96 protein-coding genes, 10 tRNA genes, 1 other RNA gene and 1 riboswitch (1 of these 108 running past the window's edge) are annotated in these 110,360 nt (G+C 70.7%); of the genes, 55 read left to right on the top strand and 52 right to left on the bottom strand.

What is annotated here, in order from left to right; all coding sequences use genetic code 11:
- The 4 genes from ACWDEW_RS12900 to ACWDEW_RS12915 form a co-directional block, all read right to left on the bottom strand.
- On the bottom strand, positions 1 to 575 hold the 5' portion of the coding sequence (locus ACWDEW_RS12900) for an AAA family ATPase (protein WP_450512278.1). Its footprint begins 346 nt before the window's first position; 575 of the gene's 921 nt are visible here — the first part of the coding sequence; its start codon is at positions 573 to 575; its stop codon lies off the left edge, out of view.
- Between the two features lie 30 nt (positions 576 to 605).
- Positions 606 to 1,121 carry an HORMA-1 domain-containing protein gene (locus tag ACWDEW_RS12905; RefSeq protein WP_334537308.1) on the bottom strand — a complete coding sequence of 172 codons (516 nt, stop codon included), beginning with the start codon at positions 1,119 to 1,121 and terminating at the stop codon, positions 606 to 608.
- Positions 1,122 to 1,123: 2 nt separating this feature from the next.
- On the bottom strand, positions 1,124 to 2,122 hold the full coding sequence (locus ACWDEW_RS12910) for a CBASS oligonucleotide cyclase (protein ID WP_450512281.1): 999 nt from the start codon (positions 2,120 to 2,122) through the stop codon (positions 1,124 to 1,126).
- Between the two features lie 230 nt (positions 2,123 to 2,352).
- Positions 2,353 to 2,440: transfer RNA gene (locus ACWDEW_RS12915), tRNA-Ser, on the bottom strand.
- Between the two features lie 71 nt (positions 2,441 to 2,511).
- Between ACWDEW_RS12915 and ffs the strand changes: the two genes are divergently transcribed.
- The 6 genes from ffs to ACWDEW_RS12945 all read left to right on the top strand — a co-directional run bounded on the left by ffs (position 2,512) and on the right by ACWDEW_RS12945 (position 11,452).
- Positions 2,512 to 2,610, top strand: an RNA gene (gene ffs / locus ACWDEW_RS12920) — signal recognition particle sRNA small type.
- 113 nt (positions 2,611 to 2,723) lie between these two features.
- Positions 2,724 to 5,033, top strand: coding sequence for a DNA polymerase III subunit gamma and tau (locus ACWDEW_RS12925; RefSeq protein WP_450512283.1), 2,310 nt, complete (start codon positions 2,724 to 2,726; stop codon positions 5,031 to 5,033).
- 256 nt (positions 5,034 to 5,289) lie between these two features.
- Positions 5,290 to 6,543, top strand: coding sequence for a phosphoribosylamine--glycine ligase (gene purD / locus ACWDEW_RS12930; protein ID WP_450512285.1), 1,254 nt, complete (start codon positions 5,290 to 5,292; stop codon positions 6,541 to 6,543).
- 289 nt (positions 6,544 to 6,832) lie between these two features.
- On the top strand, positions 6,833 to 8,743 hold the full coding sequence (locus ACWDEW_RS12935) for a hypothetical protein (RefSeq protein ID WP_450512442.1): 1,911 nt from the start codon (positions 6,833 to 6,835) through the stop codon (positions 8,741 to 8,743).
- A gap of 199 nt (positions 8,744 to 8,942) precedes the next feature.
- A complete protein-coding gene (locus ACWDEW_RS12940) occupies positions 8,943 to 10,460 on the top strand; it encodes a N,N-dimethylformamidase beta subunit family domain-containing protein (RefSeq protein WP_450512287.1) in 1,518 nt (505 codons plus the stop codon).
- Between the two features lie 92 nt (positions 10,461 to 10,552).
- Positions 10,553 to 11,452 carry a phosphoribosylaminoimidazolesuccinocarboxamide synthase gene (locus tag ACWDEW_RS12945; RefSeq protein WP_450512288.1) on the top strand — a complete coding sequence of 300 codons (900 nt, stop codon included), beginning with the start codon at positions 10,553 to 10,555 and terminating at the stop codon, positions 11,450 to 11,452.
- Between the two features lie 45 nt (positions 11,453 to 11,497).
- On the opposite strand, the gene ACWDEW_RS12950 is transcribed toward ACWDEW_RS12945, so the two are convergent.
- From ACWDEW_RS12950 to ACWDEW_RS12985, 8 genes are all read right to left on the bottom strand, one after another.
- Positions 11,498 to 11,570, bottom strand: a tRNA-Gly gene (locus ACWDEW_RS12950).
- A gap of 23 nt (positions 11,571 to 11,593) precedes the next feature.
- Entirely contained in the window at positions 11,594 to 12,211 is a 618-nt protein-coding gene (locus ACWDEW_RS12955) for a response regulator (protein WP_450512290.1), read from the bottom strand.
- Positions 12,208 to 13,485, bottom strand: a complete 1,278-nt coding sequence (locus ACWDEW_RS12960) for a sensor histidine kinase (RefSeq protein WP_450512292.1) — start codon at positions 13,483 to 13,485, stop codon at positions 12,208 to 12,210. Before ACWDEW_RS12960 ends, ACWDEW_RS12955 begins: the two co-directional genes overlap by 4 nt.
- Positions 13,486 to 13,505: 20 nt before the next feature.
- A complete protein-coding gene (locus ACWDEW_RS12965; protein WP_450512294.1) occupies positions 13,506 to 14,282 on the bottom strand; it encodes an ABC transporter permease in 777 nt (258 codons plus the stop codon).
- Positions 14,279 to 15,217, bottom strand: a complete 939-nt coding sequence (locus tag ACWDEW_RS12970; protein ID WP_450512296.1) for an ABC transporter ATP-binding protein — start codon at positions 15,215 to 15,217, stop codon at positions 14,279 to 14,281. The genes ACWDEW_RS12965 and ACWDEW_RS12970 overlap by 4 nt, the downstream gene beginning before the upstream one ends.
- A 136-nt stretch (positions 15,218 to 15,353) precedes the next feature.
- Positions 15,354 to 15,426 (bottom strand) — tRNA-Gly (locus ACWDEW_RS12975).
- An 80-nt stretch (positions 15,427 to 15,506) separates the two neighbouring features.
- Positions 15,507 to 15,578: transfer RNA gene (locus ACWDEW_RS12980), tRNA-Gly, on the bottom strand.
- Between the two features lie 135 nt (positions 15,579 to 15,713).
- On the bottom strand, positions 15,714 to 16,031 hold the full coding sequence (locus tag ACWDEW_RS12985) for a histone-like nucleoid-structuring protein Lsr2 (RefSeq protein ID WP_019073805.1): 318 nt from the start codon (positions 16,029 to 16,031) through the stop codon (positions 15,714 to 15,716).
- Positions 16,032 to 16,413: 382 nt separating this feature from the next.
- Here ACWDEW_RS12985 and purS point away from each other — a divergent pair, with 382 nt between their 5' ends.
- The 4 genes from purS to ACWDEW_RS13005 all read left to right on the top strand — a co-directional run bounded on the left by purS (position 16,414) and on the right by ACWDEW_RS13005 (position 21,100).
- Positions 16,414 to 16,677 (top strand): phosphoribosylformylglycinamidine synthase subunit PurS, encoded by a 264-nt coding sequence (gene purS, locus ACWDEW_RS12990; RefSeq protein WP_015659417.1) that lies wholly within the window; start codon positions 16,414 to 16,416, stop codon positions 16,675 to 16,677.
- Positions 16,674 to 17,354, top strand: coding sequence for a phosphoribosylformylglycinamidine synthase subunit PurQ (purQ, locus tag ACWDEW_RS12995; protein ID WP_450512298.1), 681 nt, complete (start codon positions 16,674 to 16,676; stop codon positions 17,352 to 17,354). The genes purS and purQ overlap by 4 nt, the downstream gene beginning before the upstream one ends.
- Positions 17,351 to 19,609 carry a phosphoribosylformylglycinamidine synthase subunit PurL gene (gene purL / locus ACWDEW_RS13000; RefSeq protein WP_450512299.1) on the top strand — a complete coding sequence of 753 codons (2,259 nt, stop codon included), beginning with the start codon at positions 17,351 to 17,353 and terminating at the stop codon, positions 19,607 to 19,609. The genes purQ and purL overlap by 4 nt, the downstream gene beginning before the upstream one ends.
- A gap of 153 nt (positions 19,610 to 19,762) precedes the next feature.
- Positions 19,763 to 21,100, top strand: coding sequence for a hypothetical protein (locus ACWDEW_RS13005; RefSeq protein ID WP_450512301.1), 1,338 nt, complete (start codon positions 19,763 to 19,765; stop codon positions 21,098 to 21,100).
- 6 nt (positions 21,101 to 21,106) lie between these two features.
- On the opposite strand, the gene ACWDEW_RS13010 is transcribed toward ACWDEW_RS13005, so the two are convergent.
- Positions 21,107 to 22,240, bottom strand: a complete 1,134-nt coding sequence (locus ACWDEW_RS13010; protein ID WP_450512303.1) for an FAD-dependent oxidoreductase — start codon at positions 22,238 to 22,240, stop codon at positions 21,107 to 21,109.
- Positions 22,237 to 23,847: an MFS transporter gene (locus ACWDEW_RS13015; RefSeq protein WP_450512305.1), complete on the bottom strand. Its 1,611-nt coding sequence runs from the start codon at positions 23,845 to 23,847 to the stop codon at positions 22,237 to 22,239. Before ACWDEW_RS13015 ends, ACWDEW_RS13010 begins: the two co-directional genes overlap by 4 nt.
- 78 nt (positions 23,848 to 23,925) lie before the next feature.
- Here ACWDEW_RS13015 and ACWDEW_RS13020 point away from each other — a divergent pair, with 78 nt between their 5' ends.
- The 4 genes from ACWDEW_RS13020 to purM all read left to right on the top strand — a co-directional run bounded on the left by ACWDEW_RS13020 (position 23,926) and on the right by purM (position 28,223).
- A complete protein-coding gene (locus tag ACWDEW_RS13020; RefSeq protein ID WP_450512306.1) occupies positions 23,926 to 24,567 on the top strand; it encodes a TetR/AcrR family transcriptional regulator in 642 nt (213 codons plus the stop codon).
- 33 nt (positions 24,568 to 24,600) lie between these two features.
- The gene (locus ACWDEW_RS13025) at positions 24,601 to 25,398 is read left to right on the top strand and encodes a sterol carrier family protein (protein ID WP_450512308.1); all 798 of its coding nucleotides are present in this window, start codon (positions 24,601 to 24,603) and stop codon (positions 25,396 to 25,398) included.
- A gap of 188 nt (positions 25,399 to 25,586) precedes the next feature.
- On the top strand, positions 25,587 to 27,116 hold the full coding sequence (gene purF / locus ACWDEW_RS13030) for an amidophosphoribosyltransferase (protein WP_262062887.1): 1,530 nt from the start codon (positions 25,587 to 25,589) through the stop codon (positions 27,114 to 27,116).
- 33 nt (positions 27,117 to 27,149) lie between these two features.
- The gene (gene purM / locus ACWDEW_RS13035; protein WP_450512310.1) at positions 27,150 to 28,223 is read left to right on the top strand and encodes a phosphoribosylformylglycinamidine cyclo-ligase; all 1,074 of its coding nucleotides are present in this window, start codon (positions 27,150 to 27,152) and stop codon (positions 28,221 to 28,223) included.
- A gap of 102 nt (positions 28,224 to 28,325) precedes the next feature.
- Here the strand turns inward: purM and ACWDEW_RS13040 are convergent, their stop codons facing one another.
- Both ACWDEW_RS13040 and ACWDEW_RS13045 read right to left on the bottom strand, forming a co-directional pair.
- The gene (locus ACWDEW_RS13040) at positions 28,326 to 28,583 is read right to left on the bottom strand and encodes a DUF3073 domain-containing protein (RefSeq protein WP_381254513.1); all 258 of its coding nucleotides are present in this window, start codon (positions 28,581 to 28,583) and stop codon (positions 28,326 to 28,328) included.
- Positions 28,584 to 28,858: 275 nt separating this feature from the next.
- Positions 28,859 to 29,950, bottom strand: a complete 1,092-nt coding sequence (locus ACWDEW_RS13045; protein ID WP_450512312.1) for a Leu/Phe/Val dehydrogenase — start codon at positions 29,948 to 29,950, stop codon at positions 28,859 to 28,861.
- 222 nt (positions 29,951 to 30,172) lie between these two features.
- On the opposite strand from ACWDEW_RS13045, the gene ACWDEW_RS13050 reads away from it, so the two are divergent.
- Positions 30,173 to 31,018, top strand: coding sequence for a hypothetical protein (locus tag ACWDEW_RS13050; RefSeq protein WP_450512314.1), 846 nt, complete (start codon positions 30,173 to 30,175; stop codon positions 31,016 to 31,018).
- Between the two features lie 511 nt (positions 31,019 to 31,529).
- A complete protein-coding gene (gene bldC / locus ACWDEW_RS13055; RefSeq protein WP_003949541.1) occupies positions 31,530 to 31,736 on the top strand; it encodes a developmental transcriptional regulator BldC in 207 nt (68 codons plus the stop codon).
- Between the two features lie 424 nt (positions 31,737 to 32,160).
- Here bldC and ACWDEW_RS13060 read toward each other — a convergent pair whose 3' ends face one another.
- From ACWDEW_RS13060 to ACWDEW_RS13105, 10 genes are all read right to left on the bottom strand, one after another.
- Entirely contained in the window at positions 32,161 to 32,337 is a 177-nt protein-coding gene (locus ACWDEW_RS13060) for a DUF6274 family protein (protein WP_450512315.1), read from the bottom strand.
- 148 nt (positions 32,338 to 32,485) lie between these two features.
- A tRNA-Asp gene (locus ACWDEW_RS13065) sits at positions 32,486 to 32,560 on the bottom strand.
- 95 nt (positions 32,561 to 32,655) lie between these two features.
- Positions 32,656 to 36,645: an ATP-dependent RNA helicase HrpA gene (gene hrpA, locus ACWDEW_RS13070; RefSeq protein WP_450512317.1), complete on the bottom strand. Its 3,990-nt coding sequence runs from the start codon at positions 36,643 to 36,645 to the stop codon at positions 32,656 to 32,658.
- Positions 36,646 to 36,727: 82 nt separating this feature from the next.
- Entirely contained in the window at positions 36,728 to 37,108 is a 381-nt protein-coding gene (locus ACWDEW_RS13075; RefSeq protein WP_450512319.1) for a hypothetical protein, read from the bottom strand.
- A gap of 70 nt (positions 37,109 to 37,178) precedes the next feature.
- Positions 37,179 to 37,252 (bottom strand) — tRNA-Phe (locus ACWDEW_RS13080).
- Between the two features lie 24 nt (positions 37,253 to 37,276).
- A tRNA-Asp gene (locus ACWDEW_RS13085) sits at positions 37,277 to 37,351 on the bottom strand.
- A 49-nt stretch (positions 37,352 to 37,400) separates the two neighbouring features.
- Positions 37,401 to 37,473: transfer RNA gene (locus ACWDEW_RS13090), tRNA-Glu, on the bottom strand.
- Positions 37,474 to 37,553: 80 nt separating this feature from the next.
- Positions 37,554 to 39,116: a metallophosphoesterase family protein gene (locus ACWDEW_RS13095; protein WP_450512321.1), complete on the bottom strand. Its 1,563-nt coding sequence runs from the start codon at positions 39,114 to 39,116 to the stop codon at positions 37,554 to 37,556.
- 56 nt (positions 39,117 to 39,172) lie between these two features.
- A complete protein-coding gene (locus tag ACWDEW_RS13100) occupies positions 39,173 to 39,523 on the bottom strand; it encodes a metallopeptidase family protein (protein WP_450512323.1) in 351 nt (116 codons plus the stop codon).
- Positions 39,524 to 39,527: 4 nt separating this feature from the next.
- Complete coding sequence (locus ACWDEW_RS13105; protein ID WP_450512325.1) at positions 39,528 to 40,679, bottom strand: LLM class flavin-dependent oxidoreductase; 1,152 nt, start codon at positions 40,677 to 40,679, stop codon at positions 39,528 to 39,530.
- An 84-nt stretch (positions 40,680 to 40,763) separates the two neighbouring features.
- Here ACWDEW_RS13105 and ACWDEW_RS13110 point away from each other — a divergent pair, with 84 nt between their 5' ends.
- The 7 genes from ACWDEW_RS13110 (at position 40,764) to ACWDEW_RS13140 (ending at position 50,737) form a co-directional block, all read left to right on the top strand.
- Entirely contained in the window at positions 40,764 to 41,570 is an 807-nt protein-coding gene (locus tag ACWDEW_RS13110) for an MmyB family transcriptional regulator (protein ID WP_450512327.1), read from the top strand.
- Positions 41,571 to 41,616: 46 nt separating this feature from the next.
- Positions 41,617 to 42,123, top strand: coding sequence for a hypothetical protein (locus ACWDEW_RS13115; protein ID WP_450512329.1), 507 nt, complete (start codon positions 41,617 to 41,619; stop codon positions 42,121 to 42,123).
- A 361-nt stretch (positions 42,124 to 42,484) separates the two neighbouring features.
- Positions 42,485 to 44,608 carry a DEAD/DEAH box helicase gene (locus ACWDEW_RS13120; RefSeq protein ID WP_450512330.1) on the top strand — a complete coding sequence of 708 codons (2,124 nt, stop codon included), beginning with the start codon at positions 42,485 to 42,487 and terminating at the stop codon, positions 44,606 to 44,608.
- A 199-nt stretch (positions 44,609 to 44,807) separates the two neighbouring features.
- The gene (locus ACWDEW_RS13125) at positions 44,808 to 47,873 is read left to right on the top strand and encodes an FG-GAP repeat domain-containing protein (RefSeq protein WP_450512332.1); all 3,066 of its coding nucleotides are present in this window, start codon (positions 44,808 to 44,810) and stop codon (positions 47,871 to 47,873) included.
- A gap of 156 nt (positions 47,874 to 48,029) precedes the next feature.
- Positions 48,030 to 49,589: an amino acid permease gene (locus ACWDEW_RS13130; protein WP_450512334.1), complete on the top strand. Its 1,560-nt coding sequence runs from the start codon at positions 48,030 to 48,032 to the stop codon at positions 49,587 to 49,589.
- Positions 49,590 to 49,698: 109 nt separating this feature from the next.
- Positions 49,699 to 49,771: transfer RNA gene (locus ACWDEW_RS13135), tRNA-Lys, on the top strand.
- A gap of 438 nt (positions 49,772 to 50,209) precedes the next feature.
- Positions 50,210 to 50,737, top strand: coding sequence for a hypothetical protein (locus ACWDEW_RS13140; RefSeq protein WP_450512336.1), 528 nt, complete (start codon positions 50,210 to 50,212; stop codon positions 50,735 to 50,737).
- A gap of 283 nt (positions 50,738 to 51,020) precedes the next feature.
- On the opposite strand, the gene ACWDEW_RS13145 is transcribed toward ACWDEW_RS13140, so the two are convergent.
- The 4 genes from ACWDEW_RS13145 to ACWDEW_RS13160 form a co-directional block, all read right to left on the bottom strand.
- On the bottom strand, positions 51,021 to 51,860 hold the full coding sequence (locus tag ACWDEW_RS13145) for an RNA polymerase sigma factor SigF (RefSeq protein WP_450512338.1): 840 nt from the start codon (positions 51,858 to 51,860) through the stop codon (positions 51,021 to 51,023).
- Between the two features lie 381 nt (positions 51,861 to 52,241).
- Positions 52,242 to 52,595 (bottom strand): PRC-barrel domain containing protein, encoded by a 354-nt coding sequence (locus tag ACWDEW_RS13150; RefSeq protein WP_450512340.1) that lies wholly within the window; start codon positions 52,593 to 52,595, stop codon positions 52,242 to 52,244.
- Positions 52,596 to 52,753: 158 nt separating this feature from the next.
- Positions 52,754 to 52,924, bottom strand: coding sequence for a hydrophobic protein (locus ACWDEW_RS13155; RefSeq protein ID WP_450512342.1), 171 nt, complete (start codon positions 52,922 to 52,924; stop codon positions 52,754 to 52,756).
- A gap of 249 nt (positions 52,925 to 53,173) precedes the next feature.
- Positions 53,174 to 53,566 (bottom strand): ATP-binding protein, encoded by a 393-nt coding sequence (locus ACWDEW_RS13160; protein WP_450512344.1) that lies wholly within the window; start codon positions 53,564 to 53,566, stop codon positions 53,174 to 53,176.
- Between the two features lie 600 nt (positions 53,567 to 54,166).
- On the opposite strand from ACWDEW_RS13160, the gene ACWDEW_RS13165 reads away from it, so the two are divergent.
- The gene (locus ACWDEW_RS13165) at positions 54,167 to 54,502 is read left to right on the top strand and encodes a helix-turn-helix domain-containing protein (RefSeq protein ID WP_450512345.1); all 336 of its coding nucleotides are present in this window, start codon (positions 54,167 to 54,169) and stop codon (positions 54,500 to 54,502) included.
- A 352-nt stretch (positions 54,503 to 54,854) separates the two neighbouring features.
- Here ACWDEW_RS13165 and ACWDEW_RS13170 read toward each other — a convergent pair whose 3' ends face one another.
- Positions 54,855 to 56,108, bottom strand: a complete 1,254-nt coding sequence (locus ACWDEW_RS13170; protein WP_450512346.1) for a phospholipase D-like domain-containing protein — start codon at positions 56,106 to 56,108, stop codon at positions 54,855 to 54,857.
- Between the two features lie 78 nt (positions 56,109 to 56,186).
- Here ACWDEW_RS13170 and ACWDEW_RS13175 point away from each other — a divergent pair, with 78 nt between their 5' ends.
- The 3 genes from ACWDEW_RS13175 to ACWDEW_RS13185 all read left to right on the top strand — a co-directional run bounded on the left by ACWDEW_RS13175 (position 56,187) and on the right by ACWDEW_RS13185 (position 58,592).
- Complete coding sequence (locus tag ACWDEW_RS13175) at positions 56,187 to 57,026, top strand: DUF1206 domain-containing protein (protein ID WP_450512444.1); 840 nt, start codon at positions 56,187 to 56,189, stop codon at positions 57,024 to 57,026.
- Between the two features lie 472 nt (positions 57,027 to 57,498).
- The gene (locus ACWDEW_RS13180; protein ID WP_450512348.1) at positions 57,499 to 57,939 is read left to right on the top strand and encodes an STAS domain-containing protein; all 441 of its coding nucleotides are present in this window, start codon (positions 57,499 to 57,501) and stop codon (positions 57,937 to 57,939) included.
- 56 nt (positions 57,940 to 57,995) lie between these two features.
- Positions 57,996 to 58,592, top strand: a complete 597-nt coding sequence (locus ACWDEW_RS13185; protein WP_450512350.1) for a hypothetical protein — start codon at positions 57,996 to 57,998, stop codon at positions 58,590 to 58,592.
- 236 nt (positions 58,593 to 58,828) lie between these two features.
- Here ACWDEW_RS13185 and ACWDEW_RS13190 read toward each other — a convergent pair whose 3' ends face one another.
- Positions 58,829 to 59,698, bottom strand: coding sequence for a UbiA family prenyltransferase (locus ACWDEW_RS13190; protein ID WP_450512352.1), 870 nt, complete (start codon positions 59,696 to 59,698; stop codon positions 58,829 to 58,831).
- Positions 59,699 to 59,848: 150 nt separating this feature from the next.
- Here ACWDEW_RS13190 and ACWDEW_RS13195 point away from each other — a divergent pair, with 150 nt between their 5' ends.
- The 3 genes from ACWDEW_RS13195 to ACWDEW_RS13205 are packed head-to-tail and all read left to right on the top strand — an operon-like array spanning position 59,849 to position 62,502.
- A complete protein-coding gene (locus ACWDEW_RS13195; protein ID WP_450512353.1) occupies positions 59,849 to 60,916 on the top strand; it encodes a type III polyketide synthase in 1,068 nt (355 codons plus the stop codon).
- Positions 60,917 to 60,961: 45 nt separating this feature from the next.
- Positions 60,962 to 61,492 (top strand): isoprenylcysteine carboxyl methyltransferase family protein, encoded by a 531-nt coding sequence (locus ACWDEW_RS13200; protein ID WP_450512355.1) that lies wholly within the window; start codon positions 60,962 to 60,964, stop codon positions 61,490 to 61,492.
- Positions 61,489 to 62,502 (top strand): NAD(P)/FAD-dependent oxidoreductase, encoded by a 1,014-nt coding sequence (locus ACWDEW_RS13205; protein WP_450512357.1) that lies wholly within the window; start codon positions 61,489 to 61,491, stop codon positions 62,500 to 62,502. Before ACWDEW_RS13200 ends, ACWDEW_RS13205 begins: the two co-directional genes overlap by 4 nt.
- 203 nt (positions 62,503 to 62,705) lie before the next feature.
- Here ACWDEW_RS13205 and ACWDEW_RS13210 read toward each other — a convergent pair whose 3' ends face one another.
- Together ACWDEW_RS13210 and ACWDEW_RS13215 are read right to left on the bottom strand one after the other, a co-directional pair.
- Positions 62,706 to 63,089, bottom strand: a complete 384-nt coding sequence (locus ACWDEW_RS13210; RefSeq protein ID WP_450512359.1) for an ANTAR domain-containing protein — start codon at positions 63,087 to 63,089, stop codon at positions 62,706 to 62,708.
- A gap of 82 nt (positions 63,090 to 63,171) precedes the next feature.
- On the bottom strand, positions 63,172 to 63,447 hold the full coding sequence (locus tag ACWDEW_RS13215) for a hypothetical protein (RefSeq protein WP_450512360.1): 276 nt from the start codon (positions 63,445 to 63,447) through the stop codon (positions 63,172 to 63,174).
- A gap of 386 nt (positions 63,448 to 63,833) precedes the next feature.
- Between ACWDEW_RS13215 and ACWDEW_RS13220 the strand changes: the two genes are divergently transcribed.
- From ACWDEW_RS13220 to ACWDEW_RS13230, 3 genes are all read left to right on the top strand, one after another.
- Entirely contained in the window at positions 63,834 to 64,040 is a 207-nt protein-coding gene (locus tag ACWDEW_RS13220; protein ID WP_450512362.1) for a hypothetical protein, read from the top strand.
- A 125-nt stretch (positions 64,041 to 64,165) separates the two neighbouring features.
- Positions 64,166 to 64,348, top strand: a complete 183-nt coding sequence (locus ACWDEW_RS13225) for a hydrophobic protein (RefSeq protein WP_450512364.1) — start codon at positions 64,166 to 64,168, stop codon at positions 64,346 to 64,348.
- A 61-nt stretch (positions 64,349 to 64,409) separates the two neighbouring features.
- Positions 64,410 to 64,583 carry a CsbD family protein gene (locus ACWDEW_RS13230; RefSeq protein ID WP_450512365.1) on the top strand — a complete coding sequence of 58 codons (174 nt, stop codon included), beginning with the start codon at positions 64,410 to 64,412 and terminating at the stop codon, positions 64,581 to 64,583.
- Positions 64,584 to 64,636: 53 nt separating this feature from the next.
- Here the strand turns inward: ACWDEW_RS13230 and ACWDEW_RS13235 are convergent, their stop codons facing one another.
- The 5 genes from ACWDEW_RS13235 to ACWDEW_RS13255 form a co-directional block, all read right to left on the bottom strand.
- Positions 64,637 to 65,728 carry an HTTM domain-containing protein gene (locus tag ACWDEW_RS13235; RefSeq protein WP_450512367.1) on the bottom strand — a complete coding sequence of 364 codons (1,092 nt, stop codon included), beginning with the start codon at positions 65,726 to 65,728 and terminating at the stop codon, positions 64,637 to 64,639.
- Complete coding sequence (locus tag ACWDEW_RS13240; RefSeq protein WP_450512368.1) at positions 65,718 to 66,257, bottom strand: DUF5819 family protein; 540 nt, start codon at positions 66,255 to 66,257, stop codon at positions 65,718 to 65,720. The genes ACWDEW_RS13235 and ACWDEW_RS13240 overlap by 11 nt, the downstream gene beginning before the upstream one ends.
- Before the next feature lie 289 nt (positions 66,258 to 66,546).
- Positions 66,547 to 67,740 (bottom strand): ice-binding family protein, encoded by a 1,194-nt coding sequence (locus tag ACWDEW_RS13245; protein ID WP_450512446.1) that lies wholly within the window; start codon positions 67,738 to 67,740, stop codon positions 66,547 to 66,549.
- 636 nt (positions 67,741 to 68,376) lie between these two features.
- Positions 68,377 to 68,676, bottom strand: coding sequence for an aldehyde dehydrogenase family protein (locus ACWDEW_RS13250; RefSeq protein WP_450512448.1), 300 nt, complete (start codon positions 68,674 to 68,676; stop codon positions 68,377 to 68,379).
- 284 nt (positions 68,677 to 68,960) lie between these two features.
- Positions 68,961 to 69,152, bottom strand: coding sequence for a hypothetical protein (locus ACWDEW_RS13255; protein WP_442811829.1), 192 nt, complete (start codon positions 69,150 to 69,152; stop codon positions 68,961 to 68,963).
- Between the two features lie 289 nt (positions 69,153 to 69,441).
- Here ACWDEW_RS13255 and ACWDEW_RS13260 point away from each other — a divergent pair, with 289 nt between their 5' ends.
- From ACWDEW_RS13260 to ACWDEW_RS13285, 6 genes are all read left to right on the top strand, one after another.
- Positions 69,442 to 70,416, top strand: coding sequence for a metal ABC transporter solute-binding protein, Zn/Mn family (locus ACWDEW_RS13260; protein ID WP_450512370.1), 975 nt, complete (start codon positions 69,442 to 69,444; stop codon positions 70,414 to 70,416).
- Positions 70,417 to 70,511: 95 nt separating this feature from the next.
- The gene (locus tag ACWDEW_RS13265; RefSeq protein WP_450512450.1) at positions 70,512 to 71,345 is read left to right on the top strand and encodes a metal ABC transporter ATP-binding protein; all 834 of its coding nucleotides are present in this window, start codon (positions 70,512 to 70,514) and stop codon (positions 71,343 to 71,345) included.
- Positions 71,332 to 72,237, top strand: a complete 906-nt coding sequence (locus ACWDEW_RS13270; protein WP_450512372.1) for a metal ABC transporter permease — start codon at positions 71,332 to 71,334, stop codon at positions 72,235 to 72,237. The genes ACWDEW_RS13265 and ACWDEW_RS13270 overlap by 14 nt, the downstream gene beginning before the upstream one ends.
- Positions 72,234 to 73,073, top strand: a complete 840-nt coding sequence (locus tag ACWDEW_RS13275) for a metal ABC transporter permease (RefSeq protein ID WP_450512374.1) — start codon at positions 72,234 to 72,236, stop codon at positions 73,071 to 73,073. Before ACWDEW_RS13270 ends, ACWDEW_RS13275 begins: the two co-directional genes overlap by 4 nt.
- Entirely contained in the window at positions 73,073 to 73,537 is a 465-nt protein-coding gene (locus ACWDEW_RS13280) for a Fur family transcriptional regulator (protein ID WP_450512376.1), read from the top strand. Before ACWDEW_RS13275 ends, ACWDEW_RS13280 begins: the two co-directional genes overlap by 1 nt.
- Positions 73,538 to 73,574: 37 nt before the next feature.
- Positions 73,575 to 73,859: a hypothetical protein gene (locus ACWDEW_RS13285; protein ID WP_450512378.1), complete on the top strand. Its 285-nt coding sequence runs from the start codon at positions 73,575 to 73,577 to the stop codon at positions 73,857 to 73,859.
- Positions 73,860 to 73,981: 122 nt separating this feature from the next.
- Here the strand turns inward: ACWDEW_RS13285 and arsM are convergent, their stop codons facing one another.
- Complete coding sequence (arsM, locus tag ACWDEW_RS13290; RefSeq protein ID WP_450512380.1) at positions 73,982 to 74,740, bottom strand: arsenite methyltransferase; 759 nt, start codon at positions 74,738 to 74,740, stop codon at positions 73,982 to 73,984.
- 132 nt (positions 74,741 to 74,872) lie between these two features.
- Here arsM and ACWDEW_RS13295 point away from each other — a divergent pair, with 132 nt between their 5' ends.
- The 5 genes from ACWDEW_RS13295 (at position 74,873) to ACWDEW_RS13315 (ending at position 77,514) form a co-directional block, all read left to right on the top strand.
- Entirely contained in the window at positions 74,873 to 75,268 is a 396-nt protein-coding gene (locus ACWDEW_RS13295; RefSeq protein ID WP_450512382.1) for an ArsR/SmtB family transcription factor, read from the top strand.
- Positions 75,265 to 76,074, top strand: a complete 810-nt coding sequence (locus ACWDEW_RS13300) for an aquaporin (RefSeq protein WP_450512384.1) — start codon at positions 75,265 to 75,267, stop codon at positions 76,072 to 76,074. The genes ACWDEW_RS13295 and ACWDEW_RS13300 overlap by 4 nt, the downstream gene beginning before the upstream one ends.
- Positions 76,075 to 76,091: 17 nt before the next feature.
- Positions 76,092 to 76,514: an arsenate reductase ArsC gene (locus ACWDEW_RS13305; RefSeq protein WP_450512385.1), complete on the top strand. Its 423-nt coding sequence runs from the start codon at positions 76,092 to 76,094 to the stop codon at positions 76,512 to 76,514.
- Positions 76,511 to 76,957, top strand: coding sequence for an NUDIX domain-containing protein (locus tag ACWDEW_RS13310; RefSeq protein WP_450512387.1), 447 nt, complete (start codon positions 76,511 to 76,513; stop codon positions 76,955 to 76,957). Before ACWDEW_RS13305 ends, ACWDEW_RS13310 begins: the two co-directional genes overlap by 4 nt.
- A gap of 314 nt (positions 76,958 to 77,271) precedes the next feature.
- Positions 77,272 to 77,514, top strand: a complete 243-nt coding sequence (locus tag ACWDEW_RS13315) for a hypothetical protein (RefSeq protein WP_450512389.1) — start codon at positions 77,272 to 77,274, stop codon at positions 77,512 to 77,514.
- 20 nt (positions 77,515 to 77,534) lie between these two features.
- Here ACWDEW_RS13315 and ACWDEW_RS13320 read toward each other — a convergent pair whose 3' ends face one another.
- The 4 genes from ACWDEW_RS13320 to ACWDEW_RS13335 all read right to left on the bottom strand — a co-directional run bounded on the left by ACWDEW_RS13320 (position 77,535) and on the right by ACWDEW_RS13335 (position 82,285).
- Complete coding sequence (locus ACWDEW_RS13320) at positions 77,535 to 78,494, bottom strand: SGNH/GDSL hydrolase family protein (protein ID WP_450512390.1); 960 nt, start codon at positions 78,492 to 78,494, stop codon at positions 77,535 to 77,537.
- A gap of 183 nt (positions 78,495 to 78,677) precedes the next feature.
- On the bottom strand, positions 78,678 to 80,882 hold the full coding sequence (locus ACWDEW_RS13325) for an MMPL family transporter (protein WP_450512392.1): 2,205 nt from the start codon (positions 80,880 to 80,882) through the stop codon (positions 78,678 to 78,680).
- A 148-nt stretch (positions 80,883 to 81,030) separates the two neighbouring features.
- The gene (locus tag ACWDEW_RS13330) at positions 81,031 to 81,672 is read right to left on the bottom strand and encodes a GTP cyclohydrolase II (protein WP_359616264.1); all 642 of its coding nucleotides are present in this window, start codon (positions 81,670 to 81,672) and stop codon (positions 81,031 to 81,033) included.
- Between the two features lie 115 nt (positions 81,673 to 81,787).
- Positions 81,788 to 82,285 (bottom strand): MarR family winged helix-turn-helix transcriptional regulator, encoded by a 498-nt coding sequence (locus ACWDEW_RS13335; RefSeq protein ID WP_450512395.1) that lies wholly within the window; start codon positions 82,283 to 82,285, stop codon positions 81,788 to 81,790.
- Between the two features lie 102 nt (positions 82,286 to 82,387).
- On the opposite strand from ACWDEW_RS13335, the gene ACWDEW_RS13340 reads away from it, so the two are divergent.
- Positions 82,388 to 83,518 (top strand): dihydrofolate reductase family protein, encoded by a 1,131-nt coding sequence (locus tag ACWDEW_RS13340; RefSeq protein WP_450512397.1) that lies wholly within the window; start codon positions 82,388 to 82,390, stop codon positions 83,516 to 83,518.
- A gap of 98 nt (positions 83,519 to 83,616) precedes the next feature.
- Here the strand turns inward: ACWDEW_RS13340 and ACWDEW_RS13345 are convergent, their stop codons facing one another.
- On the bottom strand, positions 83,617 to 84,339 hold the full coding sequence (locus tag ACWDEW_RS13345; protein WP_450512399.1) for a zinc-binding dehydrogenase: 723 nt from the start codon (positions 84,337 to 84,339) through the stop codon (positions 83,617 to 83,619).
- Between the two features lie 476 nt (positions 84,340 to 84,815).
- On the opposite strand from ACWDEW_RS13345, the gene ACWDEW_RS13350 reads away from it, so the two are divergent.
- From ACWDEW_RS13350 to ACWDEW_RS13370, 5 genes are all read left to right on the top strand, one after another.
- Positions 84,816 to 86,021 (top strand): alginate lyase family protein, encoded by a 1,206-nt coding sequence (locus tag ACWDEW_RS13350; RefSeq protein ID WP_450512401.1) that lies wholly within the window; start codon positions 84,816 to 84,818, stop codon positions 86,019 to 86,021.
- A 52-nt stretch (positions 86,022 to 86,073) separates the two neighbouring features.
- A tRNA-Met gene (locus ACWDEW_RS13355) sits at positions 86,074 to 86,147 on the top strand.
- 139 nt (positions 86,148 to 86,286) lie between these two features.
- Positions 86,287 to 87,423 (top strand): PP2C family protein-serine/threonine phosphatase, encoded by a 1,137-nt coding sequence (locus tag ACWDEW_RS13360; RefSeq protein WP_450512403.1) that lies wholly within the window; start codon positions 86,287 to 86,289, stop codon positions 87,421 to 87,423.
- A gap of 163 nt (positions 87,424 to 87,586) precedes the next feature.
- Positions 87,587 to 87,744, top strand: a riboswitch (cyclic di-AMP (ydaO/yuaA leader).
- A gap of 11 nt (positions 87,745 to 87,755) precedes the next feature.
- Complete coding sequence (locus ACWDEW_RS13365) at positions 87,756 to 88,763, top strand: M23 family metallopeptidase (protein WP_450512404.1); 1,008 nt, start codon at positions 87,756 to 87,758, stop codon at positions 88,761 to 88,763.
- A gap of 85 nt (positions 88,764 to 88,848) precedes the next feature.
- Positions 88,849 to 89,793, top strand: coding sequence for an aldo/keto reductase (locus ACWDEW_RS13370; RefSeq protein ID WP_450512406.1), 945 nt, complete (start codon positions 88,849 to 88,851; stop codon positions 89,791 to 89,793).
- A 6-nt stretch (positions 89,794 to 89,799) separates the two neighbouring features.
- Here ACWDEW_RS13370 and ACWDEW_RS13375 read toward each other — a convergent pair whose 3' ends face one another.
- From ACWDEW_RS13375 to ACWDEW_RS13390, 4 genes are all read right to left on the bottom strand, one after another.
- Entirely contained in the window at positions 89,800 to 91,119 is a 1,320-nt protein-coding gene (locus ACWDEW_RS13375) for a PrsW family intramembrane metalloprotease (protein ID WP_450512408.1), read from the bottom strand.
- A gap of 49 nt (positions 91,120 to 91,168) precedes the next feature.
- Positions 91,169 to 91,972, bottom strand: coding sequence for a tRNA (guanosine(46)-N7)-methyltransferase TrmB (gene trmB, locus ACWDEW_RS13380; RefSeq protein WP_450512410.1), 804 nt, complete (start codon positions 91,970 to 91,972; stop codon positions 91,169 to 91,171).
- A 116-nt stretch (positions 91,973 to 92,088) separates the two neighbouring features.
- A complete protein-coding gene (gene lhgO, locus ACWDEW_RS13385) occupies positions 92,089 to 93,354 on the bottom strand; it encodes an L-2-hydroxyglutarate oxidase (RefSeq protein WP_450512412.1) in 1,266 nt (421 codons plus the stop codon).
- A gap of 150 nt (positions 93,355 to 93,504) precedes the next feature.
- Positions 93,505 to 94,929, bottom strand: coding sequence for an MFS transporter (locus ACWDEW_RS13390; RefSeq protein ID WP_450512413.1), 1,425 nt, complete (start codon positions 94,927 to 94,929; stop codon positions 93,505 to 93,507).
- Between the two features lie 671 nt (positions 94,930 to 95,600).
- Between ACWDEW_RS13390 and ACWDEW_RS13395 the strand changes: the two genes are divergently transcribed.
- Both ACWDEW_RS13395 and ACWDEW_RS13400 read left to right on the top strand, forming a co-directional pair.
- Complete coding sequence (locus ACWDEW_RS13395; protein ID WP_019073891.1) at positions 95,601 to 97,700, top strand: asparagine synthase-related protein; 2,100 nt, start codon at positions 95,601 to 95,603, stop codon at positions 97,698 to 97,700.
- Between the two features lie 136 nt (positions 97,701 to 97,836).
- Complete coding sequence (locus ACWDEW_RS13400; protein WP_450512415.1) at positions 97,837 to 101,223, top strand: BTAD domain-containing putative transcriptional regulator; 3,387 nt, start codon at positions 97,837 to 97,839, stop codon at positions 101,221 to 101,223.
- Here ACWDEW_RS13400 and ACWDEW_RS13405 read toward each other — a convergent pair.
- Entirely contained in the window at positions 101,210 to 103,123 is a 1,914-nt protein-coding gene (locus tag ACWDEW_RS13405) for a sigma-70 family RNA polymerase sigma factor (RefSeq protein ID WP_450512417.1), read from the bottom strand. The two genes, ACWDEW_RS13400 and ACWDEW_RS13405, sit on opposite strands and share 14 nt — an antisense overlap.
- Before the next feature lie 429 nt (positions 103,124 to 103,552).
- The gene (locus tag ACWDEW_RS13410) at positions 103,553 to 104,329 is read right to left on the bottom strand and encodes a TetR/AcrR family transcriptional regulator (protein ID WP_450512419.1); all 777 of its coding nucleotides are present in this window, start codon (positions 104,327 to 104,329) and stop codon (positions 103,553 to 103,555) included.
- 377 nt (positions 104,330 to 104,706) lie between these two features.
- On the opposite strand from ACWDEW_RS13410, the gene ACWDEW_RS13415 reads away from it, so the two are divergent.
- Both ACWDEW_RS13415 and ACWDEW_RS13420 read left to right on the top strand, forming a co-directional pair.
- Entirely contained in the window at positions 104,707 to 106,074 is a 1,368-nt protein-coding gene (locus ACWDEW_RS13415; RefSeq protein WP_450512421.1) for an NAD(P)/FAD-dependent oxidoreductase, read from the top strand.
- A gap of 235 nt (positions 106,075 to 106,309) precedes the next feature.
- Positions 106,310 to 107,968 (top strand): ATP-binding SpoIIE family protein phosphatase, encoded by a 1,659-nt coding sequence (locus tag ACWDEW_RS13420; protein ID WP_450512423.1) that lies wholly within the window; start codon positions 106,310 to 106,312, stop codon positions 107,966 to 107,968.
- Between the two features lies 1 nt (position 107,969).
- Here the strand turns inward: ACWDEW_RS13420 and ACWDEW_RS13425 are convergent, their stop codons facing one another.
- On the bottom strand, positions 107,970 to 109,253 hold the full coding sequence (locus ACWDEW_RS13425; RefSeq protein ID WP_450512425.1) for an MFS transporter: 1,284 nt from the start codon (positions 109,251 to 109,253) through the stop codon (positions 107,970 to 107,972).
- Positions 109,254 to 109,351: 98 nt separating this feature from the next.
- Here ACWDEW_RS13425 and ACWDEW_RS13430 point away from each other — a divergent pair, with 98 nt between their 5' ends.
- Positions 109,352 to 109,900 carry a MarR family winged helix-turn-helix transcriptional regulator gene (locus ACWDEW_RS13430; protein WP_450512427.1) on the top strand — a complete coding sequence of 183 codons (549 nt, stop codon included), beginning with the start codon at positions 109,352 to 109,354 and terminating at the stop codon, positions 109,898 to 109,900.
- Positions 109,901 to 110,360 lie beyond the last annotated feature (460 nt).

The raw sequence follows: 110,360 nt of genomic DNA on the forward strand, positions 1-110,360 counted from the left end.
GGGAGCGCGGCGCCGGCCAAGCTGTCGATGCCGGCCAAGAACGCGTCGACGCCGGCCCGATCCTCGTGGTGCATCTGCTGGGCCTCGCGGGACTGCACCAGGGCGTCGGCCTCATCGATGACGAGAATCTGCACTGCGCGTGCTCCCCCAGAGCCCGACGCGCGCTTGCCCACCGCGTGCATGTGGGTAAAGGCGTCTCCGATGAGGGAGGTCATCTCGCCGACCAGGCCGCTACCGCGGGTGGCGAGCTTGAGCCGGTACAGGTACACCGGCAGATCGAGCCAGTCGGCGAGGTCGCAGCCGAAAGATTCGGCCAGTGCGGACTTTCCGGAGCCGACGTCGCCGGCGAAAACGAACAGCGGCGCCCTATCTGCGAACAGGGCGAGAGCGGCGACGTTGCCGCCGTGGTACTGCGTGGCCCAGGACCGAAGTCGGCGCGGGTCCGCGAGGAGCGCGGCTTCTTTGCGTAGGCGCAGCTTCGTCTCGTCCAGGCCGACCAGACGGTCGTAGCGGGCGCGTCGAGTGGGCTCGGGCAACTCGATGACGGGGTGGAACAGGTCGTCCTGGCTGGTCACGTGCTCGTTCCTCCTGCGGATGGCGCTGGACTAGTAGGCGACGTAGACGTCGCGTGAGACGCCAGTGCCGTTGCGGGCGTAGCCGTGCCCCGTGGTGCTGGTGCCCGCGAGGGCGCTCGGGGCGGTGCCGGTCGTCCGGGAGATCGGCAGATCCTCCTTGACCTCGGCCTGCTGGCTGCTGGTCAAAAGCGCGAAGGAAGAGCTGTAGGTCAGGAAGCTGTGAAAGGTGTAGCCGGTGAGGTCGACTGGGTCCGGGAAGCTGCCCGGTCGGGAGTCGATGAGCTGGCCGCCGGCCGTGGCCTTGTAGCGCAGGCGGAACTTCCAGGCGTTGGTGGCGGTGTCGCGGAAGCCGTAGTCGACGGTGTCGAGATAGCCGTCGCGCAGGAGCAGGGCGACCTCCTCGGCGAACTTCTCGATTCTCTCGAGGGAGGGCTCGCCGTAGAGGTTGTACAGCAGGCGCAGGTCGGCGGCGACTCTGCCTCCGACGTAGCGGGCATCGGTAATCGTGAACGAACCGGAAGCGGATCTGGAGTACGAGCCGGTCATGGTCACTCTCCCGGGAAGGTGGGGCCGAACAGCTCGCGCCAGAGGTCGAGCGCCTCACTCTTCGTGGCCGCGTAGGCGGCCGTCGTGAGGGTGTCGAGGGTGGTCTTGGCGTGATTGACCAACCGCTGGCGGTCGAACTCGGTGTAGCCGCGAGCGACGTTGTTTTCCGGGTTGACCGGGTCCCAGACCTGGATAGGGTCCGTTGTCGCGCTCACCTCGTCGGCCGGGTAGTAGTCGGTGAAGACGATCGGTGTCTTCAGGCCGGTACGGACGATGTAGGAGAGGACCTGCTCGATCGCCTGCGGATAGTCGTCGACCTGCAGCGGCTTTCCGTTCCAGCCGACGTCCCAGAGGTGCGCGACCAAGAGTTCGATCAGGAAGGACTTGCAGCGCAGCTGCGGATCGCCCTCCTTGCTCTCGCGGATCCACGCCTTCAGCAGGCGGATCAGCTCCCGGTAGCCGTCGCCGGCCTTCCCCTTGCGCTTTTCGATGAAGCGCAGGTGCAGCGTGACCGAGGTGAGTACCTTGATGCCGCCGCTGGTGACCAGGTAGCCCCGGTCGTCCGACTCGCCGGTGTAGAGCACGGGCACCACGTCGATCTTCAAGCCGGAGCCCCGCATAGTGATGCCGACCGCGTGGTCGGAGGGTTTGAAGTCCTCCGCGACCTTCGTCTTGCCGTAGACCTCTTTGCAGCGCTCCTCCAGCCAGGCCAGTACCGTCGAGACGTCGATGTCGGGGTCACCGACGCGCAGGTACGCGGCGACATCCGCGTCAGACCCTGTGCCGCGCCTGCGACGGATCGCTGTGTGCTTGGCCGTGCTGCCGGACGCGCGGAGCTTCACCAGGTCGAAGTCCGGGTGGTCGGCGATGTAGTCCTCCAGTCGCTCCCGCAGGTAGTTCACCTGGCGGCGGCGCTCCTTTGCCTCCTCCTTCGGCACGTTCACCTTGTTCTTCGCGAATGCCTTGAGGACCTCGTGGTCGACGTAGCTCTCCCCCGCCATGGCTGTTCACCCTTCACCTGAGGAGCCGATCGGTAGGAGCACAGGCTTACCACCCACCACTGACAAACCAGGTCGAAGTTGCGAGGGATACCCAGGCGCCGATAGCGGACCGTCTGCCGGGTCCTCCGGCTACGCCCGCCACAGGAACTGCAACCAAAACTGCAACCACGCACGACGAAGGGCCCTACCGCGAACGGTGGGGCCCTTCGACATCGTGCCCGGTGAGGCACTGGCGGAGGATACGAGATTCGAACTCGTGAGGGGTTGCCCCCAACACGCTTTCCAAGCGTGCGCCCTAGGCCACTAGGCGAATCCTCCGCGGCAAACAATACAAGACGTTGAGGAGTGCTCGCGAACTCGTTCCCCCCGCTCAGATCCTGTAGCCTGTGCGGAGCCCCTCACGCGGCGCTATCTGACTGAACTCCCCCAGGGCCGGAAGGCAGCAAGGGTAGGTTGGCTCTGGCGGGTGCGTGGGGGGCGCTTACGTTTCCGGTGTCAGTTCCTCCTGCCGCGCCCGGCGCCCCGGTGTCTGCCGCTCCCGTGTCCGCGTGAGCTCGCCCGTCGGCCCCCGTTGTCAGTGCGCGCCTATAACCTCGTACGCGTGTCGTCTCTCGCGCTGTACCGCCGTTATCGCCCGGAGTCGTTCGCCGAGGTCATCGGGCAGGAGCATGTGACCGACCCGTTGCAGCAGGCGCTGCGGAACAACCGGGTCAATCACGCGTACCTGTTCAGCGGGCCGCGCGGCTGCGGCAAGACCACGAGCGCGCGCATCCTGGCCCGTTGTCTGAACTGCGAGAAGGGGCCCACCCCCACCCCCTGCGGCGAGTGCCTGTCCTGCCGAGACCTCGCGCGCAACGGGCCCGGGTCGATCGACGTCATCGAGATCGACGCCGCTTCGCACGGTGGTGTGGACGACGCCCGTGAGCTGCGCGAGAAGGCGTTCTTCGGACCCGCGAGCAGCCGGTACAAGATCTACATCATCGACGAGGCCCACATGGTCACGTCGGCGGGCTTCAACGCCCTGCTCAAGGTCGTCGAGGAACCCCCGGAGCACCTCAAGTTCATCTTCGCGACCACCGAGCCCGAGAAGGTCATCGGGACGATCCGGTCGCGGACCCATCACTATCCCTTCCGGCTCGTGCCGCCGGGGACGCTCCGCGACTACCTCGGTGAGGTGTGCGGGCGGGAGAACATCCCCGTCGAGGAGGGCGTGCTGCCGCTCGTCGTGCGCGCGGGCGCCGGTTCCGTGCGTGACTCCATGTCCGTCATGGACCAGTTGCTCGCGGGCGCGAGCACCGACGGTGTGACCTACGCCATGGCGACTTCCCTCCTCGGCTACACGGACGCCTCGCTGCTCGACTCCGTGGTCGAGGCCTTCGCCACCGGTGACGGCGCCGCCGCCTTCGAAGTCGTCGACCACGTCATGGAGGGGGGCAACGACCCCCGCCGTTTCGTCGCCGACCTGCTGGAACGCCTCCGCGACCTGGTGATCCTCGCCGCCGTGCCCGACGCCCTGGAGAAGGGCCTCATCGACGCCCCGGCCGACGTCCTGGAGCGCATGCAGGCGCAGGCCGGCACCTTCGGCGCGGCCGAGCTCAGCCGCGCCGCCGACCTCGTCAACACCGGCCTGACCGAGATGCGCGGCGCCACCTCCCCGCGCCTCCAGCTGGAACTCATCTGCGCCCGCGTGATGCTCCCCGCCGCATATGGCGACGAGCAGTCGGTCATGGCCCGCCTCGACCGGCTCGAACGAGGCGTCAACTTCGCGGGCGCCGGCGGAGCGCCCGCCATGGGATACGTCCCCGGACCCGACGTCCACGGCGGCCATCCCCAGGCAGCCCAGGCCCAGGCTCATACGCAGGCCCAGGCTCAGGGTTACGGAGGAGGCGGCGCCCCATCCGTCCCGCCGGGCGGCGGTGCCGCTGCCGCCCGGGCCGCGGTACGAGGCCCAGGGGCACCCGGTGCCGCCCAGGCGCCCGCCCCCGCCCCCGCGCCACCGCTGGAGCAGACCCCCGCCCCCGCCGCCTACTCCCAGCCCGCCCCGCCGCCCCAGGCACCTCCGCAGCCGCAACCCCAGGCGCAAGCCCCTGCCGCCGCTCCCGCCCCCGGCGCCTGGCCCACCGCCACCGCCGCAGGCAGCGGTCGCCGCCCGGGCGGCTGGCCCACGGCAACCCCTGCGGGCGGCGGACAACCCCCGTCCGCCCACGGCACACCCGCACCCGCACCTACTCCCGCCCCCGCCGCCGTACCGGCCTCCGCACCCCAGGCGCAGGCCGCGGCCCCCGCTCAACCCCCGGCCGGCGGCCTCGACCCCCGCATGCTCTGGCCGAACATCCTGGAAGTGGTGAAGAACCGCCGCCGTTTCACCTGGATCCTGCTCAGCCAGAACGCGCAGGTCACCGGCTTCGACGGCACGACCCTGCAGATCGGCTTCGTCAACGCGGGCGCCCGGGACAACTTCAACAGCAGCGGCAGCGAGGACGTACTGAAGCAGGCGCTGGCCGAGCAGTTCAACGTCCAGTGGAAGATCGAGGCGGTCGTCGACCCGTCGGGCGGCACCCCGCCCCCGCAGCCGGGCGGCGGCTCGTACGGCGGTGGCGGCGCGGCCGGTGGCTACGGCGCCGCACCCGGTGGCTACGGCAGCCCCGCCGCGCCCGCCCCCCGCCCGGCATCCCCGCAGCCCACGCCCACCTCCGCGCCCCCACCCACGGGTACGCAATCGGCACCGGCGCCCGCCCAGACCCAACCCCCCGCCGCCCCCTCCCCGGCCCCCGTCCACCACACCGTCTCCGCCGAGGACGACACCCCCGAGGACGACGACCCCGACCTCGACGAGTCGGCCCTCTCCGGCCACGAACTGATCGTGCGGGAGCTGGGAGCGACGGTGATGGAGGAGTTCACGAACGAGTAGGGCGCCGCCCGCGACGCGCGGCACCCGCCCCTGCCCAGGCACGGACCGCGCCTCCCCACCCAGCCCCACTCCGATGCCCACAGGGACGCGAGGAACTGCGCGACCGCGCGACCAGCTCCCACTCACCCGCACCCCGCAATACACCCGAGCCACTCACCCCCCGGCCCGCCCGCAACCCCACGCTCGCCGCCGCTCAACTCCCGCCCAACCCCCGCCCCGACCCAGCCCACCCCCACCGTGTCCTAGGCTGACCCCCGTGAAGGTCCTCGTCATTGGTACCGGCGCCCGCGAACACGCCCTGTGCCGTTCTCTGTCCCTCGACCCCGACGTCACCGCGCTGCACTGCGCCCCGGGCAACGCCGGCATCGCCGAGGTCGCCGAGCTGCACCCGGTCGACGCCCTCAACGGCGCCGCCGTGGCCGCGTTGGCCACGGAGCTCGGTGCCGAGCTGGTCGTGGTCGGTCCGGAGGCACCCCTTGTCGCGGGGGTCGCCGACGCCGTGCGCGAGGCCGGCATCCCGGTCTTCGGTCCCTCCGGGGAGGCCGCGCAGCTGGAGGGCTCCAAGGCCTTCGCCAAGGAAGTGATGGCGGCGGCCGGTGTCCCGACCTCCCGCTCCTATGTCTGTACGACCCCGGAAGAGGTCGCGGAGGCTCTCGACGCCTTCGGTGCGCCGTACGTCGTCAAGGACGACGGACTGGCCGCAGGCAAGGGAGTCGTCGTCACCGACGACCTCGAAGCGGCGAAGGCCCACGCAGCCGCCTGCGAGCGCGTCGTCATCGAGGAGTTCCTCGACGGGCCCGAGGTGTCGCTCTTCGCGATCACCGACGGCGTGACCGTCGTCCCGCTACAGCCCGCGCAGGACTTCAAGCGCGCGCTCGACGGCGACGAGGGCCCGAACACCGGCGGCATGGGCGCGTACTCCCCGCTGCCGTGGGCGGACCCGAAGCTGGTGGACGAGGTCATGCAGACCGTCCTCCAGCCGACCGTCGACGAGCTGCGGCGCCGCGGCACCCCCTTCTCCGGCCTCCTCTACGCCGGTCTCGCGATCACCTCGCGCGGTGTGCGGGTCATTGAGTTCAACGCCCGCTTCGGCGACCCGGAGACCCAGGTGGTCCTGGCCCGTCTGAAGACCCCGCTGGCCGGAGTCCTGCTCGCCGCGGCGGACGGCACCCTCGAAGACCTGGCCCCCCTGCGCTGGAGCGAGGACGCGGCGGTCACCGTCGTCATCGCCTCGCACAACTACCCCGACACCCCGCGCACCGGCGACCCGATCACCGGCCTCGACGAGGTGGCCGCGCAGGACGCCCCGCACGCCTTCGTGCTGCACGCCGGTACCAGGTACGACGGCGACGACGTCGTCAGCGCGGGCGGCCGCGTTCTCTCCGTCACCGCGACCGGCACCGACCTCACGCAGGCCCGCGAGCGCGCGTACGCGGCCGTGGCCCGGATCCGTCTCGACGGCTCCCAGCACCGCACGGACATCGCGGCGAAGGCGGCGGCGGGCGAGTGACGCCAAGCGCTCCCGTGCGCCGATGAACCCCGCAGGCCCCGATCCCGTCTCAGGATTCGGGGCCTGATCCTTGCCCTCCGTCGTCCACCTTTCCCCTGAGCCATTCCATCGAGTGACCGATGCCCCATCCGGCTGACGGGGGCCGGGGCCCCAACTATGGTGCGGCGCAAGCGTTCCGGCACTTGGCCCACCGGCATTGCGATGTCAGTGGCGGGTGCCACAGTGGGGGAGTGAGCAACGCCAGCAGAGCGGGACAGCACGGAGGGGGTGAGGTCCGGTCGTGACCGGTATGGGTGTGGAGGCGGGCGCGCAGGCGGCGCGTTCCCGGGCCTTGGCCGTGCTGCGGATCCGCAGCCGAGCGGTGGCCGTCGCTCTGTTGCCCGCCGCCGTCGCGGTGATCCTGCTCGCGGGCGGTTCCACCGGCCATCTCGTGGGCCGGGGCTGGGACCTCGCCCGCTGGATCATGGGCGTGGCCGCGGTCCTCGTGCTGCTGGCGGCCGGCGCGATCGCCCTGGTCGTCGCGCGCTCCCGCCCCGCCGTGAGTCCCACGGTCGCGATCGCCGAGGAATCGGCCCCCGACCTGTACCGCATGGTGCGCGACCTGGCCGACCGCCTCGACGTCCCCGCGCCGTCCGCGATAGCCCTCACCCCGGACTGCGACAGCTGGCTGGAGGACCGCACCCACCCGGCCCACGGCCCGCTCCCGCAGGAGGACCGCGACGAGATCACGGGCGTACGCGGCCTCACCCCGGCGCGCTCCCGTCGTACGGCCGCCTCGCCCGTCCTCGTCATCGGCTCCCCGTTCCTGTGGTGGATGCGGGTCGGCGAGCTGCGCGCGGTGCTCGCCCCGGTCGTCGCGGGCACGGGACCCTCAGCGCACCCGGACATAGCCGCGGCCCGCCGTTTCGTACGGGGCTTGGACGCGGCGGTGGCCGTGGCCTCGGCACCCCGTGGTCCCGTGTTCCGCTCGGTGCTCGCGGGTGTCGGCTGGGTGGCCCGGCTGCTGCTGCGCAGTTGCCGGGGGCACGCGGCCGAGATGGAGCGGGGCGTGGCCGCCGCTGCCGCCGAGCGTGCACAGGCTGTGGATTACGGACTGCGGATCGTCGCCCAGGAGCAGGTCGGGCTGGCGTACGCGGGCTGGGACCGGCTGCTGACCAGGGTCGCGCTGCCCGCGTGGCGGATGGGCCGCTGGCCGTCCCGGCTGGACGCGGGCGTCGTCGCGGCGCTCACCGAGCTGTCCCGCCGCGACCGGCTGGCCGAGGGCTTCGCCTCCCGGCTCGGCGAGCGCCCCGCCTGCGACCTGCTCGAAGAGCCCGGCACGATCGACGAGGCGACCTCGCTCCTCGCCGCCCGCCTCTTCCACGGCGGCCCGGCCGAGGCCGGTCCCGACTGGGCGCCGGTGGACTGGCAGGAGTACCCGGAGGAGGTGGTCGACCGCACCTGGCGCACCGACGCGGCCCGCCTCCACCGGGTCCTGGACACCCTCGGCGTCCGCCGTTCCCCCGACCCCGTCACCCCGCACCACGACGCCCCGACCCTGGCCCGAGTGGTGGACCATCTGGCGGACCCGGCGGTGGCGGGACGGTACGCCGAGCCCGACGACCACGCGGCGGCGGACGCGGACGCGGGCACCGGCGCGGACACCGATACGGACGCCGAGCGGCACGCGACCGGGCCGACCGCCGCCGCCCCCACCCCCGCCACCACTCCACCCACGGAACCGGACACCGCCCCCCATCCCCCTGAGCACTACAAGGCAATGGGCGCGGACGACGACGAAGAGCTCGGCGAAAGCTGCTCGCCGCACAGCGCGGCCCTCGCCGCCGGGCTCACCGCGGAGTTGGCGCGGGAGGAGGCGGCGACCCCGGCGACCGGTTCGGCCCCGCCCGGGCAGGGGCCCGACTCCGCGCTCTGGGACGACGGCTCGCTGCCCCTCTTCCCGCTCCAACCGCCGCGCAGCGGACGGGAGTTGCTCGCCGATCACGTCATGGCGATGGTGTGCTGCGCCGCGATGGACACGGCCGGCGCGACTCCCGGCCTCGACTGGCTCGACGGCCCCACCCTGCTCGTCAACGGCGTGAGAGCGGCCGACCTCGCCCCGAGGGTTCTCAGCCTCGTGGAGGACGGCGACCCGGCCCCGCTGCGGGCCTGGCTCATCGACCTGGGCATACGCCCGGAGAAGCCGGTACGTCTCGTCTGAGCTCGCGCCCCGCCACCCCTCACGCGTATCGGAACCCAGAGCTCCACTTTTGGTCAATTCGCAACGACCAGTGACAGAGTGAGTGCTTAATGTGATGTGCTGGGGCCGATCCCGTACGTCGTCCGGTATCCGGCAAAGGCATGCGGCATACGACAGTCGGGCGAAGAGCCGGCACGGGGGCACGAGGGAGGGGAGCGACATGGGGTCGGAGCAGATCCGCCGCTGGGAGTCGGGAGCGCTGGCGCACGCCGTGACGGACCCCTTCGGACAGGGCCCCGTCCCCTGGCTCCGCGGCAGCGAGACCTACTTCGACGACACCGGTCACGTGGTCCCCTGGTACGTGGACCCGACGCCCGCCCAGACCCCGGCGCACGCCCCCGGCAGGAACACCCCCAAGGTCCCCGCCCCGCGCGCCTCCGCGTCCGGCGGCGGCCCGCGCTCGGCCGACGACGTGCGCCGCCAGATCAAAGGGTTCACCAACGCGAGCGCGGTCGCACCCGGCGAGGCCCTCGACTTCCATGTCACCGTCGACCCGCCCCAGGAGTTCGGCGTCGACATCTACCGCATCGGCCACTACGGCGGTGACGGCGCCGCCAAGATCACCACCAGCCCCCGCCTCTCGGGCATCGTCCAGCCCCCGCCGCTCACCGCCGACCGCACGGTCTCCTGCCACCACTGGTGGCTGTCCTGGCGGCTGCAGATCCCGAGCTACTGGAGCATCGGCGCCTATGTCGCCGTCCTCACCACGGCCGACGGCTACCGCTCCCACATCCCCTTCACGGTCCGCGACAACCACCCCGCCGACCTGCTCCTCCTCCTGCCGGACATCACCTGGCAGGCGTACAACCTCTACCCGGAGGACGGCCACACCGGCGCGAGCCTCTACCACGCCTGGGACGACGACGGCCGGCTGCTCGGCGAGTCCGAGGCCGCGACGACGGTCTCCTTCGACCGCCCGTACGCGGGCGCGGGCCTGCCCCTGCACGTGGGCCACGCCTACGACTTCATCCGCTGGGCCGAGCGCTACGGCTACGACCTCGCCTACGCCGACCACCGCGATCTGCACGCGGGCCATGTCGACCCCACCCGCTACCGGGGGCTGGTCTTCCCGGGCCACGACGAGTACTGGTCGACCCCCATGCGCCGCACCGTCGAGCTGGCCCGCGAGCACGGCACCTCACTCGTCTTCCTCTCCGCCAACACGATGTACTGGCAGGTGGAGTTGGCCCCCTCCCCGTCCGGTGTCCCCGACCGGCTGCTCACCTGCCGCAAGCGCCGGGGCCCGGGCCGCCCGGTGCTGTGGCGCGAAGTCGACCGCCCCGAGCAGCAGTTGGTGGGCATCCAGTACGCGGGCCGGGTCCCCGAGCCGCACCCGCTGATCGTGCGCAACGCCGACCACTGGCTGTGGGAGGCGACCGGCACCGCCGAGGGCGAGGGGATCGAGGACCTGGTCGCGGGCGAGGCCGACCGGTACTTCCCGCGCACCCAGCTCCCCCCGCACGAGGAGCGCATCCTGCTCGCCCACTCCCCGTACGCGGACAACGAGGGCGTCCTCCGCCACCAGGAGACCTCCCTCTACCGCGCGCCGTCCGGTTCCCTCGTCTTCGCCTCCGGCACCTTCGCCTGGTCACCGGCCCTGGACCGCCCCGGCCATGTGGACGCCCGCGTCCAGCGCGCCACCGCCAACCTCCTGGACCGCATCTGCAAGCACGACTGACCCGTACGTACGAGGTCGGCGCACCCCCTGCCCGGAGGCGTCCGCGCATACGGGACAATCGAGCCAGTTGGACAGACCCACTGGAGGAACCCGTGTCCGGATTCGTAGAAAAGCCCGAGCCGCTCCAGGTCCCGGGCCTGACGCACCTCCACACCGGCAAGGTGCGGGAGCTGTACCAGAACGAGGCGGGCGAGCTCGTGATGGTCGCCAGCGACCGCATCTCCGCGTTCGACTGGGTACTGCCCACCGAGATCCCGGACAAGGGCCGCGTCCTCACCCAGCTCTCCCTCTGGTGGTTCGACCAGCTCGCCGACCTGATCCCCAACCACGTCCTGGGCACCGAACTCCCGCCCGGCGCCCCCGCCGACTGGGCCGGCCGCACCCTGATCTGCAAGTCCCTCCGCATGGTCCCGGTGGAGTGCGTGGCCCGCGGCTACCTCACCGGCTCCGGCCTGCTGGAGTACGACGCCTCCCGCACGGTGTGCGGTCTCGCCCTCCCCGAGGGCCTGGTCGACGGCAGCGAACTCCCCGCCCCGATCTTCACCCCGGCCACCAAGGCCGCCGTAGGGGAGCACGACGAGAACGTGTCGTACGAGGAGGTCGCCCGGCAGGTCGGCGCGGACACCGCCGCGCAGCTGCGGCAGGCGACCCTCGCGATCTACTCCCGCGCCCGTGACATCGCCCGCGAGCGGGGCATCATCCTCGCGGACACCAAGTTCGAGTTCGGCTACGACGGCGAGACCCTGATCGCCGCCGACGAGGTCCTCACCCCGGACTCCTCCCGCTTCTGGCCGGCCGAGGAGTGGGAGCCGGGCCGCGCGCAGCCGTCGTACGACAAGCAGTTCGTGCGCGACTGGCTGACCGGGCCGGAGTCGGGCTGGGACCGCAGGAGCGAGCAGCCTCCGCCGCCGCTGCCGCAGCAGGTCGTGGACGCGACCCGCGCGAAGTACATCGAGGCGTACGAGCGCCTGACCGGCCAGAGCTGGAGCTAGCCGCACGAAAAGACCCCGGTCCAGTGGACCGGGGTCTTGTTCCCGAGCGGACGACCAGGTTCGAACTGGCGACCTCAACCTTGGCAAGGTTGCGCTCTACCAACTGAGCTACGTCCGCGCTGCGCCGTGGCGCGAGAGCAACTATACCCAACCTCGCTCGCGTGCGAGACGCACTGCCGTATGACGGTTCTCGGCACCGAGTTTCGAGACGGCCGAGGAGAGATAGTTCCGTACGGTCCCCTGGGACAGCGCGGCCCGTTCGGCGATCTCGGCGACCGGCGCCCCGTCCGCGGCCAGTTCCAGGACCTCGGCCTCGCGCGCGGTCAGCGGCGAATCCCCGGCGGAGATGGCGTCGGCGGCCAACTCCGGGTCGACGTACCGCTGTCCGGCATGCACCGTGCGGATGATCTCCGCGAGCCGCTGCGCGCTCACCGTCTTCGGGACGAACCCCCGCACACCCGCCGCGAGCGCCCGTTTCAGATGCCCGGGCCGACCGTGTCCGGTCACGATCAGGACCTGGCAGCCGGGCAGTTCGGCCCGCAGGGATGTGGCGACCTTCACACCGTCCGCCCCCGGCATCTGCAGATCCAGTACGGCCACATCGGGCCGGTGCGCCCGCGCCATGGCCAGCGCCTCGGGCCCGGTCGCCGCCTCCGCGACCACCAGCAGATCGTCCTCAAGCCCGAGCAGCGCGGCCAGCGCCCCCCGGATCAGATGCTCGTCATCGGCGAGCAGCAGCCGTACGACGTCGGCGGTCATGATGCGACACCTCCCGCCACCGCGGGCAGCGGCACGGTGGCCATCACCCGGAAGCGGTCGCCGTCCACGGCCCCCGCCTCCAGTTCGCCGCCCACCGCGCTCAGCCTCTCCCGCAGCCCCACGAGCCCCGCCCCACCGCCGCCGGAGCCGGTACCCCCGCCACCACTGCCTCCGACACCCCCGTCGACCGTCCTCGCCCCGTCGTTCTCCACCGTCAGCACCACACTCCCCGCCGCCACCCGGACCGCGACCGCGCAGCGCCCCGCGTTGCCGTGCCGCAGGACGTTGGTCGTCGCCTCGCGGACCACCCAGCCGAGCGCCGACTGCACCTCCGCCGGCAGCCCCGCCGCCTCCCCGGTCACCTCGCACTCGATGCCCGCGGCGGTCAACACGCCCTGCGCGCCGGTCAGTTCGACGTCGAGCGCGGCCTCGCGATAACCCCGTACGACATCCCGCACCTCCCGTTGCGACTCCCGCGCGATCCGCTGCACCTCGATCATCTGCTCCACGGCCTCGGGCCGCCCGCGCCGTGCCAGCTGCACGGCCAGTTCGCTCTTCAGCGCGATCACCGACAGGTTGCGGCCCATCACGTCGTGCAGGTCGCGCCCGAACCGCAGCCGTTCCTCGGCGACGGCGAGCCGGGCCCGGGTCTCGCGGGCCTCGTCGAGCTCGTAGACGGCGTCGAGGAGCCAGACGGAGAAGACGGCGGTGAAGGCGAGACCACCTGCCGCGACGAGGACGATGAACGCGGTGACGAGCGCGGCAGGGGCGGCCACCCCCAGCGCGAGCTGGAGGACCGGCGCTCCGCCCACCACGCCCGCGACCACCGCGAGGACCTGTCGCAGGCCGCGGACCCCGAGCGTCAGTGTGCCGGTGCCGAAACTCAGCACGCCCACCAGGAGCGTGGTCGCGGCGGCCTGCACCTTGTTGTCGTCGGGACTCCGCTCCCCGAGGACGAGCGCGACGACGGCGATCAGCGCGGTCACCGCCCCGAGGAACCAGAGCAGCCGTACGGGCTGTGACCGCCGGCCGCGGGTCCAGTCGAGCGCCCGGGAGGCGGTCGCGGAGCAGAGCAGCGCGTGCACGGTCACCAGCACCAACATCCAGCCCGCGACACCCACCCCGACCTGCGCGAACAGCGGCAGCCCGACGGCCGTGACCTCGACCGCGGCGAAGAAGTGGAAGGACCACCGGGTGTACGTCTCGACCTTCGCGGGCGTGGTCTTCCGCCCCCACCAGCCGCCGGAGCCGCGCGTGCTGCCAGATGTCCGCATGATCCGGTGCTCTCCGTACGTCAGCGCCGCGGTTCCCAGCGGAACCACCGCCGTACAGCAAACACCGCGAGGACGGTCCAGGCCAGCGCGGTCAGGACGGCGCCCAGGGCGTCGTAGCCGGACAGGTCGCCGCTCCAGCCGCCGCTGATCAGCCGGATCGCGGGGGAGAGCGGGAGGAACCGGCAGACGTCCGCGACCCGGTCGGACAGCAGCTGGAGCGGGACGATGATCCCGGATCCCATCATGGACACCAGCACCACCGGCAGCGCGGTCACCTGCGCGCTCTCCGCCGTCCTGGTCACGCTCGCCGTGAGGGCCGCCAGCGCGGCACACAGGCCGAGGCCGAACAGCAGCCCCAGGAAGGCGAGTTGGGGCGCCTTGGGGGCCCCGGCGTCGAGCAGCAGCACACAGGCCGCGGCCAGCAGCACGGACTGCACGAACCCGAGGCACACGGCCGGCAGCGCGGTGCCGGCGAGGATCTCGGAGTCGCCGAGCTCCCCGGTGCGCAGCCGCTTGAGGACGAGTTCCTCGCGGCGCGCGACGAAGGCGCTGACGAGGGAGGAGTACACGGCGAAGAGCAGCGAGAAACCGATCGCGGCGGTCAGCATCACCGAGCCGACCGACAGACCCTCCCCCTTCAGATCCATCTGGTCGACCGCGGGCCGCACACTGAACGGCAGCGCCAGCGGCACGAACAGCGCCGTGACCACCGCGTTCCGGTTCCGCCCGAGCAGACTCAGCTCGGCGCGCCCCAGCGCCCGCATCCGCCCCGCCGGAGTAGTAGCCACGGCGTTCATACGGCCACCTCCTGCTCCCGCGCGATCCCCAGGAACGCCTCCTCCAGCGAGGCCGACCGCATCTCCAGCCGCCGCAGCTCGATGCCCGCCCGCTCGGCCCACACCAACACCCCGGTCGCCGCCCGCTGCAGCTCGTGCGTCCGCAGCCGTACGACCCTCCCGTCCACCTCGTGCCCGACGACCCCCAGCTCGGCGAGCGGCGGCAGGTCCCCCACGAAGTACCCGGCGGGCAGTTCGAAGGAGATCCGAGAGGGCCGCCCCGCCGTCACCTCGGCCGGAGTGCCGGTGACCGCGATCCGCCCCTCGCTCATGATCGCCAGCCGGTCGGCGAGCCCCTCGGCCTCCTCCAGGTAGTGCGTGGTCAGCAGCACGGTCGTCCCGCCGTCGCGCAGCGCCCGCACCAACTCCCAGGTGTCCCGGCGCCCTTCGGCATCGAGCCCGGTGGTCGGTTCGTCGAGGAACAGCACCTCGGGCTCCCCGAGCAGCGCGAGCGCGAGATCGAGCCGCCGCCGCTCACCCCCGGACAACTGCTTCACCCGTACGGTGGCCCGCCGCTCCAGCCCGACCAGCGCGAGCGCCTCCGGCACCGGCCGCGCTCCGCTCGTGCAGCCGGCCCACATCCGCGCGGTCTCGGCGACGGTCAGCTCGGACGGGAAGCCGCCCTCCTGGAGCATCACGCCGGTACGCGGCCGTACGGTGGCCCGCTCGGTGTGGGGATCGTGGCCGAGGACGCGCACCCGGCCGCCGGACGGCGCCGCGAGCCCCTCCAGCACCTCGACGGTCGAGGTCTTGCCGGCGCCGTTGGTGCCGAGCAGCGCGAAGACCTCTCCGCGCCGGACGGAGAATGTGATCCCCCGCACAGCCTCGAACCCGCCCCCGTACACACGGCGTAGGTCGGTGACCTCAATCACGTGTTCGTGTTCGTTGGTGTCCATGGCTCCAGCGTCCCGGCGGCGGGGGCGCGGCAGCAGTGCGCGGTGTCATCACTCGGCATGACAAATGTCAGACGGGCGTCGAAGCACACGGGCGCACGAAAAGACCCCGGTCCAGTGGACCGGGGTCTTGTTCCCGAGCGGACGACCAGGTTCGAACTGGCGACCTCAACCTTGGCAAGGTTGCGCTCTACCAACTGAGCTACGTCCGCATTGCCTCCGACCGGCTCTCACCGATCGGCGCGAGCACCAGCCTACCCGATCCACCAGAGTGGTCCGGACGGTGATGCAGAGCGGGTGACAGGAATTGCACACTGCGCCTTCCCCCTGGAAGGGGGATGTTCTGCTACTGAACTACACCCGCATGTACTCCGTGAGCTGGGCCTTTCGGCCTCGCCCCTCGGCGTGCTCCGAACTCTAGCTGACCAGGAGGGGTGCTGCGCAAGTCGGTTCCCCCGAGGGCCCGGTGACCGGTCGTCGGGGGAACCGCGCGGCCCGGCTACTGCGCGGCGGCGAACGCCTCGTAGACCTTCTTGGGGATGCGTCCGCGGGCCGGTACGTCCATCTTGTTCGCCTGTGCCCATGCCCGGACGGCCGCCGGGTCGGGGGCCACCTCGGTCTGGCGGTAGGCCTTGCCCGACCTCGACCGCTTGCGACCTGCGTCCACGTACGGCGCGAGCGCCTTACGCAGTTTCTTGGCATTGGCTTGATTCAGGTCGATCTCGTACGACTTGCCGTCGAGTCCGAAGGCGATCGTCTCCGCCGCTTCCGAGCCGTCGATGTCGTCAAAGAGAGTGACCACGACCTTCTGCGCCACGAATATCGGTCCCTTCGTGCGACACCTGAAACCGCACTATCCGCGAGGACGCACGGAGACGCCACGGAGGTGCGGAGATGTCGACTGTCCGCCTGTTAATGGGCAAAGTATCGGCTATTGCCAATTCATTTGTACAGTGCCCGGCAATGCAATGTGAAGCCCGACTAAATCTTCCCGCGTGTCTCCGCGCAATAGCGAACCGGGATCGATCCGGGATCTTTCCCTGAACTTTTCGTGAAGACCCCCACCCGATGCCGGATCGTGACGGTCCTCACGTAGATTCCTACAACTCTACCCGCGTAGAAATTTTGTGCGGGTAGTCTGAAGACACCTGTCGAAGACCCGCAGGAACACGCTCAGCACCACAACACCGGGAGTGCCAGTGGCACGCGTCGTAGTCGACGTCATGCTCAAGCCGGAGATCCTCGACCCCCAGGGCCAGGCGGTCCAGCGTGCGCTGCCGCGCCTGGGTTTCGAAGGCATCTCCGACGTACGTCAGGGAAAGCGATTCGAACTGGAAGTTGACGGCCCGGTCGACGAGGCCGCGCTCGCCCGCATCCACGATCTTGCGGAATCCTTCCTCGCCAACACCGTGATCGAGGACTTCACCGTCAAGGTGGAGGAAGTCGCGGAGGCCGCGAAGTGACCGCTCGTATTGGCGTCGTCACTTTCCCGGGCAGCCTCGACGACCGGGACACCCAGCGCGCGATCCGCCTCGCCGGCGCCGAACCGGTCGCTCTCTGGCACAAGGACAAGAACCTCCACCAGGTGGACGCGGTAGTCCTCCCGGGCGGTTTTTCCTACGGCGACTATCTGCGCGCGGGTGCCATCTCCCGCTTCTCGCCGGTGATGGAGACGGTCATCGAGCAGGCGAAGTCGGGACTCCCCGTCCTCGGTATCTGCAACGGCTTCCAGATCCTCACCGAGGCCCACCTCCTCCCCGGCGCGATGCTCGGCAACAACCACCTGCACTTCATCTGCCGTGACCAGAATCTGCGGGTGGAGAACGCGGACACGTCCTGGACCGGTGACTACACCGCGGGCCAGGAGATCCACATCCCGCTGAAGAACATGGACGGCCGCTACGTCGCCGACGAGCACACGCTCGACGAGCTGGAGGCGGAGGGCCGGGTCGTCTTCCGCTACCTGGACGTGAACCCGAACGGCTCGCTGCGCGACATCGCCGGCATCACGAACGCCGCCGGGAACGTCGTGGGCCTCATGCCGCACCCCGAGCACGCGGTCGAGCCGCTGATCGGGTCCGGCCGCACCGACGGCCTTCCCTTCTTCACCTCGATCCTCAAGAAGCTGGTCAACGCATGAGCCGGACGCCTCTGGACACGGTCGAGCACGCGGCCGAGACCCCCGACGTCGAGCTGCCCTGGGCCGAACTCGGCCTGAAGAAGGACGAGTACGAGCGGGTCGTGGAGATCCTCGGCCGCCGGCCCACCGGCGCCGAGCTCGCCATGTACTCCGTCATGTGGTCCGAGCACTGCTCGTACAAGTCCTCCAAGGTCCACCTCCGCCAGTTCGGCGAGAAGGCCCCCCAGTCCGACGCGCTGCTCGTCGGCATCGGCGAGAACGCGGGCGTAGTCGACGTCGGCCAGGGCTACGCGGTCACCTTCAAGGTGGAGTCCCACAACCACCCCTCCTACGTCGAGCCCTACCAGGGCGCGGCCACCGGCGTCGGCGGCATCGTCCGCGACATCATCGCGATGGGCGCCCGCCCGGTCGCCGTGGTGGACCCCCTGCGCTTCGGTGCGGCGGACCACCCGGACACCAAGCGCGTCCTCCCGGGCGTCGTCGCGGGCATCGGCGGCTACGGCAACTGCCTGGGCCTGCCGAACATCGGCGGCGAGGTCGTCTTCGACGCCTGCTACCAGGGCAACCCGCTGGTCAACGCCGGTGCCATCGGCGTCATGCGGCACGAGGACATCCACCTCGCGAAGGCCTCCGGCGCGGGCAACAAGGTCATCCTCTACGGCGCCCGCACGGGCGGCGACGGCATCGGCGGCGCGTCGATCCTCGCCTCCGAGACCTTCGACGACGCCAAGCCCTCGAAGCGTCCGGCCGTCCAGGTCGGCGACCCCTTCCAGGAGAAGCTCCTCATCGAGTGCACCCTGGAGGCCTTCAAGGAGAAGCTGGTCGTCGGCATCCAGGACCTCGGCGCGGCCGGACTGTCGTGCGCCACCAGCGAGTTGGCGTCCAACGGCTCCGGCGGCATGACGGTCACCCTGGACGACGTACCCCTCCGTGACTCCACGCTCTCGCCCGAGGAGATCCTCATGAGCGAGTCGCAGGAGCGCATGTGCGCTGTCGTCGAGCCGTCGAAGGTCGACCGCTTCCTGGAGATCTGCGAGAAGTGGGACGTCATCGCCACCGTCATCGGTGAGGTGACCGACGGCGACCGCCTCGAAATCTTCTGGCACGGCGGCAAGATCGTGGACGTCGACCCGCGCACGGTCGCGCACGACGGCCCGGTCTACGAGCGCCCGTACGCCCGCCCGTCCTGGCAGGACGCGCTCCAGGCGGACGACGCCAACAAGCTTGCCCGGCCCGGGACTTCGGAGGAACTGAAGGCTCAGGTCCTGGCGCTGGTGTCGTCACCGAACCAGGCGTCGAAGAAGTGGATCACGTCCCAGTACGACCACTTCGTGCAGGGCAACACGGTGCTGGCGCAGCCCGAGGACTCGGGCATGATCCGCATCGACGAGGAGACCGGCCTCGGGGTCGCCATCGCGACGGACGGCAACGGCCGGTACGCGAAGCTGGACCCGTACGCGGGCGCGCAGTTGGCGCTCTCGGAGGCCTACCGCAACGTGGCGACCACGGGCGCGAAGCCCCTCGCGGTCTCCGACTGCCTGAACTTCGGTTCGCCCGAGGACCCGGCGGTGATGTGGCAGTTCGCGGAGGCGATCCGTGGACTGGCCGACGCCTGCCAGCAGTTGGGCACCCCGGTGACGGGCGGCAACGTCTCGCTCTACAACCAGACGGGCGACGTCGCCATCCACCCGACCCCGGTGGTAGCGGTGTTGGGTGTGATCGACGATGTCGCGCGCCGCACCCCGGTCGCCTTCCAGGAAGAGGGCCAGCTCCTCTACCTGCTCGGCGACACCCGCGAGGAGTTCGGCGGCTCGGCCTGGTCGCAGGTCGTCCACGACCACCTCGGCGGACTGCCCCCGAAGGTCGACCTGGAGCGGGAGCGGCTGCTGGCCGAGATCCTCATCTCCGCCTCCCGCGACGGCATGATCGACTCGGCGCACGACCTGTCCGACGGCGGTCTGATCCAGGCGGTCGTGGAGTCGGCGCTGCTCGGCGGGAAGGGCGCGCGTCTGATCGTCCCGGACGGCCTCGACGCGTTCACCTTCCTCTTCTCGGAGTCGGCGGGCCGCGCGGTCGTCGCGGTTCCGCGCTCGGAGGAGCTCCGCTTCAACGACATGTGCGGCGCACGGGGCCTGCCGGTCACGCGCATCGGTGTCGTCGACGGTGAATCGGTGGACGTCCAGGGCGAGTTCGCGCTCTCCCTGGCGGAGCTGCGCGAGGCGCACGAGGGGACGATCCCGGCCCTGCTGGCGTAGGTCGTCGTAGGAACGCAGGCGAAGGCCCTGTCCGGGATCCGGGCAGGGCCTTCGCTCGTGCTGACTTCGGCGGTTCGTGGGCGTGGAACGGGGGAGCGGGAACGTGGAAGTATCGGTAGGGACAAGCGAGTTCGGCGGCGCCCGGAGGTGCGCGTGAGCTTGCACAGTGAAAACACGGCTGAGTCCTCCGAGCGTGCCCGGGTGCCCTTTCCGCGCTCCCGCTGGCTGACTCCGGACCGGGGCAGCCGTCGGCGCAATGCCTTCAACCAACTCGTGGCTGTGGCAGCGGTGTTCGGGGTCGGTGCGGGCGGCTGGGGGCTGTGGCTGGAGGCGAGGGACCAGTTCGACCGGTCCGCCAGCCGGGACCGGATCGCGAAGGCTCGCGCCGGGCTCGTCGACCCCGACCAGGTGCTGGACCTCAACGGCGGTACGACGAGGGCGCGGGCGGGCAGCGGGGACGACGACTCGATCGGCGACCTCGGTACCGCCTCGACGTCCGCGCAGTGTCAGATCTACCGGGTTGGGAAGCCGGGCTCCACGCACGGCCACTTCCTGCTCTCCGTCTGGGCGAACCCGAGCGACGACTTCGCGCAGTTGGTGAGCGGGTGGGACGACCCGTTCGGGATACTGGGCAGGCCGGCGAAGGCCGACATCACACGGGAGGCGGGGCAGACCGCGGCATACCCGATCGGTGACGGGCGGCTCGGTGTGTACTACGGCAACGCGGCCGTGGTGAAGGCTGAGTGTGCCGACGGCTCGGGCCGGATGACGTCCGTCAACACGATGACCGTGGCCAAGTACTTCGAGGACGCCCCGGTCACGGACGCCGACCGCAGAGCGCTTGCGGGGCTGGCCCGCACCGCGGCCGTACGGGCGGCGAAGAAGCTGGGCTGCAAGGCCACGCCGCCCGCGCTTCCGGCCGAACTGCCCACGCCCAGTGCGACGTTGGTGAATGCGAAGTCGGCCGGCGGAACGTGCGGCTGGTACGCCGGATATGTCGGGGCGAAGGGCCGCTGGCGTTTCCCCGACCGCGCCCTGGCCACCCCCGCCGCCCACGCGCAGGAGGAGAGCTGTCTGCTCGGGGTGAGCGACAAGGAGGTGCGCGGGATGTGGCCGGGACTCGGCAAGGACGAGGTCGGCGCCGACAGCCTCGACGACGTGCTCCGGGTCGCGCCGTTCTGGCTGCGGACCGAGTCGTACTTCGGCGACGAGGCACGCGAGGTCGCGACGGACCACTTCGGCAGGGAGCAGGTGGCCTTGAGCCCCGGCACGGCGGGCTACGACCGTGACGACAACGTGTGGTGGGCCTCCTCCACCTGCGCCGGACAGCCGGCCGTCCACACGCTGAGCGTCGACTATCCGTACAGCAAGGTCGTCCAGGAGCGGCTCCAGGCCCTGTTCAAGGCGTACGTCAGGGATGTCGCCGCCCGCCGCGACTGCACCGGCCTGAAGTTCCCGGCGGCGGCGACGTTCCAGCCGTCCAAGACCTGAGGCTTTTTACACGGTCCGCTCGTCCCTGCCGGAGGCGTCGATCAACTGTTGGCCGATCGCTTCGTTGGTGGCCACCGCCGCGGTCGCCGCCGCGGCGCTACGGGGGAACAGTGCTTCCTCGTACGAGGTGAGCGCGGCCTCGATGTCGTCGGGATGCGCGGCGATGGCCAGGGCGAGTTCGGCACCGTCCTGCATGGCCAGGTTGGCGCCCTCGCCGTCCGGCGGCGAGAGGTGGGCGGCGTCGCCCAGGAGGGTCACTCCCGGCACCCGGTCCCAACGGTGCCCGATCGGCAGTGAGTTGAGGGGGCGTACGACCGGGGCGGTGTCGCTGTCGGTGATCAGGGCGGTGATGTGGGGGGCCCAGCCGTCGAACTCGGCGACGATCCGTGCGGTGGCCACGGCGGCGTCGGTGAAGTCGATGGCGGCGAACCACTCCTGCGGCTTGGCCAGCATCACGTAGGCGTGCAGCGTTTCGCCCTTCTCCCTGTGCGCCGCGATCCACTTCCCGCTCGCTCCTGTGTCCGGGGCGAACACGAACAGCGAGCCGCCACCGACGGTCTTCGCGGCGGTCGGGTGCCGGGTCTCGCTGTCGTACAGATAGGTCTCGACGAACGACCGGCCGAAGTACTCGGGGGTGGCGTCGGACAGCAGGGGCCGGACGCGTGACCAGGCGCCGTCCGCGCCGACGAGGAGGTTCGTGATGACGGTGCCGCCGTCGGCGAAGGCGACTTCGTGGCGGCCGTCGTCGAGGGTGCGGGTGTGGGTGGCCTTGTGTCCCCACCGCACGGTGCCGGCCGGGAGCGAGTCGAGCAGAATCTGCCGCAACTCGCCGCGCTGCACCTCGGGTCGCCCACCCGTACCGTCGTCGGGCTCCTCCATCAGGACGGTTCCGTCCCGGTCGAGCACGCGGGTCGCCTGACGGCCCTCCAGGACGACGGCGCGGAACTCGTCCACCAAGGCGGCCGCTTTCAGGGCGAGTTGGCCGTTGTGTTCGTGGATGTCGAGCATCCCGCCCTGGAGGCGGGACGTCGGTGAGGCCTCGGCTTCGTAGACGGTGGCCGGGATGCCGTTGACGTGCAGGACGCGGGCGAGAGTCAGTCCGCCGAGTCCGGCACCGATGATCGTGACATGCGTGGTCATGACGATTCCTTGCGTGCGACGGGCCTGCCGGACGGCTGTCCGGCGGGATCCCCGTCAGGTTTCAACGCGGCGCCGACAGCTCGCCGACGCACCGCCGACATCCCCGACAGACCGCCGATACGACGCCCTGCCGCCGACTCGCCCCCGGTGACCGAACTGCCGCTCTCCGCTCCGGACTTGGGCAACCGCCAGGCCAACACCGCGGCCACGCCCATCAATCCGGCCCCGCCCCAGAACACCACCTGCGTCGCGTCCACGAAGGCTTGGACGCCGCCGACGCGCGCCGAACCCGTCAGACGAGCCAGCCCCGCGATGTCCCCACCGGCCCCGTTCTCGGCGTAGAGACGGGCCAGTACCGTGCCGAACGCCGCCGTGCCCAGGGCGTTGCCGAGGGTCTGGAAGAAGCGGATCGAGGTCGTGGCCACGCCCAGCTGGTGGCGTGGTGCGGAGTCCTGGACCAGCAGGATCAGCTGGCCGACGAGCTGTCCGAACCCCGCGCCCGCCAGCAGCAGTTCGGCCCGGATCAGCCACAGGGAGGTGTCGGGACCGGTCGTCGTGGCCAGCAGGGCGAACGCGAGTGCCGTCGTCGTCGTACCGCTGAGCGTGAACGTACGGGCCGACCAGCCCCGCGCGCCCAGCGGCCCGGTGAGCAGACCCGCCGCGCCCAGTCCCACCGCCAGCGGCACCAGGAAGAGGCCCGCCGAGGAACTGGCGATGCCTCGCGCGACCTGCAGATAGATCAGGACGTAGTAGATCGCGCACATCATCGCGCCGCCGAGAATCGCCTGCACCGCGAAGCCCAGCCGCAGTTCGCGGACCTTGAACAGGGAGAGCGGCAACACCGGTTCGGGGGCCCGGAGTTGACGCCACAGGAAGAGGGCGAGCGTCACAGCCGTGGCGAAGCCCAAGCCCACGATCTCCGGCGAGGCCCACCCGTACCTCTTGCCGCCCCAGTCCGTCATCAGCAGCAGCGCGCTGGAGAACAGGGCCGCCAACCCCGCGCCCAGGTAGTCCAGGGGGCGTCGGACATGCTGCTCGGGGAGCTTCAGCGCCAGGGAGGCCGTCACCAGCACCGCCAACCCCACCGGCAGGTTGACGTAGAAGATCCACCGCCAGTTCGCATGGTCGGCGAGCAGACCGCCGATCCACGGGCCGATCGCCATCGCGCCGCCCGCGACCAGGCCGCCGGCGTTGGCGCCCCTGCCGGAGTCCACCTCGTCCGGTCCCTTGAGGTGGGCGATCACCACCATCGTGATGCTCATCAGGCCGCCCCCGCCCAGGCCCTGGACGGCCCGCGCCGCGATGAGCTGGTCCATCGACCGCGCGGCTCCGCACAGCGCCGAGCCGAGCAGGAAGGTGGCGATCGCCGCGGTGAAGACCCGCTTGGGACCGTGTACGTCACAGAGCTTGCCGTAGAGCGGGAGCATCGCCGCCGACGCGAGCGCGTAGGCGCTGACCAGCCACGGGATCTTGTCGATGCCGTGCGCGGGGTCGAGGTCCCGGACGATCGGGACGGTGGCCGCGGACACGATCTGCATGTCGAGCAGGGCCAGCACGATCGTGACGAGGCAGACGACGAAGCCGATTTTTCGCTGGGTCTCGGTCATGGCATCACCATGAGGCGAGTTAATGTACTGAGTCAATATTTCATCCGGGATTAAATTTCGTCTTGGTACAGTGAGTGCGTGACCGAAGTGATGGGCCTGCGCGAACGGAAGAAGATCGAGACGGCCAGGCGGATCGTCCGGACCGCGATCGCCCTCTTCGTCGAGCGCGGATTCGACAACGTGTCCGTGCAGGAGATCGCGGACGCCGCCGACGTCTCCAAGATGACCGTCTTCAACTACTTCGGCACCAAGGAGGACCTGGTCTTCCGGCCGATGGAGGACCACTTCGGCGACGCGGCCCGCGCGGTGCGCGAGCGCCGGTCCGGCGAGTCCGCGGTGGACGCCGTACGACGTCAGTTCCTGGAGTACGTCGAGGTGCGCGACCCGTCGGTCGGCCTGGCCAACGAGGTGTTCGTCCGCCAACTGCGCGAACTCGTCCTGGGGACCCCGGTCCTGCGGGACCGTGTTTTCCTGGCCGCCCAGAAGGGCACCCGGGACCTGGCCGCGCACCTGGCCGAGGAGACCGGCGACCTGATGCTCGCCACGATCGCGGCGGCCATGATCAGTGCCGCGCGCAATGCCCTGATCGAGGAGCACTGGCGCCGGATCGACGACGGCGAGCAGGTCGACACAATCGTCGCCGAGGCACCCGAACGAGCCGCCCAAGCCTTCGCGTTGGTGGAAGACGGACTAGGCGCCTACGCCCGCAGAACACCATGAGAAGCCCTCGCGGCAGGGGTTAGGCTCCCCGTCATGCCCACGGCCAAGAAGCGCGCCCGCACCTATGACCCGGCGAAGACCCGCACCGCGGTGCTCGCCCAGTTCGGGAACGTACGGGAGGCGGTGGCGGGCCTCGGCCCCGAGCAGCTCGCGCTGCCGACCCGGCTGGGGGACTGGACCGTGCGCGAGCTGGTCGCGCACATCGGGATGGCGGTGACCGCCGTGCACCGCGCCCTGGACCGGCCGGCCCCGGCGGCGCAGGACGCCGTGGTCCTCGACTGGCCCTTCGCCACCGCGGCCAGCTCCTCCGCCATCGCCGACTTCACGCGGACGCTCGCCGAACAGCACCCGGACCTCGGCGCCTACCTCGCCGACATCGAGCAGACCCTCGTCGGGCACCTCGACGCCCACCCCGGCACCCGGCTGCTCGAAACCAACGCGGGCGCAATGCCCCTGGCCGACTACCTCGTCACCCGCACCGTCGAACTCGTCGTCCACACCGACGACCTGAACGCCGCCGTCCCCGGCCTCGACATCCCCTACGACCGCCAGGCCCTCGCCGCCTGCACCCGGCTGCTGGCCGACGCGCTGGCCGTGAAGGCGCCCGGCGGTTCGACGGAGGTGCGGATCCCGCCGTACGCCGTCGTGCAGTGCGTCGAAGGGCCCCGGCACACCCGCGGCACCCCGCCCAACGTCGTGGAGACCGACCCCCTGACCTGGATCCGGCTCGCGACCGGACGGACGTCGTGGAAGGACGCCGTGGAGGAGGCGAAGGTGAGGGCCAGTGGGGAGCGGGCCGACCTCGGAGGGCTGTTGCCGATCATGTCCTGAGGCCGGTTCGGGGCCGGTCGGGGCGCGGCGGGATGTGCGACCGCTCACCTCGTAGGGCGGGCGGCGGGGTCGTCGTAGCGCCGCTTTCCGTGTTTTCGCTGGTGAGAGCGGTGCCGTCGGTGAGTGATCCATTGCAGGCGTGTATCCCGCATTCGGACCAGTGGTCGATCTCGCCTACACTCGGTGCCGTGCCACGTGGTGACGGTCGACTCAGTCATGATCTGCTCCCCGGCGAGAAAGGACCCCAGGACGCTTGTGGCGTCTTCGGAGTCTGGGCTCCCGGTGAAGAGGTCGCCAAGCTCACTTACTTCGGGCTCTACGCCCTCCAGCATCGAGGCCAGGAATCCGCGGGAATCGCGGTCAGCAACGGCTCCCAGATCCTCGTCTTCAAGGACATGGGCCTCGTTTCGCAGGTCTTCGACGAGACCTCGCTCGGTTCGCTCCAGGGTCATATCGCGGTCGGTCACGCCCGCTACTCGACCACCGGGGCCTCCACCTGGGAGAACGCCCAGCCGACGTTCCGCGCCACCGCGCACGGTTCGATCGCGCTCGGCCACAACGGCAACCTGGTCAACACCGCCCAGCTCGCGGAGATGGTCGCCGACCTCCCCAAGAAGGAGGGCGGCCGCACCCCGCGCGTGGCCGCGACCAACGACACCGACCTCCTCACGGCCCTGCTCGCCGCCCAGGAGGACCCGGACGGCAAGCCGCTGACCATCGAGGAGGCGGCCCACCAGATCCTCCCGCAGGTCCAGGGCGCCTTCTCGCTCGTCTTCATGGACGAGCACACCCTCTACGCGGCCCGCGACCCCCAGGGCATCCGCCCGATGGTCCTCGGCCGGCTCGAGCGCGGCTGGGTCGTCGCCTCCGAGTCCGCGGCCCTCGACATCTGCGGCGCCGCCTACGTCCGCGAGATCGAGCCGGGCGAGTTCGTCGCCATCGACGAGAACGGCCTGCGCACCTCCCGATTCGCGGAAGCGAAGCCCAAGGGCTGTGTCTTCGAGTACGTCTATCTGGCCCGCCCCGACACCGACATCGCCGGGCGGAACGTGTACCTCTCCCGGGTGGAGATGGGCCGGAAACTCGCGAAAGAAGCTCCGGTCGAGGCCGATCTGGTCATAGCGACTCCGGAGTCCGGCACCCCGGCCGCGATCGGCTACGCGGAGGCCTCGGGCATCCCGTTCGGCGCCGGTCTGGTGAAGAACGCCTATGTCGGCCGTACGTTCATCCAGCCCTCGCAGACCATCCGGCAGCTCGGCATCCGCCTGAAGCTGAACCCGCTGAAGGAAGTCATCAAGGGCAAGCGCCTGGTCGTCGTCGACGACTCGATCGTGCGCGGCAACACCCAGCGGGCGCTGGTGCGCATGCTCCGCGAGGCCGGGGCCGCCGAGGTCCACATCCGGATCTCCTCGCCGCCCGTGAAGTGGCCCTGCTTCTTCGGCATCGACTTCGCCACCCGCGCGGAACTCATCGCCAACGGCATGACCATCGACGAGATCGGCACCTCGCTCGGCGCCGACTCCCTGTCGTACATCTCGCTCGACGGCATGATCGAGGCGACCACCATCGCCAAGCCGAACCTGTGCCGCGCCTGCTTCGACGGCGAGTACCCGATGGACCTGCCGGACCCCGAGCTGCTCGGCAAGCAGCTCCTGGAGACCGAGCTGGCGGCCGGTCCGGCCGCCACGGCCGCGGCCGACGCGATCCGTCGCCCGTAAGCCCCGTACCGCCAACCCGAAAGATCCCAGGCAATGTCTGAGAGTCCCGCTTCCGGTGCTTCCTACGCGGCTGCCGGTGTCGACATCGACGCCGGCGACCGCGCCGTAGAACTCATGAAGGAGTGGGTGAAGAAGACCCAGCGCCCCGAGGTCCTCGGCGGCCTCGGCGGCTTCGCCGGGCTCTTCGACGCCTCCGCCCTCAAGCGGTTCGAGCGCCCCCTGCTCGCCTCCGCCACGGACGGAGTCGGCACGAAGGTCGACATCGCCCGCCGCTTGGGCGTCTACGACACGATCGGCCACGACCTGGTCGCGATGGTCATGGACGACATCGTGGTGTGCGGCGCCGAGCCGCTCTTCATGACCGACTACATCTGCGTCGGCAAGGTGCACCCCGAGCGTGTCGCGGCCATCGTCAAGGGCATCGCCGAGGGCTGTGTGCTGGCCGGCTGCGCCCTGGTCGGCGGCGAGACCGCCGAACACCCGGGTCTGCTGGGCCCGGACGACTTCGACGTCGCGGGCGCCGGTACGGGCGTCGTGGAGGCCGACCGGCTGCTCGGCGCGGATCGCATCCGCACGGGTGACGCGGTCATCGCCATGGCCGCCTCCGGACTTCACTCGAACGGGTACTCGCTCGTCCGGCATGTGCTGCTCGACCAGGCCGGCCTGGACCTGGAGGCGCGGATCGACGAACTCGGCCGCACGCTCGGCGAGGAACTCCTCGTGCCCACGAAGATCTACTCGCTGGACTGCCTCGCACTGACCCGCACGACCGACGTGCACGCCTTCTCGCACGTCACCGGCGGCGGACTGGCCGCCAACCTCGCCCGGGTCGTCCCGGACGGCCTGCACGCCATCGTGGACCGCTCCACCTGGACCCCGGCGCCGGTCTTCGACCTCGTCGGGAAGACCGGCCGGGTCGAGCGCCTGGAGCTGGAGAAGACCCTGAACATGGGCGTGGGCATGATCGCGATCGTCCCGGAGGAGTCCGCGGACGTGGCTCTGGAGACCCTGGCCGACCGCGGGGTCGAGGCCTGGGTCGCCGGCGAGATCACCGAGCGCGGCGACCACGCGACGGGCGCGGCCATGGTCGGCGACTACGCGGTCTGAGCTGATCGACGGCAGCACAAAACCCGGTCCGGCGGTGTTGCCCCGGACCGGGTGAGGTGCAGCTGTTCCGGCTATGCGGAAACCGCGAGGGACGCTGCTGTGTCAAGCGCCACGACGTTGCGGCGTAGGACCGGACTCGTCGTCCTCGTCCTCGTCGTCGTCGTTATAGAGATCCGCGTACTGAGCGTACGGGTCGTCTTCTTCCTCGTCGTCGTCCTCGAACGGCTCGCCATTCGGCGGCTGGCTCGAAGTCGAAGCGCCCAGCTCATTGGCCAGACGCGAGAGGTCAGTCCCGCCGCTGCTGTACTTCAGCTGGCGGGCGACCTTCGTCTGCTTGGCCTTTGCCCGGCCGCGCCCCATGGCTCGACCCCCTCGGATACGAGGCTCGGTGGCCTCAGAGTCTTGACACGCGTTCATGATCTGGAACGGACTCTCCGTGGAGAGACCGGTCCGTAGGGCTTCCACGGTACCTGAGCCCGCGCCCATACGGTACGTCGCCCGCAGCACGTGCCGGGCCACAAGACCCGCGAGGTGCCCTGTCCTCGCTGGTCAACCGCGATTTTAACCACTTCTTGGCAGGCGACCCGCCGACGAACGTGAGAGTTCTCTCCAAGTCTTCGCCGGCGGGTACCGCCTCACCTGTTCCGCGCGGCTGCCTCGTGCATCCGCTGCTCGGCGATCCGGTCGGCCGCCGCGGCCGGCGGAATACCGTCGTCCTTCGCACGTGCGAATATTGCCAGCGTGGTGTCGAAGATCTTCGCGGCCTTCGCCCTGCACCGCTCGAAGTCGAACCCGTGCAGTTCGTCGGCGACCTGGATCACCCCGCCGGCGTTCACCACGTAGTCCGGCGCGTAGAGGATCCCGCGGTCCGCGAGGTCCTTCTCGACGCCCGGGTGCGCCAACTGGTTGTTGGCCGCGCCGCACACCACCTTGGCGGTCAGCACCGGCACGGTCTCGTCGTCCAGGGCACCGCCGAGCGCGCAGGGCGCGTAGACGTCGAGCCCCTCGACCCGGATCAGCGCCCCGGTGTCCGCGACGGCCCGCACACCGGTCGGGTGCTTGTCGAGGATCCGCCGTACGGACTCCTCGCGCACATCGGTGATGACGATCTCGGCGCCCTCGTCCCGCAGGTGCTCCACCAGGTGGTGCCCGACCTTGCCGACGCCCGCGATGCCGACCGTACGGCCGCGCAGCGACGGGTCGCCCCACAGGTGCTGCGCGCTGGCCCGCATGCCCTGGAAGACGCCGAAGGCGGTCAGCACGGAGGAGTCGCCCGCGCCGCCGTTCTCCGGCGAGCGGCCGGTCGTCCAGCGGCACTCGCGCGCGACGACGTCCATGTCGGCGACATACGTGCCGACATCGCACGCGGTGACGTAGCGCCCGCCCAGCGAGGCCACGAACCGGCCGTAGGCGAGCAGCAGTTCCTCGGTCTTGTCGCGCTCCGGGTCGCCGATGATCACGGCCTTCCCGCCGCCGTGGTCCAGGCCGGCCATGGCGTTCTTGTACGACATCCCGCGGGCGAGGTTGAGCGCGTCGGCGACGGCGTCGGCCTCGCTCGCGTAGGGGTAGAAGCGCGTGCCGCCCAGTGCGGGGCCCAGCGCGGTGTTGTGGATGGCGATGACGGCCTTGAGGCCGCTGGCCCGGTCCTGGCAGAGCACGACTTGCTCATGACCGCCCTGGTCCGAGTGGAACAGGGTGTGCAGGACGCCGTTGTCTACGTCGGTCACTGTGGTGACTCCTGGGTAAGTGGCGGCGGTTGGAGACAGGCCCCCGTAAGGGTGGCGGGTGCCGTGGCACGAGCGTAGGGCCTGCGTGTGACCGCCATCGGTGCAGTGTTCAGGATCACCTACCGAAGGGGTGTGTCCGTGCGACGATTTGCATAGTTTTCCCGCCCGTTCGTGAGCGGGTTCCGAAGGTTTTCCTGACGGCGGGCGGGGGAGGGAGCAGGCGTGCCCAAGAAGGTGTCCTCGGTGATCGTCCCGTACGCGACCTATCTGCGGGTCTACGAGCCGCTGGCCGCTTTCCCGGAGCCGGAGCGCGGCCACTGGGCGCGCTACGCCCGCCGGCCCGACCGTCCGTCGTACCAGGACGAACTCCGCCGCGCGCTGGCCGACTTGCTGCCCATCCCGCCGGTCGCGGTGCCGGTGCACGAGAGCGCCGACGCCTTCGTGGTGGAGGTCGACGGCGTGGTCTGCGTCTGCCCCTGGCGCACCCGGCTGCGCGGCTGGCAGGCACTGGGAGACCTCGCGGAGGAACTTCCGCCGTCGGTCCTGGACGCCGTACTGCCGCCGCTCGTACGGCATCAGGCCACCCAGGACTACGAGCGCTGGCTGACCCGCAACCCGGACGCGCGGCCGTGGATCCGGACGGCGACCTGGCAGGTGCCGCTGAACTGGTTCGTGCTCGTCGGGGACGAGGAGCGCCGCTACGACAAGGCCTCCGGGGACGATCCGCCGATGCTGCGCTACCGGACGCCGATGGTGCAGGCGCGGCGGCGCACGGCGCGGGCGCTGCGGACCCTGAAGGACGCGATCGACGACGGGCCGCTGATCGACGGTCTGGTGGACGTGGGGCGCTGGCTGGAGGAGTTCCATCCGCGTTCGCTGGTGGAACTGGACTACGGCGGTCTCGTGCACGTCCTGCCGGCCGGCGAGCTGGAGGACGACCACTCGGCGGCGGACGTGGCCGAGGGCATCGAGGCGCTGCGGACCGGGGACGGGGCGGCGGCGGGCGAGGCGTACGGGCGGCTCGTGGAGCGGTGGCGGTCGGTCCGGGACCGGCGTTCGGCCAACTGACGCGAGGATCTTCGAGGCTGACAACTTCGAACAAGTGCGCATAGGATTCTTACGGTTCGTCAACACGGGACGTAGGTCCCGATCCGGACGATTGATGTCAAGGGTGACGGATCGCACGTGCGGATCCCTTGCGCCCCTTGCCCGCCCTCATGCCAAAATAGGACAAGGAGTCCGGGGAGGACTCTGTCCGTCCCGTTGTGGGCGGAATCTCAGCATTGAGTGCTTTGGGGGGTCTCGATGACTCCTGATCACCCTGTGACTGATCGTCACAGTGGTGTGACTGTCCGTTATGGCATGGTCCATCGGCTTCCGTCGCTGATGGACACCTGGGATGGCAATTCCGTCGGTTTGGCCGTAGCGGTTGGACAGATGGTGTAGTTGTAGTGCCGAGGACATGCCGTTCGTCCTATAACCGACTCGACCCGCACACGCCATTTCGGGCAACGCGGGTCAAGGTGCAGAATTTAGAGGAAAGAACCGAGAAGGTTCGGTTCTCCCGAGGAGGCCGCTCATGACCGCTCGCACCCCTGATGCCGAGCCGCTGCTGACCCCGGCTGAGGTCGCCACGATGTTCCGTGTGGACCCCAAGACGGTCACGCGGTGGGCGAAGGCCGGCAAGCTCACTTCGATTCGCACGCTCGGCGGACACCGCCGTTACCGCGAGGCGGAGGTCCGTGCACTGCTCGCGGGCATTCCGCAGCAGCGCAGCGAAGCCTGACCAACTGAATAAGGGCGAAACGGCTGGTCCCCCAACCGGTCAAGCGCCCGACAGCACAGCTCCAAGCGACGCGGGTTCTGCCCCAACAGGGCCCACGCCCAACGCTCTTAGACATCTGAACACAGGGTGCGTCGTAGATCGCGCTGGACTCCGCCGGGTCCAGCGCGATCTTTTTTGTGCCTGGTCGCGGGCTGGTGGTGGGGCTGGTCGTGGGTCCGTGCGCGCCTCGGGAGGGGTCCTGTGAGGGACCTTGTCGGAGTCTGGGGAGGCCTGTCGGATCTCCTGTGGACCATCGCTCACAGGGGTGCAATTGCACATATTAAATTGACCAGTTGTAGGTGAGTCTTAAGTTCCACCGTTTCAAAAACTTATGCGGTGACACCCGTCACATGCCGGATGGCTTGTTGCCTACGGCCTATGTGCGCTAGGGGAGTTGGTCCGGTGCAGCGTCCTGGGGCTCCGGTGACGGAGGTGAATCCAGGACCAGCCGCAGCAGCCGGTGGCAGATCGGACAGTGCCGGGTCACATGGCGGTAGGAGCTGGCGGCCGACAGATGCGCACGGAGCAGGGCCCGCGTCTCACGCCTGCCCGAAGCCGCCATGCGCCACCTCCAGTGACCCTGCGGGAACGGGGCCTGGTTTCTGGGTACCTGGCGGATGTGGGGGCGTCAAGGGTGCCGTAGCGGCCGCGAGGGCATCGGAACACACGAAAGCCCGGGTCCGAAGACCCGGGCTCTGTTTGCTTCACTGCGGTCCTGACGGGATTTGAACCCGCGGCCTCCACCTTGACAGGGTGGCGAGCACTCCAAGCTGCTCCACAGGACCTGGTTTCGCGGCACTTGATGGTGCGTTGTGCTGCGAGACGAGACTGTACAGGAGGGGGGCCCGCCTGGTCGAACTCACCCTGTGTGCAGGTGCCGTTACGGCGCGGCGGCGTCGATCGCCTTCACGATCCGCTTGTCGGAGACCGGGTACGCCGTGCCCAGCGCGTGCGCGAAATAACTCACCCGGAGTTCCTCGATCATCCAGCGGATGTCACGGACCGAGGAGGGGACCGGGCGGCCCTGCGGGAGTTGTTCCAGGAGCCACGCGTACTCGTCCTGCATCTCGTGGACCTTCTCCATGCGGGTCGTGTCCCGCTGGACCCCGGTCGGCATCTGCTGGAGACGACGGTCGGCGGCCACCAGGTAGCGCATCAGGTCGGGCAGGCGACGTATCCCGGCTGCCGTGACGAACCCGGGCTTCACGAGGGCGTCCAGCTGCGCCCGTACGTCCGCGAGGTTCGGGAGGAGGGCCGGGCTGTTCGCCGCCTTCAGGCGGCGCTCACAGGCCTGCCAGGCGGCCAGCACCTGCTGGACCTGGCTCACGGCGCGCACCGTCGTGTCGACGATCTCCGCGCGCACCCTCTCGTACAGCTTCCGGTACGACTCCTCGTCCCAGGCCGGCCCGCCGAAGTCACCGATGAGCTTGTCGGCCGCCGCCAGCGCGCAGTCGTCGAACAGCGCCTGGATCGAACCGTGCGGATTCGCGGACAGGGCGAGCTTCTGCGCGTTGGTCAGCTTTTCGGAAGCGAACTTCGCAGGATTGACCGGGATGTTGCGGACGATCAGCCGCCGCGTCCCCTTCCACATCGCCTCGGCCTGCTCGGCCTCCGTGTCGAAGAGCCGTACGGAGACGGTGTCGCCGTCGTCGAGCAGGGCCGGATACGCCTTCACCGGCTGGCCCGCCCGGCGGGTCTCGAAGACGCGCGACAACGTGCCGATCGACCAGTCGGTCAGGCCCTTCCGCTCCAGGGACTCCCCGCCCTCACGCTCCGCCGTCGCCGCGGCCGCCTGCGAGATCGCCTGCCGCGCCTTCGGCTTCAGCCGGAGCTTCAGCGCCTCCAGGTTCTTGTCCTCGGCGATCTTCCGGCGCCGCTCGTCGACGATCCGGAAGGTGATGAGGAGGTGGTCCGGGACCTTGGACCAGTCGAAGTCGTCGGCCGTGAAGGGGACTCCGACCATCCGCTTCAACTCGCGGGCCATGGTGGTGGTGAGGGGTTCCTGGAGGGGGACCGCCTGGCTGAGGAAGCGTTGGGCGAAGTTCGGTGCCGGTACGTAGTTGCGGCGGATCGGCTTCGGGAGGGAACGGATCAGCTCCGTCACGACCTCCTCCCGCAGGCCCGGGATCTGCCAGTCGAAGCCCTCGTCCGTGACCTGGTTGAGGACGTGCAGCGGGATGTGGACCGTGACACCGTCCGCGTCCGCGCCCGGCTCGAACTGGTACGTCACCCGGAACTTCAGCGGCCCCTGCCGCCACGAGTCCGGATAGTCGTCCTTGCTGATGTCGCCCGCACGCTCGTTGATGAGCATCGAGCGCTCGAAGTCCAGGAGTTCGGGCTCCTCGTGGCGCTTGTGCTTCCACCAGGAGTCGAAGTGGGCGCCGGACACGACGTGTTCGGGGACCCGCTGGTCGTAGAAGTCGTAGAGCGTCTCGTCGTCGACCAGGATGTCCCGGCGGCGGGCGCGATGCTCCAACTCCTCGACCTCGGTGAGGAGTTTGCGGTTGTCCGCGAAGAACTTGTGGTGCGTGCGCCAGTCGCCCTCGACCAGCGCGTTGCGGATGAAGAGTTCGCGACTCGCCTCCGGGTCGATGCGGCCGTAGTTCACCTTGCGCTGCGCGACGATCGGGACGCCGTAGAGCGTGACCTTCTCGAAGGCCATCACCGCCGCCTGGTCCTTCTCCCAGTGCGGTTCGCTGTACGTCCGCTTGAGGAGATGGCCGGCCAGCGGCTCGACCCACTCGGGCTCGATCTTGGCGTTGACGCGGGCCCAGAGGCGCGAAGTCTCCACCAGCTCCGCCGACATGACGAAACGCGGGGTCTTCTTGAAGAGGGCCGAACCCGGGAAGATCGCGAACTTGGCGCTGCGGGCGCCCAGATACTCGTTCTTCGCGCCGTCCTTCACGTCCTTCATGCCGATGTGCGACAGCAGTCCCGCGAGGAGGGAGACGTGGACGCTCTGCTCGGCCGCGTCCTCCTCGTTGAAGTGGATGCCCATCTGCTTGGCCACCGTGCGGAGTTGGCTGTAGATGTCCTGCCACTCACGGATGCGGAGGAAGTTCAGGTACTCCTGCTTGCACATCCGCCGGAAGGCCGACGAACCGCGTTCCTTCTGCTGCTCGCGGATGTACCGCCACATGTTCAGGAACGCGAGGAAGTCGCTCGTCTCGTCCCGGAAACGGGCGTGCTGCTGGTCGGCCTGGGTCTGCTTCTCGGCGGGGCGCTCACGCGGGTCCTGGATGGAGAGCGCGGCGGCGATCACCATGACCTCGCGGACACAGCCGTTCTTGTCGGCCTCCAGGACCATACGGGCGAGCCGCGGGTCCACGGGCAGCTGGGCCAGCTTGCGGCCCGTCTGCGTCAGGCGCTTGCGCGGGTCCTTCTCGCCCGGGTCCAACGCGCCCAGTTCCTGGAGGAGTTGGACACCGTCGCGGATGTTGCGGTGGTCCGGCGGATCGATGAACGGGAACTTCTCGATCTCGCCGAGGCCGGCCGCGGTCATCTGGAGGATGACGGAGGCGAGGTTCGTCCGGAGGATCTCGGCATCCGTGAACTCCGGGCGGGCGAGGAAGTCGTCCTCGGAGTAGAGCCGGATGCAGATGCCGTCCGACGTACGGCCGCAACGCCCCTTGCGCTGATTGGCACTTGCCTGGCTGACCGCCTCGATGGGCAGCCGCTGGACCTTCGTACGGTGGCTGTAGCGGCTGATCCGGGCGAAGCCCGGGTCGATGACGTACTTGATGCCGGGGACGGTGAGGGACGTCTCGGCGACGTTGGTCGCCAGAACGATCCTTCGGCCCGTGTGCTGCTGGAACACGCGATGCTGCTCGGCGTGCGAGAGCCGGGCGTAGAGGGGCAGGACTTCCGTGAACCGGTAGTTCTTCTTCACCAGCGCGTCGGCGGTGTCGCGGATCTCTCTCTCCCCGGAGAGAAAGACCAGGATGTCACCCTTGCCCTCGCCCTGAAGCTCCTCCACGGCGTCACAGATCGCGGTGATCTGGTCGCGGTCGGAGTCCTCGGAGTCGTCTTCGAGGAGCGGGCGGTAGCGCACCTCGACCGGATACGTCCGGCCGCTCACCTCGATGATCGGGGCGTCGCCGAAGTGCCGCGAGAAACGCTCCGGGTCGATCGTCGCCGAGGTGATGACGACCTTCAAGTCCGGGCGCTTGGGCAGCAGTTGGGCCAGATAGCCGAGCAGGAAGTCGATGTTGAGGGACCGCTCGTGCGCCTCGTCGATGATGATCGTGTCGTAGGCGCGCAGTTCGCGGTCGGTCTGGATCTCGGCGAGCAGGATGCCGTCCGTCATCAGCTTGATGAAGGTCGACTCCTGGTTCACCTGGTCGGTGAAACGGACCTTCCAGCCGACGGCCTCGCCGAGCGGGGTGTCCATCTCCTCAGCGACCCGCTCCGCCACGGTCCGGGCGGCGATACGACGGGGCTGGGTGTGCCCGATCATGCCGCGGACGCCACGACCGAGTTCGAGACAGATCTTCGGGATCTGTGTCGTCTTCCCGGAGCCGGTCTCGCCGGCCACGATCACGACCTGGTGATCACGGATGGCTGCCGCGATGTCGGCCTTCTTCTGGCTGACCGGCAACTGCTCGGGATACGAGATCGCGGGAATGCGGGCCCGGCGTGCGGCCATCCGCTCCTCGCCACGGGCCACCTCGCCCTCGATCTCGGCGAGCACGGCGGCACGGGCCTCCGGCTTGCGGATCCTGCGCGCGCCTTCGAGCCTGCGCCCGAGCCGGTGCGCGTCGCGCAGGGTCAGCTCGGTCAGGCGGGGGGCGAGATCGCCGAGGGCGGGGGCGCCGGGACCGGCGGTACCGGAAGGTGACGAGCCGGGCGCGGAGGCGGGGTGCGTAGACATACGCCGTCCAGGATCTCACCTCGGCGAAATTCCTGGCGAATGAATTGGTGGGGGCGGATTGGTGAGGGGGCGTGCGGGTGAGTCAGGGTGCCGTTGTCGGAGTGGTGGGCGAGGGAATGCCCGCCGTCCCCAAGGGCTCCGCTCCCGGACCTCCGTCGGCCTGGACGGTCCCGTCCGCAAGCGCCGGACGGGCTGATTGCTGCCGCTCGGCGTCCTGCTGGCGGCCCGCTTCCTTGGACATCGACTGGGCCGTGTTCGAAACGGCCTTGATGCCCAGGTATGCCGTCGTCAGTCCCGCCATCGCGGTGAACGCCGAGGTCAGGACGCCCACGATCACCGCGCGGTCGCCGTTCAGCTGCCATACGCCGAAGACCGCCACCGCCGTGATCGCGATGTTGCTGCCGACCACCGCGAGCAGTCCGTACCGCGCCCGTGTCTTCTCCAGGTCGATGTCCTGGCCCATCGCGCCCCACCCTGTGTAGTCCGGGTTACGACGAAAGCCCCGTCCCGGTGGGACAGGGCTTTCGATCCGGTGGCTGGGGCCGGGGTCGAACCGGCGACCTATCGCTTTTCAGGCGATCGCTCGTACCAACTGAGCTACCCAGCCACGAGGCTTCCGGGGAAACCTCAGCGGTCCTGACGGGATTTGAACCCGCGGCCTCCACCTTGACAGGGTGGCGAGCACTCCAAACTGCTCCACAGGACCCAGCTGTTGCGTGCGGACTGGCTGAGCCAGTGTCGCACACGGTGTTGCGTGCCCCCAACGGGATTCGAACCCGTGCTACCGCCTTGAAAGGGCGGCGTCCTAGGCCGCTAGACGATGAGGGCTATCGGCCCGCCTGGGCGCTTCTCAGCGCGTCGGGGACGTGAGAAGCATATGGGATGGCGGGAGGTATCGCCAAAACGGTTTACGGGGCCGAGGGCGAAGGTGTGGGAGAGGGGCTGGGGGAGCGGGTCGCGCCCGGCAGGTTCTCCTTCGGGAGGTGGCGGCTGACCTCGGCCGTCGTCAGGCCCAGGCCGCCGAGTCGGATCTCGTCCCAGGCCTGGAGGCGGTGGGTGTCGCGGTCGATGTAGAGGATCGAGGCCTCGATGGGGTCGGGGTACTTGCCCTCCACCGCGCGCAGGCCGCTGCCGCCGGTCGAGCCCTCGATGCGGAGGCGGGTGCCGTGCTTCATGACCTCGGTGCCCTCGTGGTGGATGTGGCCGGCGAGGACGAGCGGGACCTCGCCGTCGGTCTGGCGTGCCGCCGTCGGTTCGTGGGCCAGGGCGATGTCGACGGGGGTGCCGGCGGTCCGCTGGTCGCGGAGGGAGGAGGCGAGCTGGTCGCCGGCGAGTTCCTCGGCCGCGTCGCCGCCGGGGGCGACCGAGCGGTCGGGGGTGAACTGCGGGTCGCCGATGCCGGCGAACCGCAGGCCCGCGACCGTTTCCGCCCGGCCCTCGTCCAGGACGTGCACGTTCTTCATGCGCCGCAGATAGCGCTGGGTGACCAGGGAGTCGTGGTTGCCCCTGACCCAGACGTAGGGGGCGCCGAGGTCGGCGATGGGGTCCAGGAACCCGTTCTCGGCGGCCGTGCCGTGGTCCATGGTGTCGCCGGTGTCGACGATGACGTTCACCTTGTACTGCTCCACCAGCGACGCGATGATCTTCCAGCTCGCGGGGTTCAGGTGGATGTCCGAGACGTGGAGCACGCGGATCGTCGTCGGGTCCGGCTGGTAGGCGGGGAGCGTGGACGTGACGTCGTACAGCTTGGTCACGTTCGTCACCAGGCGGGCCAACTCCTGCTGGTAGACGTTGAATTCGGTGACGATGCTGCGGGCGTTGCCGACCACGGAGGGGGCGGAGGAGAGCAGCCCGGAGAACTTGGGTTCCAGGATGGATTTGGGGTTCCAGGTCGCGTAGGCGGTCGCTCCGGACGCGGCGAGGAGGGTGAGGGCGAGGCCGCCGGCGGTGAGGGCGCGGCGGGGGCGGCGGTAGACGGCGAGGCCGAGGGTGGTGGCGCCGAGGACGACGGCGGCGCAGGAGCGTACGGCGAGGTCGAGGGTGCCGTGTTCGACGTCGTGGGCGACTTCGTCCTGGAGGCCGGAGATGCGTTCGGGGTGGTCGACGAGGGCCTGGGAGCGTTCGGGGTCGAGCTGGTCGACGTTGACGTCGAGGCGGACGGGGGCGTGGTGGCTGTCGAGGGAGAGGGCGCCGAGCGGGGAGATGTTGATCTTGGTGCCGCCGGTCAGGGAGGGGCGCAGGGTCATGGTGGTGTTCATCGGGCCGACCTGGGCGCGGACGTTGCCGACGATGAGCAGGCCGAGCCAGGCCCCGACGAGGACGACCGTGATGAGGCCGAGGGCGCGGGGCCAGGGGTGGGGCTGGGGGACGAGTTCGAGGGTGGGGCGGGGGTGGCGGGCGCGGTAGTGGTTGGTCAGGGCGCGCCGGGCCCGGCGGAGGCGGTTCAGGGCTGCGACGGGGACGCTGGCCATTGGTCCCGTATGCCCAGGAGTGGGGGTGGATATGCGGGGAGGGCCGAGGGAGTGGTTCAGCCCCAGCCGAGTTCGTGGAGGCGTTCGTCGTCGATGCCGAAGTGGTGGGCGACCTCGTGCACGACGGTGACGGCGACCTCGTGGACGACGTCCTCGGTGGTCGCGCAGTGGCGCAGGGTCGGGCCCATGTAGATGGAGATCCGGTCGGGGAGGACCCCGGCGTACCACTCGCCGCGTTCGGTGAGAGGGGTGCCTTCGTAGAGGCCGAGGAGTTCGGGGTCGGCGGGGTCGGGTTCGTCCTCGACGAAGACGGCCACGTTGTCCATGACCCGTGTCAGTTCGGGCGGGATCCGGTCCAGGGCCTCGCTCACCAGCTCTTCGAACGCCTCGCGTGTCATTTCCAGCACATGCCTATTGTCCGGGACGGACGCGGGTTCGGGGCGGTGACGGGGTCGGGAGGTCGGGGATCAGTGCGGCGATGCGTTGCATCTGCTCGCGCTGGGTGCGCAGGTCCAGGGCGGCGGGGCGGGTGACGAGGTGGCGGGCGCCCGCGGTGACGTACTGGTGGAGGCGTTGCGCCACCTGCTCCGGGGTGCCCGCGGCGACCGCCTGGATCTTCTCCAGTTCGGGGAGGGGCATGCCGTAGGTGGCTCGGGCGTAGTCGTCGAGTGCGGCTCGCGCGGTGCGGGGGTCGTCGTCGATTCGTACGGTGATGAAGAGCGCCGGGGTGATGGCCTCGGGGCCGCGGTCCGCCGCTGTCGCCGCCTCCTGGATGTCGTGCAGGCCCCTCGTGTAGTCGGCGGGGTCGGGCGGGTAGGGGAGCCAGCCGTCGTAGAGGCGGCCGGTGCGGGCCAGGGCGGTGGGGGTGGCGCCGGCGAGCCAGACGGGTGGGCCGGTCGGGCGGGTGGGGCGCAGGGCCGGCGGGAGATCGGTGAAGTGGTGGAACTCGCCGTGGAAGCTGTCGGCGCCCTGCCAGAGGGCCCGCCAGAGCCGGACGGTCTCGTCGAGGCGGGCGAAGCGGCGGGGCCAGGGGACTTCGGAGAGGTCGTAGAAGGGGCGTCCGAAGCGGCCGGGGAAGCCGGCGCCGACGGCGAGGGTGAGGCGGCCGTGGGAGAGGAGGTCGATGGAGGCGAGGGTCTGCGCGGTCTGGACGGGCCGGCGCAGGAACGGGAGCAGGGCACCGGTGCCGAGGGTGGCCGTCTCGGTGGTGGGGGCGAGGGCGGCGAGCAGGGTGAGGGCTTCGATGCGGGGGGTGATGAGGGAGTCGTTGACGAAGAGGGAGGTGAAGCCGAGGTGTTCGGCGGTGCGGCCGAGGGCGATGAGGTCGCGCGGGTCGTCGTCCTTGGCCCATTGGGCGGTTCCGGTGGGGAGCAGCACGCCGAGGCGGACGGGGTTGGTGGGCGGCGGGGGCAGTGCGCCGGTGTCGATGGGTTCGGTGGCCTCCGGGGGCAGTACGCCGGTGCCGATGGGCTTGTTGGCGGTCGGGGGCTGTACGCCGGTGCCGATGGGGTTGTTGGTGGGCGCGGGCGGTACGCCGGTGTCGGCGGGGTTGGCGGTGTTCATGGCCCGATGGTCGTCGCCCGCGGGTATGGCCTCAATTCCCTGCACGGAATGGCCGGTTGGGGTGGGGCGTCGTAGAACTGGGGCGTGGACTTTTCCCAGGTGCTGCGTGAGCGTCGTACGAGTCGTCGGCTGAGTCAGCTGGAGGTGGCCTCGCGGGCCGGTACCACTCAGCGGCATGTCAGTTTCATCGAGTCGGGGCGGTCGGTGCCGGGGCGGAACATGGTCGTGCGGCTCGCCGAATCGCTCGAACTGCCGTTGCGGGAGCGGAACGAGCTGTTGCTGGCGGCCGGGTTCGCGCCGGTGTACGCGGAGAGCTCGCTGGAGGGGCCGGTGCTGGCGCCGGTGCGGACGGCGATCGGGCACATCCTGCGCGGGCATCTGCCGTATCCGGCGGTGGTGGTGGACCGGGAGGGCCGACTGGTCGACGCCAACAGCGCGTTCGGGGTGATCACGGAGGGTGCGGCGGCGGAGCTGGTGGGGCCGGGGGCGAATGTGTACCGGCTGGCGTTGCATCCGGACGGTGTGGCGCCGCGGATTCTCAACCTGGCCGAGTGGGCGCGGCACATCGTGGTGCGGCTGGGCGGATTGCCGGAGTTGCGGGCCGAGTTGGCCGGGTATGTGCCGGAACTGGGTGCGTCGGAGGGGCAGTTGGGGTTCGCGGTGCCGTTGCGGCTGCGGTCGTCGTACGGGGAGTTGCGGCTGATGACGACGGTGACGACGTTCGCGACGGCCGTGGATGTGACCCTCGCGGAGCTGAAGTTGGAGGCGTTCCTGCCGGCGGACGCGGCGACGGCGGAGGCGTTGGCCGCTGCCGCCTCGGCGGGGCAGGTCCCGGCCGGAAATGTGGGACGGGCGCGGGGCGCGTGTCTTCCGGTGGGCGGCGGGAGTTGAGAGGGCGACTCCTTTTTCCGCCCTCGGAGGTGGCCCCGTGCGCCCCATGTACGTACCCGTCCGTCTGGCCGCAGCGGTCGCCGTCGTCGCCGCTGCCGCCGGCTGTATGAGCGTGGGCGACGACGCGGGCGGCGGGGCCAAGCCCTCGCACTCGGCGGGGCGGCACGCCGGTGAGGTGCCCGACGGCGGTTCGGGGGCGCCGGGCGGCGGACTCGGTTACGACGGGTCGGCGGGGGACGGGAAGCACGGGCACGGGAAGCCCAAGCCCGGTGAGTCGGCGTCGGGTTCGGCCTCGCCGTCGGCGCCGGGTGCGGTGAGCCCGTCCGCGTCCGCGCCGCCGAGGCCGGGTACGAGCGCCAAGCCGGGCGCGCCGACCACGGCCGCGCCGCAGCCGACCCCGTCGCGGACGCCGCCGCCTCCGGACCCGACGCCGAGCCAGCAGCAGCCGTCCCCGGACCCGACCGTCGCGGAGCCCTCGTCCTCGGCGCACGAGGACCCGGCCCCGCAGCTGGTGGACCGCGAGCCGGCGCCGGCGGCCGGGTCACCGGCGTAGGCCCTGTCGTCACAGTCCCGTCTGCCCCGTCTGCCTCGCGACGCCGTGCACGCACCTGACGCCGTGAGGCCGCCCTCCGGGCGACGACGGGAATGTGGCGACAGGACCTGGGGGCGGGTGTGACGCACGTCAAGGAGAGCTGGTTTGCGTTGGGGGGTGGTAGGTGCGTAAGGTGGTAGATCGTTTGATCCCATTGCCCGGCGCCACTGTAGAGCGCGCCGTGTGGCGCGTACTCTCCCTTGCCGTGGCGGACCGCATTGAGGCGGTCGATAGCGAATCACGGAGTTGACGGGCGCGTGCCGACGGAGACTCCGGAAGGTTTCGCATTCGCATGTCCATTTCCAGTACTGATCACGTCGTCATGCCCGAGAACGAGGGCACCGAGACGGCCGTAGACGCTGCCGCGGAGGCTCCCGAGGTGACGTTCGCGTCCCTCGGTCTCCCCGAGGGCATCGTGCGCAAGCTCGCGCAGAACGGCGTGACAGCCCCCTTCCCGATCCAGGCGGCGACCATCCCGGACGCCCTGGCCGGCAAGGACATCCTCGGCCGTGGCCGCACCGGCTCCGGCAAGACCCTCTCGTTCGGTCTGCCGCTGCTGGCGACGCTGTCCGGCGGCCGCACCGAGCGCAAGCGCCCCCGCGGCATCATCCTCACCCCGACCCGCGAGCTGGCGATGCAGGTCGCCGACGCGCTCCAGCCCTACGGCGACGTCCTCGGCCTGAAGATGAAGGTCGTCTGCGGCGGCACGTCCATGGGCAACCAGATCTACGCCCTTGAGCGCGGAGTCGACGTCCTCGTCGCCACGCCGGGCCGCCTCCGCGACATCATCAACCGCGGCGCCTGCTCGCTCGAAGACGTGCAGATCGCCGTCCTCGACGAGGCCGACCAGATGTCCGACCTGGGCTTCCTGCCCGAGGTCACCGAGCTGCTCGACCAGATCCCGGCCGGCGGCCAGCGCATGCTGTTCTCGGCGACCATGGAGAACGAGATCTCCACGCTGGTCAAGCGCTACCTCAAGGACGAGGTCACGCACGAGGTCGACAGCGCGCAGGGCAACGTCACGACGATGTCCCACCACATCCTCATCGTGAAGCCCAAGGACAAGGCGCCGGTCACCGCCGCGATCGCCTCCCGCAAGGGCCGCACGATCATCTTCGTCCGCACCCAGCTGGGCGCCGACCGCATCGCCGAGCAGCTGCGCGAGTCCGGCGTGAAGGCCGACGCGCTGCACGGCGGCATGACGCAGGGCGCCCGCACGCGGACGCTGGCGGACTTCAAGGAGGGCTACGTCAACGCGCTCGTCGCGACCGACGTGGCCGCCCGCGGCATCCACGTCGACGGCATCGACCTGGTCCTGAACGTGGACCCGGCCGGCGACCACAAGGACTACCTGCACCGCGCGGGCCGCACCGCGCGTGCCGGCCGTACGGGCACCGTCGTCTCCCTCTCCCTGCCGCACCAGCGCCGCCAGATCTTCCGGCTGATGGAGGACGCGGGCGTCGACGCCGGCCGTCACATCATCAACTCCGGTACGGCCTTCGAGCCCGAGGTCGCCGAGATCACCGGCGCCCGTTCGATGACCGAGGTCCAGGCCCAGTCCGCGGGCGACGCCGCGCAGCAGGCCGAGCGCGAGGTCATCCAGCTCACCAAGGAGCTGGAGCGGGCCACGCGCCGCGCCGCCGAACTCCGCGAGGAGTCCGACCGCCTGGTCGCCCGTGCCGCGCGCGAGCGGGGCGAGGACCCGGAGGTCGCGGTGGCCGAGGCCGCCGCTGCCGTGGTCGAGGCGGCTGCCGCCGAGCCGGTCGCCGAGGCGCCGGTGCGCGAGGAGTCGTCGTACGACCGTCCGCGCCAGCAGCGTGACGAGCGGGGCAACTACGAGCGCCGTGACCGTCGTGACGACCGTCCGTCGGGTGGCTTCCGCCGGGACGACCGCGGCGGCAACGACCGTGGTGGCCGTTCCTTCGAGCGTCGTGACGAGCGTCCGTCCGGTGGTTTCCGCCGCGACGACCGCCGTGACGACCGTGGTGGCCGTTCTTTCGAGCGTCGTGACGACCGTCCCTCGGGTGGTTTCCGGCGCGACGACCGTCCGTCGGGCGGTGACCGTGGCGGTGACCGCGGTGGGCGTTCCTTCGACCGTCGTGACGACCGCCCCTCGGGTGGTTTCCGGCGCGACGACCGTCCGTCGGGTGGCGACCGCGGTGGCCGTTCCTTCGACCGTCGTGACGAGCGTCCGTCCGGTGGTTTCCGCCGGGACGACCGTCCCTCGGGCGGTGACCGCGGTGGCTTCCGTCGCGACGACCGTCCCGCGACCGGTCACCGGGGCAGCGACCGCCCGTTCAACCGTGACCGCCAGGGCGACCGCCCGGGCTTCCGCGCCGGCGGCCACGACCGTCCGTCCGGCCACCGGGGCACGACCGGCACGGGTACCGGCACCGGTACCTTCGGCCGCCGCGACGACAAGCCGCGCTGGAAGCGCAACGGCTGACGTCAACGGCTGACGTCAAGTGACGTGGCGCAGCACTGAGATGGCCCCCGCCCGGGTTCGGGTGGGGGCCATTTTTGCGTGCTCTTGGCTGTGTGTTGACTGTATGATCAGCCGACTTCTGTGGGGGATGTGACGGCTGGGGGCCGGGGGGCAGCAAGAACGCCACGCATCATCCCTCTCTTCTCTGGGGGAGGATTCCTTGGCTCGTCGTGTCTTCACAGGCATCGCCGTCTCGGCCGTGCTCGCGGCCGGGCTCGGCCCACTGCTGCCGGCGCCCGCGGTCGCGGTGGGGGACGCGCAGGAGACGGTCGTACCGGCCACGCTGCGCGGCACCTATACCTCGGCCAGGCTGCTCGCGTCCTCGACCCAGGGCGGCCACGACAGTGCCGGGGCGCAGGGTGTCTTCCACCGGCTGGAGGGCAGTTCGGCGCTGCTGTGGGCGCGCTACTCGGACGGCGGGTCGGTGCCCGTGCCGGTGCGGGCCGGGGCGACCACCCGGGCCACCGGTACCGATGTCCTCGCCTACCAGTACCCCGACGGCCGGTTCGAGTTCTGGGACCCGACCGACGGCACGACCCGGAGTCTCCAGGTCCCGGCGGGCCTCGGTGTCCTGAGTGCCTTCGACGACCTCACCCTCGCCTTCCGGAACTCCACCGCCGAGGACGGCACCAGCACCCGGATCATGCATCTGCTGACCCCCGGCCCCGACGGAACCACCCGGGACGTGACCGTCGCGGGCGGACCGGCGGGCCTGATCGTCGGTCTGCCGGCCGGTGCGGACGCCACGAGCGTGTTCTTCCGCTCCTCGCTGGACGGACAGCAGGTACTGGTCGCCGTGGACCGCGAGACCGGGCAGGTGCAGAGCACGAGCGGTCCGCTGCCGCTCGGGTACACGCATGTGTACGCGTCCCGGGACCACGTGGTCGTCGCCGCCTACGACAAGGCCAAGGTGCTGGTGCTGCCGCGCGCCGACCTGTCGGCGGCTCCGGCCGAGGTAGTGCTGAAGGGTGTCACCGACGGCGTGAACGCGACGAGCGATCTGGCACTCGTGGGGGACTGGCTGGTCAACGGCACCGGTGCGGTGACGGCCCAGCCGATCGACGGCGGCGCCTCGGTGACCCTCATGCCGTGGTCGTTGTCCGGGATCGCGGCCGGCCCCGACGGCAATGCCGTGAAGATCGGCCGAACCGGGAGCGACGACTGGGGCATCCAGCGCATCCAGCCCGGCCCCGGAGGCGTCCCGGTCGTCACTCAGGTCAGGGCGCTGCCCAAGCCGCCGGTCAGGATCCAGGGGCTGTCCCTGGAGCAGGGGCGGCTCCTCGTCGCCGACACCGGTGGCCCGAACGGATACCGCGACGACTACCTGCGGACCGTCGCCGTGACCGGCACACCCGAGTTCGGCGCCCGCTCGTCCTTCGACGGCACCGGCCTGAACCTCGGCACCTGCCCGGTGACGGAACTCGGCTGCTCCCAGCTCTACGGCACGGCCGACGGCCGCGCCGCCTGGCTGACGAAGGACACCACGACGAGCGACCGCATCCGCGTCAACGGGCCCGCCCCGTACACCTTCTGGGAGCGCACCGTCCCCGCGGGCGGCCGGATCACGGACGTCTCCGGCCGCTATCTGATCCACACCACGGCGACCGCCCAGACCGTCTACCGGATCGGCAACGACGGCAACCCGGCCCTCACCCGCACCCCCGGCGCGGCCGCCCTCTCCGGCGACACCCTGTGGACCCCGGGCACCACCCCCGGCACCCTCACGGCCTACAACCTCACCACCAAAAAGATCACCGAGACCCGCACCACCGACGCCGGCTGCGCACCCGCCGAACTGCGGGCCAACGGCCGCTGGCTGTACTGGAGTTGCGCCGACGGTACGGCGGGCGTCTACGACCGTACGGCGCAGAAGTCGGTCCACGTCCCCTCCGGCGAGGCGGAGTTGGGCGACGGCTTCGTCGTCACGCACGACAGGCAGGCCGGACAGCTGGTCCTCACCACGTTCGCGGACGGCACCCCCGTGAGCCGGGTGATCGGCGCGCTGCCCGACACCAGTGTCTCCCAGCGCGAGGTGCGCTGGACGGTCGACGAGTCGACCGGGAACGTGGCCTACGTCGACGACCAGGAGCGCGTCCACCTCGTTCCGGCCGGCGTGCCCCAGCAGCCGCTGCGCCTGCTGGCCCCGGTCGAGGCGGCCCCCTCCGTCCAGGCGCACGAGCGCGACACGACCGAGGACACCCTGGCCACCGTACTGCTGTCGAAGCCGTCCGCGAGCTGGCGGCTGACCGTGCGCGACCGGGCCACCGGCAAGGTCGTGGACACCCGGGACGGCGGCCCGGCGCGCGGCGAGCTGAAGGTCGGCTGGTCCGCGTCCATCGGGACGACGCTCCTGACGAACGGGTCGTACGACTGGACGCTGTCCGTCACACCGGCCGACGGGGTCGGCGCCCCGGTGACGGCGAGCGGCACGGTCGCGGTGCGCGGCGGCTCCCCGGCGCGCCACGACTACGTCGGCGGTGACGCCGTAGGTGACCTGCTGACGCTCGACTCGGCGGGTGCGTTGACGTATCAACTGGGCACGGGCAAGGGCACGTTCGCCGGAAAGGTCAGCGGCGGCGGCTGGGCGACGAGCGTGAGGGCGGTTCCCTTCGGCGACCTGAGCGGTGACCGCTGCAACGACGTCCTGGTCCGCCTGAGCAGCGGCGCCCTGCGCGCGTACAAGCCGGCCTGCGACGCGGCGCTCAAGCCCTCGACGGCGTACACGTCACTCGGGACGAGCGGCTGGAACCAGTACGACGTGCTGACCGCGCCCGGCGACATCAGCGGTGACGGCCGCCCCGACCTGATCGCGCGGAGCGCGTCGACGGGGACGGTGTACCTGTACAAGGGCACGAGCGCGGGCAAGCTGTCCGCGCGGGTGAAGCTGTACGCCGACTGGAAGACGTACAAGAAGGTCGTCGGCGTAGGTGATGTGAACGGCGACGGCATCGGCGACCTGCTGGCACAGGACAAGTCGAACAACCTGTACCGCTACTACGGCACCGGTCACGGCACGTTCGGGGCGCGGGTGAAGCTGTTCACCGCGTGGGGCGCGTCGTACGACACGGTCGTCGGGGTCGGGGACATCACCGGGGACGGGAAGGCGGACCTGGTGGAGCGGGACTCGGCGGGCAACCTGTTCCGCAACAGCGGTGACGGGAAGGGGTCGTTCGGGGCGCGGACGAAGATCTCGGGCGGGTGGAGCGGCTACAAGGGCGTCCTCTGATGTGAGTCGTCTGCGAGTAGTCTGTGACTCGTAGTGACCTGTAGTTACCTGTAGTGACTCGCGTGTGATCCCTAGGGCGTTTTTTGGCCACATCGAGTCCTTATCGATTCCTTAAGTGGCGCATGTCACGTCCCCGGCGAGGGAATCGCTGGGGGCATGACAGATGACGCCATAGCGAGTGGGCTGTCAAAAGGAGACGCTCCCGGTCTCTCCGACGAGGAACGCCTTGCCCAGCTCGGCTATACGCAGGTTCTCGCCCGCCGCATGTCGGCGTTCTCCAACTACGCGGTCTCCTTCACGATCATCTCGGTCCTGTCGGGCTGCCTGACGCTGTACCTGTTCGGCATGATCACGGGTGGTCCGGCCGTGATCACCTGGGGCTGGGTGGCCGTAGGCCTGATGACGCTGTTCGTCGGCCTGTCGATGGCCGAGATCTGCTCGGCCTACCCGACCTCGGCGGGCCTGTACTTCTGGGCCCACCGCTTGGCACCACCCCGTTCGGCCGCGGCCTGGGCATGGTTCACGGGCTGGTTCAACGTGCTCGGCCAGGTCGCGGTGACCGCGGGCATCGACTTCGGCGCCGCGTCCTTCCTGGGCGCGTACCTCAACCTCCAGTTCGACTTCAAGGTCACCCCGGGCCGCACGATCCTCCTGTTCGCCGCGATCCTGATCCTCCACGGCCTGCTGAACACGTTCGGCGTCCGCATCGTCGCCATCCTCAACAGCGTGAGCGTGTGGTGGCACGTGATCGGCGTCGGCGTGATCGTGGGCGCGCTGACCTTCGTCCCCGACCACCACCAGTCCACGACCTTCGTCTTCACGAAGTTCGTGAACCACACCGGCTGGGGCAGCGGGGTTTATGTGGTGTTGCTGGGCCTGCTGATGGCGCAGTACACCTTCACCGGCTACGACGCCTCGGCCCACATGACGGAGGAGACGCACGACGCGTCGACGGCGGGCCCGAAGGGCATCGTCCGCTCCATCTGGACGTCATGGATAGCCGGCTTCGTCCTCCTCCTGGGCTTCACCTACGCGATCCAGTCGTACGAGGCGGAGCGGGAGTCGGCGACGGGGGCGCCCCCGGCCCAGATCCTCCTCGACGCCCTGGGAGCGACGACGGGCAAGCTCCTGCTCCTGGTGGTGATCGGCGCACAGCTCTTCTGCGGCATGGCGTCGGTGACGGCCAACAGCCGCATGATCTACGCCTTCTCACGCGACGGCGCGCTCCCGTTCTCCCGCGTCTGGCACACGGTGAGCCCGCGCACCCGGACCCCGGTCGCGGCGGTCTGGCTCGCGGCGGCCGGCGCACTGCTCATGGGCCTGCCGTACCTCATCAACTACACGGCCTACGCGGCGGTGACGTCCGTCGCCGTCATCGGCCTCTACATCGCGTACGTCATCCCGACACTGCTCCGACTGGTGAAGGGCGACGACTTCCAACGCGGCCCGTGGCACCTGGGCCGCTGGTCCCGGCCGATCGGTGTGGTGTCGGTGATCTGGGTGGCCGTGATCACGATCCTCTTCATGCTGCCGCAGGTCTCCCCGGTCACCTGGGAGTCCTTCAACTACGCGCCGGTGGCGGTGCTGGTGGTCCTCGGCTTCGCCGCGGCTTGGTGGACGGCGTCGGCCCGGCACTGGTTCCTGAACCCGGAACATGCGCGCACGAAGGCGCGGGAGGCGGCGCGGGCGGGGGCACCCGAACCGGTAGATCCGTAACACTCCGGACCTGCCCGGCCACCTTCCCCTCATCCGGCACGGCCGTGTCCCCGATACCCGATCGGAGACACGGCCACGTCCCGCTATGCTCGGGGAGGCAACATCGCCTGGGCCCTTAGCTCAATTGGCAGAGCAGTGGACTTTTAATCCATTGGTTGTGGGTTCGAGTCCCACAGGGCCTACCGCATCGCCCCCAGCTCGGAGGTACTTCGAGCTGGGGGCGTGTCCGTTTTGAGGGCCCCCGGTGATCGTTGGCCGGTCCGCTGCCGGCCCGAGGGAATACTCAGGATGCAGCGCGGATGGTCACACCCGTGAGGCGTGACCACCCGGCCCCCCTCGGACCGGTACAGCGCCGAGCCAGGGTTCACGGCCGTCCTCGGGTATCCGGTCGGCTGCGCCTGCGGAAGACCGGCACATCCCGCCGTATCCGTGACACGTTCCTCACCTTCCTCACCGCACGCGACGAGCCGTTCGTCACCCCTATGGTCAACTCGGCGGTCGGCGACGAAAGGTCCACGCGCTCATTGCGCCAGTCTCGGGCAGTAGGCACAGTTCACCTCCCGCGCTGATCTATACCGGGCGCCTGCGCTCAACCGGTCGCGTGCGCGAGCATGTTCGGCATGGATCAAGGATTGGCGGCCGTGCTCGGCGCCGGCGTCGCGGTCATCGGAACACTGGGCACGGCTGGTCTGACGTTCAGGGCCGCGCGGTGCCAAGCGCGTGACCAAAGCCGAGCGGACCACCGACAGAAACTGCGTGACGAGCGTCGAGATGCGTACGGCGCATTCATGGAGACCACCGAACCGTTGGATCGAGCGATTTTCGATCTCGTTGACACGGAATGCATCATTGACAATTATCAATCCCCGTCTGCCCTACGGGCTTCTGAGGAAGCTCTGGCGGATATCGATGTCGCAGTGCACGATCTCTACAGGGCTCGGATGCGTGTCAGGTTGATCGGCCCTGGTTCTGTAAGCGCGTGGGCGGACGAACTATGGAATGATGCAGCCTATTTGAAGACTGTCCTTACTGATTTTGTGACGGGGCGGATAAATATGGCTGATTTTCAGGAGGCCGTCGACAAGGTCGAGATCAGTAAAAGGAGATTCGCCGAAAGCGCTAACGCGGTTCTCGAAGCACTGCCGTAGCCATCGAAAGTTGTCGCTCAGTGGCCCGCTGCGGGTGAGTGAACGATGTGGCAGAGGCCGTCGCGGCGTGGGCTGGGCACAGAGCAGCACCTTGCCCGACCAGGTGGTTCAAAGGCGGTCGTACGGGATCCCTCGTGCGGACCCGGAGGCCACGCGCGCCTGGGGGCGTACCGGGAGGGATCCCGCCGACCTCATCGGACACTTGGACATCTGCGTCTTCGCCGACCGGGAGGGATCGGGAGGAACCGGGGGCGCTGGAGGGCAGCCGCTGCGGACCGGTGTGTCAGTCGGTGGTGAGCATGCCTGCGCGGAGTTTGGTGAGGGTGCGGTTGAGCAGGCGGGAGACGTGCATCTGGGAGACGCCGAGGTGTTCGCCGATCTGGGACTGGGTGAGTTCGTCGACGAACCGCATGTGGATGATGCGCCGTTCGCGGTCGTCGAGTTCGGCGATCAGGGGAGCCAGGGCGTTGAAGTCCTCGACGAGTTCGAGGGCGTTGTCGTCGAGCCCGATGAAGTCGGCCAGCGCGGCTTCGCCGTCGTCGCCGGAGCCGATGGCGGCGTCGAGGGAGGCGGAGTTGTAGCCGTTGGAGGCGAGACGTGCTTCGTTGACCTCTTCCTCGCTGAGGCACATCAGCTGGGAGAGTTCCTTGACGGTGGGCGTACGGCCGAGCCGGCTGCGGAGCTCTTCGGTGGCCTTGGCGAGCTGGACGCGGGCTTCCTGGAGGCGTCGGGGGACGTGGACGGCCCAGGAGGTGTCGCGGAAGAAGCGCTTGATCTCGCCGGTGATGTAGGGGATGGCGAAGGAGGTGAACTCGACTTCGCGGGTGAGCTCGAACCGGTCGATGGCCTTGATCAGGCCGATCGTGCCGACCTGGACGATGTCCTCCATCTCGTCCTGGCTGCGGCTGCGGAACCGTGCGGCCGCGTACCGGACGAGCGTGATGTTCATTTCGATGAGGGTGTTGCGCGCGTACTGGTACTCGTGCGTGCCCTCTTCGAGGACGGCGAGCTGGTCGAGGAACAGCCTGGTCAGCTGACGGGCGTCCTTCGGGGCGACCTGCGAAGGGTCTGCGATCTCCGGCAGCACCCGGGTCTGTGCGTCTGCCGTCTTCGTCACCGTCATGTCAGGCCCCTCCTACGTGATCCGGACTCGGTGCCGCCGATTCGTTGTCCGGCGACAACGATCGGCCTACCCGGGTTCGCGGAATGCATGCCAGGTGATTTCGAATCGGGTCCGCCGACGGCCGTCGGACCGGGCGCTCCGGCCGCCCGTGGTGCCTCCCTGACGCTCCCTCGTGGACGTGGACCTCGGTGATGGCGTCGCGGCGCGGAGCCGCAGGGTCTCGGCCGGGAGGGGGAGAGAGGTGCCAGGTGGTCAGTGGTCAGGTGCGGGTCGATGGTGACCCAGGAAAGGGAGAGCGGGGCCCCTGTCGACGGCCTGGACGACAGCAGTGGGGCCGGCCGGAGCAGCTCCGGCCGGCCCCACTGCTGGGCTGCTGCGAGGTCAGACGACTCGCTGGGTCTGGTAGTAGTCGGCGACCTGTGCGTGGTAGCCGGCGTCGCCGACGTGCTTGTCCTTGTCGAACTCGGGGGACTCTCTGATCTGGTCCCTCGTGAGGCCGACGTAGATCTTGCGCTCGGCCTGGTCGACCGTCTTCACGGTTCCGGCGGGCAGCAGGACGTGCTTGCCGAAGATCCACACACCGGTGTCGACGACGAGGTAGGAGGAGTTGACGTCGTCCGAGTGCTTGTCGACCTTGCCGATGCCACCGTCGGTGGCCTCGACCTTGTATCCGATCAGGTCGGTGCCTGTGGTGTGGCCGGTGGTCGGCTGGTAGCCCCAGATGTTGTCACTCATGGAGAACGGCTCCCTCGTTGAGATTGTTTGTTGCTCCCGCATTTGAACTACGGAGTCGTGCAGGCGTCATCGAATTCAGCAACGCCTCTTCAGAGCTTCAGGAATTCGAATGCCCCGGTCGGCTGGTCCCACGCATTCGCGGCGGGCACATTGTTCGCCTACCAGCGGTACCAGCGGCCGCGCTTGCCACCGCTTGCCGTGGGGCGGACCACGAAGCCGAGAACCCACACGACCAGCACGATGACGGCTATCCACCACAGGGCCTTGAGTGCGAAGCCGGCACCGAAGAGGATCAGGGCGAGCAGAAGAACAAGAAGAATAGGAACCATTGTTATCAACCTCCGGCCCTTCGTGTGCCCGGGGGAGAGATCTTCACTCCTGCGGATTTCATGGGTTTCTTGGGCGGACCCGAAGCGGCTGAAAGTCCGTTCGGCAATCGTCCGGTTTTGAGGCGGGACATCCGGTGAGACGGGTGGCGAACCTCTTTCGAGAGAGGCAGTCGACTCGCACGGTCCGGGGCCCGCGACGCTCCACCGGAGGTCGGCTTCCGTGACCCGCGCCGTTTCCAGGCGTCGGCGTCACCGGGCGAGGAGGGCGCTCACGGTCTTGCCGCCCGCTGCTTGGCGGGTCACGGTGGTGGCGCGGGCGAGGTGGTTGACCATGGGCCAGCCGAAGCCTCCGGTGCCGTCGTCGAGGTCGGGGGTGCGCATGCGCGGCATCTCGGGGCTGTGGTCGCGCACCGCCACCTCGATGCTGTCCGGGTGCGCGGTCAGGTCCAGGGTGCAGGTGCCGCCGCCATGACGCAGGGCGTTGGTGACGAGTTCCGAGACGACCAGGACCACGGTGTCCGCATCCTCGGCCGCGATCGGGCGCAGGAGACCTCCGAGGAAGTCACGGGCGCTGTCGCGTGCGTGGTGGGCTACGGATGTCGTGGAGCGGACGGTCGCGACGTTGACGCTCATGGTGTTCATCAGGTCTCCCCGGTCTCTGGATCGTCTGTGTCCGGTTCTGCCTGCGGTGTCTCGTTCCCCCGCCTGTAACCCGTTAAGCAGGTGCTGGCAGCGCTTCTTCCTGCGCCGGTCACTGTTCGAGGTTGATTGCCTCACTGTCGAACACGCGGAAATCTGTGTTTGTCGGAGTAGACATTGGAGTGGGGGCGGGGTTATGGTTCTGTCGTAGCTCAGAGAGACAGCCAGGCCTGGCAGACACGAACTGCCGGGCGGAGCAGTACCCGCAGGTGCGGTTCGCATCACCAGCAGTGCGCAGTACCCCAGTTGTAGGCAGTTGATCCCAGAGGGAAGAACGGAGGAGCCGAGCGCCATCAGGATCGCCCGGGCCGGATCTTGAACCCGGGTACCGCAGGACATCGATAGTGAGGTGGTCTCCGGTCAAGCAACCGCGATCCCAGCAGCCCCGGCAGCAAGCCGGTCGAGTCTGCGGAAACAGAAGGCCGGTGCCCTGTCAGGGCCGGCAGATGGTGTAGCAGTTCCTTCGGGGCCTTGGTGCCGTACGGCACCAAGGCCCCTCGACGCGTTCCGCGGAGAGGTTCGAATGACAACAGAGAGGTGCAAATGACAGCAGACGACTCGTTCGGCCGTATCGACGACGACGACTACCCCGCTTACACGATGGGCGGAGCCGCCGAGCTGCTCGGCACCACGCAGGGCTTCCTCCGCGCTCTCGGCGAAGCCCGCCTGATCACTCCGCTCCGCTCCGCCGGCGGCCACCGCCGCTACTCCCGCTACCAGCTGCGCATCGCCGCCCGCGCCCGGGAACTCGTCGACCGCGGGACCCCCATCGAGGCCGCCTGCCGCATCATCATCCTCGAAGACCAGCTCGAAGAAGCCCGGCGCATCAACGAAGAACACCGCAAAGCCGCCGACGCGCAGCGCGCGCCGGACGCCTGACCCGTCGGCGGGTAAGCAGACGGGGAAGCCGACTGCAGGATTCCCGGGGCCGCCTCACACGGCCGTCGGCAGAATGGCGGCCTGCCCCGCCCGGCAGTACGTACCAGGCGCCGGGCTCCGGCGATGTCGTCGGCGGAGCCCTTTCACGTCCCGGCCGACCGTCCACGCGGCGGCCGACTCACCGATCAGCAACTCGCGCGGCTTTCTCCTCATCCCACATCCCTGATCCCACGTCCCTGACCGCTGAATCCGGGTACAGCGCCGGTCCGTTGTCGCCGTCCGCCGCCCCGACCCGCAGGTCCAGGAACGGAACCGGTCGGCGTGCGCATCGGGGCCGAGGCCGATGGACGGGTCAGAGGAAGCGTCGTATCGGCAGGACGGCCGTCTCCCGGACGCGCTGGAGCAGCGCGCGTCGCTTCCACCGTCCGGCACTGATGAGTTCGCTGTGCTCAAGGTCTTCCGTGAAGTGCCGGTCCAGCGTCGCGGTGAACGCGGGGTCCAGCACGGCGAGCATGACCTCTTCGTCGTGGTCGAGGGAGCGACGGTTGAAGTTCGTCGAGCCGATGAGCGCCGTAGCCCTGTCGACGGTGACGACCTTGGTGTGGAGCATGGTCGGCTGGTAGTGGTAGATCTTCACCCCGCAGGCGGTGAGCTCCTCGTAGTAGCGCTGGCCGGCGAGTTGGCAGACCCGCTTGTCGGTGTACGGGCCCGGCAGCAGGATCTCCACCTCGACCCCTCGGCGGGCCGCGCCGCACAGCAGCTCGATGAAGTACGCGTCGGGTGCGAAGTAGGCGGTGGCCAGCCGGAGCCTCTCCTCCGCCGTCTCGATCATCACGCGGAACAGGGTCTGCATGTCCTGCCAGCCGAAACTGGCCGAGCCCCGCACCACCTGGACCACGGCATCGCCCCGGGGGATGTGGTCGGTGAACCGGTCGCGTTCGTCGAAGAGTTCGTCATGGCACTCGGCCCAGTTCTGGGCGAAGGCGGCGGCCAGCCCGTCCACGGCGGGTCCGCTCACCTGGACGTGGGTGTCGCGCCATTCCTTCGGGTTGCGGGCATCGCCGCACCATTCCTCGGCGATGCCGACGCCGCCGGTGAAGGCGGTCTCCTCGTCGACGACAAGGACCTTGCGGTGACAGCGGTGGTTCTGCTTCAGCGGAGACAGGTACAGCGGCTTGCGGAACCAGGCCACCTGCACCCCGGCCCGCTCCATCGCCCCCAACTGGTCCTTCTCGATGAGCCGGCTCCCGAAGCCGTCCAGCAGCAGCCGTACGCGCACTCCTTCCCGCGCCCGCTCCGCGAGCGCGTCGGCGAACTGCCGGGCGATGTCCCCCCTCCAGTACACGAAGGTCATCATGTCCACGGTGTGGCGGGCGGAACGGATCCGGCCCAGCATGGCGCCGAAGATCTCGTCCCCGTTGCGCAACGGGACCAGCGCGTTGCCTTCCGTGGCCGCGATCCCTATGAGCCGTTCCAGCCGGCGTCTGGTGCGCCGGGCCCGACCGTCGAGGACGCTGTCGACGTCCTGCGCACCGCCGGGCTCCTCGGAGCTGGCGGTTCCCGCCGTTCGGGCGGCAGCGGGGGCTGCGTTCTGTGTGTTCGGCATGGGCTGCACCTTTCCTGGACACCGAGCCGGGAGGACAAAACCCGGATGCCCTCGTACTTCGCGGGCATCCGGAACGACATGGCTACTGGATCGGCAACGGCACGCGGACAGGGACAGGCCCGCCGTGCGGCGAACAGCAAGACGGTCGCGGCGGCGGCCCGTGCGGGCTTCGTCGCCCGCGGGGTCATCTACGTACTGATCGGCGTCCTCTCCCTGCGGATCGCCTTCTCCGGCGGGGGTGAGCAGGCCGACCGGGGTGGTGCGATCGCCGAGATCGCCCAAAAGCCCTTCGGCACGGTGCTGTTGTGGCTGCTGGGGATCGCCCTGGCCGGGATGTCCCTGTGGCGGCTGTCGGAGGCGGCCTTCGGGCAGGCGGGTCCCGACGGCGACAAGCCGGGCAAGAGGGCGATGGCGGCGGGCCGTTTCGTCTTCTACGGCTTCGTGTCGTACTCCGTGCTCTCCTACGCGGCCGGGGACAAGGGCAGCGGCAGCGGCGGTTCCGACAAGAACTCCCAGGACGTCACGGCGAAGGCGCTGGACTGGCCCGGCGGGCAGTGGATCGTCGGCATCGCCGGTGCCGCGGTGACCGCGGCCGGGCTGTGGATCGCCGTCCGGGCGATCCTGCGCAAGTTCGAGAAGCACCTCAAGATGGCGGAGATGTCCCCGAAGACGCGTCAAGTCGTCACCTTCCTGGGCGTGTTCGGCGGCACGGCCCGCGGCATCGTCTTCGCCACCGCGGGAGGCTTCGCCATCGCCGCGGCCGTCCAGCACAAGCCGGGCAAGGCCAAGGGCATGGACGACACCCTGCGAACCTTCGCCGACACCCCGGCGGGCCCCTGGCTGCTGACGGTGATAGCGATCGGCCTCATCGCCTTCGGGGTCTTCTCCTGGGCCAACGCACGCTGGCGCAAGATCTGACAGACGGCGGACGGCGGACGGCAGACGGCAGGCGGCAGGCCACAGAACACAGCCCGCACCGGGCGAGGGCGGCCGCGACGGCCTCGTCGACTTCGCCCGCGGCGCCCTCTCCGGGTTCCCGGGCCGCCGGCACCTGAGCGCGAACCACGTCCGCGAGTGTCAGCGAACTCCGGCGGCGACGGCGGCGAGAGCGCTGTGTAAACATCGTGGTACCCGTCTCCGGGGCGGACCGGGGGACGGGCCCCGGGACTATGCTTCACATGGACGTCCCAGACCCCGGCGGGCCACCACTGCTTGGCCACATGCCTGCGGAGAGCGGAGCGTTCGTCCCCTCGCCCCGTGCATCCCCGAGGGAACCGGCCGGGTCCCACGCCCGGAACGTCGGCTGCTGGACCGGTCGTCCCCCTGCCCGCACGACAGTACGACCGTCCCGGTTTCCCGGCGCGGTCTCGTGAACCGAGGCACCCCGCCCATGCGCGTCCCACCCGTCCTGAACGTCCACCGGCACGACACCGACGACCGGGCATCGATCACCCTGACCGGCGAGATCAACCTCAACTCCGCGCCCCTGGTGCACGCGTCACTGGAGCGCTGCCTCCACGACGGCATCCGCGCCATCGACATCGACGTCACCGCCGTGACCTTCTGCGACCGCAACAGCCTCAACGGCTTCCTCTACGCCTTGATGCACACCGCCGCGGCCGGAGGATCCCTGCAACTGCACCACCCCAGCCCGGCGTTGGAGCGCCTCGTCGCGCTCACCGGCTACGGTTCCCTCTTCCTCAGCCTCCCGGATGCCCACGCCGGATACCGGACGCCTCCGCAGCCCCTTCCCCTGCCTCAGGTTCCCCTGCCCCAGGCCGCACCATGGCTCGCGCCGACCCTGCCCGCTCTCCCGGGCGGTGTGCTGTGACGGCCCCACCCGGGGCGAGCCGACCGCGGACGCGCCCAGGCCGACTGCCGCTCGCCATGCGCAGGACGTCTCTGAGTCTGCGCCGGCTCAACCGCTGGCAGGTCGAGGGGCTGCGCGAGGACCTGGCGGACCTGTATGCGGAGTCCTGCGCCACAACGCCCGGTTGGGAGCACCGCCGCCGGAAGGACTTCCTGCGGCGTCTCACCCGCGACACCTGGCGACCGGGGTTCACCATGCTGACCGCCCAGGCACCCGGCCTGGTGGGGTACGCGTTCGGATTCCCCGTGGCGCGTGACGGCTCCTGGTGGAGCGGGTTCCGTGGACCGCTTCCGCAGGACGTCGCTCAACTCACCACGTCCGGACGGGTCTTCGCCCTCAGCGGGACGGTGGTCCGTCCCTCCGAGCGGTACCACGGCCTGGCCGACCGGCTCCAGGAGCAGCTGTTCGCCGACCGCCGGGCTCTGCTCGGCGTCACCCTGGTGGACCGGACCCATCGGGCGGCCTGTGCCGGATTCCGGTCCCGGGGATGGCGCGACATCGGCCTGCTCTACAGGCCACCGGGCCCCACCGTGCTGCGGGCCCTGGTCCTTCCCCTCGCGGAGTGGACCGCCGCGGAGCCGGACGACCTCGCGCGCCCAGCACGATTCCGGTAGCCGCGCGAGGACCAGGGGTGAGGCCCGCGCGTGAGGGGATCACCGGGTGAACGGCGGGACGGCAGAAGTGAGTTGTGACGACTGACAGCAGGTCCCGCCGTTCCCCGGCGGAAACCACTCCCATCACCGACTCGCGAACTGACAGCATCCGCAGCCGAGTTGGAGAACTCTCTCTGCCGCCTTCCAGGAACTCCCGCTGAATACGCGCGGGTTCCGTACGGTGCGAGACGACGCGGTCAGGCGATCCCGGTGCCGCGCACCAGCAGCAACGCCACGTCCACCGCCGCCACGGCGACCGCCGCCGCGAACGCCGCCCGCTCCCAGCGACGTCCCAGCACCGTCCCCGCCACCGAGACCAGGCCGGCCAGTGTCAGCGCCGCCACTCCCCAGCTGCCGGGTGGTCCGGCGGGCCCCAGCGCCAGCACCGCGGACGCGGCCACCAGCGGCACCGGCAGCAACAGCCGCGCGCGGTCCTGGCCGAGCCGCTGCGGCCAGCCCCGTACGCCCGTCGCGAGGTCCGCGCGGATGTCCGGCAGCACATCGCCCAGATGCGCGCCGACCCCCAGCAACGCCCCGGCGGCGACGACCCACCAGGCCGGCCACGGCTGCCCGGGCAGCCCCAGCGCCACGAACGCGGGGAGCGCGGCGAAACCCACCGCGTACGGCGCCCAGGACCATGCCGTCGCCTTGAGCCGCAGGTCGTACGCCCACGCCGCCGCCACCCCGACCAGGTGAACGGCGCCCGCCCACAGGCCGCAGGCGAACGACAGCGGCACGCACAGTGCCAGCGCGGCGTACGCGGCCACCCACACCTCCGTCACACCGACCGTGCCGTCGACGACGGGTTTGCCGTGGCGGCCGGCGGCGATGTCCCGGCGCGCGTCGAACGCGTCGTTGCACCAGCCGACGGACAACTGCCCGGTCAGCACGGCGGCGGCGGTGAGGGCACCACGCGCGGCGCCCTGACCGGCCGTGACGGCGAGTGCGGTCATCAGGGCGGTGACCGCCACGACGGGCCCGGGGTGGCACGACCCGGCCAGGCCGGCCACCCGGCCGACCCAACCCGCCCCGGGACCGCCGGTCGTCGCGTGCTCGGGAGTGCCCACCCGGCCGATCGTAGGCGCCCGGGACCCACCCGGCCGGAGCACGCGCGCTCCGGGGCGAACGGCCGTACGGGCGATCCGTGGTGTCGAAGTCCCGGTCCGGGGAACACGTGGGGAGCGACTCACTCCAGTCGCCAACCGGACGGGAACCACATGACGCGGATCGCCGCCGTTCACGGTGCCCTCGCACCGCACCGTCGCAGCCAGCCCGAGATCACCGACATGGTGGCCCGCACCTGCCTGCCGGAGGGCACCGACCGCCGGGTCCTGGACCGGCTCCACCGCAGCGCGAAGGTCGGCTCCCGGCACATGACGCTGCCGCTCGAACAGTACGGAGAGCTCGACGGGTTCGGCGCCGCCAACGACGTCTACATCGCCGCCGCCACCGACCTCGGTGCCAAGGCCGTCCGGGACGCACTGCACCTGGCCGGTCTGTCCCCGGCCGACGTGGACCTGCTGGTCTTCACCTCCGTCACCGGTGTCGCCATCCCCTCCATCGACGCCCGCCTGGTCGGCCGCCTCGGACTGCGGCCGGACGTCAGACGGCTCCCCCTCTTCGGCCTGGGCTGTGCGGGCGGCGCCGCCGGCCTGTCCCGTATGCACGACTACCTGCTGGGCCGGCCCGACGACGTGGCGGTGCTGCTCTCCGTCGAACTGTGCTCGCTCACCTTCCAGCGCGACGACGCCTCCCTGGCCAACCTGGTCGCGACCGGACTGTTCGGCGACGGCGCCGCCGCGGTGGTCGCCTGCGGCGCGAACCGTCCGCGCCGCCCGGACGAGACCGCCGGCCCGACGATCGTGGACACCCGCAGCCACCTGTACCCGGACACCGGGCGCGTCATGGGCTGGGACATCAAGGACACCGGCTTCCGGATCGTCCTCGACCCGCGGGTCCCCGACGTCGTACGCCGCTATCTCGCCGACGACGTCGAGGGGTTCCTCGGCGACCACGGGATCAAGCAGAAGGACGTGACCGCCTGGGTCTGTCACCCCGGCGGCCCCAAGGTCCTCGATGCCGTCGCCGAGGCGCTCGACCTGCCCGGCGACGCGCTCGACGTGACCTGGCGTCACCTGGCCGACGTCGGCAACCTGTCCTCGTCGTCGGTGCTCCACGTCCTGCGCGACACCCTGGCCGAACACCGCCCGCCACCGGGCACCCCGGGCGTGCTGCTGGCCATGGGACCCGGCTTCGCCTGCGAACTGGTGCTGCTGCGCTGGTAGTTCGACCCCTCGAAGGCATGAAGGACACGAAGGACTCAAGGACACATGATCTGGTACGGACTGCTGGTGGCCGCCGTAGCCGCCGAGCGCGTCGCCGAACTCGTCGTCGCCCGCCGCAACGAACGCTGGAGCACCGCCCGCGGCGCGACCGTCGCCGGGCAGGGCCACTACCCGGCGATGGTGGCCCTGCACACCGGCCTGCTGGTCGCCTGCCCGGCCGAGGTCTGGCTGGGCGACCGGCCCTTCGTACCCGCCCTGGCCTGGCCGATGCTGGCCGTGCTGGTGGGCGCGCAGGCACTGCGGTGGTGGTGCATCCAGACCCTGGGCCCCCGTTGGAACACCCGGGTGATCGTCGTGCCCGGTCTGCCGCTGGTGACGAGCGGCCCCTACCGGTGGCGGTGGCTGCGGCACCCGAACTACGTGGCGGTCGTCGCCGAGGGCGTGGCCCTGCCGCTCGTCCACACCGCCTGGGTCACCGCGACCGCGTTCACGGTGCTCAACGCCGCCCTGCTCACCGTGCGCATCCGCTGCGAGAACCAGGCCCTGGCCGCCGCGACCGCGAACGCACCGGCGTGATCGACGTACTCGTGGCCGGAGGCGGACCCGCCGGACTGGCCGCCGCCATCCACGCCGCACTCGGCGGCCTGGAGGCCGTCGTGGTCGAACCCCGGACCTCGCCCGTGGACAAGGCCTGCGGAGAAGGAGTCATGCCCGGCGGTGTCGCCGCGCTGCGCGCCCTGGGCATCGAGGCCGGCGGCCGCGAACTGCGCGGCATCCGCTACATCGACGGCACCACCCGCGCCGAAGCGTCCTTCCGCGACGGCAACGGTCTGGGAATCCGCCGTACGACACTGCACTCCTCGCTCCACCGGCGCGCCCTCGACCTCGGCGTGCGCATGCTGCCGGGCAAGGTCGGCGAGGTGCGCCAGAACGCGGACACGGTCACCGCCGCCGGAGCCACGGCCCGCTGGCTGATCGCCGCCGATGGCCTGCACTCCCCGGTGCGCCGCGCGCTGGGCCTGGAACTGCCCGGCCGCCCCCACGGCCGCTACGGCCTGCGCCGCCACTACCGCGTCGAGCCGTGGACGGACTTCGTCGAGGTCCACTGGTCCCGGCACGGCGAGGCCTACGTCACACCGGTCGACGACGACCTGGTGGGCGTCGCCGTCCTCAGCCGCAACCGCCGCGGCTACGACGAACACCTCGCCGACTTCCCGACCCTCACCGCAGCCCTGCGAGGCCCGGCCGCGACGGAGGTACGCGGCGCCGGACCCCTGCGGCAGCGGGTGCGACGCCGAACCGCCGGCCGTGTCCTGCTCGTCGGCGACGCCGCGGGCTACGTGGACGCCCTCACCGGCGAGGGCGTCGCCCTGGCCCTGGCGACGGCCGGGGCAGCCGTCCGCTGTCTGGCCGCGGGCCGTCCGGACGCGTACGAGCGCGCCTGGGTGAGGCTGACCCGACGTCACCGGCTGCTGACCGGGGCCCTGCTGGCCGCGAGCCGCCGTCCCGGCACCGCCCGCCTCATCGTCCCCGCGGCATCCCGGATGCCCCCGCTGTTCTCGGCCGCGGTCCACGCGCTGCAGTAGCTGCAGTAGCGGACCGCCCCTTTCACCTCACGAAGGCCGTGGGATCGGATCGCCGGGTGAGCGGCCGTAGCCTGGTACGGCTGCCGTGCTCGACGAGGATCGGCATGCAGATCGGGATAGCTGTCGCAGACGGCCGACCGCGGCGGACGAGGAACAGGCGGTGCCGCGCGGGCAGTCCGGTCCGTACCGTCGCCACGGCCGGCTCATCGGACGGTGGGTGCGTCGCACCCTCTGTCGTCCGCGTAGAGCCGCCGCAGCGCATGCCGCAGCGCGCGCCGCATGAGCCGCGGGAGCGGCTCACCCTCCCAGGCGGCGACCACGGCGGCTGCCACCTCCGGAAGGTGGGCGTTGCACTGCCGCGCGACGTCCACCAGCAGGTTCCTGGCCGGCCCGCGGCGACAGGGGGCCAGCACCATCACCATGCCGCACGCCTGGTCGACGACCGTCCGGCCGGCCAGCACGCGACGGAGCTGATCGATCTCGGTACGCAGCGCCACGACATCCTGGCCCGCCGGGCCCTCCTCCACCGAGGCCTCGGCCCTCGTCGGATTCCACCAGTCCTTCGGACGGAAGGCTGTGCGGCGCATGGCATCTGCCTCTCCACGGTTTCCGCGCGTCCGGTGTGGCGCAAGCCGTTCCGGAACCTCTGGATGTCGGGCCGTTCGTCGCTCACCCACGCCGTTCACGGTCCCTGCGGTCCTCGCGCCTCCAGCGGGCCCGGTGGCGACGGCTGTAGCGGCGGTCCCAGCGGTCCTGCCGATCCCGGCGGTTCTCGTCATCCCGGTACTCCCCGGGATCGGAACCGTCACGACGGATCCAGCCGTCACCACCGCTGCCGTGCCGGGTGGTGGCGAAGACCAACACGGCCGCCGCAGACCACCACGGGGGATGGAGGAAGCCGAGGCCGAAGAGGACCACGATCAGGATGAGAAGCAGAACGAACACGGCGGGCCTCCCCGGGGCGGAACAACGCGACACTGCCGGGGGCCGGGGCCTGTTCCAACAGCGTAGCTCTGCCCCGAGGTTGCGGACAGCGACCCGTGTAACGGTCTGCCCCCACGGAACGAATGGCCACTTGACGCCTGTCGCGGGAGTGCGGCCAGGGGCTAACGTGCGAGGTACGGCCCGAGCCCCCGGCAGCGTCGATCACCTCTCTCGCGTCCCTTCGAGGGCGCGTCTCGCGCATCTGTGCCGGAACCCGTTCCGCCCCCACGGGCCGCTCCCGCACCGCCGTAGCCGCCGGACCCCGGCGCGGCATCGATGCGCCCCGGGCGGGCACTCTTCCACTGCCCGCCGCCTCGCACGCACGCACACCACCGCAGGCGGCACACATGTACGCCCTGATCCTTCCGGCCTCAACCCCCTTCGTCCTCCTCGCCACCGTGCTGGGCCTGTCCTGGTGGGAGGACCACATCCTGCCGACACCAGAGCCGGTCGAAGCCCTCATCGAGGACCTGTTGGCCCCAGCGGCCCCTGCCCAGCTCTCTGAACTCCCCCGTATCGACACCGCGTTGACACGGGAAGCCGCCGGGCGTTGACTGACGGAACGGCACAGGGCTGTGCCGCTCCGGATCGTTCGGGCGGCATTCCCCTTTCCCCCTTCCCCCGCTTCGCCCGGCCCCCGCGGAACTCAGGAACTTCCCCGCGACCCGGAGGCCCGGCAATGATCCTGTGGATCCTTCTCTTTCTGCTGATCCTGGTGGTGTTCGGGTTCGGCTTCACCACGCAGGCCCTCTGGTGGGTCGCCGCCGTACTCCTGGTTGTCTGGATCTTCGGCTTCGCGAGGCGCGGGCGCGGCGGAGGCCGGCGTCGCGGTGGCCGCCGGTCCGGCCGCAGGCGCGGGTAGTCCGTACCGGCGCGCTCTTCCGCACGCAGGAGCCCATCCAGCACATGAGCAGAGGACAGTCATGAGCATCGGACAGACCATCAGGCACAAGACCCGGGCATTCAAAGGCCGGGTCACCGAACGCATCGGCCGCACCACCCGCAACAAGCGCCTGCAGCGGCACGGCAGGACCGACCAGATCTCAGGGAACCTGAAGCAGTTCGGCGACAAGGCCAAGAAGGCCTTCAGGCACTGACCGGCACTGCCCCGGGCGGCGCCCGGATCGACGGCGCGCAGACCACAGGACCTTCAACTGCGTGACGGTGTCGGCTGCGGGGGCACGAGTGCCGTCCCTCTGCGGGCCGCAGCCTCCGCCTCTCCGACGTGTGCCCATCGGCCGAGGGGACGCGACAGTTGTGCCAGTGCCCGGTAGAAGCGGTCCGGCAGGAACGCGGCGTCCGCGACGACCATCGCGCCGGAGAAGAGCGGCAGGCCCAGGAGGACGGCGATACCCAGGTGCATGCCCAACAGCATGGTCAGGACCGGGTACTTGAGCCGTCCGAACAGGACGAACGGGAAGGCGACCTGCACCAGCACGGTCAGCTGGCAGGCCACCGCGATCAGCACGTCGTGTTCGTCCGCCAGGAGGGAGAGTTCGGGCCAGGGCCGGAACAGGTCGAGGTTCAGGACGTAGTGGAGGGCGGTGCCGTTGCCCCACGAAGCGCCCTGCACCTTGTAGAGGCCCGCGGATCCGTAGAGGAAGCAGACCTGGGCCGCGATGACGAACATGCCGCAGTTGTGGAGTACCGCCGTCAAGACCCGGCGGGACGTGTCCAGTTGATGCCGGCGGTCGGCTGCGCCTGATTCCGTCGAGCCGCTCGCCTCCTTCCTCGTGCAGGCTCGGCGACGGGTTCTGCGCGCGTCCAGGGACCAGCGCCGGCCGCACGCGGTGAGGACGAGGTAGATCGCCATCAGGAGGATGAGGTTGTCTCCTCCGTCGGTCATGAAGATGGCTCTGGCGTGGAACGACGCCACCACGACCGCGAACAGCACGGACACCGCCCGGGTCCGCCAGCCCAGCATGAACAGCGCGGACGTGACGAGGGCCAGGGCGTAGCAGGTCTCGAAGTACGGCCGGCTGTCGGACAGGGTGAGGATGCTGGCCCACCCTGTCTGGTCGAACAGTTCCCTGGCCAGTTCGGGCGTCCACGGTGATCCGGGTCCCCAGATCTCGTCGCGGTGCGGGAACTCCCGTAGGAGGAAGACCAGGTAGAGGAGTCCGTAGCCGATGCGCAGAACGGCCGCGGCGTAGAGGGAGACCGGCCGCTCGGTCAGGGCGGTGAGAAACGCACCGATCCGCTCCGGTCCGCGGCGCGCAGCGAGTGCCTGCTCAGTTTCCACGGGAGGTCACCTTCCACCAGGGCAGATACCGCGTTTCGACGGACTTCGGCGCGGTGGCGGTCGAGCCGGGACCGGGCCCCTCGGCCGGCGCGGCGACGGGCACGGTGATCACCCGCAGCTGGACGGACTCGAAGGTGCCGCCACGGTGGTCGGTGATGCGGTCCGCCGCGATGTCGGTCAGGTACTTCTGCATCATCAGCGCCCGCTCCGAGCGGGGCCGGTCGTCGTCACCATGAGTTTCGAGGTACGAACTCCAGGCCCGTCGCAGCATGTTCTGCGCGGTGTGGCTCGGGAAGACGTCGTGCCTCACCGCAGAGTTGTCGACGCCGCTCAGATCGAACCAGCCTCTCACGTGCACCGTGCCGGCCGGGGAGGTGTGCATGGTCCGTGCCGAGATCTGCCGGTTGACCGATTCCGGATCCGGCGCGAAGAGCCGCCAGTTCTGCTCGAACAGGGGGAGGACCCACGCGTCGACCTGGCGGCTGTACTGCCGGGAGAGGGGATTCGGGGGCGCCACGTACAGAAACACGAGAAGAACGTGGACCAGGGCCGCCGTCAGACACAGGGCCACGGCGGCGCTGGTTCCCGCCTTGAGGGGGACGGCCGCCTTCAGAGGGATGGGGGGAGGCTTCGAAGACCATCGGCGCGGAGGGGTCGTCCCGTCCCGGCTTTCCATCCTGGCTTCTCTCACTGTCTCTCCTGAGATCTGTCTCTCCTGAGATCGCGGGCTCCTGAGATCGCGCCAGCGGCGCGCGACTGAATCGACCACGATCCGTCGCGCGCCGCTGGTCCTGCTCGTCCTGCTCGCTCAAGGGAAGCTAGGCAGCTTTCTTGTGGTGGCCCTCGTGATCGTTGCCGTAGCCCTCGGGCGTGTGGGGCTTCTCGGGCTTGCCGCCGTGGTCATGGCCGCCGGGCTTGTGGCCGTGATCGTGGCCGCCGGGCTTGTGGCCGTGATCGTGATGGCCGTTTCCGCCGGTCGAGCCGCCGGTCGAGCCGGCTGTCGCACCACCGTTGGTACCGGCCGTGGTGGCGCCGGTGGTACCGCTGGTGGTGGCGCCCGCGATGACACCGCCCAGCACGCCGCCGGTGGTTCCGCCCGACGTCAGCACACCGCCGAGGAGACCGCCGGTTCCGCCACCCGTCGGCACGCCGCCGATGACGCCGACCGTGGTGCTTCCGGTCGTGCCCGCCGTGGCGCCGCCCGACGTGGCACCGGCCACGACACCGCCAGTGACCAGACCACCGGTGGTTCCGCCGGCGGCACACGTACCGCGGTTGATCGTGTTGTTGTCCAGCGTCACGGCGCCGGTACGGGCCAGCGCACGGCCGGCGATGGTCGTTCCCGTCGTGACGGTGATCGATTCCTGGGCCATGATGGTGCCCACGAACGTGGAGTTGGTGCCGAGCGTGGCCGAACTGCCGATCTGCCAGTACACGTTGCACGGCGAGGCGCCGTTGACGAGCGACACGTTGCTGCCGGACGCCGTCGTCAGCGTCGAACCGATTTGGAAGACCCATACGGCATTGGGGTCACCGTGCGCGTCGAGCGTGAGTGTGCCGGTGATTCCCGCGGAGATGGGCGCCTTGTAGACACCCGGATCCAGCGTCCTGCCACCGAGCTCCACGGGGTCGGGAGCGGTCGGGTAGGTGACGTCCGGTGCCTGTCCGGCGGCGTTGTTGTACCCCGTGACCAGGTCGCTCTTGGCCTGGAGCGCCACCGCGTCCGCGGAGTGCTGGGCCCCGATCACAGTGCCGGGCGGAAATCCGGTGATGGCCGTTCCCGGCGACACTCCGAGATCACCGGTGATCGACGAGGGCCCGGTGTTGGTGACCTGTGAACCGGCCAGTACGGCGAAGCTGGTCGCCGTACCGAGAGGTACGGGTGTGGCAACGGCACTTGCGCGTGTCGGCGTCATCGCGAGCACGACAGCGGCGATCACCACGGCCGTCACCGCCGCGAGCCACACCGACATGGTGCGCCGTAGCGGCGCTTCAGGGATATTCAGCGTTATCGAGGGGCCAACTCCTTTGAGGGGATGTTCTTGGCGGTTCCCGGTCGCACAGAATCGCCTGTTTCTGGCGCTGGCATATTACCGAGGAATGGGCCGACCGATTTTTTCCCCAAGTGGTCCCACGAAATACATAGAAATTCCTAATGGGCCAGGTGGTTACAAAACAATAATTCTCGCCGGGTGTGACCGCCCGGCGCGGCCGACGGAGCGGAAGGCACCGCGAGAAGCCCCCGCGCGTCCCCACGGAAGGCGGTCGTGTCTGTGGGTGTCTGGCGAGGGAATCGACTTCGTGATCTTTGGGTCTTTGGCGAGAACCCGGCCACCGCCTGCACTTTTCCGATGCACGAGGGACCTGATCGCGAGACACCGGCGGTGTGTGATCCACCCGGCGCGGCCAAGTCGCCGTATCACGTTATTCCGTGCTTGCCGGGCCGAAGGAAGGTGGGTGGTCCGTGCATTGCTCGGGATATGCCTGAGCTGTGCTGTCCGCAGTAATATTTACTGCGGATCGATTCACTCTCACATGCAATTGCCTGGAAAGGCGGCTACGGCGTGTTCGCGGCGGAGCCATGGCCGACACCGCCGGCGTCGCAGCCCAGGAGGCGTCGGCTCTCGGCAATGGAACAACCGCAAGCGCTACGAGACGATGACGTGGTCACCGGCCGCGGTGTGGTTGACCGGACGGATTTGAGCCGGCTTCCTCGACCGGACTCGCGGGCGTACGGAGCCGCTTCTCAAGGCGTCCAGTCCCTCGGGGCCGAGTTCGCGGCCGTAGCCGGACTGCTTGACGCCGCCGCACGGCATGCCGATGTCGACGGTGATGCCGTTGTTCAGGTTCGCCGCGCCGGAGTTGATCCGCCGGGCCACGCGCGGGGTGTGCTCGGTGTCGCTGCTGTGGACGGCGCCGGACAGGCCGAACTCGGTGTCGTCGGCGATACGCGGTGCCGCTCGCCGAGGACGACCTGCCGGGCTACGCGGGCCGCGTGTTCGACTACCTGACCCGCCACCCCGCCGCGCCGCGCATGCGTCTGTGGCGCCAGCTGGAGCGGCCCGAACCGGGTCCCGACGCAGCGGACGTGTGCGGCGGCGCGTTCGTCACCTTCGAGCGCCGGGAGAGCCGCGCGGCCCTCGAAGGCCACCCGCGGGCACCTCGCATGCGGGACCTTGTCACCGGCCGGACGGGACAAGCCCGGACATTCCCCGTGCTCCAGCGCGCACTGTCAGTCCGGCTGGGCGGCGAACAGTTCCAGGTGTGCGCAGGTGGGGCAGCGATAGGCGTCGATCTGCCAACGCGGTCGGCCCATCTTCCTGGCATTGCCGAGCGGGCCTCGCTGAAGAGGGCCTGCGATCCACCGCGCGAACCCGCGAGCGCCTTGTCCGGATTCTTCGACGAAGCCCGGCTCCAGCCCCACCGCACCGCATTGGGTGCACCGTATGTTGTTCATCGCCGGAGTGTAGTGAGCCGCAACGGGTGTGGTCACCAGGGCCGGTTGCCCTCGCCCGAGCCCCGTTCTCACCCCCTCCCTCACCCCCCGAAGCCCCCGCAACGGGCACCGCCCAGGTCAAGTTTCCATAATGATTTTCATTAGAGATAACCCCCTCTCTAGTAGTGACAATCATTTCCATCTACGGTCGGAGGCGCCCCCCGCTCCACAGGACCCCGCCCCCTGTGAGCCCTCAGCCCCTCAAGGAGACCGAGTCGTGCGCACCACCGGCACCCCGATATCCCGCTCCGCCCCCCGCTCCCCCCGCCTGATCGCCGCCACCCTGGCCACCGGCGTCGTACTGGCCATCACCAGCGGCTGCTCCACTTCCGCCTCCTCCGACACCGCCAATGCCGGTTCGACGACGGCCGGCAAGACCATCAAGGTCGTAGCGGCGGAGAACTTCTGGGGGAGTATCGCCACCCAACTCGGCGGCACCCACGTGCAGGTCGAGAGCATCATCGACAACCCGAACGCCGACCCGCACGACTACGAACCGACCGCGGCGGACGGCCGGCTCGTGGCCGGGGCGCGGTACACGATCGTCAACGGCATCGGCTACGACGCCTGGGCGGACAAGCTGCTGTCCGCGAACCCCGAGAGCGGCCGTACCGATCTGAAGGTCGGTGACCTGGTCGGCATCAAGCCGGGCGGCAACCCGCACCGCTGGTACTCGCCGGACGACGTCCACCGGGTGATCGAGAAGATCACCGCCGACTACAAGAAGCTCGACCCGGCCGACGCTGCCTACTTCGACGCGCGGAAGTCGACCTTCGAGACCAGGACCCTCGCGCCCTACGACAAGCTGATCGCCGACATCAGGAGCAGGTACGCCAACACCCCCGTCGGCGCCTCGGAGTCCATCGTGACCCCGCTCGCCGAAGGGCTCGGCCTGAAGATGCTGACGCCCGAGTCCTTCCTCGACGCCATCAGTGAGGGCACCGACCCGACGGCCGAGGACAAGCAGGTGATCGACCGGCAGATCAGCCGGAAGCTGATCAAGGTGTACGTCTACAACAGCCAGAACGCCACCCCGGACGTGCAGGCCCAGGTCAAGGCCGCCAAGGCGAAGGGCATCCCGGTCGCGACCGTGACCGAGACCCTCACGCCGGCCGGAGCCACCTTCCAGGCGTGGCAGGTACGGCAGTTGCAGGGCATCGAGAAGGCCCTGGGGCAGGCGACGGGCAGGTGAGCACCGTGAATCCGGCCGCCTCCCGGCCGGGCGGCCCGGCCCGGCACCGCGTCCCCGCGCGACCGGCCGCACCACAGCCACCGCGCTCCCCCCTCGTGTCGCTGCGCGGCGCCGGTGTGCGCGTCGGCGGCCGGACCCTGTGGTCGGGGGTCGATCTGGAGGTCGGCACCGGGGAGTTCGTGGCCGTCCTCGGTCCCAACGGGGTCGGGAAGTCGACCCTGGTCAAGATGCTGCTCGGCATCCTGCCTCCGGCCGCCGGCGAGGTCGGCGTCCTGGGCGAGGCACCCGGCCGGGCGGGGCACCGCATCGGCTATCTGCCGCAGCGGCGCAGCTTCGACGCGAGCCTGCGCATCCGTGGCACCGACATCGTGCGGCTGGGCCTCGACGGCGCCCGCTGGGGCGTGCCGCTGCCGTTGCCCGGCCGGTTCGGTGCCCGGCGGCGGGCGGCCCGCGACCGTGTCGCCGAGGTCGTCGAACTGGTCGGGGCGAGCGCGTACGCGCACCGGCCGATCGGCGAGTGCTCCGGCGGCGAGCAGCAGCGGCTGCTGATCGCCCAGGCGCTCGTCCGTGATCCCGAACTGCTGCTCCTGGACGAGCCGTTGGACAGTCTCGACCTGTCCCATCAGGGCGCGGTCGCCGCGCTGATCGGGCGGATCTGCCGGGAGGCGGGCGTCGGCGTCGTCATGGTCGCGCACGACGTCAACCCGATCCTGCCGTGGCTGGACCGGGTGGTGTACATCGCCGAGGGCGGTGCGGTCGCCGGACGGCCGGAGGACGTGATCACCACGGGGACGCTGTCGCGGCTGTACGGCGTGCCCGTGGAGGTGCTGCGGACCAGCGACGGGCGGCTGGTCGTCGTCGGCCAGCCCGAGGCGCCCGCCCGCCGCACCGACCGGCACGCCGAGGGAGGCCGCCGTGAACTGGGCTGACACGGGCGCCGGTTGGTCGTGGAATCCGGTGACCGACCTCCAGCAGATCTGGGTGTTCCCGTTCATGGTCAACGCCTTCCGGGCGGGTACGGTCGTGGCCGTACTGGCCGCCGTGATGGGCTGGTTCATGGTGCTGCGCCGGCAGAGCTTCGCCGGCCACACCCTGGCCGTGGTCAGCTTTCCCGGCGCGGCCTGCGCGACCCTGCTGGGCATCGGCGCGGGCTTCGGCTACTTCGCGTTCTGCGTCGGGGGCGCCCTGGTGATCGCCGCCATCCCGCGCGCCGGGGAGGGCGGGGGAGGGCAGGAGTCGGCACTCACCGGCACCGTCCAGGCGTTCCTGCTGGCCTGCGGATTCCTCTTCGTCGCCCTCTACAAGGGGTTTCTCGGCGGGGTCAACTCCCTTCTGTTCGGCAGCTTCCTGGGCATCACCACCGTCCAGGTGACCGTGCTGACGGTCGTGGCGGCCCTCGCGCTCGGCGTGCTGGCGGTCATCGGACGACCGCTGCTGTTCGCCTCCGTCGACGAGGACGTCGCCGCCGGACGCGGGGTGCCGGTACGCGCCCTGTCCGTGGCCTTCCTCGTGCTGCTCGGAGCGGCGACCGCGGAGGCCGGCCAGATCACCGGCACGCTGCTGGTGTTCGCCCTGCTGGTGATGCCCGCGGCGGCCGCCCAACAGCTCACCGCACGGCCCGCGTCGAGCCTGGCGCTCTCGGTGGTGATCGCGCTCGCGGTGACCTGGACCGGGCTGATCGCCGCCTACTACTCGCCGTACCCGATCGGTTTCTACGTGACGACCTTCGCCTTCGCGGTCTACGTCCTGGCCCGTACGGCCCGCACTCTCTCCACGGCCCTCGGCGGACACCGCCCCAAGACAGCGGGTGCTGTCGCATGAGCGCCTTCACTCACCCGTACTTCACGCACGCCCTGTTGGCCGGTACCGCGATCGCCCTGGCGGCCGGGCTCGTGGGGTACTTCCTGGTGCTGCGCGCCCAGGTGTTCACCGGCGACGCGCTCAGCCACGTCGCGTTCACCGGGGCGCTCGCGGCCCTCGCGTTCGGCTACGACCTGCGGTGGGGGCTGTTCGCGGCGACCGTGCTGTTCGCCGTGGTGCTCGGCGCGCTGGGCCGCCGCAGTCGCGCCGACGACATCGTCATCGGCAGCCTCTTCTCCTGGATCCTGGGCCTGGGCGTCTTCTTCCTCACCCTCTACACCACGTCCCGCAACACCGGGAACGGCACCGCCGGCGTCAACGTCCTCTTCGGCTCGATCTTCGGACTCTCCGCCGGGCAGGCGCAGTTGGCGGCCGTTGTCGCGGGCGTCATCTGCCTCGCCGTGCTCGCGGTCGCCCGCCCGCTGCTCTTCGCCTCCGTCGACGAGGCGGTGGCGACGGCCCGCCGGGTGCCGGTACGACTGCTCGGCCTCGCCTTCCTGGTCCTGGTCGGCGCCTGTGCGGCCGAGGCCACCCAGGCGGTCGGCTCGTTGCTGCTGCTCGGCCTGCTCGCCGCCCCCGCGGGCGCGGCCCAACGGCTCACCGACCGGCCGTATCACGCCCTCGCCCTGTCCGCGGGACTGGCGGTCGCGGAGATGTGGACGGGCCTCGCCCTGAGCTACCGCGTCCCCCAACTGCCGCCCAGCTTCGCCATCATGGCCGTCGCCACGGCCGTCTACGCGGTCGCTCTCGTCGCCGTACGCCGGCCGCGCACCCGCGCCGGCCTCGTGGCGGTGTGATGGGCGGGCCGGCCGACGACCTGGCCCTCATCGGCCGCCGCACCGCCCAACGCGCCTATGTTGTAAGGGCGTTGATCAACCACGGCGGCTTCGTCGGCGCCCGCGCCCTGCACGGCATCCTGGAGGCCGGCGGTGCCCGCGTGGGCCTCAACACCGTCTACCGCACCCTGGCCGCGCTGGTGGGCGCCGGCCGCGCCGACGTCGTACGCGACCGGGGCGGTGAACGGCTCTTCCGGCACCGGCCGTTCCCCGAGCACCAGCACTATCTGCTGTGCCGTGTCTGCGGGTTGGGCACCCCGGTCGACTCCGAGGCGGTCGAGCGCTGGGCCGAGGGGGTGGCCGAAGCCTCCGGTTTCGCGGAGGTCGAGCACACCGTCGAACTCACCGGGCTCTGTCCACGATGCCGCTCCAACGGGTCCAACGGGTCCAACGGGTCCAACCGGTCCAGCCCCTCCAGTCAGTAGGCGACCACACCGGCACGGGCCCAAGCCGGTCGTGTTGGTGGCGCAGTTGCTGCAGGCGGCGGGCTTCCTTGGGTACCTCGTGGTGCGCGACGGCGCTGGGATCCTCCTGGCCGCGACCGTCGCGTCGCTGGGGCAACGGGCCTTCTGGTCCTCCGCCTTCACCCTCGTCAGCAATCTGTCCGACCGTGATCCCGGCGGCCACTCCCGCGAGCGGTGGTTCGGCGTCATCGGCTCGTTGCGGGCGCTGGGCTATGGGCTCGGGGCCGTGGTCGCGGGAGTCGCCCTGTCGGTGAAGTCGGACCTGGTGTACCGCGGAGCGTGACGCTGAAGGAGAAGCCGGCGGACGAGGAGGCGGGCAGTCGTGGTTACCACATCATCACCACCCGGCCGGGCATCCGGCGAGTCCCAACGCCCTCCGGACGCCGGGCTGTTGTCGTCCCCGGGTCAGCTCGCCGCCGGCTTTGTCGCGCGGACGATCGCCGAGTGCATGCCGTCCGCGACGGGGTGGGTCGGGGTGATGTCCACGTCGGTGAAGCCGGCGGCTTCGAGGCCGGTGCGGTACTCGCTGAAGGACAGCGCGCCCGCGATGCAGCCGACGTGGTCGCCGCGTTCCGCGCGCTGTGCGGGGGCGAGGGTGTCGTCGGCGACGACGTCCGAGACGCCGATACGGCCGCCGGGGCGCAGGACGCGGAAGGTCTCGGCGAAGACGGCGGCCTTGTCGACGGACAGGTTGATCACGCAGTTGGAGATGACCACGTCGATCGTGTTCGCGGGCAGGGGGACCGCCTCGATGGTGCCCTTGAGGAACTCCACGTTGGTGGCGCCGGTGCGTTCCGCGTTGCCGATGGCGAGGGCGAGCATCTCCTCGGTCATGTCCAGCCCGTACGCCTTGCCGGTCGGGCCGACGCGGCGGGCGGAGAGCAGGACGTCGATGCCGCCGCCGGAACCGAGGTCCAACACGCGTTCGCCCTCGCGGAGTTCGGCTACGGCGGTGGGGTTGCCGCAGCCGAGGGAGGCAGCGACCGCTTCGGCGGGGAGGGTGTCCCGGTCGGCGCTGGGGTAGAGGGCCGAGCCGAAGTTGTCGTCGATCTCGACGGGCGTGGGGCCGCAGCAGGCCGTGCCGCCCTCGGTGACCTTGAGGGCCGAGGCGGCGTAGTGCTTGCGGACGGTTTCACGCAGGTCGGTGGAGTGTTCGTCGCTCATGGGGTCGCTCCCGGGTGAGGTGGGTGAGGTGGGTCAGGCGGGTGGGGTCGGGTTGGGTGGCGTGGACCAGCTTGTATTGATGTTCGTTGATGCAAGCTTGCGCCTTGTATCGAAAGACGTCAACATAGAGGTATGTCGAAACAAGAGCTCGGGGTCCTTGAAGCGACCGGTGAAGTGACCGGTCGGGACGCCGCGTGCTGCCCGGGCCTGGCCACCGCGCCACTGGACGACGAGCGCGCCACGGAACTGGCCAGGGTCTTCAAGGCACTTGGCGATCCCGTGCGCCTGCGGCTGCTGTCGATGATCGCCTCGCGGGAGGGCGGCGAGGTCTGCGTGTGCGAGATGACACCGGCCTTCGACCTGTCGCAGCCGACGATCTCCCACCACCTCAAGCTGTTGCGCCAGGCCGGCCTCATCGACTGCGAACGCCGCGGGACCTGGGTGTACTACTGGGCGCTGCCCGGCGTCCTGGACCGGCTCGCCACGTTTCTGACGACGGCGCGGACCGCGGAAGGCACGCAGGCATGACCGCGTCCCTCGGTCGCCGGGTCGCCGCCGAGGCGATCGGGACCGGACTGCTGGTCACGGTGGTCGTGGGCTCCGGCATCCAGGCGACGCAGCTGTCGCACGACGTCGGCGTACAACTGCTCGCCAACTCGCTCGCCACCGTCTTCGGCCTGGGCGTACTGATCACGCTGCTCGGGCCGGTCTCCGGCGCGCACTTCAACCCGGCCGTCACCCTCGCCGCCTGGTTCGCCGGCCGTCGTGACGGCACAGGGCCGGGGCCGTGGGAGGTCGCCGCCTATGTTCCGGCGCAGGTCGGCGGGGCGATCGCGGGCGCGGTGCTGGCGGATGCCATGTTCGCCGAGCCGTTGGTGCGGTTCTCCGGCCACGACCGGTTCGCCGGTCATCTGTGGCTGGGGGAGGCCGTCGCCACGGCCGGGCTGATCCTGCTCGTCCTCGGACTGGAGCGGGTCGGACGCGCCTCCCTGGCCCCGGCGGCCGTGGCCTCCTACATCGGGGCCGCCTACTGGTTCACCTCCTCGACCTCCTTCGCGAACCCCGCCGTCACCGTCGGCCGCGCCTTCACCGAAACCTTCGCCGGGATCGCGCCGGGGTCGGTCGCACCGTTCGTCGGGGCCCAACTGCTGGGCGCCGTGGTCGGATTGGCCGCCGTGGCCGTCGTGTGCGAGCGTCCGGTCCGTACGGCGGACGCGGCCGTCCCGCACAGCAAACCCGACCCCGGCTCCGAACCCGACCCCGGCTCCGAACCCGACCCCGGCTCCGAACCCGCGCCCGGCTCCGAGCCCGAACCCGAACTCGCCCCCTCCTGACCGCAAGGACACCAGCCATGCCCCCGAGTTCCGCCGCCCCGCGTCCGTCAGTCCTGTTCGTCTGTGTCCACAACGCCGGCCGTTCCCAGATGGGCGCCGCCTTCCTCACCCACCTCGCCGGTGACCGGGTCGAGGTCCGGTCGGCGGGCTCGGCCCCCGCCGACGCGGTCAACCCGGCGGTGGTGGCTGCCATGGCGGAAGTGGGGATCGACGTATCGGCCGAGACGCCGAAGGTGCTCACCACCGAGGCCGTGCGGTCCTCGGACGTGGTGATCACGATGGGCTGCGGGGACGCCTGCCCCGTCTTCCCCGGCAAGCGGTACCTGGACTGGCAGCTCGACGATCCGGCGGGCCGGGGAGTGGACGCCGTACGGCCCGTCCGTGAGGAGATCGAGCGGCGGGTACGCGGTCTGCTGGCGGAACTCGGAATCGCCGTATGACCCTTCTCGTCGCCGCCGTCATCGTCCACGACCGGGCCGGGGGCCGGGTCGTCCTCATCCAGCGGGGTGAGCGGGCCACGTTCGGCCGGGGCATGTGGGACCTCCCCGCCGGCAAGAACGAACCCGGCGAGCCCGTCACCGAGACCGCCGTGCGCGAGCTGTACGAGGAGACCGGGATCGTCGTGGCGCCGGAGTCCCTGAAGGTCGTGCACCTCATCCACGCCGCCGCCGGAGTGGACGCACCGCACGGCTTCCTCACCGTCGTCTTCGTCGCCGACAAGTGGTCCGGCGAGCCCGAGAACCGCGAACCCCACAAGCACGCGCAGGTCCGATGGTTCCAAGTCGACGCCGTACCCGAGAAGTTCGTACGAGGAAACGGACAGGCCCTACGGCAGTACCTGGACGGCGTCGCACCGCAGGTGTCTCCGTACGGGTGGGAGTAGGCGGAGCCCCGCGTTACCTCTCAGGTGTGAACCCGCTTCGGCCGACGCCACGAGAGCCGCGTACCCGGGGTGCGGCCGTGCTGCTCGTGACGCATGCGTCCGCCGTCGCCGAGGTCTGCGATCAGCGGTATGTACTCGACGAGGGTGTGCTGTCGGGCGTGCGTGAGGAGACGCGCGGATGAGCCGCTGGAGTCTGTGGAGTTTCCACACCTGGAAGCGCGACCGGCGTTCGTTGCGCCGGGTGTTGCCCACCCTCACCGTTCTCGCCGCTCTGCTCACCACGGCGGCGGGGGTCGCGGGCCCAGTCCGCCGTCGTGGTCGTCGAGCACCAGCGGGAGGTGGCCGCCGTCACCAAGTCCCTTCAGGACAAGGGGTTTTCGTCCGCCGCCGTGTCCGACCGGGTGCGTGATCTGCCCGGGCTGTTCGGCGCGGCGGATCTCGCGATGCGCGTCGGTGTGCTGCTCCTGCCGGTCGCCGGATTCGCCGTCGGTACCCTCTTCGGCGGCCGCGAGGTCCTCCGCCGGGACCCCTGTCTCACCGCCCGGGCGCACAGCTGACCTCCACCGGCCGGCACTTCCTACAACGCCGACCTCATCGCCCGCAGCACCGCATCCGCCATCCCCCGCTCCCCCCGGGCATTCGGATGCACCGGTGCCGCCGGATTCTCCGGTACGAGCGGTTCGATCCAGCGGGTGTTCTTCGCCGTGCAGGCGTTGTGGCCGGTGGAGGGGGTGTACGTGTCGACGTAGCCGACCCCCGCCTCCGAAGCCCGTTGGCGCAGTGCGGTGTTGAGCTGCTGCTCCTTCTCGCGGAGGTAGGTCACGTCGCCCGGGGCGAGGGACATTCCGCGGCCGCAGTCGGCCCTGTCGGCCGGGAGGATCGCCGGGTAGGAGACGATGTAGACGCGGGCCTCTGGGGCGCGGCGTTTCACCTCGGCCAGGATCCGGGTGAGCCGGTCGCCCGCCGCGGTGAGCTTCTTTTCTACGGAGTCGGAGCCGGTGTCGGAGCCGGAGCCGGTGCCGGCGTCGCGTGCGCAGGGTGCGTCCTCCGTGAAGTACTTGCCGCTGCCGGTGAGTTGGTAGAGGGCACCCATGGCGACGCAGCGTTTGATCAGCTTGCTGAAGCCGATGTCGTTGCCGCCGATGCCGACCGTCACCAGGCGGGTGTCCGACGAAAGCGCCCTGAGCTGGGGCGGCTTGGTGCCGTTGTCGGTGTGCTGGGATGCGGTGAGGTCGGACGTCGTGGCGCCGCTGCAGCTCACATCGCGGAACTTGGCGCCCTTCAGGCCGAGTTCGGCGGCCACGAGGGCCGGGTAGTTGCCGGCGGAGCGGTCGCAGCCGGCGGGCGTGCCGGTGGGGTCGGTGATGCCGGGGCCGGCGGTGTAGGAGTCGCCGAGGGCCACGTACGGGCCCTTGGCCGTGGTCGAGTAGGTGACGCCGGTGTGGTTGTCGTCGCCGTCGCGGGTGACCAGGACCACCGTGAGCAGTGTGCCGCAGGCGAGGAGCCCGGCCACCCCGGCCTGCACTGAGGTTTTCATCGAAGTGCCCTCTCTTGCCGTCTCCGGCTGGTGAGTTGTGGACTGTGGACGTCCGCGGGCCCGGCGACGGGCGGGGGGAGTGCTCCGTCGGCGGGCCCGGGACTTGCGCCCGATCCCCGTCCGCACGGGATCCGGGCGCCGCGGGGCCGCCTCCGCTCTCGGCGGCCCCGGTTCGGGGGGTCCCTAGGGGACCGGGGTGAGGTGCGGGGCCGGGGTGTCGGCGACCGGTGCGGGGACCTTGCGGCTCAGGGCCTCGCCCTCGACGTCCATGCGGGGGAGGATCCGGTCGAGCCAGCCGGGGAGGTACCAGGCCTTGTGGCCCAGCAGGGAAAGCACCGCGGGCATGATCGCCATCCGGACCACGAACGCGTCGAACAGGACCGCCACGGCCAGTCCGAAGCCGATCATCTTGACCATCGAGGCGCCCGCGCCGATGAAGCCCGAGAACACCGCCATCATGATCAGCGCGGCGGCCACGACCACCCGGGCGCTGTGCCGGAATCCCGACACCACCGCCTGGCCGGGGCCGTCCCCGTGGACGTACGCCTCGCGCATCCGGGAGACCAGGAACACCTCGTAGTCCATGGCGAGTCCGAAGACGATGCCCACCAGGAAGATCGGCATCAGGCTCATGATCGGGCCGGTCTGGTCGACTCCCAGCCAGGAGGCCAGGTGCCCCTCCTGGAAGACCGCGACCACCGCGCCGAGCGCCGCGAGGACCGAGAGGAGGAAGCCGAGCGCCGCCTTGAGCGGCACGAGCAGCGAGCGGAAGACCAGGAGCAGCAGCACGATCGCCAGGCCCACCACCAGCGCCAGATACGGGATCAGCGCGTCCTGGACCTTCTGTGCCACGTCGATGTTCAGCGCGGTCGTCCCGGTGACCTCGAAGCTCGCGCCCGCGTCAGCCGCGATGTCCGGCCGTTCGTCGCGGATCGTCTGGACGAGCTGCTTGGTCTTCTCGTCGGTGGGGCTGGTGGCGGGGGTCGCGGAGAACACCGCTGTGTCGCCCGCCGAGTTGAAGCGGGCCGGTGAGACGGAGACCACTCCGTCCGTGGCCGCGATCTCCTTCGAGATCGTCGCTACGGCGGTCTTCGCGTCGGCGGCCTTCTTGGCGTCCACGACGATGGTCAGGGGGCCGTTGAAGCCGGGGCCGAAGCCTTCGGCGAGGTCGTCGTAGGCGCGGCGTTCGGTGGTGGCGGTGGACTTGGCCTCGTCGCCGGGCATGCCGAGCTGGAGGCCGAGGGCGGGCAGCGCCATCGCGCCGAGGCCCACGACGCCGAGCAGCAGGACGGGGATCGGGCGGCGTACGACGATCCGGGCCCAACGGCTGCCGCCGTTCTCGCCGTTGCCGCGCTTGGCCTTCTGCTTGCGGTCGCGGCGGGAGAGGACGGCGTTCGGCCAGAATCCGAGGACCGCGGGGACCAGGGTGAGGCAGATCAGGACGGCGAGGAGGACCGCGCCGGCCGCCGCGAGGCCCATCTTCGTCAGCATCGGGATGCCGACCACCGAGAGTCCGGCGAGTGCGATCACGACGGTCAGGCCGGCGAAGACGACCGCCGAACCCGCCGTACCGGCGGCCAGTCCGGCCGCTTCACGGGGCGCGTGGCCCTTCGCCCGTTCCTCGCGGTAGCGCGATACGACGAAGAGCGCGTAGTCGATGCCGCAGGCCAGGCCGAGCATCGTGGCGAGGGTGCCGGTGGTCTCCGAGAGGCCGAAGGCGCTGCCCAGGGCGAGGATCGCGGACATGCTGATGCCGACGCCGAGGATCGCGGTGAGGAGCGGAAGTCCCGCGGCGGCCAGTGAGCCGAAGGTGATGAGCAGGACCACTGCGGCTATCGCGATGCCGATGGCCTCGGCGCTGCCGCCCGCCGCGGGCTGGGTGGCGAGCGCGTCGCCGCCGACCTCGACGGTCAGGCCCGCGTCCCGGGCCGTGTCGACGGCCCGCTCCAGATGGGTCTTGGCGGCCCCGGTGAGGTCGTCGGCCGTCACCTTGAAGGTGACGGTCGAGTACGCCGTCGACGCGTCCTTGCTCACCGCCTTCGCGGCGAACGGGTCGACCGCGGAGGCGACTTGGGAACCGTCGGCGGCCTCCGTCACCAGCTTCTCGATCGCGGCCCTGTTCTCGGTCGCGGTGACCTTCTCGCCGTTCGGGGCGACGAAGACGATCCGCGCGCTCGCGCCGTCCGCCGCCGTGCCCGGGAAGCGCTGCTCCAGCAGGTCGAAGGCCTTCTGCGACTCGATGCCCGGCATCGTGAAGCCGTCGTCGGGAGCGGTGGGGGCCTTGGTGGCGGCGAATCCGACGGCGCCGAGGACCGCCACCCACAGGAGGGTGACGAACCAGCGCCACCGGAAGGCCACGCGGCCCAAGTGATAGAGGAGAGTAGCCATGGCTGGGGAAGGCCTCCACGTCGGCGGTCGGTCGAGATCCGGATCGAGTGCGTGATCGTGGTCTCAACACTTCCGCCGACGGCCTTCCGCCACGAGGGAGTGCCCTCCCGAATGGATGGTGTAGCCCGCTACACCATCGGCCCGCGGCTCAGCCCACGTTGAGTTCCGTCAGGCGGCCCAGCGGCAGCGTGTGGTGGGTCTGCAGGACCTTCGCGCGTAGATACCGGACGTTGTGGGGCGTGGTGAACACTCCCGTCGGCACCCGGTCGTGCACGTCGATGCCCAGGCCGCGCAACTGGTCGGCCTTGTCGGGGTTGTTGGAGAGCAGGTCCAGGGAGGTGATGCCCAGGGCCTGGAGCATCTGGGCGGCGGCCGTGTAGTCGCGGGCGTCCTCGGGGAGGCCGAGCGCGGTGTTGGCGGCGTAGGTGTCGAGGCCCTGGTCCTGGAGGGCGTACGCGTCGAGCTTGTTGTAGAGGCCGATGCCCCGGCCCTCCTGGCGCAGGTAGAGCAGGACTCCGCCGCGGTCGGCGATGCGCTCGACGGCCTCGCGCAGCTGGGGTCCGCAGTCGCAGCGGGCGGAGCCGAAGACGTCTCCGGTGAGGCACTCGGAGTGCAGCCGGACCAGCGGTGTGGTTCCCGGTGCTGGATCGCCGAGGACGACCGCGAGGTGTTCCAGGCCGTCGGTCAGGCCGTGGAAGGTGACGAGTTCGGTGTCGACGCTGTAGCCGTCGTGGAAGCGCAGCGGTACCCGGACGCGGGCACGCGGGGTGGCGGCGGGGAAGTCGGGCATGCGGGTCTCCGAGTCCGAAGGGTGAGGTAGCGATGTGTTTCAAAACTGAAGCACATCCACGATCACGGACCCTACCTCATGCTTGAAATTTGAAGCAACAGATTTGTGTGACGGCTCACGAACACGGAGGCGTGGAGCGGCGGCGCCACGGCACGTCCTCCGGTGTCTCCAGCGCCCGCGCGATGCCCGTACTGATCTCCTCCAGCTGTCCCACCTGCTCCGGCGTGAGATGGTCGAAGATCGCGGCGCGGACGGTCTCGACATGCCCCGGCGCCGAACGCACCAGCACGGCCATCCCCTCGTCGGTCAGGATCGCCGTACTGCCCCGCTTGTCCGACGGGCAGCCCTCCCGCCGCACCAGCCCGTCCTTCTCCAGCCGGGTCACGGCGTACGTCAGCCGGCTCCGGGTGATCTTCGACTTCTCGGCGAGGTCGGTCATCCGCAGCCGGTGGTCCGGTGCGTCGGAGAGGTTGGCGAGGATGGAGTAGTACAGGTGGGGCATGCCGGCCTCCTGCTGGAGCTGCCGGTCGATCGCGTCCTCCAGGAGGTGCGTCGCGGCGATGTACGCGCGCCAGGCGCGCTGCTCCTCTGCGGTGAGCCAGCGAGTCGTCATGCCCCCAGTGTAGGTTTGTTTCAAACTTGAACCAAGCCCCGCCGTTCCACCAAGCCCCGCCGTTCCACCAGACCCCGCCGGTCTCCAGGAGAGAGCGCGTCGATGTCCCTGCCCCACGTCCTGCTGTCCGCCGCCGTCTCCCTCGACGGCTACCTCGACGACACCGGCCCCGACCGGCTGCTCCTCTCCAGCCTCGCCGACTTCGACCGCGTCGACGAGGTCCGCGCGTCCGTGGACGCGATCCTCATCGGCGCCGGCACGATCCGCGCGGACAACCCGCGCCTGCTCGTGAACTCCCCGGAGCGCCGCGCGGCCCGCATCGCCGCCGGTAAGCCGGAGTACCCCCTCAAGGTCACGGTCAGTGGCTCCGGCGACCTGGACCCGAGCGCCAACTTCTGGCACACGGGCGGCGACAAGCTCGTCCTCACGACGGACAAGGGAGCGGAGCGAGCCCGTCAACTCGGCCTCGCCGCCGACGTCTTCGCCCTCGGCCCCGAACTCGACTGGCGCCTGCTCCTTGAACACCTGCACTCCGTCAGGGGAGTTGACCGCCTGATGGTCGAGGGCGGCGGCACGATCCACACCCAGCTCCTCCAGCAGGGCTTGGCCGACGAACTCCAACTCGTCCTGGCCCCCCTCTTCGTGGGCACCCCGGACGCCCCCCGCCTCTTCGGCCCTGGCACCTACCAGTCGGGCCGCCTGCGCCTGCTGGAGACCCGCCCCATCGAGGACGTCGTCCTCATGCGCTACGAACCCACCGCCCCCGGCACCGGCGACCTCCCCGCCGCCGCCGACCACCACTGGCTCGCCCTCGCCTGCGAGCTGGCCGCCGACTGCCCGCCCTCGGAGACGGCGTTCAGCGTCGGCGCGGTGGTGGTCGCGGCGGACGGCACGGAACTGGCCCGCGGCCACTCCCGCGAGGCCGGTGACCCGGTGGTCCACGCGGAGGAGGCGGCCCTCGCCAAGCTGGACCCGGCGGACCCGCGCCTCGCGACTGCCACGGTCTACACGAGCCTCGAACCCTGCACCCACCGAGCCTCCCGCCCCAAGCCCTGCGCCCGCCTCATCCTCGACGCGGGCGTACGACGTGTGGTGACGGCCTGGCGCGAGCCGGACACGTTCGTGACGGGGGCCGACGGGAGCGGGATGCTGGCGGCGCGGGGGGTCTCCGTGGTCGTACTCCCGGAGTACGAGGAGCGGGCGAAGGCGCCGAACAGGCATCTGCCCGGCTGAGCCGGGACCCCTTCTCCAGAAAAGCGTGACACTTTCCGATGAAACCGACACGCTTTTCCGGGACACCTACCCTCCGCGCCCCGCTCCGGCCCCCGTGTTCACGGGACCAGGACGATCCGACCGGGCAGACCGCCCCGGGTCAGCCGGGCGTGGGCCTCCGCCGCCCGCGCCAGGGGATACACCTCGGCCACGCGCGGTGTCAGCACGCCGACCTCGGCGAGCGCGGAGAGATACGCGAGCCGGGGCGCGTCGGGACCGGCGGCGGTGTGGCGCACCACCATGCCCCGCTCCGGCGCCGGCAGCACGTCCAGCCGCACGCTCACATAGACCCCGCCGTCCCGGACGGCCGCCATCGCGGGTGCGCCCGGCGGCGCCGCGTCGAGCACGCCGTCCACGCCGCCGGGCACCAACTGCCGTACCGCCGCGCCCGGTTCCTCGTCGCGGGACACGAACCAGGTGGCGCCGCGAGAGCGCAGATACTCCTCGTCCTCGGGCCGCCCCTGCGCGACGATCCGCACGCCCCGCGTCCGGGCCAGCTCCACGGCGTAGCCGCCGACGGCCCCGCCCGCGCCGGTGATCAGCAAGGTGTCGCGGGGGTGCAGCGGGAGGTGGTCCAGGGCCGGCGAGGCGGTCGTCGTGTTGAGCGGGATCGTTGCCGCGAGCGTCGGGTCCATGCCCTCCGGGGCGGGGGCGAGGGAGTTGAGGTTGGTCACCAGGTATTCGGCCTGGGCCTTCGTGGGGCGCAGCACGGGGGCGTCGAACACGATCACCGGGGTGCCGACCTCAAGGAGCACACCCGGCCCGACGGCGGCGACCTTCACGCGGACCTCCAAGGGACCCGGCTCCGGAAGCGGGACCTCCAGGACCTCGACGACCTCGGGTCCCCCGGGTCTTCCTGACGACTGCTGCGCGCATGGCATTCACTCTTCCGTTTGCTAAATGGAACCCCTCAAACGGTAGGCGCGCCGCGACCGCTGCGTAAGGAGGCACTTCCAAGTGCGTTACGCCCCGGCGTCACAACCCCGCGTCGTAGCGGGCCCGCGCCTCGTCGACCTCGCCGGTCTTCTCGGCGTCCCACTCGCGCACCTGGGACAGCAGGCCGTAGAGGCCCTGCCCGAGGGGGGGGGCTACTTACCACTCGATTGTAACTCACCTAGAATTGAAAAGATTAACAACAGCAAATCGAGAGGTGTCTGTCCTGGACGGTTGACCGATCGGCCCATCAGATCCTGCGCCCCGCCGCCCACCGGGTCACGCTCGCAGTGGACCGGTGCGGACAACGGCGGAGGTAGGACACATGAGGGCAGTGGCGGTGCTGGGCGCGTCCGTGGTCGTGGGGCTGCTCGCCTCGTGCGGGGCGGCGGACACCGGTACGCGGACCATGGCGAGGGCGCTGCCCGCCGGTGCGGCGTTCACGCACCCCGGAGTGCTGGTCAGCAAGGGGCAGCTGGACGCCGTACGGAAGAACGTGGCGGCCGGGAAGCAGCCCTGGCTGAAGGCGTACTTCGGGATGCGGGACAGCAAGTACGGGTCGTACAAGTACACGGCGAAGCCCTACGCCGACGTCGACTGCCCCTGGAACGGCAAGGCCGCGCACGGGTGTGTCGAGGAGCGCGAGGACGCGATCGCGGCGTACACGCAGGCGCTGCTGTTCAGCATCACGGGCAAGGAGCACCACGCGCTCAAGGCGCGGGAGATCATGGACGACTGGTCGGCGAAGATGAAGGAGCACACCTCCGAGGACGCCGGGCTGCAGACCGCGTGGGCCGGGTCGACCTGGGCGCGGGCGGCGGAGATCGTGCGGTACACGCCGGGGGCCGGATGGCCGGACGACCGGGTGCAGCGGTTCGCGACCATGCTGCGCACCGCCTACCAGCCCGAGGTGACGAAGGATCTGCCGGACTACAACGGCAACTGGGACCTCGCGATGACCGACGCGGCGATCGGCATCGCCGTCTTCCTCGACGACCACAAGGCCTTCGACGCGGCCGTCGCCCGCTTCCGCGACCGCGTGCCCGCCTACTTCTACCTGGAGAAGGACGGCAAGGTGCCGCTCACCCCGGCCCGCTCGACCGTCACCACCCCGCAGAAACTCACGACGTACTGGTTCAAGCAGACCACCTTCAAGGACGGCATCGCCCAGGAGACCTGCCGCAACTTCAAGCACGTCGGGTACTCCCTCGCCGCCACCGGGCACATCGCCGAGACCGCCTGGCACCAGGGCGTCGACCTCTACAAGGACGTCAAGGACCGGCTCGCCGCCGCCCTCGACTTCCACGCCCGCTACCAGCTTGGCGAGGCCGCGCCGGCCTGGCTGTGCGGCGGCAAGGTCGACCGGAACATGGGCCCCGACCTGGAGGTTCCGCTCAACCACCTGGAGGACCGGCTCGGCATGAAGCTGTCCGCCGCGCACAAGCTCGCCGAGACCACCCGGCCGGCCGGCAGCGACGACCTCTTCGTCTCCTGGGAGACCCTCACGCACGCCGGTAACCCCGCCGACTGAAACGTGTGTGACATCGGACCCCGCGGATGGCGTATAGTTGGGAACACAACGGCGCGGGGTGGAGCAGCTCGGTAGCTCGCTGGGCTCATAACCCAGAGGTCGCAGGTTCAAATCCTGTCCCCGCTACTCAAGGCCAAGGGCCGGAATCCAGAACATGGATTCCGGCCCTTGGTGTTTCTCCCCGTCCTTCTCCCCCTGTCGGCCCACCCCGCTCGCCGCCCTCCCTCCACCGGGAAAAACTGGACGCGTGGAGGAGGGTCCGTATGTGCGAGCCGGCGGGCGCCTGCCCGGCGATCCCGTGCCCGACCCGGGCCTCGGCCCCGACGAGGGACGGCGGACCGCCCGCGTCCTCGCCCTCGTCCGCCGGCTGCCCGCGCTGCTGCTGATCGTCGGCGCCTGCTACGACTACCTCACCCCGCAGGCCTTCACGGCGGCCCCGTTCTTCACCGCCGCCCCGCTCGTCGCCGCCCCGCTCTACTCCCGGCGCGGCACCGTCCTCACCGGCCTGGCCTCGGTCGCCGTCGTCCTCGCGGTCCACATCAGGCTCGGCATCGTCCTCCACATCGACGCCGTCACCGAGATGGCCACCGTGGCCACAGTCGCCGTCCTGGCCGTCCTCATCAACACCCTCGTCCGCCGCAGCAGCGAACAGCTCGCCTCCGTACGCGAGATCGCCGAGGCCGCCCAGCGCGCCGTACTGCCCGAACCGGCCGAGCGGATCGGCGGGTTCGAGATCGCCGCGCGCTACGAGGCGGCGCAGGAGGGCGCGTTCATCGGCGGCGACCTGTACGCGGTCCAGGACACCCCGTACGGCGTACGGCTGGTCGTCGGCGACGTGCGCGGGAAGGGCATGGGCGCGGTCGCCGCCGTGGCCGTGGTCATCGGGGCGTTCCGGGAGGCCGCCGAGCAGGAGACCACCCTGGAGGCGGTCGCCCAGCGGCTGGAGCGGGCGCTGGCCCGCGAGGGCACCCGGCGGGACGGGCTCGACGCGTTCGAGGGGTTCACCACGGCCGTCCTCGCCGAACTCCCGCACGGCGACGGCGTCCTGCGGATCGTCGACCGCGGCCACCCGCCGCCGCTGCTCCTGCACGCCGACGGCACCGTGGACACCCTGCTCGTCAAGGAACCCGCACTGCCCCTGGGAATGGGGGAGTTGGGCTTCCGGCCCGACCGGGCCGAGGAGTTCGCGTTCCCCGGCGGCGCCACCCTGCTCCTCTACACCGACGGCCTGTCCGAGGCCCGCGACTGCCAGGGCGTGTTCTACGACCCCGGGGAGCGGCTGACCGGTCGGACCTTCCGCAGCCCCGAGGCGCTGCTCGGCATCCTCGCCAAGGAGGTGCGCCGCCATGCCGGGGGCGGGATGACGGACGACATGGCGATGATCGCCGTACGCCGTCCATGACCGGTCGACGCCCGGTCAACTCACCCGTTTTTCGCCGTTCGTGGGCTCTTCGTCCTGCAAGGAAAGGTTAATGATCAAGCGAACGGGCTTGGAAACGGGCGCCCGTGTCTATTAACGTTCGATAACGCAGCACGGTCGTCCCAGCCGTCACAAGAGACAGCTCCGTGCGCACGCGCCGAATTCCGCAAGGGAACCGGGGAACCACCACCTTGGGGTGAATCGCTCGTCAACAGCCGTGGGAACACGGCAGGTTGACGCGCGTAGGAGACCTTCCTGCTCCGAACCCGTCAGCTAACCCGGTAGGCGAGAAGGAAGGAAAGGAGCACGCCCACGTGGCGTCAAACCAGGCTGCCCCAGAAGCCCCGTTCGTCTACGGCGGATTCCGCCCCGACGAGGGCCCCTGGGAGGAGTGGAACCCCAGCGCGGAGACCGTTCTTCCCAACCGCGGCAAGCACCGTGTCGCCAAGCAGCGTGGTGGCGGGGGATTCGCCCGCAGCTCCACCGTCCTGGGCGTCGGTGTCATAGCCGCCGTGAGCGCCGGCGGGATGGCCAGCGCCAACACCGGCAAGCCGCCCGTCTCGATCTCCCTGCCCGATCTGCCCTCCGTGGGCCATCTCCTGGGCGACTCCTCCAGTACGCCGAAGGGTTCCGCGACCGCGCTCAGCAGCGTCGGCGTGACCACCACCGAGACCGCCAAGGGCACCTCGGGCGCGGGCGAACTGCTGCGCAACCGGATCATGGAACAGGCCGAGCTCCAGCAGCTCCAGGTCGACGGCAAGTCCCAGGCCGCCGCCGAGGCCGCCGTCGCCAAGCAGGTCGACGCCGCCGCCGCGAAGGCCGAGAAGGACGCCGCACAGAAGGCCGCCGACGCGAAGAAGGCCGCGGAGGCCGCAGCCAAGAAGAAGGCCGAGGCCGCGAAGCTCGCCGCCCTCGCCAAGCAGTACACGCTGCCCGTCGGCTCGTACACGATCACCGGGACCTTCGGCCAGGCCGGCTCCATGTGGTCCTCCGGCTACCACACCGGACTCGACTTCGCCGCCCCCACCGGCACACTGATCAAGGCCATCCACAGCGGCACGGTCACCGAGGCGGGCTGGGCCGGCGCCTACGGCTACCGCACGATCATCACCCTCGACGACGGCACCGAGCTGTGGTTCTGCCACCAGTCCTCGATCAACGTCAGCGCCGGGCAGAAGGTCTCCACCGGCGAGGTGATCGGCCGCGTGGGCGCGACCGGCAACGTGACCGGGCCGCACCTCCACCTGGAGGTGCACCTCAACGGCGCCGCCACGGCGAGCGACCCGGCGCCCTGGCTGCGCAGCAAGGGCCTCAACCCGTAAGACTCTGTACGACCCCGTAAGACCCCGGAGGCCCCTGGGGCACCCGCTGGAATATCCGGTTCCGGTCCGGCTGTTGACGTAGGGCATGACTTCTCTTCGCAAGCTGGGCCGGTCCGACCTGGAGATCTTCCCGCTGAACCTCGGCGGCAACGTCTTCGGCTGGACCGCCGACGAGGCGACCTCCTTCGCGGTCCTCGACGCCTACGCCGCCGCGGGCGGCAACTTCGTCGACACCGCCGACTCCTACTCGGCGTTCGCCCCGGGCAACCACGGCGGCGAGTCCGAGACCGTCATCGGCAAGTGGGTCAAGGCCCGCGGCAACCGCTCCGACGTCGTCATCGCCACCAAGGTCAGCCAGCACCCCGACTACCCGGGACTGTCCGCCGCCAACATCAAGGCCGCCGCCGACGCCTCCCTGCGCCGCCTGGACACCGACCACATCGACCTCTACTACACCCACTTCGACCAGGTCGAGGTGCCGGTCGAGGAGATCGTCGGCGCGCTGGACGAGCTGGTGAAGGCGGGCAAGGTGCGGTACATCGCCGCCTCCAACATCACGCCCGAGCGCCTCCAGGCCTCCCTGGACTTCTCCGACCGCGAGGGCCTGGCCCGCTATGTCGCGATCCAGCCGCACTACAACCTCGTCTCCCGCGACACCTACGAGGGAGAACTCCGGGACGTGGCCGAGCGCAACGGCCTCGCGGCGCTGCCCTACTTCGCCCTCGCGGCCGGCTTCCTCACCGGCAAGTACCGGCCGGGTACGACCGTGGACAGCCCGCGGGCCGGACGGGCCGCCGGCTACCTCGAATCCGAGCGCGGCCAGAAGGTCCTGACCGCCCTGGACGAGATCGCGCGGGCCCACGACGCCTCCGTCGCGACGGTCGCCCTCGCCTGGCTCGCCGCCCAGCCCACGGTCGCCGCACCGATCGCCTCCGCCCGGAGCGTCGAGCAGCTGCCCGACCTGCTCGCCGTGGCCGAACTGACCCTCACGGACACCGAGATCGAGCAGCTGACCCAGGCCTCCGCCTGAGGCTCGTCAGGACCGGTACGGGTTGTACGCGGGATACGGCGCCGCCGTGTTCCCGTACACCCCGTACACCGGCCACGGCGGCACCACCACCGGCACCGGCGGCGCGATCCGCCGCGCCGCGTACTCCAGCGCGGGCCGCGCCACCTCCCGCCGCCGCCACAGCTCGTGCAGCAACTCCCTTTCCCGTACGGCGAAGTCGGCGCCGGCGCGGCCCCGCGCGGCCCGGTGGCGCAGGAACGCCAGGGAGGTCGCGCAGGCCTCGTAGCGGGCCACCGAGCGGGCCCCGGGACGGCCCAGGTGGTGGCCGGCGTAGTCGCGGGCCAGCCTGCGGGCCTTCATCGAGCCGAGCGCGAACGGTTCGGCGGGGGTCAGCCAGCCCGCGAGGACGTAGACGGGCAACTCCTCGCGCACGGAGCGCAGTTCGCGTTGCCGGGTCCAGACCGCGAGCCAGGTCAGCAGGCCGAACGTGGGGACCATGAACAGGCCGTAGACCTCGAAGAAGCCGTACTGGCCGAAGGTCGAGGAGCCGTTCCAGACGGCGTGCATGCCCATCGCGAGGAGCAGTCCGGTCAGCGGGACCAGGACGCGCCGGACGTGCCGGCGGTCGGGGGAGAGCGCGGCGATGCCGAAGCCGATGCCGGTGAGGACGGTGAACAAGGGGTGCGCGAACGGGGACATGACGATGCGCACGAAGAAGGTCGCCGCGGTCACGGAGGTGAAACCGCGGTCGCCGGTGAGCTGGTCGGTGCCGAAGGCGGTGCCGAGATAGAGGATGTTCTCGGTGAACGCGAAGCCGGTGGCGGTGACCCCGGCTATCACCACCCCGTCCACGATCCCGGTGAAGTCCCGTCTGCGGAACAGGAAGACGAGCAGGACGGCCGCCGCCTTCGCCGACTCCTCCACGATCGGGGCTATCACCGTCGCGCCCAGCGTGTCCGCGCTGCTCGGATCGGCGGTCGCGGTCGCTATCCATCTGGTGGCGAAGCTGTTGGCGACGATCGCTATCAGCGCGGCGGCGCAGGCGCCCCAGGCGAAGGAGAACAGGAGATTCCGCCAGGGGCCGGGGTCGACCCGGTCCAGCCAGCGGAACGCGGCGACGAGCAGCGGCACGGGCAGTACGGCGAGCCCGAGGCCCACCAAGAACCCTTCCGTGCCGGTCTGTTGACGCACCAGGGCGAGGATGACGAACCCGGAGAGCGCGAGCAGGGTGATCAGCGCGCCGTAACGGACCCCTGTCCGGTGCCACCAGCGCACGCGCGGCACGTGCCCGGGCACACCACCGGCCGGGTGGCCGGGGTGTGGGGGGTACGGCGAAAACGTGGCCACGGCATCGACCCTAACGAGGTAAGGGCACGGCCCGCGAGGGAGCCTGGCGTCAGCGCTGGTCGTCGTGGGGTACGCGACGGAACAGCAGATCGTTCACGACATGTCCCTTGTCCAGTCCCTGCCCCTCGAAACGGGTCAGCGGCCGGAAGTCCGGACGAGGCGCGAAACCGCCGTCGGGTTGGCTGTTCTCGAACTCCGGGTGCACGTCCAGCACTTCGAGCATCTGCTCCGCGTACGGCTCCCAGTCCGTCGCGCAGTGCACGGTCGCGCCGGGCTTGAGGCGGGACGCGGCGAGCGTCAGGAACTCCTCCTGGATCAGCCGCCGTTTGTGGTGCCGCTTCTTCGGCCAGGGGTCGGGGAAGTAGACGCGCAGCCCGTCGAGCGAGTCCGGGGCGAGCATCTCGCGCAGCAGGATGATCGCGTCCCCGTTGGCGACCCGGATGTTGGAGAGCCCGTGGTGGTCGGCGAGGCCCAGCAGATTGCCCTGGCCCGGGGTGTGCACATCGGCGGCGAGGATGTTCGTCGCCGGGTCCGCGGCGGCCATCTGCGCGGTCGCCTCACCCATCCCGAAGCCGATCTCCAGCACGACGGGGTTGTCGTTCCCGAACAGCTCGGCCAGGTCGAGGTTCCGCCGACCGTCGATGTCCAGGCCCCACTTGGGCCACAGGCGTTCCAGAGCGTCGGCCTGCGCCGTCGTCACGCGACTCCGGCGCGGCTGGAAACTCCGGATGCGGCGCTCGAAGTGCGACCCGGCGGGATCGGGCTTGGGCCCGTCCGGGAAACGGGGTTCGTCCCTGCGGGTGCGCTGCGCGGGCTGGGCAGGGGCGTCGGGGGTGTTGGGGGACTCAGACACAATGCGGTGATTTTACGGCCTCAGCGTCTGCGTGGCTTGTGTGGTCCTGGGAGTGCGGGTGCGCTGTGGCCGGTCGCGCCCACGCGGCGGAGCCGCACATGTCACAGCCCCGCGCCTTAGGGGGTTGCCCTTCGCGGGGTTTCAAGGGGGAGGCGTTTCTCCTGGCCCAGTACGGCCAGTGCCCGCCTCGCCACCTCTCTCCCGATCGGCAGCGAGGCCGTCGCCGCCGGGCTCGGGGCGTTGAGGACGTGTACCGCGCGGGGGCCCTCCTTGATCAGGAAGTCGTCGACGAGGGTGCCGTCCCGGAGGACGGCCTGGGCGCGCACTCCGGCTGATGCGGGCGTGAGGTCCTCGGGCGTCACGGCAGGCAGCAGTCGCTGTACGGCGCTGGTGAACGCGCTCTTGGACACCGACCGCCGCAGCTCCCCCACCCCGTACCGCCAGTGCTGTCGCGCCATCCGCCACACCCCGGGCCAGGCCACCGTGGTCGCGATCTCCCGGGGGCGTACGACACCCCAGCCGTAGCCCTCGCGGGCCAGCGCCGGCACCGCGTTCGGTCCCACGTGCACACTGCCGTCGATACCGCGGGTGAGATGCACACCGAGGAACGGGAACGCCGGGTCCGGCACCGGATACACCAGGCCGCGCACCAGCTCGGGCCGCGTCAGCGTGTAGTACTCGCCGCGGAACGGCACGATCCGCATCCCGGGGTCGTCACCGGTCAGCCGGGCCACCTCGTCGCACTGCAGGCCGGCGCAGTTCACCAGCACGCGCGCGCGGACGATGTCTCCACCTCCACCTCCACCTCCGGCACCGTCCGCCGTCCGGACGGCGACCCCGCGCTCCGGGCGCCGGTCGACATGGGCGACGCGCGCGCCGTAGCGGATCTCGGCGCCGGAGGCCTCGGCCAGGTGCCGGGCGACCGCGACGTAGTCGCAGATCCCGGTCGTCGCGACCTCTATGGCGGCGAGGCCGCGCACCTCCGGCTCGTACTCGGGGATCTGGGACCCGCCGAGCTCGCGCACCGGAATGCCGTTCTCCCGGCCGCGCTGCACGAGCGCGTGCAGGCGGGGCAGCTCGGCGCGCTCCGTGGCGACGATCAGCTTGCCGGTCACGGCGTGCGGAATGCCGTACTCCGCGCAGAACTTGACCATCTCGGCGGCGCCGCCCACGGCATACCGCGCCTTGAGCGAGCCGGGCCGGTAGTAGATCCCGCTGTGGATCACCCCGCTGTTCCGCCCCGTCTGATGCCGGGCGGGCCCCGCCTCCTTCTCCAGCACGGTCACCCGCGTCCCCGGCGCGGCCCGGCCGATCGCATACGCGACCGACAGCCCGACGATCCCACCCCCGACCACGAGCACATCACAGTCGTACCCGACCACCGCGCACCACCTCCCGCATCCGATAGTGCACTGCACCACTGACAGCCACTTCAAACGCCGGGAGCTGGAGCGCCCCAAAGGGGCGCGGGGAACCGCGCGACCAGCCACAACGAACCGCCACTCGCGCATCCACCGAAACCAGGCAAATCCTTAGGCGGGCGCCATTAACAGAGGCCGAGCCCGCTCCCGCAGCTCAACAACCCGAGGCTCATCCCCATACGGCTCCAGCCGATGCAGAAGATCCTTCACATACTCCGTCGTCCGCGCAGACGAGATGCGCCCAGCGACCTCCACCGCCCGCACCCCCTGCTCACAAGCCGCGTCAAGATTCCCCGACTCCAACTCGGCAACCGCGGAAACCACCAACCGCAGCCCGTGCGACCGCACGAACTCCTCCGTCGGCTTGGACAACGCCTGCTCCGTGAACCGCCGCACCTGCCGAGGCGCCTTCAGATCCCGGTAGCACTCCGCCGCATCCGCCGCGAACCGGTCGTAGCCGTAGAACCCCAGCCAGGACGGATCGTTGTCACCCTCCCGCGACCGCTCAAGCCACCCCTCGGCCGCCTTCAGCGCCGCACCCGCCGCCTGGGCGTCCCCCGCGCGCGCGTGGGACCGCGCCTCGACAAGCCGGAAGAAGCTCATCGTGCGGGCAGTGGCGAGGCCTCTGTTGCGCTCCAGGGCCGCCTGCGCGAGGTCGACACCCTCGTCGCCGAAGCCCCGGTAGGTCGCCTGCAAGGACATCGAGGCCAGGACATAACCCCCCAGCGGCACGTCCGCCGCCGCGCGGGCGAGCCGCAGCGCCTGGATGTAGTACCGCTGCGCCGCCTCCTGTTGCCCGGTGTCGAAGGCCATCCACCCGGCGAGGCGGGTGAGTTCGGCGCTCGCGCCGAAGAGCGCTCTGCCGACCTCGTCGGAGTACGAGCCGAGCAGCAGCGGCGCCGCCTCCACCCGCAGGCATTCGGGCACCATGGACGAACGCCAGTCGCCGCCCCCGTACTTGGAGTCCCAGCGCCTGGCGTCCTCCGCGGCCTCCCGCAGTTTCTGCACATCGCTGTGGCCGACTTTCAGCGGTGCCCCGGAGCCCTCCGCGGAGTTGGCCTCGCGCGCCACCGAACTGTCGGCCGGGGTTATCAGCCACCGTGAGGCGGGCGTTGCGTATGCGCTGACTGCGAACGACCCGGCGAGGGACTGCCAGATACCGCCGGAGCCGGCCCGGCGGCCGGCGAGGTCGAGGCGGTACAACTCCGTTGCGGAACGCACGGCTTGACCGACGTCCCGGGGGAATGCGAGGCCCACTTCCGGCGCGGGATCCGCGTCCGCCAGGCCGATCTCGTGGAGCGGCACCGGGCGGCCGAGCTTCTGGCCGATGGCGGCCGCGATGAGGTGCGGGGCGGCGCCCTGGGGCACCATTCCCTTCGACACCCAGCGCGCCACCGACGTCTTGTCGTAGCGAAGTGTCAACCCGCGTTGAGCGCCAAGATCGTTGACGCGACGCGCGAGTCCTGCGTTGCTGATTCCCGCGAGGGCGAGAACGGTGCCGAGTTTTTCGTTCGGCCCGCGTTGCTCCCTGGACATGCGCCACCCCTCGACACAGACGGCTGCCGCGCTGGCATAACCATGCGGCATTCGTAAACCCAGCGTAGTTCGCCGCATCCCAAGCGTTAAGGGGCATTGTTCCGGTTGGCGGGATTGTGGTCCGTACGCGAGTGCGGGGTTTGCACGGAGGGTTGCGACGTGCCCCCGCCGTGTGGCCGTGCGCCCGTGTGTGCGCTCTTCTCCGGCCATCGCGGGAGCGCTTCGATGGATCGTGCGTGGGTCGGCCCGCTGTACTGGATCCAGTGGGCTGGGGGACACCGCCGCCTACATCCCCGCGGGCGGCGGACCGGTCCGGGAGGCGTACTCCGCCTCCCGGACTGTGCGCGGTACGAAGCGGTGCGCACAACATGTACGGAGCGTGCGCGAGCCTGTGCTCGTAACACCGATTTGGCCGAAAATCGCCCCCGCCTCTCGGTGCCGAATACCGCTCCTACCACGGGAGTTGAGGGCGCGTTAGGGGTTTTGGGGGAGCGTATCGGGGGCGCATTCGCGTCGCGGACGTAGGGTCGTCCTTGTCCGGTTGTCCCTCGTCCAGGGCGTCCTCACGCGATCTCAAGCGGCTTCTCCGGCCCTCCGGAGGGCGTCCTTCATGGCAGCATGGTGCCCAGTTCGTGCGGTGCACTGGTTGTCCACAGCCTGTGGAGGCGTCGATGCGGTGGTTGGTGGGATGGAGCAGTACCGCCGCTGGAGCCGCCGCGATCGGTTCGGCGGGAGCGACCGGACTCGACGGTGAGACGGTGCATCCGGTGGGGTCCCAACTCCTGTGGGGAGACCCGGATCCGCTGTGGGCGGTCGGCGACTGGCGGCCCGACGAGGTGCGGGTCGTGAAGGTCGACGCGGAGACCCGGATCGCGGTCCTCGGTACCTGCGGTGCCTCCGACGAAGAGCTGCGCCTCAGCCTGTTCTCCGCGCGCGGAGGGGCACTTCGGCATCTGACGGCCTGGTCGGGGAGCTACACCGCGGTCGTCAAGGTCGGCCGCCGCACCATGGTCTGCGGCGATCTCGCGGGCGCCAAGCCGGTGTTCTACACCCCCTGGGCCGGCGGTACGGCCTACTCGACCGCCGCGCTCCCGCTGGCCGACCTCATCGAGGCCAATCTCGACTTCGGGCACCTGGCCGCCCTGCTCGCGGCCCCCGATGTGCCCGCCGCGCTGCACGACTCCACGCCGTACGACGGCGTACGTCGCATTCCGCCGGGGCATGCGCTGATCCTGCGCGCCGGGGCGCGCGAGATCGCCGGGTACGAGCCGGTCGCCTCCCTCGCCGTCGCCGCCGCGCCCGTCGACCCCGACAGTGCGGTCGACGCCGTACGCGACGCACTGGTCGACGCCGTGCGTGCGCGCCTGTCCGCGCCCCGGCACGTTCCCGACATCGACCCGGGCCCGGTGCCCGGGATGGGGCCCGCCGAACGGCGTGCCGCGCGCGGGATGCCCGTCCCCGGCATCGGCGCCGACCTCTCCGGGGGGCCCGCGTCCGGGACGCTGGCCCTGCTCGCCGCCGGGCTGCCGGGTGCGCCCGGCACGGTCCTCGGGCACGGCACCGGCGCGGGCGAGCGGCTCCTCGCCGTCACGTTCAACGACCTCGCCGTCCGCGGCCGCGAGTCCGAGGTGGAGCGCGCGGGCACCCTCGCGGCCAATCCCCGCCTGCACCACGTGGTGGTCACCGGCGGCGAGGACGTCCTGCCGTACGCCGAACTCGACGGCCCCCTCACCGACGAACCCGGCCCCTCCCTGATCACCGCCGCCCGCCACCGCGCCCGGCTCGCCGCGGGCAGCGCGGACCACTTCACCGGATACGGCGCCCGCCAGGTCCTGGACGCGCACCCGGCCCGCCTCGCCGACCTCCTCATGGACCGCAAACGGCGCCATCTGGTGCGCCCGGTGGCCGCGTTGGCGAAGGCGGACGGTTCGGTGATGGTCCCCGGGCGCGTGTACGGCGCGGCCCGGCGGCTGGCCCGTACGCCCTACGGCGCGGGTCTTGAGGTCCTCGCCGACCGGCTCCTCCAGAAGCGTTTCGACGAGCCGGGGGGCGCGGTCGGTGCCTCCCTGGCCGCGCTCACCTGGGCCAGACCGGGGCCCGCGGCGCGTTGGCTGACCGGTGAGGCCCTGGCTGAAGTATCGGTTCGCCTACAAGGGGCGCCCAGCCGTCAGGGCCAGGGGGTCGGCCCGGGACAGCGCCCCGGCGATTTCCGCGCGCGGGCCGCACTCGCCAGACACGCGGGGGACCTGCGCGTCCTGGAACAGGCCGCCGAGATCCGTTCCCAGCGGCTGCACATGCCCTTCCTCGACAACCAGGTGGTCCGCGCCTGCCGGACCCTTCCCGAGGCGCTACGCGTCCAGCCAGGGGCCCGCGCGGCCATCCTCCGCACGGTCCTGGAGGGCGCCGGCGTCGGCGACCTTCCGCCCGGCTGGGGCGCCCCCTCCCACGCGTCGGCGGCAGCCGCCTCCCGCACCGGACTCCGGGTGGCCGCGGACTCCTTGATGGCCCTCTTCGACACACCCCTGCTGGCGCAGGCCGGGCTGGTGGAGGCCCGCGTCGTCCGCAAGGCGCTCCGCGCGGCGGCCCAGGGCGAACCGCTGCCCCTGGACGGCCTCGCGGACCTGGTCTCCCTGGAACTGTGGCTCGGCCGCCTGCTGGCTCGCCGGGGCACCTGCTGGACGGGAACACCGGCACGCGCGCGTGCGGTACCGGCGGGGATCAGACCGCAGCGGGGGGCGTTGGCATCGGGCGGGGGAGCGGGAGTGGCTTGAGCCTCCCGCCGGCGTGAGCGGCTTCGGCGTTCCGCCACGAGGGCCTGGGGCAGGGCACCGGCACAAACCGCCCCAACCGCGGGCCCCGCCCACAAACGCCGTGACCTTGTCCCTCGTGCCCGGCGACAATGGCCCGGTGCGGTACGGAATCCTGGGCAGTACCCGGGCGGAGGACGAGCGGGGCGCTGTCGTGGCGCTCGGCGGTGCGCGGCTGCGCGCGCTGCTCGCCGCCCTCGCCCTGCAGCCCGGCCGGATCGTCCCCTTCGGCACCCTGATCGACGAGGTGTGGGCCGACGAACCTCCGCAGGACGCCCCGGCCGCCCTCCAGGCCCTCGTCGGCCGGCTGCGCCGTACCGTCGGCAGGGACGCCATCGTCTCCGAGCCCGGCGGCTACCGGCTCGCGGCGACCCGGGAGGACGTGGACCTGCACGTCTTCGAACGGCTGGTGCGCCAGGGCACGGCCGCCCTGGAGCGGGGCGAGGCGGGCGTCGCCGCCCGCGACCTCGGCGAGGCGCTCGCCCTGTGGCGCGGGCCCGCCCTCGCCGACCTCCCCGACCGGTCCGCGGCCGCCCGCCCGGACGCGCTGCGCGAGGAGGCCACCCGCGCGCGGGTCGAGGCCGACCTGCTGCTGGGCCGCGCCGCCGACGCCGTACCGGAGTTGAAGGAACTGACCGCGGCCCACCCGTACGACGAACCGCTGCACGCCCTCCTCATCCGCGCCCTGCGCGACTCGGGCCGGGGTGCCGACGCGCTCGCCGCCTACGAGACCGCCCGGCGCGCCCTCGCCGACGGCCTCGGCACCGACCCGGGGCCGGAACTCCGGTCCCTGCACGGCGAGTTGCTCAAGTCACCGCCTCCGGCCCACCGCGCCCGGCAGTCGGCACACAGCGGCGACCACCGCGTCCGGCAGCCGGCACACAGCGGCGACCACCCCGCCCCGCAGCCGGAGCACAACGCCGGCCACCCCGCCCGGCAGTTGGAACGCGACGGCAACCTGCGTCCACGGCTTACCTCTTTCGTGGGCCGGGAACCCGAGATCGCCGCCATCCGTTCCGAAGTGCACAGGGCCCGCCTCGTCACGCTCACCGGACCGGGCGGCTCCGGAAAGACCCGTCTCGCCGAGGAAGCCGCCGCCGGGCTCCCGCAGGCGTGGCTGGTCGAGCTCGCCCGGCTCGACCGGCCGGAGGCGGTGCCCGGCGCGGTGGTCAGTGCCCTCGGTCTGCGCGAGACCGTACTGATGACCACCGAGCTGGCGGTCCCGCAGGACGACCCCGTCGCCCTGCTGATCGAGTACTGCGCGGCGCGCAGCCGACTCCTGATCCTTGACAACTGCGAACATGTCATCGGCGCGGCGGCCGACCTCGCCGAGACCCTCCTGACCCGCTGCCCGGGGCTCACGATCCTCGCCACCAGCCGTGAACCCCTGGGCGTCCCCGGCGAGTCCGTGCGCCCGGTCGAACCCCTCGTCCCCGACCAGGCACACCGCCTCTTCGCGGAGCGCGCCGCCGCCGTCCGCCCCGACGCCGAGGCCGTGCTCCAGGACACCGAAGCGGTCACGGAGATCTGCCGGCGCCTCGACGGCCTGCCCCTGGCCATCGAACTCGCCGCCGCCCGGCTGCGGTTGCTCACCCCCCGCCAGATCGCCGACCGCCTAGACGACCGCTTCCGCCTGCTCACCTCCGGCAGCCGCACGGTGCTGCCCCGCCAGCAGACCCTGCGGGCCGTCGTCGACTGGTCCTGGGACCTGCTCGACGAGCACGAGCGGACCCTGCTGCGCGAAGTCTCCGTGTTCGCCGGCGGCTGGGACCTCGCGGCGGCGGAAAGCGTCTGCACCGGCCCCGCGGCGGACCTGATCGGCGCCCTCGTCGACAAGTCCCTGATCGTGGCCACCCCGGGGGAGGCGTTCGACGGCATGCGCTACCGCATGCTGGAGACCATCCACGAGTACGCCGTCGAGCGCGCAGCCGAGACCCCGGAACCGCGGACGGCGGCCGAGCGTCGGCACCGGGCCTGGGTGCTCGCCCTCGTCGAGGAGGCCGAGCCGCTGCTCCGCTCCTGGGAGCAACTCCCGTGGATCGCCCGCCTGGAGACCGAACTCGACAACATCCGCGCGGCCCTCGACCGGACGATCACCGCGGGCGACGAGGCGGAGGCGGGTGCGCTGGCCCTCGCCGTCGGCTGGTTCTGGTGGCTGCGCAACTACCGCCGCGAGGGCGTCGAGTGGGTCGAGCGCGTCCTCGCCCTGATCCCGGTCCCCGATCCCGGCACAGCCGTCGACGACTCCCCGGACCCCGGCACGGCCGCGGGCGCGCCGGACCCGTTCGGCGGCTACCTCGCCGCCCCTGACGCGGGGACCGACCACCCCCTGCACGCCCAGCGGATGAACCTCCGGATGCTGCACCTCTTCCTGGGCGCCGAATCAGGAGCCCTGGACCACCTGCCGAACGGACTGCGGGACGAACGACTGCGCCGGTACGTCACGCTGGTGCAGGCCTTCTTCACCGGCGGAGGCCAGGACGCGGCCCGGATGCCGGGGCTCGCCTGGCCGTTCACCGCCTACTTCCTGCGCGACACGATGGACATCCGGGACGTCATGGACGTGGCGGTCGCCAACGCGCGTGCGTACGGCGGCGATTGGGAGATCGCCGTCATCCTGATGTTCCGCACGCACATGGTCGTCGACTCCCCGGGCGGCATGGCGGGCGTCGACGACGACCTGGCGGAACTGCGCGATCTCAGCCGCCGCGTCGGCGACCGCTGGGTACGGGCCCAGGTGTCCAGCGCGGTCGGCGAGGCCGCCATGGGACGCGGCCGGTTCGAGGAGGCCAAGGCGGCGTACGAGGAGGCGCTCGCGCTCGCCTACGAGGTCGGCGCCCACACGGAGACGCCGTTCCTCATCGCCCGCCTCGCCGAGCTGGCCTACCGCGCCGGAGACCGGGCCGGCGCGCTCGCGGGACTGGACGAGGCGACCGAGGCCTGCGACCGGCACGGGGTCGTGGACGCCCACGCCTTCATCCAGTTGCTGCGCGCGCACATCGCCCTGGAGGACGGGGACGTCGTCCACGCCCGCGCGCTGTGCGAACAGGCCCGCGAGGAGAGCGGACACGGCACCCCGCCGCCCCAGTTCCGGGCGGCGCTGAACGCGATCGGAGCCCTGGTCACGGCCGCCGAGTCCGGTCCCGAGCGCGGGCTGGCGGCGATGGCCGACGCCCTGCGCGAGGCGGTCGAGCTGCGCTGCGCCGAGGCGGTCACGGCGGCACTGGTCGACCAGGCGGCGACCATGCGCGCCGAACTCGGTGAACTCCCGGGCGCCGTACGGCTGTTCGCGGCGGCCGACGCGTGGCGCGGGGGCCATCCGCGCCCCATGCCGGAGCGTGCCCGGACCGAGCGCATCGAGGCCACCGCCCGCGCCGAGCTGGGTGCCGAGCGCTACGCCGCCGAGCGCGCCCGGGGCGAGTCGCTCACCGTGGACGAGGTGCTGGCCGAGCTGCCCTCCCCAGCACCGGGCCCTACTGGCAGGTGAACTTCGACTCCGCCCAGTCGGCGAGCGCCAGATCGTCGAAGGAACTGCGCGGCTCGACCACCAGCTCTACGGTCTTCCGCCCGGCGAGATTCACATGGACCGGCACCGCCGGGTCCCCGCCGTCGATCTCCCCGGAGCTCCACAGCCGGACCCCGTCGGCGTACACCGAGAAGTAGATCCTGCCGAGCCCGAGCATCATGTCGTCGACGCCGACCCTCGCGTCGTAGGAGACGCACTGCCGGTTGAGGTCGATCGTGACGGAGGAGCGGCCGTGCACGGTGACGCCGTGGGCGTAGCGCGTGCCGCCGATCGCGACGCCGTAGCGCTGCCACACCCAACTGCTGTCGCCGAGCCGGATCTCTGGGGCGGTGCCGTCGCCGTTGACGTTGTAGGAGAGCTCGCTCACCTGGAAGACGGTCGGCGCGGGCGGGGGCGTCGGGGTCGGAGTGGGGGTGGGGGTGGGGGTGGGCGTCGGTGTGGGCCGGGGCGTCGGGGTCGGGGTGGGCTTCGGCGCAGGGGTCGGGGTAGGCCGGGGCTTGGGTGTGGGGGTCGGGCTGGGGGTGGGTGTGGGGGTCGGCTCGGGGGCCAACACCGCCGGTTCCGGGGCGGGTTGCTTCTTCGGGTGGGTGGGGGTCGGTGACTCGGGTCTGGCGACGGGGGAGGACGAGGGGGCGGGCTTGGCCTCCGGTTTCCGCGTGTGGGTGTCGTTGCCGCTGAGCGCGAGGGCCAGCGCCGCAGCTGCCGCCGCGGCCACCACACCGGCCGCGATGCCCGCCTTCACCGGCGCGCCGAGCCCCTCGGAGGCCGCGGCGCCCCCGGCACCGGCCCCGCCCGACGAACTCCCGCTCGCTGCCGCGGCGGCGCCCGCTGCACCGGCCGCGCCCGCTCCCGCGCCGCCCGCGATGAGCGCGACCGCCTTGGCGTACCCGGCGGCGCCGAACCAGCCGATGACCGCGACCGGGACGACCGCCGGGATCCCGCTGGCGACCTCCTCGATCTGCAGCGCGGCGAGCCGGCACTTGGCGCACTCCTCCAGGTGCTTGCGCAGCCCGCGTTCGGCCCGGGTACGTAGCCTGCGGCGGGCGTAGGTGCCGAGCTGGTCGGCGTAGCGCGCGCACTCCTCGTCGTCGGTGAGGGTGGCACTGACATGGGCTTGGAGATAGGCCTGCTTGAGGCCTTCACGGGCCCGGCTGGCCAGCACGCGCGTGCCGTTGGCGTCGAGCCCGAAGAGCGTGGCGACCTCGCTGGGCGACTCGTCCTCGACCTCGGTGTGCCACAGCACGGCCTGCCACCGCTCGGGCAGCGACCGGAACGCCCGCATGGCCATCGACTGCTCGGCCTCGTGCATGGCCCGTACGTCGGCGCCCAGGTCCAGTGTGTCGTCGTCGGACACCTCGGACACCCGCGCGGACTGCGCGGCGAACACCGCGAAGTCGTCGACGAGTTGCTCCCGCTTGGCCGACTTCGTCCAGTTCGCGGCGACACGCCGGACGGAGGTCAGCAGATAGGCGCGTACGGCGTGCTCGGGCCCGGAGCCGCCGCGCACCGCCTGGAGCATGCGGGCGAAGACCTCGGCGGTCAGGTCGTCGGCGGTGTGCGCGTCCCGGCAGCAGGTGCGGGCGTAGCGGCGCACGGCGTCCGCGTGGCGCCGGTACAGCTCCTCGTACGCCGTGTCGTCACCGGCGCGCATCCGCTCGATCAGCGAGGCGTCGGCCGTGGGCATCTCCAGCGGCGGCGGCAGGACGCTGCCCTCGCGCTGCGGCGGGACGCTGCCCTCGCCGGGACCGGCGTCCTGGGGGCTGCCACTGGGCCCGCCCTGGCTCGGCACCTGTGGTGAGGTCAGCCCACCGGCCTCCGGGTCACCGTCACCCAGTGACTCGTCCCGCCCGTCAACGCTCATCGCGGAAAGCCCCCGCCGCCTGCCCAACCAGTCCAGAACACCGGGTCAGCGTAGCCATATTGGCTTTTGTTCAGGACCCGTCGTATGGACCATCCACTCGTCCGTGGGGACTTCCCGCACCGCAGTACTAGCGTTCACCCCTCCGGGGAAGACTTAACTCTCGCCCCCGGAACGGAAGTTGGCACCGATGACCGAAATACCCGGAATCGCTTCCGGGCATCACTCGGGGCGCGGGCCGCGCAGCGCCCACGCACCACCGTCACCTGTTCGAGTCACCCGCGAACGGGTCACCTGATCCCGCGGAGCCGGCATTGTCCAGCCCGTCCGGCGTTTGAGGACGAGCCCCCTTCAGGGCCGAAGCGGGGGCCTGGGGCACAGCCCCCAGAAGGCGCTCACACAACACCGGCTCACACCGACACCGGCCCACTCTCACACCGGCCGCGACCGCAACCCCTCCAGCAGAATGTCCAGCAACCGCGCCGAAGCCGCTGCCTGCTGCGCCGCATCCGGCAGCGAGGGCGCCGCCGTGGCGATCACCAGCAGCACGTCCGACACCGACACGTCCGGCCGCAGCTGACCCGCCGCCCGCGCCCGGTCCACGAGTTGCCCCACGACCTCCAGCAGCGCCACCGCCCCGGCGTCGTCAACGACCGACCCCAGGGACCCCGCCGACTCCTCCGGCACCAGCCGCAGTTCACCCGTGCCCGGCTGCGTCCGCTGCTGCGGCACCCGCGCCTCGTCGAGCAGGGCGGAGCCCTCAAGGCCCTCGTCGGCGACGCCCACCCGCAGCACCTGCGGCGGCAGCAGCCGCCCGGCGCCCGAGGCCACCGACGTCCGCAGGAAGCGCGACAGCGCCGACCACGGCTCGTCCTCCTGGCCGAGCGCCGAACGCGCCTGGTCGGTCAGCCGGGAGGTCTCCTCCTCGGCTATCCGGCGCACCAGGACGTCCTTGCTCGGGAAGCGCCGGTACACCGTGCCGACACCGACCCGCGCGCGCCGCGCCACGTCCTCCATCGGCGCGCCGTAGCCCAACTCGCCGAAGACCTCACGCGCCGCCCGCAGTACGTGCTCCAGATTGCGCTGTGCGTCCACGCGCAACGGCGTCGTGCGCGAGCTGTCCCCGCGTCCGTTTCCCGCCGCCGCACCGACCGCGGCGCCGGATGCGACGGCAGACGCGGATGTCCAATGAGAGTCCTGAATATGCATACACGTTCCCCCGGTTAATGACGTCTCCCCCCGGAGACTCCCCGCCATTGGCAGCCGGAGCATCGTGAGACAAGCCCGGTTCACGAACCACGCCTCTCGCGGGCTCGTTGAGCGCATCCCCCTTCACCCCGTCGACACACGAACATAGTTGAGAGGGGGTCAATTCAGAAGGGGCAGGTTCCGCACGGAGCGCCCCCCGATCGGAGTACGGGTCGCATACATCCCGATTGCGCCCCCCGACGTCACCCCGATCACCCCCACTGACCTGCGCACCTGCCCCGCACTCCGGCAATTCAGGCGCTCTCGCGCCGCCTCCCCGCCCGGTCACACAATTTGTCGAGCCTGTGGACAAACTCCAGCGCCGGGTGCGTCATGGGATGGTGAAGGAACGCGCGCGCATTCTCGTTGTCGGTGGCGGCTACGTCGGGATGTACACAGCCCGACGCCTTCAGAAGAAGTTGAAACGTGAAATCAGGCGCGGGCAGGTCGAGATCACCGTCGTCTCACCCGACCCTTACATGACTTATCAGCCGTTTCTCCCCGAGGCCGCCGCCGGTTCGATCTCCCCCCGCCATGTCGTCGTCCCGCTGCGCCGCGTCCTCGACCGGTGCCGGGTCGTCATCGGCGAGGCCACCGCCATCGACCACGCCAAGCGCACCGCGACCCTCAGCACCCTCGCCACCGAGGAGGAGGGCACCGGCACGGAAGAGCTGTCGTACGACGAACTCGTCCTGGCCCCCGGCTCGATCGTGCGCACCCTCCCCATCCCCGGTCTCGCCGAGCACGGCATCGGCTTCAAGACCGTCGAGGAGGCCATCGGCCTGCGCAACCACGTCATCGAGCAACTCGACATCGCCTCCTCCACCCGCGACCCCGCGATCCGCGACGCGGCCCTGACCTTCGTCTTCGTAGGAGGCGGTTACGCCGGTGTCGAGGCGCTCGCCGAGCTGGAGGACATGGCCCGCTACGCCGTGCGCTACTACCACAACGTCCAGGCCGACGACATGAAGTGGATCCTCGTGGAGGCCTCGAACCGCATCCTCCCCGAGGTCGGCCAGGAGATGGGCACCTACACCGTCACCCAGCTCCGCAGACGCAACATCCAGGTCCTCCTGGAGACCCGCCTCGCCTCCTGCGCCGACCGCGTCGCCGTACTCGACGACGGCCAGCGCTTCCCCACCCGCACGCTCGTGTGGACGGCCGGCGTCAGACCCCACCCCGTCCTCGCCGCCACCGACCTCCCGCTCACCGCGCACGGCCGCCTCAAGTGCACCGCCGAGCTGACGATCGAGGGCGCCACGCACGCGTGGGCGGCGGGAGACGCGGCAGCGGTCCCGGACGTGACGGCCGACGCGCCCGGCACCGACACCGCCCCCAACGCGCAACACGCCGTCCGCCAGGCCAAGGTCCTCGGCGACAACATCGCCCACTCCCTGCGCGGCGAACCCCTTCAGACGTACGCCCACCAGTACGCCGGCTCGGTCGCCGCCCTGGGACTGCACAAAGGTGTCGCGCAGGTCTACGGACGCAAGCTGAAGGGCTACCCTGCCTGGTTCATGCACCGCGTCTACCACCTCAGCAGGGTCCCCACCTTCAACCGCAAGGCCCGCGTGCTCGCCGAATGGACCCTGGCGGGGCTCTTCAAACGGGAGATCGTCTCCCTCGGTTCACTCGAACACCCGCGAGCCGAGTTCGAACTCGCGGCCGGTGGGAAGCCTCCGCACGACCCGAAGGGGTCGAACTGACCGGACCGAGGAACTCCACCGGCGGCCCCGGCGTCTGACGAATATCGGCCCGGTCCGCCACACTGCCAGACTGGTCCCCGACTTCGGACGGGCCCGCGCCCGCCCGTCCCACCCAAGAGGCTCTCCCCACTGTGCTGCATCCCCCGGCGACCGATGTGCGGCCCCCGCCGCGCGGCCCCCGGACCCCCGGCAGGGTCCGGAACCGGCCGACGACCCCGACACGAGGCAAGGATTCGTGAACTTCACGCGCTGGAGCGCCCGGCTCCCCGGAACGCAGCGCCGCGCGGCAGCGCGGACCGACCACCAGGTCACCCCGGACCGCCGGGGCGAGGGCTCCGTCCCCGCGGCCCGCGCCGAGCAGCTCACCGACGAGCCGCCGCCCGTCCCCGCCGTCGACGACCTGCCCGTCCGCGAGGTCCTCGACCGCGTCCCTGCCCTCGTCGCCCTGGTGCACGGCCCCGACCAGCGCATCGCGTACGTCAACGACGCCTACGTGGCCGCCTTCGGCGACCGCCCCCTGGGCGCACCGGCCCGCGAGGCGCTCCCAGAGCTCGACGAACTCGGCCTGCTCCCGCTCCTCGACCAGGTCCTGCGCAGCGGCAAGCCCCGCACCCTCAAGTCCCGCAAGGCCCCCGGCGGCCGGTCCTACACGTTCACCTGCACCCCGGTCGCCATGAGCACCGACGGCGGCGAGGGCGGCGTGCTGATCTTCGCCACCGACGTCACCGACCACGCCGAGGCCGCCGAGCGCCTGCGCACCAGCGAACGCCGCCAGCGCGAAACGGCCGTGACCCTCCAGCGCTCTCTCCTCCCCCAGGAACTCGAAGAGCCCGACGACCTGCGCATCGCCGCCACCTACCAGCCCGGCGGCACCGAGGCCGCGGTCGGCGGCGACTGGTACGACGTGATCACCCTCGGCGGCGGCCGCACCGCCCTGGTCATCGGCGACGTCATGGGCAGAGGCGTCCGCGCGGCAGCGGTCATGGGTCAACTCCGCACGGCGGTCCGCGCGTACGCCCGCCTCGACCTGCCCCCGCACGAGATCCTCCAGCTCCTGGACGGCCTCGCCACGGAGATCGACGCCAACCAGATCGCCACCTGCGCGTACGCCATCTTCGACCCGAACGAGGGCCGCCTGGTGTACGCCTCCGCCGGCCACCTCCCGATCCTCGTCCGCGACGAGACGGGCACGGTCCAGCGCGCCGACGAACCCACCGGCCCCCCGCTCGGCACCGGCGGCTGGATCCATTCCTCCGGCACCATCCCGCTCAGCCCCGGCTCCACCGCGGTCCTGTACACGGACGGCCTGGTGGAACGCCGGGACGAGGACCTGGACGAGGGAATCGCCTCCCTGGAGCGCGCGTTGGCCGGCGCCACCGGCACCCCCCAGGTCGTCTGCGACCGCCTGGTCCGCTCGCTCGGCGTCACCGCCGACCACGACGACGACGTCGCCGTCCTGGTCGTCCAGCACCCGACCCGCACCGGCCACGACGGCGAGCTCTTCCGCAACGCGGCCCTGGAGCTCCTCGGCGGAGTCGAAGCGGCCCCACGCGCGCGTGCCTTCGCCTCCGGAGTCCTCACCAGCTGGCGCTTCCCCACCGAACTGCACGACTTGGGCGTCCTGGCCGCCAGCGAACTGGTCGCCAACAGCCTCCAGCACGGCACCCCACCCATGCGTCTCAGACTCCGCCGCACCGACCGCCGCCTGATCGTCGAGGTCACGGACGGCGACGACCACCTCCCACGCCGCCGCCGCGCGGAACCGGCGGACGAGTCGGGCCGAGGCATCGCGATCGTGGCCACGATCGCCACCAACTGGGGCTCCCGCCGCACCCCGGGCGGCGGCAAGGCCGTCTGGTGCGAGTTCGTACTCCCCAAGACGGCCCAGGTGTGACCTACACGTCCGCACCCACAGGCTCGACGGCCCCCCGAGCCACCACCAGACTCCCCTTCGCCCGCCACGGCTGATCCTGTACGGCGGTCAACTGCCGCCCCAGCCGCAGGGCGAGCACGCTGATCCCCAGCGAGAACACCAGGAACATCACGACGTACGGCCCCGGCAGCGAAGCCCCGAGCGGCCCGCCCACCGCGGGCCCGACGGCCAGCGCGAGCTGCTTCACCAGGGCGAAGGCCGAGTTGTACTGCCCGGCCATCCCCTCCGGCGCCAGATCGGCGACCAGCGGCGCGACGGTCGGCGACAGCATCGCCTCACCCAGCCCGAACAGCGCGTACGTCGACACGAAGGCGGCCGTGGCCATCTCCTGACTCCCGTGCCCGAGCCCGGCATACCCGGCGGTCACCCACGCCAGCGCCCAGATCAGCCCGACCCCGGCGATCACCCTGGACCGCCGCCGCCGCTCGACGAACTTCAGCACCGCGAACTGCGCGACCACGATCATCGCGGTATTGGCGGCCAGCGCGGTCCCCAGGGCGGACGTGGAGATCCCGGCAGCCTCGACCCCGTAGGCACTCAGCCCCGACTCGAACTGCCCGTAGCAGGCAAAGAACATGACGAAGCCGAGCACGCTCAGCTGCACCATGGCCCGATTGCCGAGCAACTGCTTCCACGCACCCTTGGCCGACTGCGAAGGCGCGTCCCCGATGACCGGCGAGTGCGGCATCCGCACGGTCGCCATCACACCGGCGAGCACCAGGAACATGACCGACTCGATCCCGAACAGCAACGTGAACGAGGACGCACTGGTCGCGTCGACCAGATGACCCCCGATGAGCCCACCGACACCGAGCCCGAGGTTCTGCAGAAAGAACTGCATGGCGAACGCCCGCGACCGCGTCTCGGCGGTCGAACACTCCACGATCATCGTGGCAAGCGCCGGCTGCATCACGGCCTGCCCGGCCCCGAGCGCAGCGGCCGACACCAGCACCGCCCCCGCACTCCCCGCCAGCCCCAGACTCATCGCTCCTACGGCGGCCAGGACCAGGGCGACGAGCAGAACCGGCCGCGGGCCACGCCGGACGATGGCCCGTCCGGCGAACGGCAGCACGATCAGCGCGGCCACGGCGAAGACGGCGAGCACGAGCCCCGCCGTCATACCCCCAAGACCCCGCACCTGCGCCACATAGACGTACAGGTACGGGACCGTGAAGCCGAGCCCGAACGCGCTGAGTGCGTTGCCCACGTGGATCCGGCGCATCGCTGCGCCCATCGCCCTGGTCACGTTCACCTCAATCAACTAGTTAGATCTGAAGACTTAGAAGCTAAAGAGTACATACTCAAGGACTTCAAGGCAAAGGAAGCCCGTGCCATACTGCGCGCATGGCCGACACCAGCGGCGTCCCGGAGCCGACGCTCGACGAACAGATCGCCGCCTATCAGCGTGAATTCCGGGACCTCGACCCCCAGGTCGAGAAGATCGTCTCGGCCCTGGGCCGCCTCAACCGCCGTATGAACGTCGCCTACGGCCGCCAGACCGCGAACCTCGGCATCAGCAGCGCCGACTGGGAGGTACTCAAGGCCCTGGTCCTGGCCGGCGACCCCTACCGGATGGGCCCCAGCGACCTCGCCAAGCGCCTCGGCCTCACGCCGGCCGCGATGACCCACCGGATCGACCGCATGGTCGCCGAGGGGCTGGTCACCAGGGAGCGCGACGAGTCCAACCGGGTCCGCGTGATCGTGGAGCTGACCCCCGAGGGCCGGGGCAAGTGGCTGGAGGCGATGCGCATGGCGACGGTCTTCGAGGAGGCACTGCTCCAGGACCTGTCTCCGGACGAGCGCACCGTCCTCGGCGAGGTCCTCACCCGGCTGCTCCGTAGGGTGGAGCACGCTCAGCCGGACGCGGGCGGGCGCCTGAGCGACCTGGACTGAGCGGGCTCCGTCCCGCCGTCGAGGCACTCAGGAAAAGATCTTGACAGGGGTAGTTGACACACCCCTCGTCGATCCGTAAAGTTCTTCGGGTTGCCGCCGAGCCGTAACGGTTCTCCGGTGGCACATCCGCCGCGACAGCGGCAACCCAAACCATCCGCACGATCTCCCAACGGGATTGATTTCGGCGTGCCCGAATTCAATTCGATTTGGGTTCGGCTGTGTTCGATCAGGTCACTGGACCTCGATTGGAACTCCGCCGGGGGAATCGGCTAAGGTTTGAGACGTCGGAACGGCCCAACGGCCGGGATGACAGCCCACTCTGACTGGGAGTCAGGCCCGAAAGGGTCTGGTAGAGTCGGAATCGCTGGAAAGGGAAACGCGGAAGCGGGAACCTGGAAAGCACCGAGGGAATCGGGACCGGAAACGGTCTGATAGAGTCGGAAACGCAAGACCGAAGGGA

The sequence above is a fragment of the Streptomyces sp. NPDC001100 genome, from assembly GCF_053598575.1.

What these genes read in the sequence shown, in the direction of transcription:
- ACWDEW_RS13410 (WP_450512419.1), bottom strand. Translation starts at nt 104,329, where the DNA reads ATGCATATTCAGGACTCTCATTGGACATCCGCGTCTGCCGTCGCATCC.
- ACWDEW_RS13015 (WP_450512305.1), bottom strand. Translation starts at nt 23,847, where the DNA reads ATGACCGAGACCCAGCGAAAAATCGGCTTCGTCGTCTGCCTCGTCACG.
- ACWDEW_RS13405 (WP_450512417.1), bottom strand. Translation starts at nt 103,123, where the DNA reads ATGAGCGTTGACGGGCGGGACGAGTCACTGGGTGACGGTGACCCGGAG.
- ACWDEW_RS13280 (WP_450512376.1), top strand. Translation starts at nt 73,073, where the DNA reads ATGGGCGGGCCGGCCGACGACCTGGCCCTCATCGGCCGCCGCACCGCC.
- ACWDEW_RS13415 (WP_450512421.1), top strand. Translation starts at nt 104,707, where the DNA reads ATGGTGAAGGAACGCGCGCGCATTCTCGTTGTCGGTGGCGGCTACGTC.
- ACWDEW_RS13295 (WP_450512382.1), top strand. Translation starts at nt 74,873, where the DNA reads ATGTCGAAACAAGAGCTCGGGGTCCTTGAAGCGACCGGTGAAGTGACC.
- ACWDEW_RS12910 (WP_450512281.1), bottom strand. Translation starts at nt 2,122, where the DNA reads ATGGCGGGGGAGAGCTACGTCGACCACGAGGTCCTCAAGGCATTCGCG.
- ACWDEW_RS13185 (WP_450512350.1), top strand. Translation starts at nt 57,996, where the DNA reads ATGCGCAGGACGTCTCTGAGTCTGCGCCGGCTCAACCGCTGGCAGGTC.
- ACWDEW_RS13170 (WP_450512346.1), bottom strand. Translation starts at nt 56,108, where the DNA reads ATGCCGAACACACAGAACGCAGCCCCCGCTGCCGCCCGAACGGCGGGA.
- ACWDEW_RS13210 (WP_450512359.1), bottom strand. Translation starts at nt 63,089, where the DNA reads ATGCGCCGCACAGCCTTCCGTCCGAAGGACTGGTGGAATCCGACGAGG.
- ACWDEW_RS13325 (WP_450512392.1), bottom strand. Translation starts at nt 80,882, where the DNA reads ATGGCTACTCTCCTCTATCACTTGGGCCGCGTGGCCTTCCGGTGGCGC.
- arsM (WP_450512380.1), bottom strand. Translation starts at nt 74,740, where the DNA reads ATGAGCGACGAACACTCCACCGACCTGCGTGAAACCGTCCGCAAGCAC.
- ACWDEW_RS13060 (WP_450512315.1), bottom strand. Translation starts at nt 32,337, where the DNA reads ATGGCGGCTTCGGGCAGGCGTGAGACGCGGGCCCTGCTCCGTGCGCAT.
- ACWDEW_RS13230 (WP_450512365.1), top strand. Translation starts at nt 64,410, where the DNA reads ATGAGCATCGGACAGACCATCAGGCACAAGACCCGGGCATTCAAAGGC.
- ACWDEW_RS13175 (WP_450512444.1), top strand. Translation starts at nt 56,187, where the DNA reads ATGGCTACTGGATCGGCAACGGCACGCGGACAGGGACAGGCCCGCCGT.
- ACWDEW_RS12970 (WP_450512296.1), bottom strand. Translation starts at nt 15,217, where the DNA reads ATGGACACCAACGAACACGAACACGTGATTGAGGTCACCGACCTACGC.
- ACWDEW_RS13335 (WP_450512395.1), bottom strand. Translation starts at nt 82,285, where the DNA reads ATGACGACTCGCTGGCTCACCGCAGAGGAGCAGCGCGCCTGGCGCGCG.
- ACWDEW_RS13155 (WP_450512342.1), bottom strand. Translation starts at nt 52,924, where the DNA reads ATGGTTCCTATTCTTCTTGTTCTTCTGCTCGCCCTGATCCTCTTCGGT.
- ACWDEW_RS13330 (WP_359616264.1), bottom strand. Translation starts at nt 81,672, where the DNA reads ATGCCCGACTTCCCCGCCGCCACCCCGCGTGCCCGCGTCCGGGTACCG.
- ACWDEW_RS13115 (WP_450512329.1), top strand. Translation starts at nt 41,617, where the DNA reads ATGTACGTACCCGTCCGTCTGGCCGCAGCGGTCGCCGTCGTCGCCGCT.
- ACWDEW_RS13305 (WP_450512385.1), top strand. Translation starts at nt 76,092, where the DNA reads ATGCCCCCGAGTTCCGCCGCCCCGCGTCCGTCAGTCCTGTTCGTCTGT.
- ACWDEW_RS12935 (WP_450512442.1), top strand. Translation starts at nt 6,833, where the DNA reads ATGGGTGTGGAGGCGGGCGCGCAGGCGGCGCGTTCCCGGGCCTTGGCC.
- ACWDEW_RS13095 (WP_450512321.1), bottom strand. Translation starts at nt 39,116, where the DNA reads ATGGCCAGCGTCCCCGTCGCAGCCCTGAACCGCCTCCGCCGGGCCCGG.
- ACWDEW_RS13225 (WP_450512364.1), top strand. Translation starts at nt 64,166, where the DNA reads ATGATCCTGTGGATCCTTCTCTTTCTGCTGATCCTGGTGGTGTTCGGG.
- ACWDEW_RS13370 (WP_450512406.1), top strand. Translation starts at nt 88,849, where the DNA reads ATGACTTCTCTTCGCAAGCTGGGCCGGTCCGACCTGGAGATCTTCCCG.
- ACWDEW_RS12965 (WP_450512294.1), bottom strand. Translation starts at nt 14,282, where the DNA reads ATGAACGCCGTGGCTACTACTCCGGCGGGGCGGATGCGGGCGCTGGGG.
- ACWDEW_RS13300 (WP_450512384.1), top strand. Translation starts at nt 75,265, where the DNA reads ATGACCGCGTCCCTCGGTCGCCGGGTCGCCGCCGAGGCGATCGGGACC.
- ACWDEW_RS13140 (WP_450512336.1), top strand. Translation starts at nt 50,210, where the DNA reads ATGGATCAAGGATTGGCGGCCGTGCTCGGCGCCGGCGTCGCGGTCATC.
- bldC (WP_003949541.1), top strand. Translation starts at nt 31,530, where the DNA reads ATGACCGCTCGCACCCCTGATGCCGAGCCGCTGCTGACCCCGGCTGAG.
- ACWDEW_RS13195 (WP_450512353.1), top strand. Translation starts at nt 59,849, where the DNA reads ATGACGCGGATCGCCGCCGTTCACGGTGCCCTCGCACCGCACCGTCGC.
- ACWDEW_RS13390 (WP_450512413.1), bottom strand. Translation starts at nt 94,929, where the DNA reads ATGTCCAGGGAGCAACGCGGGCCGAACGAAAAACTCGGCACCGTTCTC.
- ACWDEW_RS13010 (WP_450512303.1), bottom strand. Translation starts at nt 22,240, where the DNA reads ATGACCACGCATGTCACGATCATCGGTGCCGGACTCGGCGGACTGACT.
- ACWDEW_RS13040 (WP_381254513.1), bottom strand. Translation starts at nt 28,583, where the DNA reads ATGGGGCGCGGCCGGGCAAAGGCCAAGCAGACGAAGGTCGCCCGCCAG.
- hrpA (WP_450512317.1), bottom strand. Translation starts at nt 36,645, where the DNA reads ATGTCTACGCACCCCGCCTCCGCGCCCGGCTCGTCACCTTCCGGTACC.
- ACWDEW_RS13150 (WP_450512340.1), bottom strand. Translation starts at nt 52,595, where the DNA reads ATGAGTGACAACATCTGGGGCTACCAGCCGACCACCGGCCACACCACA.
- ACWDEW_RS13145 (WP_450512338.1), bottom strand. Translation starts at nt 51,860, where the DNA reads ATGACGGTGACGAAGACGGCAGACGCACAGACCCGGGTGCTGCCGGAG.
- ACWDEW_RS13350 (WP_450512401.1), top strand. Translation starts at nt 84,816, where the DNA reads ATGAGGGCAGTGGCGGTGCTGGGCGCGTCCGTGGTCGTGGGGCTGCTC.
- ACWDEW_RS13395 (WP_019073891.1), top strand. Translation starts at nt 95,601, where the DNA reads ATGCGGTGGTTGGTGGGATGGAGCAGTACCGCCGCTGGAGCCGCCGCG.
- ACWDEW_RS13200 (WP_450512355.1), top strand. Translation starts at nt 60,962, where the DNA reads ATGATCTGGTACGGACTGCTGGTGGCCGCCGTAGCCGCCGAGCGCGTC.
- ACWDEW_RS13165 (WP_450512345.1), top strand. Translation starts at nt 54,167, where the DNA reads ATGACAGCAGACGACTCGTTCGGCCGTATCGACGACGACGACTACCCC.
- ACWDEW_RS13340 (WP_450512397.1), top strand. Translation starts at nt 82,388, where the DNA reads ATGTCCCTGCCCCACGTCCTGCTGTCCGCCGCCGTCTCCCTCGACGGC.
- ACWDEW_RS13160 (WP_450512344.1), bottom strand. Translation starts at nt 53,566, where the DNA reads ATGAACACCATGAGCGTCAACGTCGCGACCGTCCGCTCCACGACATCC.
- ACWDEW_RS12905 (WP_334537308.1), bottom strand. Translation starts at nt 1,121, where the DNA reads ATGACCGGCTCGTACTCCAGATCCGCTTCCGGTTCGTTCACGATTACC.
- ACWDEW_RS12940 (WP_450512287.1), top strand. Translation starts at nt 8,943, where the DNA reads ATGGGGTCGGAGCAGATCCGCCGCTGGGAGTCGGGAGCGCTGGCGCAC.
- ACWDEW_RS13130 (WP_450512334.1), top strand. Translation starts at nt 48,030, where the DNA reads ATGACAGATGACGCCATAGCGAGTGGGCTGTCAAAAGGAGACGCTCCC.
- ACWDEW_RS12960 (WP_450512292.1), bottom strand. Translation starts at nt 13,485, where the DNA reads ATGCGGACATCTGGCAGCACGCGCGGCTCCGGCGGCTGGTGGGGGCGG.
- ACWDEW_RS13025 (WP_450512308.1), top strand. Translation starts at nt 24,601, where the DNA reads ATGCCCACGGCCAAGAAGCGCGCCCGCACCTATGACCCGGCGAAGACC.
- purM (WP_450512310.1), top strand. Translation starts at nt 27,150, where the DNA reads ATGTCTGAGAGTCCCGCTTCCGGTGCTTCCTACGCGGCTGCCGGTGTC.
- ACWDEW_RS13430 (WP_450512427.1), top strand. Translation starts at nt 109,352, where the DNA reads ATGGCCGACACCAGCGGCGTCCCGGAGCCGACGCTCGACGAACAGATC.
- ACWDEW_RS13105 (WP_450512325.1), bottom strand. Translation starts at nt 40,679, where the DNA reads ATGAACACCGCCAACCCCGCCGACACCGGCGTACCGCCCGCGCCCACC.
- ACWDEW_RS13310 (WP_450512387.1), top strand. Translation starts at nt 76,511, where the DNA reads ATGACCCTTCTCGTCGCCGCCGTCATCGTCCACGACCGGGCCGGGGGC.
- ACWDEW_RS13320 (WP_450512390.1), bottom strand. Translation starts at nt 78,494, where the DNA reads ATGAAAACCTCAGTGCAGGCCGGGGTGGCCGGGCTCCTCGCCTGCGGC.
- ACWDEW_RS12955 (WP_450512290.1), bottom strand. Translation starts at nt 12,211, where the DNA reads ATGACCGCCGACGTCGTACGGCTGCTGCTCGCCGATGACGAGCATCTG.
- ACWDEW_RS13075 (WP_450512319.1), bottom strand. Translation starts at nt 37,108, where the DNA reads ATGGGCCAGGACATCGACCTGGAGAAGACACGGGCGCGGTACGGACTG.
- ACWDEW_RS13275 (WP_450512374.1), top strand. Translation starts at nt 72,234, where the DNA reads ATGAGCGCCTTCACTCACCCGTACTTCACGCACGCCCTGTTGGCCGGT.
- ACWDEW_RS13120 (WP_450512330.1), top strand. Translation starts at nt 42,485, where the DNA reads ATGCCCGAGAACGAGGGCACCGAGACGGCCGTAGACGCTGCCGCGGAG.
- ACWDEW_RS13220 (WP_450512362.1), top strand. Translation starts at nt 63,834, where the DNA reads ATGTACGCCCTGATCCTTCCGGCCTCAACCCCCTTCGTCCTCCTCGCC.
- ACWDEW_RS13180 (WP_450512348.1), top strand. Translation starts at nt 57,499, where the DNA reads ATGCGCGTCCCACCCGTCCTGAACGTCCACCGGCACGACACCGACGAC.
- purL (WP_450512299.1), top strand. Translation starts at nt 17,351, where the DNA reads ATGAGCCGGACGCCTCTGGACACGGTCGAGCACGCGGCCGAGACCCCC.